At 64.7% G+C, this 114,516-nt stretch carries 104 protein-coding genes (2 of these 104 running past the window's edge); 44 read left to right on the top strand and 60 right to left on the bottom strand.

What is annotated here, in order from left to right:
• On the top strand, positions 1-66 hold the final stretch of the coding sequence (locus AC6H34_RS17580; protein WP_448148626.1) for a TetR/AcrR family transcriptional regulator. 537 nt of this gene lie to the left of the window's left edge; only the last 66 of its 603 coding nucleotides appear in the window; the start codon falls outside the window, past its left edge; it ends in the stop codon at positions 64-66.
• A gap of 157 nt (positions 67-223) precedes the next feature.
• On the opposite strand, the gene dhaK is transcribed toward AC6H34_RS17580, so the two are convergent.
• Genes dhaK through dhaL form a run of 6 tightly spaced genes read right to left on the bottom strand, consistent with a single transcriptional unit; the run spans position 224 to position 4,648 of the window.
• The gene (dhaK, locus tag AC6H34_RS17575) at positions 224-1,213 is read right to left on the bottom strand and encodes a dihydroxyacetone kinase subunit DhaK (protein ID WP_497539579.1); all 990 of its coding nucleotides are present in this window, start codon (positions 1,211-1,213) and stop codon (positions 224-226) included.
• 56 nt (positions 1,214-1,269) lie between these two features.
• Positions 1,270-1,749 (bottom strand): hypothetical protein, encoded by a 480-nt coding sequence (locus tag AC6H34_RS17570; protein WP_497539578.1) that lies wholly within the window; start codon positions 1,747-1,749, stop codon positions 1,270-1,272.
• Positions 1,742-3,331: a putative PEP-binding protein gene (locus AC6H34_RS17565; protein WP_497539577.1), complete on the bottom strand. Its 1,590-nt coding sequence runs from the start codon at positions 3,329-3,331 to the stop codon at positions 1,742-1,744. Before AC6H34_RS17565 ends, AC6H34_RS17570 begins: the two co-directional genes overlap by 8 nt.
• Before the next feature lie 24 nt (positions 3,332-3,355).
• The gene (locus AC6H34_RS17560; protein ID WP_448148629.1) at positions 3,356-3,646 is read right to left on the bottom strand and encodes an HPr family phosphocarrier protein; all 291 of its coding nucleotides are present in this window, start codon (positions 3,644-3,646) and stop codon (positions 3,356-3,358) included.
• Between the two features lie 10 nt (positions 3,647-3,656).
• The gene (gene dhaM / locus AC6H34_RS17555) at positions 3,657-4,040 is read right to left on the bottom strand and encodes a dihydroxyacetone kinase phosphoryl donor subunit DhaM (protein ID WP_448148630.1); all 384 of its coding nucleotides are present in this window, start codon (positions 4,038-4,040) and stop codon (positions 3,657-3,659) included.
• Positions 4,037-4,648, bottom strand: coding sequence for a dihydroxyacetone kinase subunit DhaL (gene dhaL, locus AC6H34_RS17550; RefSeq protein WP_448151322.1), 612 nt, complete (start codon positions 4,646-4,648; stop codon positions 4,037-4,039). Before dhaL ends, dhaM begins: the two co-directional genes overlap by 4 nt.
• A gap of 325 nt (positions 4,649-4,973) precedes the next feature.
• Between dhaL and AC6H34_RS17545 the strand changes: the two genes are divergently transcribed.
• From AC6H34_RS17545 to AC6H34_RS17525, 5 genes are all read left to right on the top strand, one after another.
• Positions 4,974-5,729 carry an ABC transporter ATP-binding protein gene (locus AC6H34_RS17545; RefSeq protein WP_497539576.1) on the top strand — a complete coding sequence of 252 codons (756 nt, stop codon included), beginning with the start codon at positions 4,974-4,976 and terminating at the stop codon, positions 5,727-5,729.
• Entirely contained in the window at positions 5,722-6,426 is a 705-nt protein-coding gene (locus AC6H34_RS17540; protein ID WP_448148632.1) for an ABC transporter ATP-binding protein, read from the top strand. The genes AC6H34_RS17545 and AC6H34_RS17540 overlap by 8 nt, the downstream gene beginning before the upstream one ends.
• A 32-nt stretch (positions 6,427-6,458) precedes the next feature.
• Positions 6,459-7,658: an ABC transporter substrate-binding protein gene (locus tag AC6H34_RS17535; RefSeq protein ID WP_497539575.1), complete on the top strand. Its 1,200-nt coding sequence runs from the start codon at positions 6,459-6,461 to the stop codon at positions 7,656-7,658.
• A gap of 67 nt (positions 7,659-7,725) precedes the next feature.
• Positions 7,726-8,607, top strand: coding sequence for a branched-chain amino acid ABC transporter permease (locus AC6H34_RS17530; RefSeq protein WP_448151323.1), 882 nt, complete (start codon positions 7,726-7,728; stop codon positions 8,605-8,607).
• On the top strand, positions 8,607-9,566 hold the full coding sequence (locus AC6H34_RS17525; RefSeq protein ID WP_497539574.1) for a branched-chain amino acid ABC transporter permease: 960 nt from the start codon (positions 8,607-8,609) through the stop codon (positions 9,564-9,566). Before AC6H34_RS17530 ends, AC6H34_RS17525 begins: the two co-directional genes overlap by 1 nt.
• Positions 9,567-9,664: 98 nt before the next feature.
• On the opposite strand, the gene AC6H34_RS17520 is transcribed toward AC6H34_RS17525, so the two are convergent.
• From AC6H34_RS17520 to AC6H34_RS17510, 3 genes are all read right to left on the bottom strand, one after another.
• Positions 9,665-10,837 (bottom strand): Gfo/Idh/MocA family protein, encoded by a 1,173-nt coding sequence (locus AC6H34_RS17520; RefSeq protein ID WP_497539573.1) that lies wholly within the window; start codon positions 10,835-10,837, stop codon positions 9,665-9,667.
• 174 nt (positions 10,838-11,011) lie between these two features.
• On the bottom strand, positions 11,012-12,070 hold the full coding sequence (locus tag AC6H34_RS17515) for a sugar phosphate isomerase/epimerase family protein (protein ID WP_497539572.1): 1,059 nt from the start codon (positions 12,068-12,070) through the stop codon (positions 11,012-11,014).
• 257 nt (positions 12,071-12,327) lie between these two features.
• A complete protein-coding gene (locus tag AC6H34_RS17510) occupies positions 12,328-13,116 on the bottom strand; it encodes a L,D-transpeptidase (RefSeq protein WP_497539571.1) in 789 nt (262 codons plus the stop codon).
• Between the two features lie 232 nt (positions 13,117-13,348).
• Between AC6H34_RS17510 and AC6H34_RS17505 the strand changes: the two genes are divergently transcribed.
• From AC6H34_RS17505 to AC6H34_RS17475, 7 genes are all read left to right on the top strand, one after another.
• Positions 13,349-15,157 (top strand): ABC-F family ATP-binding cassette domain-containing protein, encoded by a 1,809-nt coding sequence (locus tag AC6H34_RS17505; protein ID WP_497539570.1) that lies wholly within the window; start codon positions 13,349-13,351, stop codon positions 15,155-15,157.
• A 116-nt stretch (positions 15,158-15,273) separates the two neighbouring features.
• Positions 15,274-16,257, top strand: coding sequence for a magnesium/cobalt transporter CorA (gene corA / locus AC6H34_RS17500; protein ID WP_497539569.1), 984 nt, complete (start codon positions 15,274-15,276; stop codon positions 16,255-16,257).
• A gap of 131 nt (positions 16,258-16,388) precedes the next feature.
• On the top strand, positions 16,389-17,477 hold the full coding sequence (locus tag AC6H34_RS17495; protein WP_448148640.1) for an ABC transporter permease: 1,089 nt from the start codon (positions 16,389-16,391) through the stop codon (positions 17,475-17,477).
• Positions 17,474-18,400: an ABC transporter permease gene (locus tag AC6H34_RS17490; RefSeq protein ID WP_497539568.1), complete on the top strand. Its 927-nt coding sequence runs from the start codon at positions 17,474-17,476 to the stop codon at positions 18,398-18,400. Before AC6H34_RS17495 ends, AC6H34_RS17490 begins: the two co-directional genes overlap by 4 nt.
• Position 18,401: 1 nt before the next feature.
• Positions 18,402-19,250, top strand: coding sequence for an ABC transporter ATP-binding protein (locus tag AC6H34_RS17485; RefSeq protein ID WP_497539567.1), 849 nt, complete (start codon positions 18,402-18,404; stop codon positions 19,248-19,250).
• A complete protein-coding gene (locus AC6H34_RS17480) occupies positions 19,247-20,023 on the top strand; it encodes an ABC transporter ATP-binding protein (protein ID WP_497539566.1) in 777 nt (258 codons plus the stop codon). The genes AC6H34_RS17485 and AC6H34_RS17480 overlap by 4 nt, the downstream gene beginning before the upstream one ends.
• A 134-nt stretch (positions 20,024-20,157) precedes the next feature.
• On the top strand, positions 20,158-21,747 hold the full coding sequence (locus tag AC6H34_RS17475; RefSeq protein WP_497539565.1) for an ABC transporter substrate-binding protein: 1,590 nt from the start codon (positions 20,158-20,160) through the stop codon (positions 21,745-21,747).
• Positions 21,748-21,977: 230 nt separating this feature from the next.
• Here AC6H34_RS17475 and AC6H34_RS17470 read toward each other — a convergent pair whose 3' ends face one another.
• From AC6H34_RS17470 to AC6H34_RS17375, 20 genes are all read right to left on the bottom strand, one after another.
• The gene (locus tag AC6H34_RS17470; protein WP_448148645.1) at positions 21,978-22,262 is read right to left on the bottom strand and encodes a hypothetical protein; all 285 of its coding nucleotides are present in this window, start codon (positions 22,260-22,262) and stop codon (positions 21,978-21,980) included.
• Positions 22,263-22,270: 8 nt separating this feature from the next.
• Positions 22,271-25,414 carry an efflux RND transporter permease subunit gene (locus AC6H34_RS17465; protein ID WP_497539564.1) on the bottom strand — a complete coding sequence of 1,048 codons (3,144 nt, stop codon included), beginning with the start codon at positions 25,412-25,414 and terminating at the stop codon, positions 22,271-22,273.
• Between the two features lie 7 nt (positions 25,415-25,421).
• The gene (locus AC6H34_RS17460) at positions 25,422-26,792 is read right to left on the bottom strand and encodes an efflux RND transporter periplasmic adaptor subunit (RefSeq protein ID WP_497539563.1); all 1,371 of its coding nucleotides are present in this window, start codon (positions 26,790-26,792) and stop codon (positions 25,422-25,424) included.
• On the bottom strand, positions 26,779-27,495 hold the full coding sequence (locus tag AC6H34_RS17455; RefSeq protein WP_497539562.1) for a TetR/AcrR family transcriptional regulator: 717 nt from the start codon (positions 27,493-27,495) through the stop codon (positions 26,779-26,781). The genes AC6H34_RS17460 and AC6H34_RS17455 overlap by 14 nt, the downstream gene beginning before the upstream one ends.
• Before the next feature lie 215 nt (positions 27,496-27,710).
• Positions 27,711-28,658 carry a glycosyltransferase family 2 protein gene (locus AC6H34_RS17450; protein ID WP_448148649.1) on the bottom strand — a complete coding sequence of 316 codons (948 nt, stop codon included), beginning with the start codon at positions 28,656-28,658 and terminating at the stop codon, positions 27,711-27,713.
• Positions 28,659-28,789: 131 nt separating this feature from the next.
• Positions 28,790-30,115, bottom strand: a complete 1,326-nt coding sequence (locus AC6H34_RS17445) for a hypothetical protein (RefSeq protein ID WP_497539561.1) — start codon at positions 30,113-30,115, stop codon at positions 28,790-28,792.
• A 101-nt stretch (positions 30,116-30,216) separates the two neighbouring features.
• Positions 30,217-30,525 (bottom strand): Dabb family protein, encoded by a 309-nt coding sequence (locus AC6H34_RS17440; RefSeq protein ID WP_448148651.1) that lies wholly within the window; start codon positions 30,523-30,525, stop codon positions 30,217-30,219.
• A complete protein-coding gene (locus AC6H34_RS17435; protein ID WP_497539560.1) occupies positions 30,525-31,202 on the bottom strand; it encodes a D-lyxose/D-mannose family sugar isomerase in 678 nt (225 codons plus the stop codon). Before AC6H34_RS17435 ends, AC6H34_RS17440 begins: the two co-directional genes overlap by 1 nt.
• On the bottom strand, positions 31,199-32,830 hold the full coding sequence (locus tag AC6H34_RS17430) for a GMC family oxidoreductase (protein ID WP_497539559.1): 1,632 nt from the start codon (positions 32,828-32,830) through the stop codon (positions 31,199-31,201). Before AC6H34_RS17430 ends, AC6H34_RS17435 begins: the two co-directional genes overlap by 4 nt.
• 100 nt (positions 32,831-32,930) lie before the next feature.
• Positions 32,931-33,707, bottom strand: coding sequence for a 3-ketoacyl-ACP reductase (locus tag AC6H34_RS17425; protein WP_497539558.1), 777 nt, complete (start codon positions 33,705-33,707; stop codon positions 32,931-32,933).
• Positions 33,704-35,197, bottom strand: a complete 1,494-nt coding sequence (locus AC6H34_RS17420; protein ID WP_448148655.1) for an FAD-dependent oxidoreductase — start codon at positions 35,195-35,197, stop codon at positions 33,704-33,706. The genes AC6H34_RS17425 and AC6H34_RS17420 overlap by 4 nt, the downstream gene beginning before the upstream one ends.
• Positions 35,198-35,254: 57 nt before the next feature.
• Positions 35,255-36,367 (bottom strand): ABC transporter ATP-binding protein, encoded by a 1,113-nt coding sequence (locus AC6H34_RS17415; RefSeq protein ID WP_448148656.1) that lies wholly within the window; start codon positions 36,365-36,367, stop codon positions 35,255-35,257.
• Between the two features lie 4 nt (positions 36,368-36,371).
• Positions 36,372-37,307, bottom strand: coding sequence for a carbohydrate ABC transporter permease (locus AC6H34_RS17410; RefSeq protein WP_448148657.1), 936 nt, complete (start codon positions 37,305-37,307; stop codon positions 36,372-36,374).
• Entirely contained in the window at positions 37,307-38,248 is a 942-nt protein-coding gene (locus AC6H34_RS17405; protein WP_448148658.1) for a carbohydrate ABC transporter permease, read from the bottom strand. The genes AC6H34_RS17410 and AC6H34_RS17405 overlap by 1 nt, the downstream gene beginning before the upstream one ends.
• A gap of 263 nt (positions 38,249-38,511) precedes the next feature.
• Positions 38,512-39,777, bottom strand: coding sequence for an ABC transporter substrate-binding protein (locus tag AC6H34_RS17400; protein WP_497539557.1), 1,266 nt, complete (start codon positions 39,775-39,777; stop codon positions 38,512-38,514).
• Positions 39,778-39,831: 54 nt separating this feature from the next.
• On the bottom strand, positions 39,832-41,361 hold the full coding sequence (locus AC6H34_RS17395; protein WP_497539556.1) for an aldehyde dehydrogenase family protein: 1,530 nt from the start codon (positions 41,359-41,361) through the stop codon (positions 39,832-39,834).
• Complete coding sequence (locus AC6H34_RS17390; RefSeq protein WP_497539555.1) at positions 41,358-42,131, bottom strand: enoyl-CoA hydratase/isomerase family protein; 774 nt, start codon at positions 42,129-42,131, stop codon at positions 41,358-41,360. Before AC6H34_RS17390 ends, AC6H34_RS17395 begins: the two co-directional genes overlap by 4 nt.
• A gap of 123 nt (positions 42,132-42,254) precedes the next feature.
• Positions 42,255-43,847 carry an acyl CoA:acetate/3-ketoacid CoA transferase gene (locus AC6H34_RS17385; RefSeq protein WP_497539554.1) on the bottom strand — a complete coding sequence of 531 codons (1,593 nt, stop codon included), beginning with the start codon at positions 43,845-43,847 and terminating at the stop codon, positions 42,255-42,257.
• 3 nt (positions 43,848-43,850) lie between these two features.
• A complete protein-coding gene (locus AC6H34_RS17380; protein WP_448151324.1) occupies positions 43,851-44,858 on the bottom strand; it encodes a Gfo/Idh/MocA family protein in 1,008 nt (335 codons plus the stop codon).
• Complete coding sequence (locus tag AC6H34_RS17375; RefSeq protein ID WP_448148662.1) at positions 44,858-45,916, bottom strand: LacI family DNA-binding transcriptional regulator; 1,059 nt, start codon at positions 45,914-45,916, stop codon at positions 44,858-44,860. Before AC6H34_RS17375 ends, AC6H34_RS17380 begins: the two co-directional genes overlap by 1 nt.
• Before the next feature lie 340 nt (positions 45,917-46,256).
• On the opposite strand from AC6H34_RS17375, the gene AC6H34_RS17370 reads away from it, so the two are divergent.
• From AC6H34_RS17370 to AC6H34_RS17345, 6 genes are all read left to right on the top strand, one after another.
• On the top strand, positions 46,257-47,420 hold the full coding sequence (locus AC6H34_RS17370) for a dihydrodipicolinate synthase family protein (protein ID WP_497539553.1): 1,164 nt from the start codon (positions 46,257-46,259) through the stop codon (positions 47,418-47,420).
• An 81-nt stretch (positions 47,421-47,501) separates the two neighbouring features.
• Entirely contained in the window at positions 47,502-48,074 is a 573-nt protein-coding gene (locus tag AC6H34_RS17365) for a Yip1 family protein (RefSeq protein ID WP_497539552.1), read from the top strand.
• A 280-nt stretch (positions 48,075-48,354) separates the two neighbouring features.
• Positions 48,355-49,308, top strand: a complete 954-nt coding sequence (mbfA, locus tag AC6H34_RS17360) for an iron exporter MbfA (protein ID WP_497539551.1) — start codon at positions 48,355-48,357, stop codon at positions 49,306-49,308.
• A gap of 69 nt (positions 49,309-49,377) precedes the next feature.
• Positions 49,378-50,094: an aldolase gene (locus tag AC6H34_RS17355; protein ID WP_448148665.1), complete on the top strand. Its 717-nt coding sequence runs from the start codon at positions 49,378-49,380 to the stop codon at positions 50,092-50,094.
• A complete protein-coding gene (locus AC6H34_RS17350; RefSeq protein ID WP_448148666.1) occupies positions 50,091-50,303 on the top strand; it encodes a hypothetical protein in 213 nt (70 codons plus the stop codon). The genes AC6H34_RS17355 and AC6H34_RS17350 overlap by 4 nt, the downstream gene beginning before the upstream one ends.
• The gene (locus tag AC6H34_RS17345; protein ID WP_497539550.1) at positions 50,276-51,814 is read left to right on the top strand and encodes an MFS transporter; all 1,539 of its coding nucleotides are present in this window, start codon (positions 50,276-50,278) and stop codon (positions 51,812-51,814) included. Before AC6H34_RS17350 ends, AC6H34_RS17345 begins: the two co-directional genes overlap by 28 nt.
• A gap of 47 nt (positions 51,815-51,861) precedes the next feature.
• Here the strand turns inward: AC6H34_RS17345 and AC6H34_RS17340 are convergent, their stop codons facing one another.
• A complete protein-coding gene (locus AC6H34_RS17340) occupies positions 51,862-52,026 on the bottom strand; it encodes a DUF1127 domain-containing protein (RefSeq protein ID WP_448148668.1) in 165 nt (54 codons plus the stop codon).
• 334 nt (positions 52,027-52,360) lie between these two features.
• Between AC6H34_RS17340 and AC6H34_RS17335 the strand changes: the two genes are divergently transcribed.
• Entirely contained in the window at positions 52,361-53,116 is a 756-nt protein-coding gene (locus AC6H34_RS17335; RefSeq protein WP_497539549.1) for an ROK family protein, read from the top strand.
• Positions 53,113-55,509, top strand: a complete 2,397-nt coding sequence (locus tag AC6H34_RS17330; RefSeq protein WP_497539548.1) for a glucan 1,4-alpha-glucosidase — start codon at positions 53,113-53,115, stop codon at positions 55,507-55,509. Before AC6H34_RS17335 ends, AC6H34_RS17330 begins: the two co-directional genes overlap by 4 nt.
• A 47-nt stretch (positions 55,510-55,556) precedes the next feature.
• On the opposite strand, the gene copD is transcribed toward AC6H34_RS17330, so the two are convergent.
• The 8 genes from copD to AC6H34_RS17290 form a co-directional block, all read right to left on the bottom strand.
• Positions 55,557-56,441, bottom strand: coding sequence for a copper homeostasis membrane protein CopD (gene copD / locus AC6H34_RS17325; protein ID WP_497539547.1), 885 nt, complete (start codon positions 56,439-56,441; stop codon positions 55,557-55,559).
• Positions 56,442-56,575: 134 nt separating this feature from the next.
• Positions 56,576-57,364: an anti-sigma factor family protein gene (locus AC6H34_RS17320; protein ID WP_497539546.1), complete on the bottom strand. Its 789-nt coding sequence runs from the start codon at positions 57,362-57,364 to the stop codon at positions 56,576-56,578.
• Positions 57,361-57,888 (bottom strand): RNA polymerase sigma factor, encoded by a 528-nt coding sequence (locus AC6H34_RS17315; RefSeq protein ID WP_497539545.1) that lies wholly within the window; start codon positions 57,886-57,888, stop codon positions 57,361-57,363. The genes AC6H34_RS17320 and AC6H34_RS17315 overlap by 4 nt, the downstream gene beginning before the upstream one ends.
• Positions 57,889-57,916: 28 nt before the next feature.
• Entirely contained in the window at positions 57,917-59,374 is a 1,458-nt protein-coding gene (locus AC6H34_RS17310) for a YncE family protein (RefSeq protein ID WP_448148674.1), read from the bottom strand.
• A 14-nt stretch (positions 59,375-59,388) separates the two neighbouring features.
• The gene (locus tag AC6H34_RS17305) at positions 59,389-59,790 is read right to left on the bottom strand and encodes a DUF305 domain-containing protein (RefSeq protein ID WP_448148675.1); all 402 of its coding nucleotides are present in this window, start codon (positions 59,788-59,790) and stop codon (positions 59,389-59,391) included.
• A 54-nt stretch (positions 59,791-59,844) separates the two neighbouring features.
• A complete protein-coding gene (locus tag AC6H34_RS17300) occupies positions 59,845-60,378 on the bottom strand; it encodes a hypothetical protein (protein WP_448148676.1) in 534 nt (177 codons plus the stop codon).
• Positions 60,375-60,794 carry a nuclear transport factor 2-like protein gene (locus AC6H34_RS17295; protein WP_448148677.1) on the bottom strand — a complete coding sequence of 140 codons (420 nt, stop codon included), beginning with the start codon at positions 60,792-60,794 and terminating at the stop codon, positions 60,375-60,377. The genes AC6H34_RS17300 and AC6H34_RS17295 overlap by 4 nt, the downstream gene beginning before the upstream one ends.
• 130 nt (positions 60,795-60,924) lie before the next feature.
• Positions 60,925-61,800 (bottom strand): aldo/keto reductase, encoded by an 876-nt coding sequence (locus AC6H34_RS17290; protein ID WP_497539544.1) that lies wholly within the window; start codon positions 61,798-61,800, stop codon positions 60,925-60,927.
• A gap of 228 nt (positions 61,801-62,028) precedes the next feature.
• On the opposite strand from AC6H34_RS17290, the gene AC6H34_RS17285 reads away from it, so the two are divergent.
• The 4 genes from AC6H34_RS17285 to AC6H34_RS17270 all read left to right on the top strand — a co-directional run bounded on the left by AC6H34_RS17285 (position 62,029) and on the right by AC6H34_RS17270 (position 64,881).
• Positions 62,029-63,249, top strand: a complete 1,221-nt coding sequence (locus AC6H34_RS17285) for an aminotransferase-like domain-containing protein (protein ID WP_448148679.1) — start codon at positions 62,029-62,031, stop codon at positions 63,247-63,249.
• Between the two features lie 63 nt (positions 63,250-63,312).
• A complete protein-coding gene (locus tag AC6H34_RS17280) occupies positions 63,313-63,804 on the top strand; it encodes a hypothetical protein (RefSeq protein WP_497539543.1) in 492 nt (163 codons plus the stop codon).
• A 208-nt stretch (positions 63,805-64,012) separates the two neighbouring features.
• The gene (locus tag AC6H34_RS17275) at positions 64,013-64,339 is read left to right on the top strand and encodes a hypothetical protein (protein WP_497539542.1); all 327 of its coding nucleotides are present in this window, start codon (positions 64,013-64,015) and stop codon (positions 64,337-64,339) included.
• 158 nt (positions 64,340-64,497) lie between these two features.
• Positions 64,498-64,881, top strand: a complete 384-nt coding sequence (locus AC6H34_RS17270) for a hypothetical protein (protein ID WP_448148682.1) — start codon at positions 64,498-64,500, stop codon at positions 64,879-64,881.
• Positions 64,882-65,035: 154 nt separating this feature from the next.
• Here AC6H34_RS17270 and AC6H34_RS17265 read toward each other — a convergent pair whose 3' ends face one another.
• The gene (locus AC6H34_RS17265) at positions 65,036-66,367 is read right to left on the bottom strand and encodes a S41 family peptidase (RefSeq protein WP_448148683.1); all 1,332 of its coding nucleotides are present in this window, start codon (positions 66,365-66,367) and stop codon (positions 65,036-65,038) included.
• Between the two features lie 340 nt (positions 66,368-66,707).
• On the opposite strand from AC6H34_RS17265, the gene AC6H34_RS17260 reads away from it, so the two are divergent.
• Positions 66,708-67,529: a creatininase family protein gene (locus tag AC6H34_RS17260; protein WP_497539541.1), complete on the top strand. Its 822-nt coding sequence runs from the start codon at positions 66,708-66,710 to the stop codon at positions 67,527-67,529.
• 11 nt (positions 67,530-67,540) lie between these two features.
• On the opposite strand, the gene AC6H34_RS17255 is transcribed toward AC6H34_RS17260, so the two are convergent.
• The gene (locus tag AC6H34_RS17255; RefSeq protein ID WP_448148685.1) at positions 67,541-68,440 is read right to left on the bottom strand and encodes a LysR family transcriptional regulator; all 900 of its coding nucleotides are present in this window, start codon (positions 68,438-68,440) and stop codon (positions 67,541-67,543) included.
• Positions 68,441-68,557: 117 nt separating this feature from the next.
• Between AC6H34_RS17255 and AC6H34_RS17250 the strand changes: the two genes are divergently transcribed.
• The 7 genes from AC6H34_RS17250 to AC6H34_RS17220 all read left to right on the top strand — a co-directional run bounded on the left by AC6H34_RS17250 (position 68,558) and on the right by AC6H34_RS17220 (position 76,137).
• Entirely contained in the window at positions 68,558-69,577 is a 1,020-nt protein-coding gene (locus tag AC6H34_RS17250; RefSeq protein ID WP_497539540.1) for a BMP family protein, read from the top strand.
• A gap of 13 nt (positions 69,578-69,590) precedes the next feature.
• Entirely contained in the window at positions 69,591-71,165 is a 1,575-nt protein-coding gene (locus tag AC6H34_RS17245) for an ABC transporter ATP-binding protein (protein WP_448148687.1), read from the top strand.
• On the top strand, positions 71,158-72,279 hold the full coding sequence (locus tag AC6H34_RS17240; RefSeq protein WP_497539539.1) for an ABC transporter permease: 1,122 nt from the start codon (positions 71,158-71,160) through the stop codon (positions 72,277-72,279). Before AC6H34_RS17245 ends, AC6H34_RS17240 begins: the two co-directional genes overlap by 8 nt.
• Complete coding sequence (locus AC6H34_RS17235; RefSeq protein WP_497539538.1) at positions 72,276-73,214, top strand: ABC transporter permease; 939 nt, start codon at positions 72,276-72,278, stop codon at positions 73,212-73,214. Before AC6H34_RS17240 ends, AC6H34_RS17235 begins: the two co-directional genes overlap by 4 nt.
• Entirely contained in the window at positions 73,211-73,663 is a 453-nt protein-coding gene (locus AC6H34_RS17230) for a cupin domain-containing protein (protein WP_448148690.1), read from the top strand. Before AC6H34_RS17235 ends, AC6H34_RS17230 begins: the two co-directional genes overlap by 4 nt.
• A gap of 15 nt (positions 73,664-73,678) precedes the next feature.
• Positions 73,679-74,467, top strand: a complete 789-nt coding sequence (locus tag AC6H34_RS17225; protein ID WP_448148691.1) for a cysteine hydrolase family protein — start codon at positions 73,679-73,681, stop codon at positions 74,465-74,467.
• A gap of 95 nt (positions 74,468-74,562) precedes the next feature.
• Positions 74,563-76,137, top strand: a complete 1,575-nt coding sequence (locus AC6H34_RS17220; protein ID WP_497539537.1) for an amidohydrolase family protein — start codon at positions 74,563-74,565, stop codon at positions 76,135-76,137.
• A 47-nt stretch (positions 76,138-76,184) separates the two neighbouring features.
• On the opposite strand, the gene AC6H34_RS17215 is transcribed toward AC6H34_RS17220, so the two are convergent.
• Entirely contained in the window at positions 76,185-77,522 is a 1,338-nt protein-coding gene (locus tag AC6H34_RS17215) for a GAF domain-containing protein (RefSeq protein ID WP_497539536.1), read from the bottom strand.
• Positions 77,519-77,989, bottom strand: a complete 471-nt coding sequence (locus AC6H34_RS17210) for a hypothetical protein (RefSeq protein WP_497539535.1) — start codon at positions 77,987-77,989, stop codon at positions 77,519-77,521. The genes AC6H34_RS17215 and AC6H34_RS17210 overlap by 4 nt, the downstream gene beginning before the upstream one ends.
• A gap of 134 nt (positions 77,990-78,123) precedes the next feature.
• On the opposite strand from AC6H34_RS17210, the gene AC6H34_RS17205 reads away from it, so the two are divergent.
• On the top strand, positions 78,124-79,683 hold the full coding sequence (locus AC6H34_RS17205) for a flavin-containing monooxygenase (protein WP_497539534.1): 1,560 nt from the start codon (positions 78,124-78,126) through the stop codon (positions 79,681-79,683).
• Between the two features lie 122 nt (positions 79,684-79,805).
• Here the strand turns inward: AC6H34_RS17205 and AC6H34_RS17200 are convergent, their stop codons facing one another.
• From AC6H34_RS17200 to AC6H34_RS17185, 4 genes are all read right to left on the bottom strand, one after another.
• The gene (locus AC6H34_RS17200; protein WP_448148696.1) at positions 79,806-80,180 is read right to left on the bottom strand and encodes a phasin family protein; all 375 of its coding nucleotides are present in this window, start codon (positions 80,178-80,180) and stop codon (positions 79,806-79,808) included.
• A gap of 154 nt (positions 80,181-80,334) precedes the next feature.
• Positions 80,335-81,873 carry an FGGY-family carbohydrate kinase gene (locus AC6H34_RS17195; protein WP_497539533.1) on the bottom strand — a complete coding sequence of 513 codons (1,539 nt, stop codon included), beginning with the start codon at positions 81,871-81,873 and terminating at the stop codon, positions 80,335-80,337.
• Between the two features lie 100 nt (positions 81,874-81,973).
• Complete coding sequence (locus tag AC6H34_RS17190; protein WP_497539532.1) at positions 81,974-83,665, bottom strand: alcohol dehydrogenase catalytic domain-containing protein; 1,692 nt, start codon at positions 83,663-83,665, stop codon at positions 81,974-81,976.
• On the bottom strand, positions 83,662-84,555 hold the full coding sequence (locus tag AC6H34_RS17185) for a MurR/RpiR family transcriptional regulator (protein WP_448148699.1): 894 nt from the start codon (positions 84,553-84,555) through the stop codon (positions 83,662-83,664). The genes AC6H34_RS17190 and AC6H34_RS17185 overlap by 4 nt, the downstream gene beginning before the upstream one ends.
• 206 nt (positions 84,556-84,761) lie before the next feature.
• Here AC6H34_RS17185 and AC6H34_RS17180 point away from each other — a divergent pair, with 206 nt between their 5' ends.
• Positions 84,762-87,074, top strand: a complete 2,313-nt coding sequence (locus AC6H34_RS17180) for a Tex family protein (protein WP_497539531.1) — start codon at positions 84,762-84,764, stop codon at positions 87,072-87,074.
• A 159-nt stretch (positions 87,075-87,233) separates the two neighbouring features.
• On the opposite strand, the gene AC6H34_RS17175 is transcribed toward AC6H34_RS17180, so the two are convergent.
• On the bottom strand, positions 87,234-87,989 hold the full coding sequence (locus AC6H34_RS17175) for an HAD-IIA family hydrolase (RefSeq protein ID WP_448148701.1): 756 nt from the start codon (positions 87,987-87,989) through the stop codon (positions 87,234-87,236).
• Between the two features lie 311 nt (positions 87,990-88,300).
• On the opposite strand from AC6H34_RS17175, the gene AC6H34_RS17170 reads away from it, so the two are divergent.
• The 4 genes from AC6H34_RS17170 to AC6H34_RS17155 all read left to right on the top strand — a co-directional run bounded on the left by AC6H34_RS17170 (position 88,301) and on the right by AC6H34_RS17155 (position 93,750).
• Positions 88,301-89,863, top strand: coding sequence for an ABC transporter substrate-binding protein (locus AC6H34_RS17170; RefSeq protein ID WP_448148702.1), 1,563 nt, complete (start codon positions 88,301-88,303; stop codon positions 89,861-89,863).
• A 170-nt stretch (positions 89,864-90,033) separates the two neighbouring features.
• The gene (locus AC6H34_RS17165) at positions 90,034-91,014 is read left to right on the top strand and encodes an ABC transporter permease (RefSeq protein WP_448148703.1); all 981 of its coding nucleotides are present in this window, start codon (positions 90,034-90,036) and stop codon (positions 91,012-91,014) included.
• Between the two features lie 2 nt (positions 91,015-91,016).
• Entirely contained in the window at positions 91,017-91,928 is a 912-nt protein-coding gene (locus tag AC6H34_RS17160) for an ABC transporter permease (protein ID WP_448148704.1), read from the top strand.
• Between the two features lies 1 nt (position 91,929).
• Positions 91,930-93,750: an ABC transporter ATP-binding protein gene (locus tag AC6H34_RS17155; RefSeq protein WP_448148705.1), complete on the top strand. Its 1,821-nt coding sequence runs from the start codon at positions 91,930-91,932 to the stop codon at positions 93,748-93,750.
• A 6-nt stretch (positions 93,751-93,756) separates the two neighbouring features.
• Here the strand turns inward: AC6H34_RS17155 and AC6H34_RS17150 are convergent, their stop codons facing one another.
• Together AC6H34_RS17150 and AC6H34_RS17145 are read right to left on the bottom strand one after the other, a co-directional pair.
• The gene (locus tag AC6H34_RS17150; RefSeq protein ID WP_497539530.1) at positions 93,757-94,980 is read right to left on the bottom strand and encodes a Zn-dependent hydrolase; all 1,224 of its coding nucleotides are present in this window, start codon (positions 94,978-94,980) and stop codon (positions 93,757-93,759) included.
• Positions 94,981-94,987: 7 nt separating this feature from the next.
• Complete coding sequence (locus tag AC6H34_RS17145; protein ID WP_448148707.1) at positions 94,988-96,388, bottom strand: amidase; 1,401 nt, start codon at positions 96,386-96,388, stop codon at positions 94,988-94,990.
• A 217-nt stretch (positions 96,389-96,605) separates the two neighbouring features.
• Here AC6H34_RS17145 and AC6H34_RS17140 point away from each other — a divergent pair, with 217 nt between their 5' ends.
• Together AC6H34_RS17140 and AC6H34_RS17135 are read left to right on the top strand one after the other, a co-directional pair.
• Entirely contained in the window at positions 96,606-97,559 is a 954-nt protein-coding gene (locus AC6H34_RS17140) for a phosphotransferase (protein WP_497539529.1), read from the top strand.
• Positions 97,559-98,515, top strand: coding sequence for a phosphotransferase (locus AC6H34_RS17135; protein ID WP_448148709.1), 957 nt, complete (start codon positions 97,559-97,561; stop codon positions 98,513-98,515). The genes AC6H34_RS17140 and AC6H34_RS17135 overlap by 1 nt, the downstream gene beginning before the upstream one ends.
• A 160-nt stretch (positions 98,516-98,675) precedes the next feature.
• On the opposite strand, the gene AC6H34_RS17130 is transcribed toward AC6H34_RS17135, so the two are convergent.
• Together AC6H34_RS17130 and AC6H34_RS17125 are read right to left on the bottom strand one after the other, a co-directional pair.
• Entirely contained in the window at positions 98,676-99,608 is a 933-nt protein-coding gene (locus tag AC6H34_RS17130) for a helix-turn-helix domain-containing protein (protein ID WP_497539528.1), read from the bottom strand.
• A gap of 56 nt (positions 99,609-99,664) precedes the next feature.
• Positions 99,665-100,504, bottom strand: coding sequence for a DeoR/GlpR family DNA-binding transcription regulator (locus AC6H34_RS17125; protein WP_448148711.1), 840 nt, complete (start codon positions 100,502-100,504; stop codon positions 99,665-99,667).
• A gap of 346 nt (positions 100,505-100,850) precedes the next feature.
• On the opposite strand from AC6H34_RS17125, the gene AC6H34_RS17120 reads away from it, so the two are divergent.
• Complete coding sequence (locus AC6H34_RS17120) at positions 100,851-102,191, top strand: aspartate aminotransferase family protein (protein ID WP_497539527.1); 1,341 nt, start codon at positions 100,851-100,853, stop codon at positions 102,189-102,191.
• 54 nt (positions 102,192-102,245) lie between these two features.
• Here the strand turns inward: AC6H34_RS17120 and AC6H34_RS17115 are convergent, their stop codons facing one another.
• From AC6H34_RS17115 to AC6H34_RS17080, 8 genes are all read right to left on the bottom strand, one after another.
• Positions 102,246-103,691, bottom strand: a complete 1,446-nt coding sequence (locus tag AC6H34_RS17115) for an amidase (RefSeq protein WP_497539526.1) — start codon at positions 103,689-103,691, stop codon at positions 102,246-102,248.
• A 147-nt stretch (positions 103,692-103,838) separates the two neighbouring features.
• Complete coding sequence (locus tag AC6H34_RS17110; protein ID WP_448148714.1) at positions 103,839-104,606, bottom strand: ATP-binding cassette domain-containing protein; 768 nt, start codon at positions 104,604-104,606, stop codon at positions 103,839-103,841.
• 9 nt (positions 104,607-104,615) lie between these two features.
• Entirely contained in the window at positions 104,616-105,809 is a 1,194-nt protein-coding gene (locus AC6H34_RS17105; protein ID WP_497539525.1) for an alanine racemase, read from the bottom strand.
• Between the two features lie 10 nt (positions 105,810-105,819).
• Positions 105,820-106,764, bottom strand: a complete 945-nt coding sequence (locus AC6H34_RS17100; protein WP_497539524.1) for an ABC transporter permease — start codon at positions 106,762-106,764, stop codon at positions 105,820-105,822.
• A gap of 69 nt (positions 106,765-106,833) precedes the next feature.
• Complete coding sequence (locus AC6H34_RS17095; protein WP_497539523.1) at positions 106,834-107,901, bottom strand: substrate-binding domain-containing protein; 1,068 nt, start codon at positions 107,899-107,901, stop codon at positions 106,834-106,836.
• A 138-nt stretch (positions 107,902-108,039) separates the two neighbouring features.
• Positions 108,040-109,101 (bottom strand): substrate-binding domain-containing protein, encoded by a 1,062-nt coding sequence (locus tag AC6H34_RS17090; protein WP_497539522.1) that lies wholly within the window; start codon positions 109,099-109,101, stop codon positions 108,040-108,042.
• A 38-nt stretch (positions 109,102-109,139) separates the two neighbouring features.
• Entirely contained in the window at positions 109,140-110,402 is a 1,263-nt protein-coding gene (locus AC6H34_RS17085) for a M20 family metallopeptidase (protein WP_497539521.1), read from the bottom strand.
• On the bottom strand, positions 110,399-111,565 hold the full coding sequence (locus tag AC6H34_RS17080) for an ROK family protein (RefSeq protein ID WP_448148720.1): 1,167 nt from the start codon (positions 111,563-111,565) through the stop codon (positions 110,399-110,401). The genes AC6H34_RS17085 and AC6H34_RS17080 overlap by 4 nt, the downstream gene beginning before the upstream one ends.
• Before the next feature lie 216 nt (positions 111,566-111,781).
• Here AC6H34_RS17080 and AC6H34_RS17075 point away from each other — a divergent pair, with 216 nt between their 5' ends.
• Complete coding sequence (locus AC6H34_RS17075) at positions 111,782-112,981, top strand: ROK family transcriptional regulator (RefSeq protein WP_448148721.1); 1,200 nt, start codon at positions 111,782-111,784, stop codon at positions 112,979-112,981.
• 17 nt (positions 112,982-112,998) lie between these two features.
• On the opposite strand, the gene AC6H34_RS17070 is transcribed toward AC6H34_RS17075, so the two are convergent.
• The gene (locus AC6H34_RS17070) at positions 112,999-113,868 is read right to left on the bottom strand and encodes a LysR substrate-binding domain-containing protein (RefSeq protein WP_497539520.1); all 870 of its coding nucleotides are present in this window, start codon (positions 113,866-113,868) and stop codon (positions 112,999-113,001) included.
• A 122-nt stretch (positions 113,869-113,990) separates the two neighbouring features.
• Here AC6H34_RS17070 and AC6H34_RS17065 point away from each other — a divergent pair, with 122 nt between their 5' ends.
• Positions 113,991-114,516, top strand: the 5' portion of a protein-coding gene (locus AC6H34_RS17065) for a dihydrodipicolinate synthase family protein (protein ID WP_497539519.1). Its footprint extends 407 nt past the window's final position; 526 of the gene's 933 nt are visible here — the first part of the coding sequence; it begins with the start codon at positions 113,991-113,993; its stop codon lies beyond the right edge, outside the window.

Genomic DNA, 114,516 nt, shown 5'->3' with positions numbered 1-114,516 from the left:
CCGGCTGGCTCGGTGGCCGATGTCGCCGACATGCTGATCGCAGCGAGCGTGAACCTGGGCCGCTAGAGCGTTTTGTGTTTTGACGGAATCGGCAAAACGCAAAGACGCGTCGAAAAACAAAGAGTTAGAGAAAAGCGGCGTTTCTACCTAGACGCGCTTTGCTCTAGCGCATTTCATTCTCGGTTCGAACCGGGGCGTCATTCCAGCGACGGGATTTGCGGCCTCACATCCCCCACCGCAGCGCAGGCGTGTGCACCGGCGCATCCCAGAGGGCCTTCGCCTGGTCGTCCAGGATGGACACCGTCAGCGAGCAACCGGCCATGTCCAGCGATGTCACGAAGGATCCCGTCAGCGAACGTGCCGTCTTGATGCCCCTGGCATCAAGCCATTTGCGGGCTCGATCCTGCATCAGATAGAGTTCCATCAGCGGCGTGCCGCCGAAGCCGTTGACGAACAGCAGCACCTCGGCTGGACCTCCGAGGGAAAGGTCGCCGACGATCGCTCCCAACATCTCGTCGACGATGGCATCGGCCGAGGCAAGCTTCACGCGGCGCCGGCCAGGCTCGCCATGAATCCCCACGCCCATCTCCATCTCGTCCTCGCCGAGCGTGAAGGTCGGCTTGCCGGCAGCTGGCACGGTGCAGGACGTCAACGCCACGCCCATCGAACGCGTGTGCCCGTTGATGCGCTCGCCGAGAGCCTTGAGATCGGCGAGTGAATCGCCGCGTTCGGCTGCCGCGCCCAGCATCTTCTCGACGAGCAGCGTACCAGCCACGCCGCGGCGGCCCGTCGTCCAGGTGGAGTTCTCCACCGCCACGTCGTCGTCGAGGACGAGGCTCTCCACTGCCCCGGACGCCATCTCCGCCGCCATGGCGAAGTTCATCACGTCGCCCTCGTAGTTCTTGACGATATAGAGGATGCCGGCCCCACCGTCGGCGGCCTCGGCCGCCGCCAGCATCTGGTCGGGCGTCGGCGAGGTGAAAACCTGCCCCGGGCACGCGGCGTCGAGCATGCCCACGCCGACAAAACCGGCATGCAGCGGTTCATGCCCCGAGCCGCCGCCGGAAATCAGGCTGACCTTGCCGGGCCGGATTTGCCGCCTGCGCACGAACTTGCGCTCCTCGCCGAGCGTGACGATGTCGGCATGCACCGCGGCAAAACCGTCAAGACTCTGGGCAAGCACGTCGTCGACGGCATTGATGAGCTTCTTCATCGAGCATTCCTTCCCTTCGCGGTTCCAGCCGGCCTAGTCGCCGTCGCGCCGCCTGCTTATTGATTGGCCTGGGGTGTTTCGAGGTCGGCGGCCGCCGCGCCGCCATCGCTCTTGGACCTGCGGTCCAGCTCGCGGGTATAGTGGACCAGGCTCGCCGCGAAATCGAGGATGGCTCTCTCCATCGCCTGGTTGCGGCGCTCGTCGCCGAGGTCGGGCAATGTCAGCGTCAGGTTGCGGCTCTGTGCCTGGCGGTTCTGCCCCGCGGCCCGTCCGGGATGGGCTGCGCGATAGGCTTCGAGGAACTCCGCCTTCTCGGCCGGCGCCAGGCGGCAGACCTCGCAGATCACGTCGAGATGCTGCGCCGGGATCGGGATCGGATAGCCGGGATTGGTGATCTGCGAGATGAAGGAGCGGTTGGTGCCGAGCGCCGCCGCCAGCTTCAGGCGTGTTCCCGATGGACGGTTGTCGAGCGCGCGCCTCAGCATCAGCTTGTAGGCGGCGATGGAGCGGGCGCTGTTTTCCTTCGCGTCAGACATTCGCAAAACTCTCGATTGCCGCCTTCACCCGGCCGACGAAGGCCGGGGGGACCGATAGGCAGGTCAGTCCAAGGCCGAGAAGCTGGGGAACAAGCCGAATCTCGGCCGCCGCGTCGCCGCAGATCGAGACCGGCACCTTGCGTATCCGGCCGGCGCCGACCGCACGCCCCATCAGTTCGAGCACGGCGGGATCGCCGGCATCGTTGAGGGCGGCCACCGCCGAAATGTCCCGCGCGGCCGCCATCGTATACTGGGTGAGGTCATTGGACCCGATGGAGTAGAAGTCCGCGGCAAAACGCAACGCACCGAGAGCGGCGGCGGGAACCTCCACCATCATGCCCAGGAGCGGGCGGCGGCAGGGCGTGCCTTCGCCGATGAGGCCGGCCACCACCTCGTCCAGCAGAGCGGACGCCTCGGCGAATTCGGCCGGAACCGTGACCATCGGCAACATGATGCGGATGTCGTGATGGAGCGCCACGCGGACGAGCGCCCTGAGCTGGACACGGAAGGTCTCCGGCCGGGCAAGGGAGAGCCTCAACCCCCGCAGCCCCAGGAAGGGATTGGACTCGCTGGCCTCCGTCAGCCCCTCCACCGGCTTGTCTCCCCCGGCATCGAGGGTGCGGAAGGTCACCGGACGCCCGTCCGCCCAGGCGGCGATGGCCGTGTAGGCGGCGTATTGAGCTTCCTCGTCGGGCAGGGGATGGCCGGGCTCGAACAGGAATTCGGTGCGGACCAGGCCGATGCCGTCGCAGATCTCGGGAGCATGCCCCTTGAGATCGGCGGGCGAGGCAACGTTGATCATGACCTCGATGGGCGTGCCGTCGGCAAGAAAGACAGGCTTGGCCTGCAAGGTCTCGGCATGCGCGTCGGCTTGGCCCTTCGCCGCCAGGGTCGGGGCGAGGGCCGCCAGTGTCTGCGGTTTGGGGTCGAAGGTCACCGCTCCCGCCTCGCCGTCCACGATCGCCTGCTCCGCCGTTCCCAGCGTGCCGAGCCCTGTCACCATGGGAATTCCGCGGCTGCGGGCGAGCATGGCGACGTGCGACGAGGGGGAGCCGCTGGCGAGCGCGACACCGCCTCCCTTGCTCCAGTCGGTCGACAGGAAAAGGGATGGGGCAATATCCTCCCCGATGAGAATCGAGCCCGGCGGCACCTGGCCCGGGCCGGCAGCACCGGTGAGATGGGCGAGCACTCGGTCCCTGATATCGGCCAGGTCGACGCCTCGGGCCTGGAAATAGGGGTCCTCGCTGTGTTCGTAATCGAGGATCTCCGCATCGAGCGCCGAACGCCAGGCGTGTGTTGGCGGCACGCCTGCGGCTATGGCGTCGAAGGCACCCTCCGAGAGGGCCTCGTCCTCGAGCATGGCGATCTGGAAGCCGATGATGTCGGCCCCCTCCCCGTCCACCTTTTCCACCAGAGCGACAAGATCCGTGAGGGCTGCATCGATGGCCTGCCGCAGGGCTGCCTCGCCGTCCTCGTCGAGCAAGGCGGGTGCGCGCTGCGGCACCGGTCGGCCGATCACGAAGACGGGGCCTGCGGCAAGCCCGGGCGAAGCGGAACGTCCCGTGAGCCGCCTTTCGATCATCTGCCGAGCCCCCCGACCAGCATCTCACTCCTCCCCGAACTTATCTTCGACCAGTGCCAGCATTGCGGCGAGAGCTTCCTCGTCATCCGGCCCGCAGACGCTGAAGTAGAGAGTAGTGCCCTTCGGCGCTCGCGCCCGCATCACCTTCACCGGGCTCTTCGCGTCGATCCACGGTCCCGCCTCCACGAGAGCAAGCTCGATCCTGGACTGGAAACGCTTGGCGAGTTGGGTGAGTTTCACGCTGGGGCGCGCATGGAGGCCTATCGCATTGGTCAGCAAGGCCTTGCCTGTCAAAGTTCTGTTCAGGTCGAGCATGGGTCGGGCCTTAACCGTAGAGATCTTCGGCCGCGTCGCGAACTGCGGCGAGGGAGGAGCCGCCGGAAGCTTCGGTGGCCGCAATCACGGCTCCCTCCACGACCGGTGCATTGCAGATGACCACGAGGTCACGCTTGTGTTCGTCGAGCTGTTCGATCGCCATCTCCGCATTGGTCTCCGCACCTCCGAGATCCACGAGGACGGCAACGCCCTCCGCCGACCAGACGCTATCGATCGCGGCAACGATTTTGGCGACGTCGGTGCCGAGGCCCCCACCCGGATCCCCGCCCGTCCAGGCGAGCCCGACCGTCTCGCCGACCATCTGGCGCACCATGTCTGCTGCACCCTCGGCGACCTTGGGCGAGTGGGAAACGATCACGATACTCACAGTCATTGCAGGAGACCCTGGTTCTTGAGCGCATCGACGGCGGCGACGATGATAAGCGAGGAGGAACGCGCTCCCGGATCCATATGTCCGATCGACCGCTCCCCCAGGAAGGATGCTCGGCCGCGAATTGCCTTGAGGGGAACGGTTCGCTCCGCCGAGGCGATCGCCTCGGCCTTGATGGCCTGTGCATCGCCGCCATCCGACATCACGATCCCGACGGGAACAAGCACGTCGAGCAGCGTCTTCTGCCCGGCTTCGGACCGCCCACGGGACTTCACCGCTTCGATCGCCCGGGAAAAGGCGGAGACGACGGCGGCGTGATCGGGCTCGGCGCCGATGGTCTTGCCGAACTCCAGGAAGAATGTGCCGAAGAGCGGCCCGGAGGCGCCGCCCACCTTCATGACCATCGCCATGCCAGCCGCCTTGAACAGATCCGGCCATGGCTTGGTCGCAAGACCCGGCAGTTCTGCCACCACGGCTTCGAACCCGCGCTTGAGGTTGATGCCGTGATCGCCATCGCCGATTGCCTGGTCGAGGGCCGTGAGTTCCTCGGCGTGGTCGAATATTGCGGTGGCGACGGCGTGAATAAGCTGTTCTTTCGCCTGCTGATCCATCGCCCGGCCCATTCCGCGACTCCCGGTGACAGGGTCATGCCATTGCCCCGCGCACGATTTGTTTAGCTTTCCACCTATCGCTAAACAATGCAAGAGAAAGCGGTACGGCACGGGGTGTGGGCAGGTGTTCAGGACATCGGGGGTCGGCCCGGCGTGCGCGCTTCTCCGGCAGCATGGCCTGTCATATTTTGGTGCCCTACAGGCCCTAATGAGCTGCCTAACTTTGCGTCACATTTGACGCGACATCGCCATTGACGAACCCTGCGGGGAACGACAAGCTAAAGCAAAACAATGAATTACGCGGGCAGGAAAGACGGTTCGGTTCATGGCGGCAGATGCAATCCTGCAAACCGAAGGCCTGACGAAGGATTTTAGGGGCTTTCGCGCGGTCGACGATGTCGCCCTTACCGTCAAGCGCGGTACAGTCCATGCGCTGATCGGGCCGAACGGCGCCGGCAAGACGACCTGCTTCAATCTTCTCACCAGCTTCCTCACGCCCTCGGGCGGGCGCATCACCTACAAGGGACAGGACATCACGGGCATGAAGCCCGCGGCCGTGGCGAGGCTCGGCCTGGTGCGCTCGTTCCAGATCTCGGCCGTGTTCGGCCAGATGAGCGTGCGGGACAACATCCGTATCGCGCTCCAGCGCAGGCGCGGCCACTCCTATGATTTCTGGCGTTCCCAGCGCACGCTCGATTCGCTCAACGAGGAAGCAGCCGCGCTTGCGGAGAGCGTGGGTCTCCCGGCCTTCCTGGGCGTCCCGGCCCGCGAGCTTTCCTACGGTCGCAAGCGTGCGCTCGAGCTTGCCACCACCCTGGCGCTCGATCCTGAGATGCTGCTGCTGGACGAACCGATGGCCGGCATGGGGCATGAGGATGTGGAGCGCACCACCGAACTCATCCGGCGCATCGCCAGCAGCCGCACCATCCTGATGGTGGAGCACAATCTCTCGGTCGTCGCCACTTTGTCCGACAGGATCACGGTGCTGGCGCGAGGAAAGGTGCTGGCGGAGGGAGACTACGACACCGTGTCCAGCGATCCGCGCGTGGTCGAGGCCTATATCGGGAGCGGCCATGCCTGATCCCTTTCTCAGCGTGCGGGGCCTCGAAGCCTGGTACGGCGAATCCCATGTCCTGCACGGCATCGACTTCGACGTGAACCAGGGAGAGGTCGTCACGCTGCTCGGGCGCAACGGCGCCGGCAAGACCACCACGATGAAGTCGATCATCGGCGTGATGGCCAAGCGCCAGGGGTCCATCCGCTTCGGTGGCCAGGAGACCATCCGCCTGCCCTCGCGCCAGATCGCGCGGCTCGGCATCGGCTACTGTCCGGAGGAGCGCGGCATCTTCGCCAGCCTTTCGGTGGAGGAGAACCTGATGCTGCCGCCGGTGGTGAAGCCGGGCGGATTGCCGGTGGCGGAGATCTACAGCCTCTTCCCCAATCTCAAGCAGCGCCTGACCAGCCAGGGCACCAAGCTTTCGGGTGGCGAACAGCAGATGCTGGCGATCGGTCGCATCCTGCGCACGGGCGCCGACCTTCTCCTGCTCGACGAGCCCACGGAAGGCCTCGCCCCGGTCATCGTCGAACAGATCGGCCATACTATCGTGAAGCTCAAGGAACGCGGCTTCACCATCGTCCTGGTCGAGCAGAATTTCCGTTTCGCTTCCACCGTGGCCGACCGCCACTACGTGGTCGAACAGGGCAAGGTGATCGACATGATCCCCAATGCCACGCTGGAGGCCAATATCGACAAGCTGCACGCCTACCTCGGCGTGTAACTTTCCGGGACGAGGGAATGGGAGGATATTCGATGAAATTCAGGCAGTTACTGCTGGCGGCCGTAATGGTCGGCGCGTGCTTCGGCGGCGCCCAGGCCGACGACATCTCCGTCAAGATCGGTGTACTGAACGACCGATCGGGCGTCTACGCCGACCTTTCCGGCGAGGGCTCAGTGATCGCTGCGCGGATGGCGGTCGAAGACTTCAAAGCCGCCGACAAGGGCATCAAGGTCGAGATCGTCTCGGCCGACCATCAGAACAAGCCCGACGTAGGCGCCGGCATTGCCAGGCAGTGGTACGACCAGGATGGCGTCGACGCCATTTTTGACGTGCCGACATCCTCGGTGGCGCTCGCCGTGAGCCAGGTGACCAAGGAAAAGAACAAGATCTTCATCGATTCCGGCGCGGGCTCGACCGACCTGGTCGGCAAGCAGTGCTCGCCCAATACGCTCCTGTGGACCTACGACACCTACGCCCTCGCCAAAGGCACTGCCGGCGCCATGGTCAAGCGCGGCGGCGACAGCTGGTTCTTCATCACCGCCGATTATGCCTTCGGCAAGTCGCTCGAGGACAATGCATCCGCCATCGTCAAGGCCGCCGGGGGCAAGGTGGTCGGCTCGATCAAGGCGCCCTTCCCCAATTCCGACTTCTCCTCCTTCCTGCTCCAGGCGCAGTCTTCGGGAGCCAAGGTGATCGGCCTCGCCAATGCCGGTGGCGATACCGTCAACGCCATCAAGCAGGCCTCCGAATTCGGGATCACCCAGGGCGGACAGAACCTTGCCGGCCTGCTTATCTTCATCAGCGACGTGAATGCCCTCGGCCTTCAGGCAGCCCAGGGCCTCGTGCTGACGGAAGCCTTCTACTGGGACCTCAACGACGGCACCCGTGCCTTCGCCAAGCGTTTCGCCGAGAAGAGCGGCGGCAAGATGCCGACCATGGTTCATGCGGGCGTCTATGCCGGCGTGCTGCACTACCTGAAGGCCATCGAGGCAGCCAAGGGCAAGGACGCCGGCAAGGTTATGGCGCAGATGAAGGCGACGCCGACCGACGATCCGCTCTTCGGCAAGGGCCAGGTGCTGCCCAACGGGCGTGTGACCCACGACATGTATCTCTTCCAGGTCAAGAAACCGGAGGAATCGAAGGGGGCGTGGGACTACTACAACCTCCTCGCCACCATTCCTGCCGCGGAAGCCTTTCAGACCGTCGCCGAGTCCGGCTGCGCGCTGAAGTGAGGGGCGGCCTAAGGCCTTTCAGATCGAGTCAGGACAAATCCAGCAGCAGGCAGATCCCACCGTGACGATGATATTCGGCGTTCCTCTGCAGGCCTTGCTCGGCCAACTCGTGCTGGGCCTGATCAACGGCTCCTTCTACGCGATGCTGAGTCTCGGCCTGGCCATCATCTTCGGCCTGCTCAACATCATCAACTTCGCGCATGGCGCCCTCTACATGATGGGCGCCTTCGCGGCCTGGATGCTGTTGAACTATGCCGGCATCGGCTATTGGCCGGCCCTGATCCTGGCCCCCGTCATCGTCGGCCTGTTCGGCATCCTCATCGAACGCGCCTTCATCGCCCGGCTCTACCAGCTCGACCATCTCTACGGCTTGCTGCTCACCTTCGGGCTGGCCCTGATCATCCAGGGCCTGTTCCGCAACTACTACGGCGTCTCGGGGTTGCCCTACGCCATCCCCCAGGCGCTTGCCGGACCGGTCAGCCTCGGCTTCATGATCCTCCCGAAATACCGGGTCTTCGTCATCGTGTTTTCGCTCGCCATCTGCCTTGCCACCTGGCTGGTGATCGAGAAGACCAGACTGGGCGCCTATCTGCGCGCCGCCACCGAGAACCCCAAGCTCGTGGAAGCCTTCGGCATCAACGTCCCCCGCCTGATGATGCTGACCTACGCGTTCGGCGTCGGGCTCGCGGCCCTCGCCGGCGTGCTGTCTGCGCCGATCAACAACGTCAATCCCAACATGGGGGCCGACATCATTATCGTCGTCTTCGCGGTCGTGGTGATCGGCGGCATGGGATCGATTCTCGGTTCCGTCGTCACCGGCTTCGGCCTCGGCGTTATCGAGGGCATCACCAAGACCTATTATCAGCCCGCCTCCTCGACGGTGGTATTCGTCGTCATGGCGATCGTGCTGCTGGTGCGGCCGGCCGGCCTGTTCGGGAGGGCTTCCTGATGTCGGATCGCAACCAGGCCTCCTCCCCCGCCCCGGGCCGGATCCTGACGACCGAAAGGATGGCGACCCTCCTGCTGGTCGGCCTGATCGTGGTGGCGCCCTTCGTGGCCTATCCCATCTTCGTGATGAAGGTGCTCTGCTTCGGCCTGTTCGCTTGTGCCTTCAACCTGCTGCTCGGCTATGGCGGGCTCCTGTCCTTCGGGCACGCCGCCTTCTTCGGCATGGCGAGCTATGTGTGCGCCCATGCCGCCAAGGAGTGGGGACTGACGCCCGAAGTCGCCATTCTCTGCGGCGCTGCGATATCGGGCCTGCTGGGCCTCGTCATCGGCGCCCTGGCTATCCGCCGCCAGGGCATCTACTTCGCCATGATCACACTCGCCATGGCGCAGATGGTCTATTTCTACGCCCTCCAGGCATCCTTCACGGGCGGCGAGGACGGCATCCAGGCCGTGCCCCGCGGCAAGCTGTTCGGCCTGTTCGATCTTTCAGACGACATGACGCTCTATGTCGTGGTTGCGGTGATCGTGCTGCTCGGCCTCTTCGTCATCCACCGCGTCGTGCATTCGCCCTTCGGCCAGGTGATGAAGGCGATCCGCGATAACGAGCCCCGCGCGCTTTCGCTGGGCTACGACGCCGAGCGCTTCAAGCTCTTGATGTTCACCCTGTCGGCGACGCTCGCCGGCCTTGCCGGCGCCACCAAGACCATCGTCTTCCAGCTCGCCTCGCTCACCGACGTGCACTGGACCATGTCCGGCGAAGTGGTGCTGATGGCGCTCGTCGGCGGCACCGGCACGCTCTTCGGCCCCATGCTCGGCGCCCTGCTGGTGGTGGCGATGGAAACCTATCTCGCCGGTCTCGGCTCCTGGGTCACGGTGGCCCAGGGTGCCGTGTTCGTCATCTGCGTGCTCGCATTCCGCGAGGGGATCGCGGGCAAGGTGAAGCTGCTGATGGAGCGGTGAGTCGCTCCCGGGGCGGCAGGCGTCTCGCCTGCTTCTCCCTTGCTTGCAGGCAAGGCGCATTCAAGAGCAGGCGAGACGCCCGCCGTCCCAGGAAGCGCTCACCAGTTCACCCACACTCCGCCCTTCTTCGACGATTTCACCGCCGCCTCGATGAAGGCCATGCCCGCGATACCGTCGTCGATGCCGGGGAAGGTCACCTCGGGACCGGGTTTGCCGCCATTGCGAGCGGCCTTAATCGCCCGGGCGATCTCAGTGTAGATGTTGGCGAAACCTTCGAGATAGCCCTCCGGATGGCCCGGCGGTATGCGCGTCACCCGCCCGGCCGCCTCGCCGGCAGCGCCCGACCCGCGCGTGAGGATACGGGTCGGCTCGCCATGCGGGCTGAAATAGAGATAGTTCGGATTGTCCTGACGCCAGGAGAGGCCGGCCTTCGAGCCGTAGACGCGCAGCATCAGGCCGTTCTCGTTGCCGGGTGCCACCTGGCTGGCCCAGAGCGCGCCACGGGCACCGTTCGCGTAGCGCAGGAGCACCTGTACGTTATCGTCGAGCGCGCGTCCGGGCACGAAGGTTGTGAGTTCGGCCAGGAGCTGGGAAACCTCCAGCCCCCCGACGAACTGGGCCAGGTTGAAGGCATGGGTGCCGATGTCGCCGATCGAGCCGCCCGCGCCCGAGCGCGTGGGATCGGTGCGCCAGTCGGCCTGCTTCTGGCCGGTCTGCTCGATATTGGTGGTGAGCCAGTCCTGCGGATATTCCACCTGGATCAGCCGGATCTCGCCTAGGTCACCCGCCTTCACCATCTCGCGCGCAGCGCGGATGAGCGGGTAGCCGGTGTAGTTGTGCGTCACGGCGAAGATGACGCCCTTCTCCTCCGCGAGTTTCTTGAGCTTCAGCGCATCCTTGAGCGTTGTGGTGACCGGCTTGTCGCAGATGATATGGATGCCCGCCCTGATGAAGGCTTCGGCCGCCGGCGCGTGCATATGGTTGGGCGTAACGATGGAAACGGCCTCGATGCCGTCCTTCCGCCGTTTCTCCTTTTGCGCCATGGTCTGGAAATCGGGATAGATGCGGGCGGGATCGAGCCCGAGTGCCTCGCCCGAGCGCAGCGCCTTTTCAGGCGTGGAGGAGAGCGCACCCGCCACGAAGACGTAGTCGTCGTCCATGCGGGCAGCAAGCCGGTGCACGGCGCCGATGAAGGCGCCTTCCCCGCCGCCGACCATGCCGTAGCGCACACGCCCACCTGTCTTGCTATCCGAACGGCCTTCGATCGACATTTGAATGTTTCCTCTTTTTATCGGTCCGTGTTGACGGCCTGCCCGCGAGCGGCGGTATCCCGGCAGCGGCACGGACTATGTCATGCCCGGCCCTGTCCCGGCCATCCCGCCGCTGCCCTGGATCGCCGGAACAAGGCCGATGATGACAAAGGTCAGGTCGCCGCTGGGCTTCGATTACCGCAGCCCCAAGAGCCGGCGCACCGCCTTGCGATCCGTACTGCCACCGGCGAAATCATCGAACGCCTTTTCCGTGACCCGGATAATGTGGCTCTCGATGAAGGGAGCGCCTTCGGCGGCACCATCTTCCGGATGCTTAAGGCAGCATTCCCATTCGAGCACGGCCCAGGAATCGTAATCGTACTGGGCGAGCTTGGAGAAGATGCCGGAGAAATCCACCTGACCATCACCGAGCGAGCGGAAACGCCCTGCCCGCTCCGTCCAGGAAGCGTAACCGGAATAGACCCCCTGTCGGCCGGTGGGATTGAACTCGGCATCCTTCACGTGAAAGGCCTTGATCCGCTCGTGATAGATATCGATGAAGGCGAGATAATCGAGCTGCTGAAGCACGAAGTGCGAAGGGTCGTAGTTGATATTGGCTCGCTTGTGGCCTTTCAGGCGGTCGACGAAGAGCTCGAACGTGGCTCCGTCGAACAGATCCTCGCCCGGATGGATCTCGTAGCAAACATCGACGCCCACCGCGTCATAGGCATCCAGGATCGGCTTCCAGCGTTTGGCGAGTTCGGCAAAGGCCTCCTCGATCAATCCCGCCGGGCGCTGCGGCCAGGGATAGGTGAAGGGCCACGCAAGCGCGCCGGAAAAGGTGACGTGGGCATCGAGGCCGAGATGGCGCGAGGCGGTGGCGGCATATGTGAGCTGCTGCACCGCCCAAGCCTGCCTCTCCCTGGGCTTGCCGTGCAGTTCCGCGGGGGCGAAGGCATCGAAGGCCGAGTCATAGGCCGGATGCACGGCTACGAGCTGGCCCTGCAGATGGGTCGACAATTCGGTGATGGCAAGACCGTGCTTGCGGGCGATGCCGGCCACTTCGTCGCAATAGGTCTGGGATTCGGCGGCCTTCTTCAGGTCGAACAGGCGCCCGTCCCAGGTCGGGATCTGCACACCCTTGTAGCCGAGGGAAGCGGCCCAGCCGCAAATGGAATCCAGTGAATTGAAGGGGGCCGCGTCGCCCGCAAACTGGGCGAGAAAGATCGCCGGTCCCTTGATGGTGGCCGCCATGGCTGCGTCTCCTGCGATAATGCCTCAAGGCCAGGACCTGCCGTCGCGCACGGGCGACACACGATCTCCAGCCCGGGAACATTTATCCGATCCGTTCCCTGGCTTGCCTCACCATGTCAAATCCTTGGAGGCAGCGCAACGCCGTTATGATGTACGTACCACAAGATGGTCGCGCCCGCCCGTTACGGGCAGGCCCCACAAGCAAGAAAGGCCGGACTTCCGCCCGGCCTTCCTGTTCAAACTCTTGCGTTGCGGCCTTACGCCGAGGCCTGACCGGGCCCGAGGACGATCACGCGGCCACCCAGCGGGACGCGCTGATAAAGATCGATGACATCCTGGACGATCATGCGGATGCAGCCCGAGGAGGCGTTGTGCCCGATGCTGTAGGGCTCGTTGGTGCCGTGGATACGGAAAAGCGTATCCTTGTTGTCCTGCCACAGATACATCGCGCGTCCGGTGATCGGGTTGCGCGGACCGCCCTGCATGCCAATGCCGCTCTGGAGCTTGGTGAGGGTGGGCCGCAGATCGGGCCGGCGGGCAATCATCTCCTTGGGCGGATACCAATCGGGCCATTCGCGCTTGAAATGGACCTCGGCGGTGCCGGACCAGCCGAAGCCCTGCTTGCCCACGCCGACGCCGTAGCGCATCGCCCGGCCACCACCCATGACGTAGTAGAGATAGTGGGCCTTGGGATCGACGATGACCGTGCCCGCCGGCTGATCCGTGTCGTAATCCACCTCGGCGCGCAGGAAGGCGGCGCCGATCCGCTTGGTGTCGACGGCCGGCACGACGAATTTGCCGTCGGTCGTCTGTCCGTAGATCACCTTGTAGTCAAAGGTGCCATCGGGATTCAGTGGCTGATCCGGCTGCCTGACGTCGTCCGTTGGCCGCCCCTCCGCAGGCATCGCCGGCAGGGTCGCCGGATCGCTCGAAGCCACCACGACCGGCTTGATGGAGGCGGAATCGGTCACGCAGCTGGCCAAGCTCAGGCCAAGGCCGGTAAGCGAAGCGCCCATGAGGAAGGCGCGGCGAGAAAGAGATGACATTACACATCCTACTGGGATCGGAAAAACCGACGCATACAATAAGCAAGACCGACGTATTCGGCTGTGCCTTTGCTGCAACGTTCCGAATTTCTTTATATCGCGTTCCCGTGAACGCGACTTCGTTCATGATGGCTTCATCTACTCCCTGCAGCTGCGCGGGACCGTGCGCTGAAACACAGATGGGGCTCACGGAAGACTTGACCCGCCCCTCGCCCCCGGTCACAAGGCGCCCATGGCTCCTCCCCTGCTGTTCCTGCGCGACATCCACCTGACCTTCGGCGGCACTCCCACACTCGAGGGCGCAGACCTTTCCATCGCTCCCGGCGAACGTCTCTGCCTGGTCGGCCGCAACGGCTCGGGCAAGTCTACCCTGCTGAAGATCGCTGCCGGCCTGATCGAAGCCGACAAGGGCGAGCGCTTCGTGCATCCCGGTGCCACGGTACGCTACCTGCCGCAGGAGCCCGACTTCACCGGATTCGCCACGACCCTCGCCTATGTCGAGGCGGGTCTCGGCCCGGGAGACGATCCCTATCGAGCCGCCTACCTTCTCGACGAACTCGGCCTTACCGGCCAGGAAGATCCGGCCACCCTTTCGGGCGGCGAAGGCCGCCGCGCCGCCCTCGCCCGCGTCTTGGCGCCGGAGCCTGATATTCTACTCCTCGACGAGCCCACTAACCATCTCGATCTTCCGGTGATCGAATGGCTCGAAAAGGAGATCGGGACATTACGCTCCGCCCTGGTGCTGATCAGCCATGACCGGCGCTTCCTCGAGAACCTCTCGCGCGCCACCGTCTGGCTAGACCGGGGCAAGACCAGGCGCATGGATCGCGGCTTCGCCTTTTTCGAGGAGTGGCGCGACCAGGTGCTGGAGGAGGAAGAACGCGACCGCCAGAAGCTCGACCGCAAGATCGTCGCCGAGGAGCATTGGGTGCGCTACGGCGTGACCGCGCGGCGCAAGCGCAATGTCCGCCGCATGGCCAACCTCGCCGCGCTCCGCCAGGAGCGGCGCGATGCCCGCCGCGTCACCGGCACGGTGAAGATGACGCTTACGGAGGGCGAGGAGAGCGGCAAGCTCGTCATCGAGGCGGCCGGCGTCAACAAGAGCTGGGGCGGTCCGCCCATCGTCAAGGATTTCTCGATCCGCATCGCCCGCGGGGACCGTGTCGGCATCGTCGGCCCGAACGGGGCTGGAAAGACCACCCTGCTCAACGTGCTCACGGGCCTGATCCCGCCCGACAGCGGCACGGTGAAGCTCGGCGCCAGTCTTCAGATGGTCACCCTGGACCAGCGCCGCGAAAGCCTCGATCCGGGTGCCACCCTTTCCGAAACCCTGACCGGCGGCGGATCCGACTATGTCGAGGTCGGCGGCGAGCGCAAGCATGTCGTGGGTTACATGCGCGACTTCCTGTTCTCCCCGGAACAGGCCCGCACTCCCGTCTCTGTTTTGTCGGGTGGCGAGCGCGGTCGGCTGATGCTTGCCCGCGCGCTGGCCAAGCCTTCGAACCTGCTGGTGCTGGACGAACCCACCAACGACCTCGACCTCGAAACCCTCGATCTCCTGCAGGAGATGATCGGCGACTACCGGGGCACCGTCATCGTCATCAGCCATGACCGCGACTTCCTCGACCGCGTCGCCACATCGGTGCTGATGAGCGAGGGAGACGGGCGGTGGACCGAATATGCCGGCGGCTATTCCGACATGACGGCCCAGCGCGGCAGCGGCGTCGCCCGCAGGACGGCGGAAAAGACGGATACGCCGAAGGAGACTACGCCGGCTCCTGTCTCGCAGGAGCGGGCCGCCAGGCGCAAGCTCTCCTTCAAGGAGAAGCACGCCCTCGAAACGTTGCCGGCCAAGATCGACCAGCTCGCCGCCAAGGCCGCTGCCCTGCATGAGCGCCTGGCCGATCCGACCCTGTTCGCCAAGGATTCGAAGAAATTCGCGCAGCTCAGCCAGGAACTCGCCGCCGTCGAGGCCGACAAGGCCAGGACGGAGGAGGAATGGCTGACGCTGGAAATGCTGCGGGAAGAGCTGGAGGGGTAGCCGTCCGGGCAGGCCCGCGGTCTTCCAGAGGTTCCCGCCCACGGCAATGACAATGTCTTGGTGAAGCGCTAGATGCTCGATTATCCATTCCCGCGCCGCCCGACGGAACCGACGTCATGATTCTCCACCACCGCCTCTGCCCCGACAGCAACGACAAGCTGGTCTCCCACGACGTGCGGCCAGGCGAGACATTGCCCGCGGGTGTGCAGTGGATCGACCTGCTCGACCCGACCAGGGAGGAGGATGAGCAGGTGGAGGCCCTCCTCGGCATTTCCGTGCCCACGCGCGAGGACATGGACGATATCGAGCCCTCCGAACTGCTGTGGTCGGAGAACGGCGCACGCTACATGACGGCGCGCCTGCTGCGGGTGAGCGGGCCGGAGCCGGAGATCACGGCGGTGACCTTCATCCTCACCAACTCTACCCTGGTGACCGTGCGCTACGACGACCTCAAGGCGTTCACAACCTATATCGGCCATGCATCGAAGCCCGGCGGCTGCGGCAACAATGCCGAAGGGATCATGGCCGGACTGATCGACACCATCATCGACCGGGCGGCGGAAGTGCTGCAGGCCTCGGGCGAAGAACTCGACAAGGTTTCGCGGGCCGTGTTCAAGGAACAGGCCAAGGGCAGCGACCGGACGTCGACGTTGCAGAACACCCTCCGGGCCCTCGGGCGGCATGGCGATCTCATCTCGAAATCCCGCGAGAGCCTCGTCTCCATCGAGCGGGTCCTCCTGTCCCTGTCCGCCAGCCTCAAGGCGGCGCATGTCCCGGCGGAATTGCGCGAAGAGGTGAAGAGCACCTTGCGCGACCTGCAGTCGCTCGAGGAACATGCCACTTTCCAGACCAACAAGATCCAGTTCCTGCTCGACGCGACGCTGGGTCTCGTCAATCTCGAGCAGAACAACATCATCAAGCTGTTCTCGGTCATGGCGGTGATCTTCATGCCGCCAACCCTCGTGGCCTCGGTCTACGGCATGAATTTCGAGTACATGCCCGAACTCAAATGGGCGCATGGCTACCCGATGGCACTCGTCCTGATGATCGTTGTCGCGATCGCGCCCTATTTCATCTTTCGTTGGAAGAACTGGCTGTGATGCGGCCTTGCCCCTGCATCTCCCCTTGAGTTTGCCGGCGCAGCATTCGAAGATGCGCTCCACACCCGCGGTGTGATCGGAAGGCGATCGGACATGTCGGAAACCTCCAGCCCGAGGGACGTTCAGCAGGCATGAGCCAGACGACTTCCGGCACCGTGGATACGCCGCCCGGCGACCAGTCCTTCGTCGCGCACAGCCTGGCCTACCGCCTCCTTCGCTCCTTCCTGTCCTTCGTCTCCTCGGTGGTGCTGAGCCTGCTCGGCCTCAGCCTCGTCACCTTCTGCATCGGTCGCTTCATCCCTACCGATCCGGTGCTCGCCGTGGTCGGCGACCACGCAACACGCGACATCTACGACAGGACGCGCCTTGCCATGGGTCTCGACAAACCCATTCCCGAACAGTTTCTGATCTATCTGGACAAGGTCCTCCACGGTGACCTCGGCACCTCCGTGATCACTTCCAACCCCGTGCTCTCGGACCTTCTGCACTTCTTTCCGGCCACCATCGAGCTCGCGACCGTCGCCACCGCGATCGGTGTCCTCCTCGGCGTGCCGGCCGGCGTGATCGCAGGAGCGACACGCGGACGCTGGCCCGACCACATCGTGCGCATCGTCGGGCTGTTCGGCTATTCGATGCCGGTATTCTGGCTCGGCCTGGTCGGGCTTGGCCTGTTCTACGGCAAGCTCGGCTGGGTGGCCGGACCGGGCCGGATCGACGTCGCTTTTGAAGGGATGGTCGAGCCGGTCACCGGCTTCGTACTCGTCGACAGCGCGCTCGCAGGCGAGTGGGACACGTTCTGGAGCGCCGCCCAGCATCTCGTGCTGCCAGGCGCCATCCTCGGCTACCTATCGCTGGCCTATATCGCCCGCATGACACGTAGCTTCATGATCTCGCAGATCAGCCAGGAATATGTCACGGTCGCCCAGGTGAAGGGCCGCTCCTATTGGGGTGCCGTCTGGCGCCATGCCTTCCCCAACATCCTCGTGCCTCTCATCACCGTGGTCGGCCTCAGCTACGCCACGCTGCTCGAAGGCGCGGTGCTGACAGAGACCGTGTTCGCCTGGCCGGGACTCGGCCTCTATATCACCCAGTCTCTCTTCAACGCCGACATGAACGCAGTCCTTGGCGGTACCATCGTGGTCGGCACGATGTTCATCGCTATCAACCTGACCTGCGATTTCCTCTACAAACTGGTCGACCCGCGCCTGAGGGGAACATGAACAACCTGTCCGCAAACCAGGCGCGGCCGGGCTGGCATGCCTGGCTCACCGCAGAATCCCCGGCCTCCCCCCTGCAGGCCCGGCTTGGCGGACTTTGGCGCGTGCTCGCCGCTCTGGTCCGCAATCCCCTCGCCTGCACCGGCCTCGCCGTCGTCGTGGTGCTGGTCCTGGTGGCGCTGTTCGCCCCACTCATCGCCTGGGACGTTTCGCCCATCGCGCAGAACCTTGCCGGCCGCCTTGCCCCACCCGGCGCAGCGCACTGGTTCGGCACGGACGAACTTGGACGCGACATCTTCGCACGCACCGTCTACGGCGCGCGCGTGACATTGACCATCGTGGCGCTGGTGGCCGTCATCGTCGTACCCCTCGGGCTCCTGGTCGGGACCGTCTCGGGCTTCATGGGCGGTATCGTCGACACCGTGCTGATGCGCATCACCGATATCTTCCTCGCCTTTCCGAGCCTCGTGCTCGCGCTTGCCTTCGCGGCGGCGCTCGGGCCGGGCATCGTCAATGCGGTCATCGCCATCTCGTTGACGGCCTGGCCTCCCTATGCGCGGCTCGCCCGCGCGGAAACCGCCTCCATCGCCCGCTCGGATTTCATTGCCGCAATCCGGCTGCAAGGCGGTTCGACAGCCCGCATCCTCCTCCGCCATGTCGTTCCGCTCTGCCTGTCGTCCGTGATCGTCCGGCTCACCCTCGATATGGCCGGCATCATCATCATCGCCGCAGGCCTCGGCTTCCTGGGCCTCGGCGCCCAGCCACCGGCCGCCGAATGGGGAGCCATGGTAGCCTCCGGCCGCAGCCTCGTGCTCGATCAGTGGTGGGTCGCGACCATTCCCGGCCTCGCGATCTTCGTCGTCAGCCTCGGCTTCAACCTGCTCGGGGACGGACTGCGCGATGTCTTCGATCCCAGGAGCACCTAGCATGAGCACCATGACTGGCGCGCCCCTCCTGGAGGTACGGAACCTCTCCGTCAGCTTTCCTGCGCACGGCCGGATTGTCCCGGCCGTGCGCGGCGTCGACTTCGTGCTCGGCCGGGAACGCCTCGGCATCGTCGGTGAATCGGGTTCGGGCAAGTCGACCACCGGGCGCGCCCTCCTCGGCCTCCTTGGGCCGCCAGCCGTCGTCACCGCCGACCGTATCGCCCTGCAGGGGCAGGACCTGCGGAATCTCTCGCGCAGCGGCTGGCGGGACATTCGCGGCAGCCGGATGGCCATGATCATGCAGGATCCCAAATATTCGCTCAATCCGATCATGCGCGTCGGCCGGCAGATCGCGGAGGCCTATCGCCTGCATCGGCGCTCCTCCGCGGGCGAGGCGCGTCGGCGGGCGCTCGACATGCTGGAGGCCGTGCAGATCCGGGATCCCGAGCGCGTGCTCGACCTCTATCCCCACCAGCTTTCGGGCGGAATGGGTCAGCGGGTCATGATCGCCATGATGCTGGTCGCCGAGCCCGAAATCCTCATCGCAGACGAGGCGACCTCGGCCCTCGACGTCAGCGTGCAGAACAGCGTCCTCGCCATTCTCGACCGCCTGGTGTCCGAGCGAGGCATGGGCCTCATCTTCATCAGTCACAACCTCGCCGTCGTCTCAAGCTTCTGCGACAGGGTGCTGGTGATGTATGGCGGCAGGGTGCTGGAAACGCTCGATGCCAAGGACCTGGCTTCCGCGAGGCATCCCTACACGCAGGCCCTCCTCGCTTCCGTGCCCGACCTCGCCCGTCCCCGGGCACAGTTGAGCGTCGTCCAGCGCGATCCGGCGTGGCTCGCATGACGCAGGCGCGCGGCATGATCGAGGTCGCCGGCCTCTCCGTGGCTTTCCGCGTCGCGGGCGGCGTGACGACCGCGGTGCGTGACGTAACCTTCACCGTCGCGGCGGGCGAGAGCTTCGGCATCGTCGGCGAATCCGGCTCGGGCAAGTCCACGGTGCTGCGCGCGATCGCCGGACTGGTGGCCGCCTCGGCCGGCAGCATCGCCATCGAGGACCGGATCTTGCCGCTCCGGCGCAGTCCCGCCGACCGCCGCATGCAGCAACTCGTCTTCCAGGATCCCTACGCGTCGCTGCATCCGCGCCAGACAGTGGACAGGCAGTTGCGCGAACCACTGGAGATCCAGGGGCTCGACCGGCCGGAACGTCGCATCGCGGAGGCTCTGGCCGCCGTCGACCTCTCCCCGCAATACCGCTACCGTTTCCCGCATCAGCTCTCCGGCGGACAGCGCCAGCGCGTTGCCATCGCCCGCGCCCTCATCCTGTCACCGGCCATCCTGCTGCTGGACGAGCCCACCTCCGCCCTCGACGTCTCGGTCCAGGCCGAGATCCTCAATCTCCTGTCGCGGCTGCGGGCCGAACGGGGCCTGACCTCCATCCTGGTCAGTCACGATCTCGCCGTGGTGGCCCATCTGTGCGCACGCGTCGGTGTCATGCGAGGCGGCCGTCTCCTGGAAATTCTCGATGTGGAGGCCCTGAGAAAAGGCCAGGCGCGCGAAACTTACACACGCGACCTGATCGCCCTCAGCAAGGGATATCGGAGGACCAGCGCAGCCTGATGCGAAGGCGGGTCGGGGCAGTCTCCGGGAATGCCGATCGCTGAGGGGCGCTCCGATGCTGCGCCTTGCATTCCACAGGAAAACGCACTGTGATGCAATCATCGGACAAGAACGTCACCTAAGGGGAACCGAGCATGCTGCACTTCAGACCAGGACTCGCCGTTGCTGCCATGACGACCATGCTCATGGCCACCTCAGCCTTCGCGGCCACGCCGGCCAACACGCTCGTGATGGCCAAGAACATCGACGACATGATCAGCCTCGATCCGGCGGAGGCCTATGAATTGTCGGGTATCGAGGTCGACGCCAACATCTACGACCGCATCGTGCGCATCGACGCGAAGGATCCCACCAAGATCGTGCCCGGCGTCGCCGAGAGCTGGACGGTCAACGACGACGGCAAGACTTTCACCTTCAAGCTCCGTGCGGGCGCGAAATTCGCCTCGGGCGATCCGATCACGGCCGATGATGCGGCCTTTTCGCTCCAGCGCGTCATCAAGCTCGACAAGACGCCTGCCTTCCTGATCTCCCAGCTCGGCTGGACCAAGGACAATGTCGACCAGATGGTGAAGGCGGTCGACGCCTCGACCCTCCAGATCACGATCGTGCCGAAATATTCGCCTTCACTGGTGCTCTCGCTGCTCTCCTCCATCGTGGGGTCGGTGGTGGAGAAGCAGACGGTGATGCAGCACGACCAGGGCGGAGATCTCGGCAATGGCTGGCTGAAGGCGCATTCCGCCGGCGGGGGCGCCTTCTCCCTGCGCTCCTGGCAAGCCAACGAGAGCGTCGTCCTCGATGCCAATCCGAATTACCGGGAGGGCGCGCCACCCCTGAAGCGCGTGGTCATCCGCCACGTGCCGGAGCCGGCCTCCCAGCGCCTGATGATCGAGAAGGGCGATGCGGATATCGTCCGCGACCTCACGCCGGACCAGGTCGCCGGCCTTTCCGGCAACAAGGACGTCACCATTTCGATATCGCCGCAGGCGACGCTGCACTATGTCGGGCTGAACGTCGCCCACAAACCGCTTGACGACGTGCGCGTGCGCCAGGCGCTGCACTACCTCGTCGACTATGACGGCATGGTCAATTCCTTCCTGAAGGGCCAGGACCAGGTGCACCAGACCTTCTGGCCCTCCGGCTTCTGGGCCTCGCTCGACGAGAAGCAGTACACCTTCGATCCCGCCAAGGCGAAGGCGCTCCTCACCGAAGCCGGCTATCCCAACGGCCTGGAGCTGACCCTCGACGCGGCCAATTCGTCGCCCTATATCAACATCGCACAGTCGATCCAGGCAAGCATGGCCCAGGGCGGCGTGAAGGTGACGATCCTTCCGGCCGAACAGAAGACCTTGCTCACCAAATATCGCGCCCGGCAGCACCAGATGCTGCTGGTCTATTGGGGACCGGACTACATGGATCCCCACACTAACGCCGACAGTTTCGCCCGCAACACCGACAACTCCGACAATCCGCCGACCAAACCATTGGCCTGGCGCAACTCCTGGCTCATCCCCGAGATCAGCAAGATGACGGAAGCGGCGGTCGAGGAACCCGATCTCGCCAAGCGCGAGCAGGACTACAAGGATCTCCAGAAGACGGTGATGAACGAAGGGCCCTTCATCATCATGTTCCAGGAGATCAAGCAGACCGCCGAGCGCGGCAACGTAAAGAACTTCATTCTCGGCCCCACCCAGGACGTGGTGCTATACGGCGAGACGACGAAGTAAGGATGATCCGAAGGGGCCCGGCCAGGCTCTCCCGGGGCCTCGACTTCTGTCATCGCCGGGCCTGCCCCGGCAATCGAGAAGCGCCAATACGGCGGAAAGTGTGCCTGGATGCCCGGGACGAAGCCGAGGCATGACAAAAAGGGAGCTTCTTTCCGTCGTGTCGCGGCTTTGGACGCAAGCTCTCCGGATCGGTACACCGGATCGCGCCACCCACGGCCTCGGAAACGCTCCTATCCCCTCGCCAGCGCCGTGCGGCCCCTTGCCGTGAGGGAGTAGCCGATGGCCCGATAGCCTGCCTTGACGATGGCGATGGAGTCCATTTGCACCGGCAGTTCCGAACGCGCGAGCTGCGTGCCGTCCGGCAGACGGTAGACGGCCTCGCACCAGCCGAATTTGCGGCACATATGCCCGGCCTGGCCACTTATCGACGGGCGCAGTTCCCCCGCCTCCAAAGCGCTCAGATAAGCCTTTTCGCGAGGCGTGGGATCACGTTCGGGTAGGGGCATGAAGTTCATGTCTAACCTCATTCGGCCGCGGCGGCGGTTCCCCTGCCGGCGTGACCCTCATAAGCTTCATGCACCGGCCTTGCTTCCTTCGGCTCATCCTTCGGCCCGACGAGCGGACCGAAGATGAAGGAAACACCGCGGGTGATGTCGTCCATCACCGAATAGAATGACGGCACGAAGACGAGCGACAGAACCGTCGAGACGATCAGGCCGCCGATCACCGCGATCGCCATCGGTGCGCGAAACTCGCCACCGTCGCCGTGTCCGAGAGCGGTGGGGGCCATGCCCGCCACCATGGCGATGGTCGTCATCACGATGGGCCGCGCGCGCTTTCGTCCGGCATCGATGATCGCATCATGACGGTGCATGCCGTGCTTGACGCGTTCCACGGCAAAGTCGACCAACATAATGGCATTTTTCGTAACGATACCCATCAGCATCAGGATACCGATGACCACCGGCATTGAGATGGAATGATGGGTCGCCAGCAGCGCCAGCACGACACCCAGCAGCGAGAGCGGCAACGACATCAGGATGGTGATCGGATGGAAGACGCTGCCGAGCAGCAGCACCAGCACGCCCGCGACCATCAGGAGGCCGGCACCCATCGCCATGGCGAAGCCCGAGAAGACCTCCTCCATGATTTCGGCATCGCCCGTGGAGGCGAACTTTACCGAAGACGGCAGATTCCTGGCTTCGGGCAGCGCCTTCGCCCTCTCAAGCGCCTCGCCGATTTCGAGGCCGGGCCTGAGGTCCGCGCCAATCTTGACCTGGCGGGCGCGATCATAGCGATCGATGGAGGAAGGGCCCTGCCCGAACTTCACATCCGCCACGGCTGAGAGAGGAACGGTGCCGCCCGTGCTGGTGGTGAGGTTCAGTGCCTCGATCAGGTTGAGGTTCGCGCGCGAGGACTCCGTCAGCTGCACCCGGATCGGGATCAGCCGGTCGCCCGCATTGAACTTGGCCAGGTTGGCGTCGATGTCGCCGATGGTCGCCACGCGTACGGCTTCCGAGATCTGCTCGGTGGTGATGCCGTAGCGGGCCGCGTCGTCGGTGCGCGGGATTATACGCACTTCCGGCCGGTCGAGGCCGGTGGAGGCCGCGACGTTGTTGAAGCCCTCGATGTGCCGCATGGCGCCTTCGAGTTTCGCGACGGCCTCATCCAGTTCGACGGGGTTGGTGCCCTGAAGCGCAAGATTGACGTCGCGGTCACCGCGGTCGTTGACGCGCCAGGCGCGCACATCGGCCACGTTGGCGATCAGCGTCGTGATGTCGTTCTGGACTTCCGACTGATGGCGAGTGCGATCGGCCTTGTTGGAAAGCTCGACATAGATCGAGGCCTTGCGAAGCTCCAGCTGTCCGGTGGGCGAGGAGCCGCCGATGACGAACACGCGCTGCACCTCGGGGATCTTGCGGATCGCGGTGGCGAGTTCGTCGGTCTTGGCCTGCGTGTCGTCGAGCTTGGCTCCGGGAGGAACCTCGGCGGCATAGACGATACGGCCGGAATCATCCGGCGGGATGAAGCCTTGCGGCAGGTATTTCATCAGGCTCATCGAGAACATGAAGATCGCAAAGCCGGCGATCACCGTCAGGTAGGGCGAATACCAGCGCGCCAGCGTCAACTCCAGGAAGCGCGTGTATCCACGCATGACGAAGCCGTCGCGGGGTTCGACATGGTGATGTGGCCGCAGGAAGTAGGCCGTCATCATCGGCGTGATCAATCGCGCGACCAGTAGGGAGAAGAAAACCGCCGCGGCCACGACCAGGCCGAACTGCTTGAAATACTGGCCGGCCACGCCGCCCATGAAGCTCACCGGCGTGAAGATGGCGATGATCGTCATGGTGATCGCCATCACGGCGAGACCGATCTCGTCGGCCGCCTCGATCGAGGCCCTGTAGGGCGATTTGCCCATCTTCATGTGCCGGACGATGTTCTCGATCTCGACGATCGCATCGTCCACCAGGATGCCCGTCACAAGGGTGATCGCGAGCAGGCTGACGAGGTTGAGCGAGAAGCCCATGGCGCTCATCGCCCAAAAGGTGGGGATGGCCGAGAGCGGCAGCGCGACCGCGGCTATGATGGTGGCGCGCCAGTCCTTCAGGAAGATCAGCACCACGATCACGGCGAGGATGGCGCCTTCGATCAGCGTCTGCATCGCCGACTTGAAGTTGCCGTAGGTATTCTTCACCCCGTCGTCCACCAGCGCATAGCTGACGTTGGGATGGGCCTCATGCAGTTGCGCGATCTTCTTGGCGACGGCATCGGCAACCACCGTGTCGCTCGCCCCCTTGGCGCGGAATACCGAGAAGGCGACGATCGGCACATGGCCGTCGACGCGCGCGAAGGACTTCTGGTCCTGGTAGGCATCGGTGACGTCGGCGATCTCGTTGAGGCGCACCTGGCGTCCGCCGGGCAACGTGACCTTGGTCTCCTTGAGTTCGTCGATGGTGTGGGCACCGGCGAGCGTGCGGATGGACTGTTCCTGGTTGCCGACATCGCCCTTGCCACCCGACAGATCCACAGTGGTCGCCTTGAGCTGGCGATTGACGTCGGCCGCCGTGACGCCGAGGGAGAGCAGGCGGTCCGGATTGAGCGCCACACGGATCTCGCGCGTCACGCCACCGAGGCGGTCGATACGGCCCACGCCCCGCAGGCCCTGCAGCTCGCGGGTGACGACATCGTCAACATGCCAGGACAGCTGCTCCAGCGTCATGCCCGGTGCGGAAGCGGAATAGGTCAGGATCGACTGGCCCTCGACATCCACGCGGCTGATCACCGGCTCGTCGATGTCCCGCGGCAGAGCGGTCCTGATCTTGGTGATTGCATCCTTCACGTCATTGAGCGCACGATCCGTATCCGTGCCGAGCCAGAACTCGATTGCCGCGAGGGAGCTGGAATCCGTGATGGTCGACTGGATGTGCTTGACCCCGGCCACACCGGAAACGGCGTCCTCGACCTTGCGGGCCACCTGCGTCTCGAGTTCCGAGGGAGCGGCCCCCTGTTGCGTGATCGTCACCGAGATGACAGGCACATCGATGTTCGGAAACTTGGTAATCGGCAGGCTTTCGAAGGACACCCAGCCGAGCGCCATCAGCACCACGAACAGCACGATCGAGGGTACGGGATAGCGGATGGACCAGGCGGAGATGTTGAAGGACATCGTGGCCTCACTTCGCCTGTGCCGACACCGAGGCGGCGTCGACCGGGCTGACCTTGTCGCCGTCGCGTACGAAGGTGCCGGCGGTGGCAACGATGGAGTCGTCGGCCTCGACGCCCTTGACGATCTCGGCCTGGCTTTCGGTCCTCAAGCCCAGCGTGACGGTCCGGGTGGAGACCGTGTCGTCCTTGACGACCTGGACGGTGGCGCCACTCTCCGAATAGAGCACGGCCGACTGCGGAACCAGCACGCCTTCATGGTTGGCGATCTCGACGCTTGCACGGCCGAACGTGCCGATCGTCAGCCCCGGCGCCTGGTCGATGGCGATGCGGACGCGACCAAGGCGCGTGGCGGGGCTGACCTCCGGCGATACCAGGCGGACATGCGCGGTGAAGGGCTCCTTGCGCGCCGTCGTCATGACCTGCGCCTTCATCTCCGGCCGCATGCGGGCAAGCGTCGTCTCCGGCACATCCGCTTCAAGCTCGACATCCCCGTCCCGGATGATGCGGAACAGCGGATCGCCTGCCGCCGATGCGATGGCGCCGATGCGCGCGGTGCGACGGCTGACGATGCCGGTGGCCGGCGCACGGATCTTGGTATGTTCGAGGCGTACCATGAGTTCATCACGCTGGGCATCCGCGAGCTTCTTGTCGGCCTGCGCCACCGTCAGGGCATGCTGTGCCGCATCGACACGCGCATCGGCCATCTTGGCGGCCGCTTCACGCTGGTCGAGCGTCTCCGCTGTGGTGTTGCCGCTCCGGACCAGTGCCTGGGAGCGCGCAAAGGCACTGGCGGCCTGATCCTTGTTCGCCTTGGCTTCGGCGATGGAGGCCTGCGCCTGCGCGATGGCGGCATCCGCACGCGCGGCCTGCGCCTCGTTCTGGGCGAGCGACGTGTCGATGGTCGTGCGCGAGAGTTCCGCCAGCACCTGCCCTTCGGCAACCCGGTCGCCTTCCTCCACCATGATCTTGTCGACGGCGTAGCCGTCTATCTGGGGAGAGACCAGCACCTCCTCGCGTGCCACCAGATTGCCGGTGACCACGACCTTTTCAGTGATCGCGCCGCTGATCGCTTTGGTCACGGTGATGGAAGGCGGCTTCGCCACCACAGGCACCGGCACGGGAGGATTCACCATGGCCACGATCGGCTCGCGATAGGCGTAGAGCACGCCGGCCGCGACGACGATGATCAGCAGCCACACCGCCAGCGTGGTGTACCAGGGCGTGCGGCGATATTCGGCCGGCGCTTCATGGGCGTGGCTCTCCATCCCATGTCCACCGTGCCGCACCGATGACATGCCGGAAGTTCCCTCGAAAGCGGGACCATGGCGGCGCTCGACGGCGTCGCGGTCCGACCGGTTCTGCTTTTCAAGAGCGGACATCGGATTTTCCTTCAGAAGCGGGCGCGGCGCCCAGAGAATTCGTGGTGTCGGATAAAGGACGATCGAGTTCGACCTTTCCCGACAAGAGAGCGTCCATGACGTTCACCAGGAGGCGAAAACCCTCCCAGACGTCGAAATCAGGTTCCAGCGCACGGCGTGTAAAGAAACCGTCGCCCATAGCCGAGAGCACGGTGATCGTGGCGACGCTGTCGACCGAGGGGGGTATCTGTCCCGAGGCCTTGGCCGCGTCGATGATGGCGATCATGTAGTCGTTGATCTCTCGATCGACCGCGCTGCACATGTCCGCGACGATCGGATTGCGGCTCGCCTCCGCCCAGATTTCCATGAACTGGATACAGCGAGCCCGCGGTGTTTCGGTGAAATGCCTGCGGCCAAGGGCGATGAAGGAGCCCATCACATCCTCGGACTGGGCGACTTCACGAAAATCGGCACTGAAACGCTCGCGATCACGGCCGATCACGCCGGAGACCAGGGCCTCCTTGGATCGGAAATAGCGATAGAGATTGCCGGCGCTCATGCCGGCCTCCTTCGCCACGTCCTGCATGGTGGTGCGATGGAATCCGGCGCGCTGGATGCAGATCTCGAAGGCGTCGAGAATACGGGTGCGGCGCGCGTCGAGGCCCTTCGGCTCCGGCGCGGAATGGCTCGCGTCCTCATCTGCTGACACGCCGACAATACCCACCACAAACTCCAAAATGAGAATGAACGTTCATTCTCATTACCAGAAGTTGCGGGCCTCGCCAAGAGACAGTTGGAGATGACGCCCAAGGGCGTCGATGGGCCGGCATCCACTCCATACCCGGCCGATGCGGCAACAAAATGGAGAAGTTCGCGCGCAACCGGGAGGGGTATCCAGGCGGCCGGCCACCAGCCGGAACGAAGGCTCCGCCCTCTCGATCAGCGCTCTTCGTCGTCTCGCCGCAGGACGCGTTCGACGAAATAGAGCGGGCGCCGCTTGGTCTCGTTGAAGATGCGGCCGAGGTATTCCCCGATGATGCCGAGGAAGACGAGTTGCGCTCCGCCCATGAAGAGCACCACAACCATCAGGCTGGGATAACCGGGAAAGTCGCTGCCGAAGACCATGGTCTTGCCGATGATCCACAGTCCGTAAAGGCCGGCGAGTGTGGAGATGATCAGGCCGATATACGTCGCCAGCTTCAGTGGGGTCGTGGTGAAGCTGGTTATTCCCTCGAGCGCAAGACTCCACAGTTTCCAGTAGCTCCAGCTGGTCTTGCCCGCGAAGCGTGGAGCCCGGTCGTAGAGCACGGCCCTGCTGGGATAGCCGACCCAGGCGAACAACCCCTTCATGAAACGATGATGCTCGGGCAGTTCCTGCAGCGCCGTGAGCACGCGGCGGCTCATCAGACGGAAATCTCCCGTGTTCGCCGGCAGCGCGACGCCGGTGAAAGTCTGCATCACGCGATAGAACATGCGCGCTGTGAATATCTTGAACCAGCTCTCGCCGGCCCGCGTCCGGCGCTGCGCATAGACCGTGTCGAACCCCTCGCGCCAGCCCTCGACCAGTTCGGGTATGAGTTCGGGAGGATCCTGAAGGTCCGCGTCGATCAGGATCACGGCTTCGCCGCGGGCTTGGTCGAGTCCTGCCGTGGTGGCGATCTCCTTGCCGAAATTGCGAGAGAGGTTGACGACGACCACGCGCGGATCGCTCCGATGCAAGGCAGCCTGGCAAGCCAGGGTGGCATCGGTGCTGCCGTCGTTGACATAGACGACTTCCCAGCTCTCCAGCGCCTCCATGACACGGCAGAGACGCCGGTGGAACTCATCGAGAACTTCGGCTTCGTTGAAGCAGGGTACAACGACCGAGAATACCGGGCTGCTCTGCACTGGACCCCACTCAGCCAGCGGAAGGACAGGCGGTTGCTACGCTATTTTCAACTCCACCTCAAGGTTGAGGGTGGCACCGGCTCTCGATGAGCAAGCAACGCCTCTCGGGGGTGGCGATGTCCAAAAGGATGTCAGGACCTGCAAAGGCTCGACCTGGCCTTGTATCTCCCTATGTCCGGGGCATCCTCGGCCCGGATGAAGGGAAACCATCCCTGGTAGTGCGGATCGAGCAGGATGCGTTCCGACGTCGGCGGCCGGTAGAGTACGCTCACGACCGGCCACGTCCAGTACCAGCCATACCTAACGATGCGGTTCTGGCCGAAGAAGGCTGCCGTATCGGCGTCGTCCGCCACCGGCTTCTGCAGCTCCCGGCACACATCGCCGGTAAAGCCGCGCCAGGCCGCGAGGTCGCTGGCATAGATGAGGAAGACGGTCGCCAGGGGAATCAACAGCGGCCACCCCTGCCCGTGCCCGCGGAAGGCGAGCCAGTACGGCCTGAACCTGGCGATGACGAGTCCCACCGCCGCCACGAGCAGAATCGGAAAGACCTGGGCGCGCTGCTCGCTCTGGTCTCCGAGATTGAGCTCCGTCGTCGTCACCAGCGCATGAAGCCTGACTTGGAAGAGCCAAAGGCCGGCTACGACGGCGAGCAGGGCAAGGAAAGCTGGCCGTCTGGCGTAGGCCGCCATCGCGCTCACGAGAGTGACGACGCAGAGCCAGAGCAGGCTGCGATTGTCGGCCATTTCGAACAGGGCGCGGCTGAAGCCCGAAGCGTTGGCGGGGTCTCTCGGGAAGACGATGCCGGCAAGGCCGTAGAGACTGCCAAGCAGGAAGACGACGATCGCGATCTTCCAATAGTGGCGTGTCTCGGCCTGGGTCGTCTGCCTCCGGTAGAAAGCGCAGAGGGAAGCCAGAACAAGGCCCGTCACGAAGCTCAGTTCATAGCTTGCCACCATGAAAAGCCCAAGGCCGATCAGGAGGCGAAAATAGGCCGGGTCGCGCCTCTCCACGAAGAGGAGCAGGGACAGCGTCATCCAGAACAGGGTGTAGAGAACGTTGAACTCGCCCACCGCGTAGAAGCTGACGGGAAAATAGCAGCAGGCGATGACGACCGTGTTGGCGACCATGGCCAATGGGTTTTTCCGCACGATCCAGGTGGCGGCGGCAAGACACAGGGTCGGCACGAGAGTGAGGTTTGCCGAATGCAATACCGCCAGGACATTGATCGCCGTCACGCCCAGATGCAGCGCGAGCAGGAAGAAGGTCTGCGTGAGGAGGGTTGCACCGAACCGATACCACGAGCCGACGAAGTAGAAGCGTTCGGACAGCTCGCTGAGAAAATAATAGGCCCCATCGGAATACAGGCCCACATGATAGAGACTGTTGAGCACGAAACCTGCCGACAGCAGCGCGAACGTCCCGATGACATAGGCGGTGGACGTTGCACTGTCTCTCATCAAAGGCCTGTCGGAGGTATACACGCGAGCGCGTGGGGCGGGCTTCACGCGGTGAAGCATGGAGCCGGCGTGACGGCGTCAGCGCCACGTCAGCCGAACGATCAGATCTCGTAGTCGAGCACCAGGATGCCGTCGACACCGCCCTGCGTTGCGGCGACCAACTGCTGGGCTACTTTCACATGATGAGGGTGCGGCAAGTAGGCGTCCCTCGCTGCGGCGTCGACGAAGTCCACCGTGAAGCCATGGGTATGGCCCCGGTCGATGCCCTCAGGGCTGTTGTTGGCACCGGCGCTGAACGCAATTATGCCGGGGATCTCCGCCTTCATGCCCGCAAGGGCAGCGAACAGGCTGTCCGCCTCGGCCTTCGAAAGGTTGCTGCGCAGATTCGCGAGAACGATGTGACGGATCATCAACGGAGGCTCCTGTAATCGGCCAGCACCAAATGGCGGGCCGGACTGTCTTCGACGATCGGGGAGGACGTGGGAAGCGGCTGCAGGAAATAATTGTCGGTCGCGTCGTCATTGGCGAGCGAAATCTCGCCGCACAGCACCTCGCTCACTCCGATGAAGGCATGGGCGAGCCCCGGCAACAGCACGATGCTTTCGCCCGGCTCCAGTTGCAAGACCGTGTGGGCCGGCACGGTGATTTCGACCCCGTTGCGTTCCAGCGTGATGTCGTCGTCCAGTTCCATGCCCTGCTCGTCGACCCGGACGAGGTCAACGCCGAGGATGCCGCCGCCCCGATTAATCAGGTCTTCCGTCTTCACGCGGTGATAGTGATGCGGCACGCGCTGGCCTTCGAACAGGACGAAAGCCTTCTCGGCATAGAGCCGTCCGACGCCTTTCGGCAGGTCGCGGTAGTCTCCCATGCGAAGGGTGAAGACGGCGATACCGCTCCTGAAGAAGGCATCCTTCTCGAACTCGACGATGTTCCAGCCCACCCCGGCGGCGCGCATGGCCCGCGTCGGCTCCGCCTGTTCGCGCCACTGCTCGGGTGTCCAGCCGGCAAAGGGCGGCAGGTAGAAGCGCTGGCTTGCCATCATCGCGAGGGACTTCCCGATGATGGCCTCGATCTCGGACCGCTTCACTGGAGAACCTCCCCTACCGGCTGGAGATTCAGGGCCGGAAGCGGTTCTTTGCCGGCTATTAGATCCGCACCCTTCTCGCCGATCATGATGGTGGGTGCGTTGGTGTTGGAGGAATTGACAATCGGCATAATGGAGGAGTCGCACACGCGCAGGCCTTCCAGCCCCCTCACCTTCAGGTCCGGCGTTACCACCGCCATGTCATCCACGCCCATCTTGCAGGTGCCGGCCGGGTGATGGTCGGTCTTGCAGGTGCGGAAGACATAGTCGGCGAGTTCCTGCTCGCTCTGCATTTGCGGCCCCGGCATGCGTTCTGCCAGGATGAAGGGCTCCAGCGCCTTCTGGCGGAAGATCTCGCGCGCCATGCGCAGGCCTTCCAGGGACATCGCCTTGTCGTAGGGATCGGACCAGTAGTTGGGATCGATCAGCGGATGATCGTTCGGATCACCGGACTTCAGCCGCACCGTCCCGCGCGAGCGCGGATGCAGGAAGGCGGAATTGAGGGTCACGCCGGCGTTCTTCAACTTGGCGACCCCAGCCTCGATCCCCGAGCCCGAGCCGAGATGGAACTGGATGTCGGGCGAGCGCGCCGCCTTGTCGGCGTAGGCGAAGCCGCCGCTCTCGAACAGGGTCGAAGCCACCGGGCCCTTCTTGAAGAGGAGATATTGCAGGCCTGCCCAGGCTGTGCGGTGCGGCTTGACCACATTGTCATAGGTGTAGTCACCCTTGCATTCGGCGATGACGTAGACGTCGAGATGGTCCTGCAGGTTCTCGCCGACGCCAGGCAGGTCATGCAACACCCTGACGCCGACCTCGCCCAGATGCGCCGCCGGACCGATACCCGAAAGCAGGAGCAGCCGGGGCGAGCCGATGGCGCCGGAGGAGACGATCACTTCACGCTCGCAGCGGATCTCGCTCTTCTGCCCGTTCTCGACGATTTCGACGCCGACCGCCCGGCCATTCTCGACCAGGATTCGCGTCGCCATCGCTCCGGTGCGGATGGTGAGGTTCGGCCGCTTGCCCCTGAGGGGTCTCAGGTAGGCCGAGGAGGCGGAGGAACGCCGGGCGTCGCGCACCGTGACCTGATAGTGCCCGACCCCCTCCTGGCGTGCGCCGTTGAAGTCGGGATTGTAGGGCAGACCGAACTCCTGGCCGGCACGGATGAAGGCTTCGTTGATCGGCAGCGGATTGACCGGCACCGAGACGCCTATCGGTCCGCCCGAGGCATGATAGGTGTCGGCGAAGCGCTGGTTGTCCTCGGCGCGCTTGAAATAGGGCAGCACCTGCGCGTAGCTCCAGCCGGCGCAGCGATGCACATAGGCCCAGATGTCGTAGTCGCGGGGATTGCCACGCGTATAAAGCTGCGCATTGATCGACGAGCCACCGCCCAGAACCTTGGCCTGGGTGTACCAGAGAACGCGATTGTCGAGATGCTTCTGCGGGACGGTCGACCAGCCCCAGCTAGCGATGCCCTTGGTCATCTTGGCGAAGCCAGCCGGCATATGGAAGTAGGGATGGCTGTCGCGGCCGCCCGCCTCGATGAGCAGGACCTTGACGGAAGGATCCTCGCTGAGGCGGGCAGCGAGAGCGCAGCCGGCCGGGCCGGCGCCGGTGATGATGTAGTCTGTCATGTCGGTGCCCTCGCGGGTGCACGGGTATTCTGCCCGCCCATTGGAAACAGTGCGTCTGCGGTAGAAGAAGATATGGGCATGCTGCCCACGCACCCGGACATCACAGCCTCGAAATCGAAAGGGCGCCGTCGCAGGCGATGGCACTGCCGGTGGCAAAGCCGAAGGAACTGCCGGCGAGCGCCAGGGCCATCTGGGCAACGTCGGCCCCCTCCCCCCAGCGTCGGGCCGGCACCAACCCGTCATCGATGCGGGCCTGGTACTTCTCCGCGACGGCGGCCGTCATGTCGGTGCGGATCACGCCCGGACGGATCTCGAAGACTGGAATCTTGTCCGGTGCCAGGCGGACCGCCAGGTTCTTGACCCACATGGAAAGCGCGGCCTTGGAGACGCAGTAATCGGCACGCTCGGGCGAGGCCATCTCCGCGCTCACCGACGTGATGAACAGGATCGAGCGGTTGCGCACGGGCTTCTGCGGCGGCGGCAGGCCCAGCATGGTGCGCGCCACCACCTGGCTCAGGAACATCGCTCCGCGCACATTCACGTCCATCACCCGGTCGTAATTGCCGGGTTCGAGCTGGAGCAGGTCGCCGCGCACCGGCGAGGCGATGCCGGCATTGGAGACGAAGCAGTCGAGCCGGCCATAGGTCTTGAGCACGTCGTCCACGAGGGACTGGTGGGTGGCGAGATCGGCGACGTCGTTCTGGAAGAACATGGCGGCACCGCCGGCTTCGCCGATAGCGAGCTCGGCGTCGTCGACAGCGTCATCGTCGACGATGTCGGTAAAGGCGATGTCATAGCCGCCCTCGGCGAAGGCAACGGCGATGGCGAGCCCGATGCCGCGGCGGGCGCCGGTAACGAGAACGACGGGACGGGTCATGCCTTGAGCTCCGTTTCGCGAATGTGCCTGGCTGTCCTGAGGGACAGGGCCGCGACCGTCAGCGAAGGGTTGACGGCTGCGGACGTGACCAGCGTGGATGCATCGGCCACGAAGAGATTGGGATGATCGTGCGCCCGCCCGAAGGGATCGAGAGGCGCCGTCGCCGGGTTGGCACCGATCCGGATGGTGCCGCACTGATGGGAAGGCGTCTTGCGATCGAACAGATGGGTCAGCACGATCGGAAAACCCGCCTGCTTCAATTTCTGGCGCATCGCCACCTTCAGCCGCTCATGCGCCGTCATGTTGCTGCGGCGCCATTCGAGGACGATCTTGTCTCCGTCGAGCCGCACCCGGCTGGCCGGATCTGGCAGATCCTCCGTCATGATGAGGAAGTCGATGGTCTTGCGCGCTACGGCGTTGAGAACGAATTCCGGCACGTTCTTCAGGTCCGACTTGAGGATCGGGCCGGAGACACGGCCGAGCAGTTGAACGTTGCCGAGCGGGGGGCCGCCCTTCCCGTCGCTCAGATAGAAATCGTTGACGGCGAAGGTCTTCTGATAGATCGAGTCGTTGTTGAAACGCGGATCCACGCCGATCATCGCCGAGAGATTGTGGTTCATGAAGTGCCGGCCGACCATGCCGGAGCGATTGGCGACCCCCTCCGGCGAAGATGCGAGCAGGATCACTGCCGAGCGCACGGCACCCGCCGCGAGCACCACCCATTTCGGTGCGACGCGTCGTATTTCCCCCCCTTGCAGATACTCCACCGCCTCGATGCGCTTGCCGTCGGGGGCCAGGATCAGGCGCTTGACCTCCGCCTCGTTCTGCAGCCGCACATTGGCGTGAGCCAGCGCAGGCAACAGGGCGCAGGTCTCGGCATCCATCTTGCCGGTACGGGCATCTGGAAAGGCGTCCCACGGCGTCCTGCCATGGGAAAGCCAGGCATCGATGTCGACACCCAGCGGCAGGGAGAAGGGCTTCAGCCCGACCTTGCGCAGCCGCTCCCGCACCTCCGCGATGGCGCGCTCGTCGGGCACGGGCGGAAAGTCGAAGTCGCCGCCGCGGGGGGGCTCGGTCGGGTCTTCGCCGGCCTTGCCGCGCACCTTGTAGAGCCTCTCCGCTTCGTCATAGTAGGGCGCGATTTCGCCGTAGCGGAATGGCCATGCGGGTGCGAAGCCATCCGCATGGGCGACGCCGTCGAAGTCTTCGGCCCGGTAGCGCAGCAGCACGGCACCATAGAACTTCGAGTTGCCGCCGTTGAAGTAGTAGTTCCCCGGATTGAACGGATTGCCCTGGCTGTCGTACCAGAACTCGTCCGGACGAAAGAAGCCCCGCTGGAAAATGGCGCGGGCATCGCGGTTTTCCGGCCTGTCGGGCAGTTGCCCGCCCTTGTCCAGGATAAGGATGTCCGCGCCGGTCGGTGCGAGGGCGTGCGCGATGGTCGCCCCGCCCATGCCGGCGCCGATGACGACGATATCGGGAGAAGACATGGGGTCTCCTGTAGAGGATCCCCTTCCCGGTAGCCGGGTAAGGGGAAGCACTTTTGCTTAGAGCCGCTTGCCGGTGCTCGGGTCGAACACCACGGCCTTGTCGAGGTTGAAGGCGAAGGGAAGTTCCTGGCCCGGCTGCACGACGGCATCGGAGCGCATGCGTGCGGTGACTTCCTTGCCGCCCAGATGCGTGACCACGAAGGTATCGGCACCGGCCGGCTCCACCACATCCACAGTGGCGTTCACCATCTCGATCGAGCGGGCATTGCGGTCGGCCCCGTCGTGATCGGTGATCGCCTCGGGCCGGATGCCGAAGATCACTTCGCGTCCGTCCGAGAGAGGCTGCCCGGTGATGTCGCCCGGAACCGGTAGGGTGATGCCACCGCCGGCCTTGTTGAGGATCTTGAGGACGATCCTGCCGTTCTCCTGCGCCGCCTTGGCCTGGATCAGGTTCATGGCGGGCGAGCCCATGAAATCGGCCACGAACAGGTTGGCCGGCGTGTTATAGATCTCGGCCGGCGTGCCCACCTGCTGCAGTTCGCCATCCTTCAGCACGGCGATCTTGGTGGCGAGCGTCATCGCCTCGATCTGGTCGTGCGTGACATAGACGATGGTCTTGCCGGTGGTCGCATGCAGGCGCTTGATCTCCACGCGCATGTCGACGCGCAGCTTTGCATCGAGGTTCGACAGGGGCTCGTCGAAGAGGAAGAGCTTGGGGTCGCGCACCAGCGCGCGGCCCATGGCGACACGCTGGCGCTGGCCGCCCGAAAGCTGCGAGGGTTTGCGACTGAGGAGATGGCTGATCTGCAGGGTCTTGGCCACCTGCTCGATGGCCTTTTCCCTCTCCGCCTTGGCGACGCCGCGCATCTCCATGCCGAAGGCGATGTTCCCCGCCACAGTCATGTTCGGATAGAGCGCGTAGCTCTGGAACACCATGGCGATATCGCGCTTGGAGGGGTGCAGGTCGTTGATCGGGTTGCCGGCAACACGGATCTGGCCCTCGGAGATGTTTTCCAGGCCAGCGATGGTGTTGAGCAGGGTGGACTTGCCGCAGCCCGAGGGACCGACGAGGACGAGGAAGCCGCCCTGGTCGAGGTCGAGATTGATGCCCTTGAGGATTTCCACGGCGCCGTAGCGCTTCTTGAGATTGTCGATTTCGAGAAATGCCATTGGGTCAGCCTTTCACAGCGCCCGCCATCAGGCCACGCACGAAGTAGCGGCCGGCGACGATGTAGACGAAGAGGGTGGGAAGCGCCGCGATCATCGCAGCCGCCATGTTGACATTGTATTCGACGGCGCCCGTCGTGGTGTTCACCACATTGTTCAGCGCCGCCGTCATCGGCATCACGTCGCCGGTGCCGGCGAAGGAGGAGGCGAAGAGGAAGTCGTTCCAGATGTTGGTGAACTGGTAGATGATCGTCACCACGAAGATTGGGATCGAATTCGGCAGGAGGATGCGGCGGAATATCTGGAAGAAACTCGCCCCATCCACCATGGCTGCCCGCACGAGCTCGTTCGGAAACGCCTCGTAGTAGTTGCGGAAGAACAGGGTGGTGAATCCCAGTCCGTAGACGACGTGCACGAAGACGAGGTTGAAGGTCGAAGAGCCGAAGCCAAAGCTCGTACCGACGATCGACTGCAGAAATCCACCGACGTTGCCGAACTTGCCGAGCACCGTCGCCATCGGCAGCAGCACCGACTGGAAGGGGATGAAACAGGCGAACAGCATCATCGCGAACACGATCTTGTGGCCTCGGAAGCGCCATTTCGTCAGCACGTAGCCATTCAGCGCACCGAGGATGGTGGAGATCGCCACCGCCGGCACCACCATCTTGATCGAGTTCCAGAAGTAGCCCTTGATGCCGGCGCAGGTCAGCCCGACGCAGGTTTCGTTCCACGCCTTGATCCAGGGCTGGACCGTGGGCGCGCTCGGGAGAGCGAGCATGTTGCCGCCCTGGATCTCGTCCATGGTCTTGAACGAGGTCGTCAGCATGACGAAGAGCGGTACGAGATAGACCAGGGCGAAGAACAGCAGCAGGCCATAGATGACGATGCGGCTGACGACACTGGAGCCGACAGGCCCCGAGGCTTCACGGGTTGCGGCGCTCATCATTTCTTCTCCCGCAATTCGGAATAGAGATAGGGCACGATGATCGCGCTGATCGTCGCCAGCATGATCACCGCGCTCGCCGAGCCGATGGCCATCTGGTTTCTCTTGAAGGTGTATTCGTACATGAAGTTGGACGGCAGCCAGGCCGAGCCGCCGGGACCGCCCGAGGTCAGCGCCACCACGAGGTCGTAGGACTTGATGGCCATGTGCGCGAGCACGATGAAGGCGGAGAGGAATACCGGGCGCAGGATCGGAATCACGATGCGCCGATAGACTTGGAAGGTCGAGGCACCGTCGATCTGGGCCGCCTTCAGAATCTCGCCGTCGACGCCGCGCAGGCCTGCCAGGAACATCGCCATCACGAACCCCGATGCCTGCCAGACGCCCGCGATCACCACCGTGTAGATCACGCGGTCCTTGTTCTTGATCCAGTCGAAATGGAAGCTCGTCCAGCCGAGATTGTGCAGCGTCGCCTCCAGCCCCAGGCCGGGATCGAGGAACCACTTCCAGGCCACGCCCGTGACGATGAAGGAGAGCGCCATGGGGTAGAGATAGATTGGGCGCAGGACACCCTCGCCGCGGATGCGCTGGTCGAGAAGGATGGCGATGAAGAGGCCGAGCGCCATGCAGATGCCGACATACAGCACGCCGAAGATCGCCATATTGGTGATCGAGTAGTACCAGCTCGACGGCGGATCGCTCTCGAAGGTCCAGCCCCAGAGACGCTGATAGGCGATGCCACCCGTCAGATCGTAGCTCGGGAAGGTCTTGGAGTTGGTGAAGGACAGGTAGATCGTCCACAGGATGAAGCCGTAGACGAATACCAGGATCGCGGCGAAGCTCGGCGCCAGCACGATCTTCGGAAGGGCGTCCTGCAATTTTTCACGCAGTCCGGGCCTGGGCGGCGCGGATACGTCCGTTGTTGTCGAAGCTAGAGCCATGGAGGTCCCCCGCTGGGTTGTTCTTGTGTTTCTCAGTCCCCGGTCGATCCCGATCGTCATGGGGAGCGGAGCGAGATTGCCATCTCCGCTCCCGATAATGATCCGATCGCCTGGCAGCCGGGCGCCACTCGACGCGCCCGGCTGCCATGGGTCTTGGAGCCCGATCGATAAATCGGCAGAGCCTCGGCTTTGTTACTGCCGGGCTTGTCGCGGCATGACAAAAATCGTGCCTCCTTAGGCTGCTGCCGATCGATCGCGACGTCTTACTTGGCTTCGTCGATGGCCTTGACGAGCTGGGTCACAGCTTCGTCCGAGGTCTTGATCTGGCCGTTGAAGAATTTGTCCACGACATCCTTGTAGGCGGTGGCGACGGCCGGCGGCGCGCCATAGCCCTGGGCGAGCGAGCCGAACAGCGTACCGCCTTCATTGGCCTTCTTCAGATCCGCGATGCCCTTCTTGCCGCAAGCGTCGAAATCGGTGTCCGGCACGTCCGTGCGGGCGGGAACCGAACCCTTGACCACGTTGAAGGACGACTGGAAGGACTTCGACAGCGTCGCCTTGGCGAGAGCGATCTGGGCTTCCTTGCGGTCGGCGGGAACGTCGAACATGCCGAACATGTCGGAATTGTAGACGACGCTGCCGTCGGTGCCGGGGAAGCGCATGCAGATATAGTCGGTGCCCGGCGTCTTGCTGGCAGCCTTGAACTCGCCCTTGGCCCAGTCACCCATCACCTGCACGAGAGCGTCGCCCTTGATCACGAGAGCGGTGGTGAGGTTCCAGTCACGGCCCGAGAAGTTCGGATCGACATAGGCCTTCAGCTTGGCCAGGTTGTCGAAGGCCTTCTTCATGGTGTCGGACTTCAGCGAGGCCTCGTCGAGCTCGTTGAAGGCCTTTTTGTAGAACTCGGGACCGCCCGTGGAGAGCACGACCGAGTCGAACATGGTGGCTTCCTGCCAGTCCTGGCCGCCGAGGGCGAGCGGCGTCACGCCGGCCGCCTTGGCCTTGTCGAGCAGGGCGATGAAGTCGTCGAAGGTCTTGGGCTCGGTGCCGCCGATCTTGTCGAACACGGCCTTGTTGATCCACAGCCAGTTGACCGAGTGGACGTTGACGGGCACGGCAACCCACTTGCCGTCATAGACGGCGAACTTCTGCAGGGGCGCCGGCACCACCTTATCCCAGCCCTCGGACTTGGCAAGGTCGGTAAGGTCCCCCATCTTGCCGGCCTCGGCGTAGTCGAGAACCGTATAGCCCAGCATCTGCGAGGCGGTGGGGTTGTTGCCTGCGGCGACCATGGCCTTCAGGGCGGTCATGGCGGCATCGCCGCCGCCGCCGGCCACCGGAACGTCCTTCCAGGCATAGCCTTCGTCGGCAAGGTCCTTCTTGAGGACGCTGAGGGCCGCAGCTTCACCGCCGGACGTCCACCAGTGCAGCATCTGCACTTCCTTGGTCTGCGCCTGCGCCGCGCCGGCGAAGCCCAGGCTGGCAGCGGCAAGGGCCACGCCAGCGATCAGTTTCATGCGAACGGTCATATATTCCTCCCATGACCTTTGATGCCGGACACGTTCCGGCGACGTCTCATTCGCTTACCGGGGCAGCCACCAGGCCGTCCGGGGTCCGCAATGAAGATGCAGTGTCTTTTCTTCCGTGTAATCGGTTACGGCATTACGGCCAAGCTCCCGCCCGATGCCGGACTGGCGGAATCCCCCGAAAGGCAGTTCGGCCGCCCCGTCCATGAAGGTGTTGGTCCATACCGTCCCAGCCCGCAGGCGCCGGGAGACGCCGACCGCCGTGTCGAAGTCGCGGCTCCACACGCTGGCGGAGAGGCCGTAGTCGACTCCATTGGCGATGCCGACCGCCTCGTCCGCCGTGGCGAAGGTCATCAGCGTCGCCACGGGGCCGAACACTTCGTCGCGGGCGATCGCCATGGACGGCCTTGCGCCGGCGACCACCGTCGCCGCCATGAACTGCCCCCCATCACTGTCGAGCCTGCTGCCGCCGAGCGCGATGTCGGCTCCTTCCGTGCGCGCATTGGCGACATGTCCCTCGACCAGCGCGAGATGCTGCGGCGAAATCAATGCGCCGACCAGCGTCGCGGGATCGAGCGGATCGCCAACGACCACCTGGCTGGATCGCTTGACGAACTCGGCCTGGAAGTCATCGGCGATCTCCCGATGCACCAGCAGGCGGCTGCCGGCGTTGCAGCACTCCCCGGCATTGAAGTAGGAGCCGAAAACCGCCGCGTCGAGCGCCGCGTCCAGATCGGCATCCGGGAAGATAAGCTGCGGATTCTTGCCGCCGAGCTCCATCGACATCTTCTTGAGGCTACCCGAAGCCGCCGCCATCGCTGCCTTGCCGACGCGGGTGGATCCGGTGAAGGAAACCATGTCCACGCGCGTGTCCGTCGTCATTGGAGCACCGATCTCCGGGCCATACCCGGAGAGGATGTTCACCACGCCCTCGGGCAGGCCAGCCTCTGCCAGGAGCCGGCCGAGCAGCAGCGTCGAGCCGGATGTCATCTCGCTGGGCTTGACCACGGCGGTGCAGCCCGCCGCGAGCGCGAAGGGCAGCTTCTGGCTGACGATCAGGAAGGGAAAATTCCAGGGCGTGATGATCGAGACGACGCCGATCGGGTCACGCACCACAAGGCCGAGCTTGTTGGCGCCGATGGTGTTGTAGCTTTCGCCGTGCACGTCCCGCGCGAGGCCTGCCGCGTAGCGCCAGATGTCGATGGCGCCCGCCATCTCCCCACGAGCCTGGCTGATCGGCTTGCCGGACTCGAGCGTGTCAAGAGTCGCGAAGACGTCGAGTTTCTCCTCCACGAGGTCGGCCACCTTGTGCAGGAGACGCGAGCGCTCTGCGCCCGTCATCGTCGGCCAAGGACCGTGGTCGAACGCCTTGCGGGCGGCCGCAAGCGCCCTTTCGAGATCGGCGGCGCCGGCCTCGGCATAGGTCGCCACCCTGACGCCATGACCTGGGCTGAGGCGCTCGATGGTCTTTCCGCTGGCAGAAGCAGAAAAACGTCCGTCGATGAAGAGTTCATGCGTCTGCGGCACGCTGTCCAGCGCGGCGGAGAGGCGAGCCTTGTCGAGGCGTACGGCAATCGTCACGGTCAAAATCCCTTGAATACGGGCGGACGCTTCTCCACGAAGCTGGCGACGCCCTCCTTGAGATCGCTGGTGTAGGAGACCAGCGACCCGGCGAGTATTTCCATCGCCGCCGCGGCATCCTCGCCCTCGGCGGCGTTGATCATCTGCTTTGCAACGATGTTGGCGATCGGCCCGCGGGCGGCGATCCTCTCGCAAAGCGCCCGGGCCTGCTGCAGCCCTTCCCCCCTGGGCGCGATCTCGTCGACGAGGCCCAGTTGCAGGGCGCGTTCGGCCGTGACGATCTCGCCAGCCAAGGCGAGGCGCCGCACGGCGGCAGCACCGAACCGGGTGACGAGACGCTGCGTGCCCGACCATCCCGGCACCATGCCGATGCCGGTTTCGGGCAGTCCGAACTTGGCCTGCTCTTCGGCGATGCGGATGTCGGCCGTGGCGGCGAGTTCGAGACCGCCACCCAGCGTGTGGCCGTTGAGCGCGGCCACCAGCGGCACGCGCAGGCGCGTGAGGCGATCGAAGACCCGATGGCCGTTGCGCACCCAATGCTGGCCCATCTCCAACGGCGAAAGCTTGCCCCAGGCCGCGATGTCGCCGCCGGCACAAAAGCCCTTGCCCTCGCCTGTGAGGATGGCCGCCCGGACCGTGACATTGGCATCGATGGCGTCGACGGCCGCGGCAAGGCCGGCGATCATCGCCTCATCGAGAGCGTTCAGCTTTTCCGGGCGCGCCAGCGTGATGACGGCGACATGGCCGTCGATTTCGAGGCGAACGGGCTCAGACATGGGCGCCTCCCGTGTAAAGGGAGGGAACCTGGAGAGGAAAGCGAGCCGCTGAAGTCCCCCCGCTCCATCCGCCGGGAAAGGAGAGAAGTGAGCGGGCTCGCAAGCCCGTCGAGCGAAGCGCCATCATGCCCGCCCTCCCCCGATATCCAGGCCGATCGGCCCGGGCTGGAACAGGGCGGCATCCATCACCTTGAGGTCGCCGGCGACAAGAAGCGGGAACTCGGCCTGCGCCAGCACGTCGCGCTCGAGATTGACGCCCGGCGCGATCTCGGTAACGAGGATGCCCTTCTCCGTCAGCTTCATGACACAGCGCTCCGAGATGTAGGTGATGTCCTGGCCCTGGGCCACCGCGCGGCTGCCCGAGAAGGAGACGTGCTCCACCTCGTTCACCAGCTTGCGCACCTTGCCCTCCCTGGTGATCGCCAGTGCGCCGTTCTCGATGCCGAGGCCGGCGGCTGCCGTGAAGAAGCCGGAGAAGATGATGCGCTTGGCCCGCGCCGTGATGTCGATGAAGCCCCCGGCTCCCGCCGTAACGTGAGGCCGGACGCCAAGCTTGGAGACGTTCACGCTGCCCTGCCTGTCGATCTGCAGGAAGGACAGGAGCGAAGCATCGAAGCCCGCCCCCTGGAAGTAGGTGAACTGATAGGGCGAGGACATGATCGCCTCGGCATTGGAGGCACAGCCGAACTGGAAATCGAGCAGCGGCACGCCGCCGACGGCGCCCTGTTCGATCACCCAGGTCACGTCGCCATGCCGTCCTTCCTCGATGAGGATGCGCGGCACGTTGGCGGAAATGCCGAAACCGATATTGACCGCATCGCCGTAGCGCAGTTCCTGCGCAACGCGCCGGGCGATCACCTTGGGAACGCCGAATTCCGGTACCTCGAAGCTGGAAAGCGGACGGAATATCTCGCCGGAGATCGCCGGCTCGTAGACCGTGTGGGTCGTCTGCATCTGGTCGGGCGCCACCACGATGGCATCGACGAGCACCCCCGGCACCAGCACCTGCTGCGGTTTGATCGTGCCGCTCTTGGCCAGGCGCTTCACCTGCGCGATGACGATGCCGCCATTGTTGCGCACCGACAGGGCCTGGTCGAGCGGGCCGAGGTACCCGCCCTCATGCTCATAGGAGAGATTGCCGCGCTCATCAGCCGTGGTGGCGCGAATGATCGCGACATCGGGCACGATGGCCTTGAAATAGAGCCAGTCGTCGCCGTCGAAGGCAACGCGGCTCACCACGGGCTCGCCGGCGGCCTTGGCGTTCATGGCGCATCCCTCGCGCGCCGGATCCGCGAAAGTACCCATGCCGATCTTCGTCAGCACGCCGGGACGCTTGGCCGCCGCCTCGCGATGCATGTCGAAGAGGATGCCGGACGGGATGTTGTAGGCGGGAATCTCGTTGGCGGTGATCATTTTCCAGATCGCCGGCGGCTCAGCTGAAGAAGGACCGGACGGATAGGAGCCGGCAAGCACCTTCGCGAGCAGGCCGGGCTTGGCGATATGATCGATGCCCTTGATGCCCCACATGTCGCCCGCTGCGATCGGATGCAGCGTGGTGATGTCGCGCGGCGCGCCAGACGTGTCGAAACGCCGGCCGACGGCGGCAAGAACCGCATCGGGACAGCCGAGTCCCGACGAGGAGGATACCGTGACGACGGCGCCATCCGGGATCAAGTCTGCGGCCTGATCGGCCGTGAGAACCTTGGGGAACGCCATGGTTCAGAGTCCCGTCTCGACGAGAGCCTCGCGGCCCGTTCTCGCCGACCTCAGCGCCGCGAGCGCCAGTGCCATGGAGCGGATGCCGTCCTCGCCCGTGGCCGCGGGCTGCCCCTTGCCGCGCACCGCGTTCTGGAAAGCTGTGACGCTGCGCAGATAGAGGTTCTCGGGGGTGACATCGAGCTTGTGCTCCCCGGAGGCATTGCGCAGAACCACCTCGCCCACGGGTTTCTGGGTCATGCAATTGGTGCCGATGAGCGAACCCTCGGTGCCGTGCACCTCGAAGCCGGTGGTGGCGTACTGGGTCGTGAACGCATCGTGGAACTGCGCCAGCAATCCGCTTTCGAAGCGCACGACGCCCATCACGCCGTCCTCGATGCCTGCGCCGCCCATACCGCCCTGCTGGGTATAGGCGGTGACGGAAACCGGCTCCTCGCCGAGGACGAAGCGCAAGGTATCCGCATCATGCACCGTAATGTCCATGACGACGCCTGAGCCGGCCCTGGCATCCTTGATGCGCCAGCCCTGCAGATGCGGCGGCAGGTAGACGGCGTGGAAGACACGCGCATACAGTGCCTTGCCGACCTTGCCCGATGCCACCGCGTCGCGAAGGGCGCGTATGGTGGCAGCGTTGCGCAGATGATGGTTCGTGCCCATCACCACGCCGGCCGCCTTGCAGGCCGCGACCATCTGGCGGGCGTCGGACAGTTTCAGCGCCAGCGGCTTCTCGCACAGGACGTGGATGCCAGCCTTCGCTGCAGCGAGGGTCTGCGCCTTGTGCTTCTCGTTGGTGGTGGCGATGTAGACGGCATCGATGTCCTTGCCGAGCAGGGTCGACAGGCTCTTGGTCGAATGCGGAATGCCGTTCTGCTTGGCATAGGCCTTGCCGCGCTCGGCATCGGAGGACATCACCGACACGACCTCGCCGCCGGACTCGCGTATCGCGCCGATCATCCACTCGCGAGCAATCGTCGTCGCTCCGACGATCCCCCAGCGCAAACCTCTGGCCATCATGCCGTCTCCTTGAAAGTTTCACGTCGATGGGCGCCGCAGGATTCCCGTACCACCAGGCGCGTCGAGCCCGTGTAGGACATCGCCTCCGGATCGGCCCCATCGATCAGCCCGAGCAGGCTGCGGGCCGCGCGCGTGCCCATGATCCTGGTGTCGGCGTTCACCGTCGTGAGCGGCGGCGCGTTGTGCTCCGCCTCGACGATGTCGTCGAAGCCGATCACCGCAAAGTCGATACCGACACGAATGCCCTTGATGCCAAGCGCGCGGGTGGCGCCCATTGCGACAATGTCGTTGTAGCAGAGGGCCGCCGTGGGCTTCAGCGGACTGGCGAGCGCCGCAGCGATCGCTTCCGCGCCGCCGGCACGAGTGGGCATGCTCTCGAAGATCAGTTCGTCGCGCAGCGGCAGGCCCGCGGCGATCAGGGCGTCGCGATAACCGGAAATGCGTTCGCGCTGCGTCGTCATCGTGCTGTACCCGCCGAAGAAGGCGATGGAGCGGTGACCGAGACTGATGAGATGGGAAACGGCCACGCGGGCGCCGGTACGGTTATCCGGGCCGATATAGGGAAGCGTCGAGCCGTCGACCCGTCGCATGGTGAGCACCATCGGCAGGGAACGGGGCAGAGTTTCCGCCAGGGACCAGACATCCGTGCCGCGCGCCGGGCTCATGATGATGCCGGCGACCCCATGCTCCCGCAGGGACTGCAGCACCCTGGTCTGCCGCCCGACATCCTCATTTGTATTGGCGAGGATCGGCACGAAACCCATGTTCTGGAGACCGTCCTCGATCCCGACGGCAAGCTCGGTGAAGAAGGGATTCATCAGGTCGGAGATGACCATGCCGACGAAGCTGGAACGCGCCGTGCGCAGGCTCGCCGCCGAGCGGTTGTAGACATAGCCGAGTTGGTCGATCGCCCGCATGATGCGTTCGCGCGTGGCGGGTTTGACGAGAGGAGAATCCTTGAGGACAAGCGACACGGTCGACTTCGACACGCCTGCCGCCCTTGCGATGTCAACGATTGTCGTCGCCCGGCCAGCGCCGCGCTTCGCCCCGTCCATTCGCGCTCTCTCCTGTTCGGCCTTCTTCCCTCGGGCCGACGGCGCTATTTTTGGAACGTTCTGATTTCAATGTCAACTATCCCAAAGAATTATAGATATATCATTGTTTTTTCTGATAAAAATTGAGAAAGATCGAAAACTCCTTGACTTTGGAACGTTCTAATTGTCTTGTGCGGCTACCCTGCATTGCGCCTAGCGCGCCATCCGAACGAATGGTATCGGAGGGTGCAAGAGGCTTCTGTCCGGCTGCATTTCTTCGATACGAGCGGCAAACCGCGTCGGCTCGGAAAAAGCGCCGGCGACCAAGAAGCAGGAATGGGAGACGATCGAGGAGAGTGCGATGAACGCGCTGGTTCTGCCTACGCTGGACGGTGGATTGGAGCCTTACGAACACGGCCCGGCCTCGCCCTATTCCCTGCTTCATTCCGGCGAATTTCCCCGCACGCTCTATGCCGCGGCGCACGTGGTGGCCGATCCCAGGAGCCTTACCGATCCCTGGCGCAAGCCTGCCATCGACTGGGATGCGACCCTCCGTTTCCGCCACCATCTGTGGGGGCTCGGCTTCAAGATCGCGGAGGCGATGGACACCTCCCAGCGCGGCCTCGGGCTGGACTGGCCGGGCGCGGCCGAACTGATCGAGCGCTCTCTCGCGGAGGCTCGCACGGTGGAGGGCGCGGATCTGGCCTGCGGTGCCGGTACGGATCAGCTCGAGCCGGACGCAGCCGGCACGCTGGACGACGTCATCAAGGCCTATGAAGAACAGATCGCTCATGTGGAGAAGCACGGAGGGCGCATCATTCTCATGGCCAGCCGCGCGCTTTGTCGCGTGGCGGGCGGAGCGGAAGACTATCTGTCCGTCTATGGCCGGCTGATCGAGCAGACAAAGGACAAGGTGATCCTGCATTGGCTCGGGGAAGCCTTCGATCCGGCGCTGGAGGGGTACTGGGGCTCCAAGAGCTTCGAACCCGCCATGCAGACGGTCCTCCAGCTCATCCGCAGCCATGCTTCCAAGATCGACGGCATCAAGATCTCGCTTCTCGATGCCCAGAAGGAGATCACCATGCGGCGCCTCCTGCCGGAGGGCGTGGTGATGTATACCGGCGACGATTTCAACTATGCCGAGTTGATCCAGGGTGACAGCCTCGGCTTCTCCCATGGACTGCTCGGCATCTTCGATCCGATCGCCCCCGCGGCGGCCGCCGCCATGGATCGCCTCATGGCCGGCAATGCGGAGGGGTTCCGCGCGATACTCGACCCCACCGTCGCCTTGTCGCGCCGCCTTTTCGAGGCTCCTACCCAGTTCTACAAGAGCGGCGTGGTTTTCATGGCCTGGCTCAACGGCTTCCAGGATCATTTTCGCATGGTGGGTGGCGCCGAGTCGGCTCGCGGCATCGCCCACTACGCCGATATCTTCCGCCTCGCAGACAAGGCGCAGTTGCTGGTCGACCCCGATCGAGCCGCGCACCGCATGCGGCTGCTCTGCCAGCTCAACGGCATTGGATAATCGCCGGCTGGCTGCCTAATGCCGTACAAGCGGAAACGCTCTGTGGTATTTTGAGGCCGTTGCAGGAGTCGGGAGGTCGTCATGGACGTGGTTGCACGGGCTAGAAACCTCCTACTGGCTCCGAAGATGGAATGGCCGGTCATCGCGGCGGAAGCGACGAGCGTCGAAACGATCTATCGCGGCTATGTCGCCTGGCTTGCCGCGATCGGGCCTGTCGCGACCTTCTTCGGCACCTCCCTCGTGGGGTTCGGCGGCGTCCGGATCGGCCTTTTCAGCGGCCTGCTATTCGCGATCCTGAGTTATGCGGCCTCGCTGGTGATCGTCTATGTCGTGGCGCTCGTGGTGAACCGCCTCGCGCCGAGCTTCGATGGTACCTCGGACTTCCTCAATGCGTTCAAGCTGGTCGCCTACTCGATGACGGCCGCCTGGCTGGCGGGAATCTTCGCCGTCATTCCGCCTCTGGCGATCTTCGGCCTACTCGGCCTTTACAGCATCTACCTGCTCTTTACGGGCGTGCCGGTCCTGATGCGTGCTCCACAGGACAAGGCCCTGATCTACACCATCGCCATCATCCTGATCGGCATCGTCATCAATTTCGTGGTCAGCGCCATCCTGTCGCGCCTTTTCAGCGCCCCCTACCTGCCCGCGGCCTGAGTCCATGTCTTGATCGAACCGCGGTGTCATTCCGGCGGCAGTGGGGAGCCGGAGTGCGGTCCTGCGATTCTATTCGAGCGCGAAAATGCGCGGGCAACCGGTGACCTGGCGGCATCGCCTCAAATCGCAAACAAGCGTTGCAGGAACCCCATTGAGAGGGTCGCGCACGCTCGAACGCGCCTTGTGCCGAGGCCCCGGAGAAGGTGCTCGACTCCCCGCTACAAGCAGGCTATGGATATACACAACTTAGAATTATTCTAATTAAAAACTGTGTATCCCCATGAAACGCTTCGCCGACCTGAATGAGGCCGAAATCCTCGCGCTCGCCATCTCCAACGAGGAGGAGGACGCACGCATCTACCTGCAGTTCGCCAACCGCATGCGCACGGACTTTCCGGCGTCGGCCAAGATCTTCGAAACGATGGCGGAAGAGGAACACGGTCACCGCCATCGCCTTGCCGAACTCTATGCCAAGAAATTCGGAGAGACCCTGCCCTACATCACCCGCCAGGACGTGAGCGGTTTTCTCAGGCGCAATCCGATCTGGCTGCTCGACAATCTGCGAATCGACGCAGTGCGCGATCAGGCCGAGACGATGGAACTCGAAGCGGCGAAGTACTATGCCAGGGCGGCAGAACAGGCCCGCGACCTCGAAATCCGCGCCCTTCTGGCCGACCTTGCCGAGGAAGAGAAGCGCCACGAAAACCTGGCAAGCAAGCTCGAAGCAGACCTGCCCCAGGACCAGAAGCTGACCGAGGAGGAGACGGCACGCAAGCTCTTCGTCCTCCAGATCGTGCAGCCGGCGCTGGCCGGCCTGATCGACGGCTCGATCTCCACCCTCGCCCCCATCTTCGCCGCCGCCTTCGCCACGGAGAAATCCTGGGACGCCTTCCTGGTCGGCCTCGCCGCCTCGATCGGCGCCGGTATCAGCATGGGCCTCACCGAGGCGCTTTCCGACGACGGCGAGATCACGGGCCGGGGCCTGCCCTGGGTGCGCGGAGCTGCCTGCGGCATCATGACTGCGGTGGGCGGGCTCGGTCACACCCTGCCCTATCTCATTCCCGATTTCTGGCTTGCAACCGGCGTCGCCGCCTGCGTCGTCGTGCTCGAACTGATCGCCATTTCCTGGATCCGGACCCGCTACATGCAAACCCCGTTCACCTCGGCCATCGTCCAGGTCGTGCTGGGCGGCATCCTCGTGCTCTTTACCGGCATCCTGATCGGAAGCCAGTAAAGGCAGGCCTTGTCCTTTGGGACGGCCGCCGATAGGCTCGCGGCCTCCTCCCGAACCGGACCGACCGAAATGCCCGACATCGATGTCTTTCGCCGCGAACTCGCAGCCGCCTTCCGCCTCGCCGCCAAGTACGACTACAACGAGGGCATCTGCAATCATTTCTCGGTGCAGGTGCCGGGCGAGCAGGAGCGCTACCTCTTCAACCCTTACGGCGTGCACTGGTCCGAGATGAGCCCCTCCGATCTGTTGCTTGTCGACGGTTCGGGCGCGATTCTCGAGGGAGAGGGTGAACTCGAAGCGACGGCGCGGAACATCCATATCGCCGGCCACCGCGCCAATCCGCGACATCTGTGCCTGCTGCATACGCATATGCCGTGGGCCACCAGCCTCACCATGGTAGAGGGCGGCCGGCTCGAGATGGCGCACCAGACGGCGGCGCGCTTCTATGGCCGCACGGCCTATAACGACGAATTCGGCGGCTTCGCCTCTGGCAGCCAGGAGGGCGAGCGAATCGCCTCCACGGCGAAGTCCGACCAGAAGGCCGATATCGTCTTCCTCGCCCATCACGGCGTCATCGTCGGCGGCCCCTCGGTCGCCACCGCCTTCGACGATCTCTATTACCTGGATCGCGCCTGCCGCCAGCAGGTTCTGGCGATGTCCACCGGCAAGCCGCTGAAGCTGATCCCCCAGCAGGTCGTGGAGAGCACCGCTCGCGAATGGATGGCCGTGCTCGATCATCAGGCCAAGCTCCATTTCGACGCGCTCATGCGGATCAACGGCCTGTGACGCTGCGATGGGAGAAGATCCGCCAGGGCGAGGCTGCCGAATTGTGGAAACTCGACAAGCCCAACCCTGACGGCCGCGGCGTAAGCACCTTCTATCGCGGCAGACGCTTCGAGCGGAAAGGCACGGAGCGGGTCAAGCTCGACGAGGAGGCGAAGTTTATGGACCTCGACGAAGCCCTGGCTTGGTTCGAGCGCCACGAGAGCGCCTGACGCCGCATCGCCCCACGATCATGCCCGATGTTCCCCCGCCCCGGTTCAGCCGTATCGCCGTCCTGGCTGCAGCCGTCCTGGCATCCTCGCTCGGCTTCATCGACGGGACAGTGCTGCCGGTGGCGATCCCGGCTATCCGGACCAGCCTCGGTGCGGACTTCGGCGAGACGCAATGGTTCGTCAATGCCTATATGCTGCTGCTGTCGGCGCTGATCCTGGTGGGCGGGGCTGCCGGCGATCTCTTTGGGCAGCGGGAGACCTTCGCTGTTGGGATCGGAGCCTTCTGCCTTGCTTCCATCGGCTGCGCGCTCGCTGACTCTCCCACTTCGCTCATCGCATGGCGGGCCGTCCAGGGAGCCGGCGCCGCCTTCATGATTCCCGGTAGCCTTGCCCTCATTGCCCGGACCTATGACGCGCAGGAGCGGGGGCGGGCGATCGGCATCTGGTCCATGGCCTCGGGCATAGCCTCCGCCTTCGGGCCGATTCTCGGTGGTTTCCTGATCGAAAAAGGAGGTGCCGAGGCCTGGCGCTGGATCTTCTGGCTCAACCTGCCGGTGGGGTTGGCAGCCCTCGCGCTGCTTTTCCTGTGCATCCCCCGCAGTGCCGCGGGGCAAGGCGGAGGCCTCGATCTCATCGGTGCCCTGTTGGTGACGATCGGCCTCGGCGCCCTCGCGCTGGGCTTGACCTACGCCGGGGAGGCCCAGCCTGGTCTCTTGCGCATGCTGGTTGCCCTGCTCGTCGGCGTCACGGCACTGATATTGTTCTGGATCTGGGAGGGTCGAGCGAGAGCGCCGATGCTGCCGCGCTTCCTGTTCTCGCTTCCCGTCTTCAATGGCGCCAATCTCCTTACCTTCTTTCTCTATTTCTCCCTGGCCGGCGCGCTGTTCTTCCTGCCCACCACGCTGATCGAAGCCTTTCGGCTGCCGGAAGCCTATGCCGGCTCGGTATTTCTGCCCTTCACCGCAGCGATGTCGGTCATGGGCGCCTATGCCGGCGGACTGACGGACAGGATCGGTCCCCGCCTGCCGTTGACCGCGGGCGCTGCCGTCACCGGCCTGTCATTCGCCGCACTCGGCATCGCGGCGGTCCTCCAGGCATTCTGGCTGGGCATCCTGCCGGCGATGGCATTGATGGGAATCGGCATGGGCCTGGTGATTTCCCCGCTCACCACCACGGTCATGACCGCAACCGACGACGCGCTCGCAGGCACGGCCTCCGGCGTCAACAACGGGGTCTCCCGCATTGCGGGTCTGTTCGCCGTGGCCAGCCTGGGCGTGGTGGCATCGTTCGTCTATCGGCACGCCATCGATCCTTCCCTCGTGCCGGGGGGGTACGGCGAACCGATGGCACTTGGAAACATGGAGGCCGAGGTCATGCGCGCCTCGGCGCTGACTTCTGCCTTTCTCGCGGTTGCGGCGGCAGCGGCTCTCCTGAGCTTTCTCAGTGCCTTCATAGCGTGGCGGAGATTGCCCGCAATGATTCCCAAGGGGAATAAAAGAAAAGGCCGCTGAGGTTTCCCCCAACGGCCATGCTTTATGATGCTCCTGAGAGCGAATTCTTAGCGAGCAGCGCCACGAGCAATTTCTTCGATGCGGCCGCGGAAAATACCGAGGTCCGACAGCTCACGGTCATCGAGGGCCGAAAGAGCCTGCAGCGTGCGACGATAGTTGCGATAAGCGGCAACGCGCGAAGTGATAGCGGAGATAAAGCCGAAGAGAACCATAACTTTTACTTTCCAAGTCCGATTGATTTGTTGGGAGGGTTTATACCTCAAGCGCGAACCGAACGGTAAAAAATCGTATGCATAAGCGCGTATGCCGGCTATGCGGCGCCTGCATGGATTTCGTGCATGCCGCTTAATAAAAGGGCAACAATCCGCCTCAATTGAGTGCAGACACTATGGTTAACAACCATAGGTTACGGCAGGGGCGCCGTGCGCGCCGCGGTCCGCCGAATTCAGGTAGGGCCTTGCTCTTCAACACAAGTCAGCCACAATTGGACAGTCCCATCGTCACAGAACTGTTACGTAGTGGAAGTGCAGACAAGGGAGTGCGGAGTTGGCGAGCGCGAATACGGATATTCTGGCCATCGACATAGGGGGCACCGGCCTCAAGGCCGCGATCATCGATGCCTCCGGCAAGATGAAGGGTGACCGCGTGCGGGTGCCCACCCCCCATCCCTGCCCTCCTGATCTCCTGGTGGACACGCTCGCCCAGCTGGTAGCCCCGCTGCCCGCCTACAGCCGCGTTTCGGTGGGGTTCCCCGGCGTGGTACGCCATGGCAAGATCCTCACCGCCCCCCATCTCAGCCCCGAAGGCTGGGACGAATTCCCCCTGGGTGCGAGCCTATCGGCCAAGCTGGGAAAGCCGGTAAGGGTGATCAACGATGCCGAAGTGCAAGGTCTTGGCCTGATCAAGGGCAAGGGAATCGAACTCGCCCTGACGCTCGGCACGGGCGCCGGCACGGCGGTTTTCCGCGATGGAGAACTGATGCCGCATATGGAGCTGGCGCACCACCCCGTCACCAAGAACAAGACCTATGACGATTATATCGGCGAGGCGGCGCGCGCGAAGATCGGCAACAAGCGCTGGAACAAGAGGGTGAGTTTCATAACCGACATCCTCTTCACCCTTTTCCACTTCGATCACCTCTATCTCGGCGGCGGCAACACCAAGCATCTCAAGGCTGACTTTCCCCCGAACATAACCGTCGGCTCCAATGACGCCGGCCTCGACGGCGGCGCGGCCCTGTGGCGGCTGAAGAACTTCTGGTCGTCCGAGGAGGCACCGCCGCGCCCGGGAGCCAAGGCATGAGCGCGGGCGACGTGCCGCCCGGCGCTCCGGGCCTCGCTCCTCGCTGGACCTCTGCGGCCAAGAGCGGCATCGGCACCGCGGGTTCCTCGGCCAGCCGGCTCTGGTTCGCCCTCAGTCATGGCATTCTGAACGAGGTCTACTATCCCCGCATCGATCGCGCCTGTACGCGTGACTGCGGCTTTCTCGTCACCGCTCAGGACTATTTTTCCGAAGAGAAGCGCGACGCCGTCTCCGATATTCGTACGGAAATGGACGGCGTGCCCGTTTTCCGGCTGGCCAACACCGCACGCGACGGCCGCTATCGTATTTCCAAGACCATCCTGGCCGATCCCTTCCGCGACAGCGTCCTGCAGGATATCCGTTTCGAAGCCCTGCAAGGTGAGCAGGCGGACTATCAACTTCATGTCCTGCTCGCCCCCCACATCTTCAACCAGGGCACGCACAACAACGCCTGGGTCGACGACTACAAGGGCTATGGCCTGCTGTTCGCCAGCGGCACCAACAAGGTTTCCCTCGCGCTCGCCGCCTCCGTGCCATGGAGCGGGCGTTCGGCCGGCTTCGTCGGCACTTCCGACGGCTGGCAGACCTTGCATCGCGGCCATGGCCTGATCGCGGATTGGCAGCGAGCGGAAGACGGCAATGTCGCGCTGGCCGGCACGCTCGATCTTTCGGAAAGCGAGGGCCATGCCCTCATGACGCTCGGCTTCGGCCTCGGGCCGGAGGAGGCAGCGCTCAACGCCATCGCCAGCCTGCAGCAGGGCGTCGAGCCCGCGCGCAGTCGCACTCGCGAGATCTGGCAGGGCTGGCAGGCGGAACTGGAGGCGCTCGAGGCCCAGGGTCTCTCCCAGGCCACTAGCTATCGCACCTCGACAGCCGTACTCGCAACTCATCGCACCGGCGCATTCACGGGAGGCGCCATCGCCAGCCTGTCGACGCCCTGGGGCTTTAACAAGGGCGACAACGACCTCGGTGGCTACCACCTCGTGTGGCCGCGAGACCTTGTCGAGACGGCCGGAGGCTTCCTGGCGGCAGGTAGCCCTGCGGATGCGCGAGGCATCCTCGACTATCTCGCCGCCATCCAGGAGGATGACGGACACTGGTCGCAGAACAACTGGATCGACGGGCATCCCTATTGGGACGGTATCCAGATGGACGAGACCGCCTTCCCCATCCTGCTCTACGACATGCTCGAGCGAAACGGCTGCATCAGCGAGCGCGACCGCGTCCGCTTCCAGCCCATGCTGGAGAGGGCCGCGAGCTTCGTGCTGCGCAATGGCCCCGTCACCGATGAAGATCGCTGGGAGGAGGATGCCGGCTACTCGCCTTTCACCCTGGCGGTGGAAATCGCGGCGCTTCTCGCGGGCGCCGATGCAATGGACGTGGCCGGCAAGCCTTCGGCCGCCAGCTTCCTGCGCGAGACCGCCGATGGCTGGTACAGCGAGATCGACGACTGGACGTTCGCCACCGGCTCGGAACTCTCGCAGAAGCTGGGCATCGAGGGCTATTATGTCCGCATCGGCCCTGGCGATGTCGAGGACAGCGCAGGGCTCAGCGCCAATGTGCCGATCAAGAACCGTTCCGCGCAGGAAGCCGTCCTCAGCGCCAAGATGCTGCTGAGCCCCGATGCGCTCGCGCTGGTGCGCTTCGGTCTGCGCGAGGCGAACGACCCGCGCATGGTTGCAACCGTGAAGGCGATCGATGATCAGCTCAGGCGCGAATTGCCGAACGGACCCTACTGGTACCGCTACAATAATGACGGCTATGGCGAGCATGAGGACGGCTCGGCTTTCGATGGAACTGGCGTGGGCCGGCTCTGGCCGCTCCTGACCGGCGAGCGCGCCCATTATGAGCTGGCGGCCGGACGGCCGGACGAGGCCAAACGGCTGTTGAGGGCGCTCGAACTTTCCGCCGGCCCCGGCGGCATGCTGCCTGAGCAGATCTGGGACAGCGAGGACCAGCCCGAGGATGAACTCTTCCTCGGCAAGCCCTCGGGTAGCGCCATGCCGCTGGTCTGGGCGCATGGCGAGCACATCAAGCTGCTGCGTTCGCTGCGCGACGGCAAGGTGTTCGATACGCCGCCCCAGACCTTCGAGCGCTACTGCAGGCAGAAGGTCGAAAGCAACAGGCGCTTCTGGCGGCTGAACCATCAGCGCCGGACCATCACGCCCGGGCAGGTGCTGCGGATCGAACTGATGGACCTGTCCTCCGTCCGCTGGAGCTTCGACGGCTGGGCCAGCACCGGCGAGAATCGTACCTCCGATCCGGGTCTTGCCCTGCACTATGTCGACCTTCCGACCGCCGACCTGCCGGCCGGCACCGCGATCCGTTTCCGGCTGGCCGGTATCGGCGAACCTTGGCCCGATACCGATTTCGTCGTGACCGTGAAGGGATGAAATCCGCCTGAATCGACACCGGCGGCCTGGTCAAGGGGCCGCCGGTGCTAAACCGGCTCCAGCAGGCCGAACACCGCCACCAAGGCAAGAATCCCTGCCCCCAACAGGATCTCGACCAGGGTGCCGCGCGCTATCTTCCGCAGCGCTGCCTCCTCATCGCCGCCGATGCGCGGAGTGAATACATAGCGGTTGACGAGTGCCGTCGCCGCCATCATGCCGACCAGCGCAATCTTGGCCGCAAGCAGGCATTGGTAGAGCGAGCTCCAATCGAGAGGCCATTGTCCGAGGATCAGCCAGACATTCACCGCCCCGCTTGCCAGCACCCCGGCCACGGCGAAATGGCCCCAGCGGGAGAAATGCTTCAGGGCGTTCATTGCTTCAGTCCGCAAAGCCTTGTCCTTCAGCGCTCCCAGGGTGACCAGCAAAGGCGGCAGCGAGCCGAGCCAAAGTCCTGCGGCGAGGACATGGACCGCATGGTTCGCAACGTGAAGCCACCCGGTGAGGCCTTCCTGCATAACGGCGTGGCCGGTCAAGGCGAGACTGGCGATGAGCAGCGTCGCGACCACCAGCGGTCCGGCTGGTCGCGCCGGCCTGAAGAAGAGCCAGATCAGCAGCAGCCCGGCCAGATTGATCCGCACGAGCCAGACCAGGCCGATATTCGGAATGACGAGCAAGGCCGTCAGCGTCGTGCCGTCGAGCGCGCTGTTCCAATCCCCCTCTATCGTGGCAGCCAGCAGCGGCAACGACACGGCGACCGTGAGGACAACGAGGATGGCGGCAGGCAGAACCAGCAGCCGCAGCCGCCCGGCCACGAGCGTGCCGAGCCGGTCGCGCGCAAAGAAAGTACGGAATGCGAGCGTGCCGAACAGGAACACGAGAGCCGCGTAGAGCCCGAACCTGGCGGCGGCTGAGGCCCATTCGAAACCGCTCACGGCTCGACCGCAAGGGCGCGGATGCCCCTGCCCGCAATATGACGGGCGCCACGCCCCTGCGGACGCCGTCCTGCTCTCGGCATCGGACTCCTCGGCCATTTCATTGCCGCAATTCTCCTGGAGACATGAACCCGTCAGATCGCCGCGTTGATCTGGCGGCGAACCTCATCCGCCAGCGGATGCAGGAAAGCCGGCGGTTCCGGCCCAACCAGGCTGTAGCCGAGCCCGTCCTTGGACCAGGCGACGCCCCCGGTTCCGCCAAGGTCATGCTCGGACATCGCAGCATTCTTGTCGACCTCCATCGGCCGCACCAGCATGGCGAGGCGGGTGCCGCGATCATCGTCATAGAAGAACAGCCCGGCAGGACCGTGCGCAGTCGCCACGAGGCGCCCTCCCATGAAACGATAGCCGGAGGTGCCGAGATCCGGTACGGCGATGGAGCGCCGCAGGCGGTTGGAAACCCATTTGACCAATTCATCCCGCGCATCGGCCTTGAGCTCCACCGGGCGCACATGGTCCGCGCCGTAGACGGCGTAATTGTCCGCGGCCTCGCGCGCGAGCGCAGCGATGCCGCCGCTTTCGGAGGGTGCGGCGCCGTGCAGGAACCAGCCGGAACCTCCACCGACGAGCAGCAAGGCAAGTCCGGCCGCCATCGACCGCCAGCCTGCGAAGAACGATCGGCGCCGTGCTCCGGCCTGCACCTCGATCATGCGCTGGAGATCGAGCCTTGACGGCACGGGCTCCTCCGCGATCGGCCGCAGGACCTGCCGCAGTTCGTCGCGCTGCGAAAGATAGTCGGCTATACGCTCCGCCTCCTCGGGATGGCGGATGAGATAGTCTTCCACGCGGGCGTGGGCGGCCTCATCGAGCACTCCATCGATAAAGGCCTGGAGTTCGTCTTCCGTCGGGCGCTCGCTATTCATTTCGACCTCCGGAAGGCAGTTGGATCAAGGCGGACGACGTTGCCGCCGTTCATCGCCTCGCGCAGTTTTTCGCGGGCGCGCGCCAGCCGGGACATGACCGTACCCATGGGAATGTCGAGAATGCGGGCCACCTCGGCATAGCTGAGCTCCTCGACCGAAACCAGCAGAAGTACGCTGCGCTGCTCCTCCGGCAAGGTGGCGAGCGCCTTGATGATGTCGCGCTGCAAGAGCGGTGCTTCCTGTGTGGGCGGATGTGCCAGCGTGACCTCGTCGGCAGAATCGATGCTGTCGTGGCGGCCGCGCCGGGCCGCCTGCCTCATCTGGTTGACCGCCAGATTGTGCAGGATGGAGAAGAGCCAGCTGCGTACGTCACCATCCTGCCGGCGTTGTTCCCAATGGGCGACGGCCCGTTCGAGGCAGTCCTGCACGAGATCGTCGGCTGCCGTGAGATCGCGCATCAGTGCCCGCGCATAGCGGCGCAGGGCCGGGATTAGCGGCTCGACCAGACGCTTCATTTCGTCCATGGGCGTATTCCGATCGAGCCGCATCACGCTAGTCCGCCTGAACCTGGACCGGCGTGCCGGTCCTCGCATCATTGCCCGCCAGGATCACCAGATAGCGCCGCGGCGTCTTGTCCTCGCCCTGCACGATCTGGCGGATCGGCCCCACGGCGTTCACGATAGCAGCCCCGGCCGGATTGGTCATGAAACTCGCCAGCGGCTGGACGTTGCCCGTGCCGTCGGCCTTGTCGGCCAGGGCGAGCACATAGGACTGCTTCGGCTCGAGGCCGGTAACGGAGGCCTGCAGCACCTGCGCGAGGCCTTGGTCGAACAGCGACACGCTGGTGGGAGCGCTCGCCTTGCCACCCTTGACGGCATTGAGCTGGAGATGCGCGGTCTGGCCGGCAATGCCGAGCGGCTGGAGGTTCTGCCTGCCATCGCCCTCGGGCACGGCATCCGGCACATAGTTTACCGCCTGGGGCGCCTGGCCGATCGGGATGGTGGCGATCACCTTGTTGGTGGCGGTATCGATGGCGGCGAGCGCGTCGGCATTCTCCAGGCCGACATAGACGCGCGTGCCGTCGCCGGAGGGCCAGACGCCGTGCGGCAGCTTGCCGACGGGGATGGTTGCCACCAGGTTGAAATCGGTGGTGTCGAACACCTTCACCTCATTGCGGCCGCCGATCGAGACATAGGCGAAGCTGCCCTTGGGCGTGCGGATGAGATTGACGTGGTTGGTGATCGGGCCGGTGTCGATCGATTTCAGCACGTTGAAGGGCGGCCGGGCGTTGAACACCATGGTCTTGCCGACATCCTTCAGCGTGAACCAGACCTGCTCGCCATCGGCGGACGCGGCGATGTTCGGGCAGAACGGGCTGTCCTGCTTAACCTTTCCGACGATCTGGTGATCGGCGACGGAAACCACGTCGGTCTCCGGATTGAAGGAGGAGCAGACGTAGCCGTATTTGCCGTCGGGCGAGAAGATCGTCATGCCCGGCCCGGCCGGGAGCTTGATCCGCGCCTTCTCCTCATAGGTCTGGCCGTCGATCACAGAGACATAGTCCTCGCCCCGCACTGTGACCCAGACTTCCTTGCCGTCCGGCGTGAAGAAGGCCTCATGCGGCGCCCGGCCGACATAGGTGGTGTGCTTCACCGTGTTGGTGGCGGTATCGATGAAGGTCACGGAATTGGTGCCGATGGACACCACCGCCAGCGTGTGGTGATCCGGCGAGAAGCCCATGCCATGCACCAGGACCTGCCCGCGATAGAGCGGACTGAGATTGCCCGGCTGGGGATCGCCGAGGCGGATGACGCCGAGAAGCTTGTTGTCGGCCGGATCGGTCACCGAGACCGTGTTGGAGAACTGCTCGGCGGCATAGACGCGATCGCGATGGCTGACGGGAACGTCCGGGGCAGAAGCCGCGCCGGGCGCCTGGCCGGCGTAGGCGGCATGGAGGCCGCCCAGGGCGGTGGTGGCCAGAAAGGCGAGGATGAACAATGACTTCTTCAACGGGGTAGCTCCTGTCAGTGCTGGTGGGGCGTCGATTGGTCGGGAGAGGATTGGGAGGGCGGCAAGGGTGCGCCGATCGCCAGTTGCATGGCCGCGATCTCCTGCTGCTGTTCCACGATGATTTCCTGTGCGATGCGCCGAAGCTGCTCGTTCGTGCCGTAGCGCAGTTCCGCCTGGGCCATGTCGATGGCCCCCTGGTGGTGCGGCACCATCATCGCCACGAAATCGCGGTCGACATCGCCGGTCGGCTTGGCGGCCATCCCGGTCATCATCCTGGCCATGGCGGCATCGTTGGCATCGAGGAAGGGCTTTTCCTCCGTCCCGGCCTGGAGGGCGGAGACAAGGCCAAGGAAGAATGCAGCGGCGGCGAGGCCGGCCGACAGGCGGCGCCGCGGCGAGGAAAGGATTCTGATCATGTGAACTCCTAGGCGAAAAGCGCCGTCGAAGGTGTAGACAAACCCCGGCGCGCTTTATTCCACCTGGCCCGTGCATTTTTTTGGCTCGCGCAAACGGGCGTAGAGAACTGCGAGCAGCACGAAGAATAGCGTGTGGGCAGCGGCAAACCAGGCCATGCCAGCGAGCGTGAGATGCACCCGTCCAGCGAAGCCCTCTCCTGTCAGCGGCAGGATGACGGTCGCGTTGAGCAGCCAGATGCCGGCGGCAAAGTGAAGGCCCTTGTGCCACGGTCTTCCCCGCAAGACGGGTTCCGCCGCGAATCCGTAGAAAAACGCCATCGCCAGGCCGACCACGATGTGAAAGCCGGCCTGAAAGAGAGGACGGTCAGGCGTCGGCAGGCCACCTGCGGCCCACAGGTTCGGCAAGCCCGTAGCCGTGAAGAATCCGCCCAGCCAGGACATGAGCAGGCGCAGCAAGCCGCCATGCGCCGTCGCCAGCGGCACGAGATCAGCCGCTGCGAGCGCCAGGCTGTTTAGGACGATGGCGGGGAAACCGGCGAGCAGGGCGGCACGTGCCCGATCGCGGGTATCGAAGCGGCTATCCGTCATTTCGGGCCGGGATTGACCTGCCAGATCTCGTCGCTGACTTTTCCACCGCGATAGACGAGGATGTAGCGGACCCGGACGGTGCTCTTGCCTGCAAAGGCGACGTCTGCCGTCACAGTCGCGCCCTTGGGGTTTCCGGCCTCGGATATTTCCGTGATGCCGGCTTTCTGCGCGCCCTGCGCCGCAGCATATCTGGTCCAGATGTCCTTGCTGGCGCCTGCGGAATAATCGCCATCGAGCGGTCCGCCGATCCAGCGCAGTATCGCGCCATCGGCATAGCCCGACATGATAGCCGCGACGTCGCCGTCGGCGATGGCCTGGATACGGGTTCTAGCGAGATCCGTCGCCGGCCCGGCAAGGACCGGCGACGCAATGGCCGCGAGACAGACGGAGAGCAGGACCGGTTTGGCTAAGCCCATGTTGATGCCCCTTCGAGGTTGACACATCGATGGACAGGGGCGGCGGCGTTTTATTCCGCGGGCTCGGTCTTTTTTCTCGCGCGGGAGGACGGGCTGGCCAGACCCGTCCCCTTGCTACGCCGACGGAAACTCAGGCAGCCGATGCCTTCCTGCCCTCCCGGTCGAGGGCGGCGAAATCGTCATCGGAGAGGGCGATGTTCACCGCGGCGACGTTCTCCTCCAGGTGCGCCACCTTCGAAGTGCCGGGGATGGGCAGCATCACCGGGCTGCGTTTCAGCACCCAGGCGAGCGCGACCTGGCTCGGTGCCGCGCCCTGCGCCTTGGCGATGCGGTCGAGCAGCGACCCCGGCTTGGCGAGATCTCCCGCGGCAAGCGGAAACCAGGGGATGAAGCCGATGCCCTGCTTCTCGCAATAGTCCAATACGTCCTCGCTGCCGCGATCGACGAGATTGTAGCGGTTCTGCACAGTGACGACCTTGAAGACCCTGCCCGCAGCTTCGATCTCGGCAACGGAAACCTCGCTCAGGCCGGCATGGCGGATCAGGCCTTCGTCGAGCAGTTCCTTGACTGCGCCAAACTGCTCGTCGCGCGGCACCTTCGGATCGATGCGGTGAAGCTGCCACAGGTCTATCCGCTCGACGCCGAGCTTCTTCAGGCTCCGCTTGGCCTCGGCCTTGAGATAGTCGGGCCGCCCGTTCGGTGTCCAGATGTCGGGGCCGGAGCGGGTCAGGCCGGCCTTGGTGGCGATGACAAGGCCCTTATATGGGTGGAGGGCCTCATGGATGAGTTCCTCGGAAACATCCGGGCCATAGGAGTTGGCGGTGTCGATGAAGTCGACGCCGATTTCGGGAAGGCGCTTGAGCGTGCGGATGGATTCCGCACGATCTGCCGGCGGGCCCCAGATTCCCCTACCCGTGATGCGCATGGCGCCGAAGCCCAGGCGATGAACGGGAAGGTCACCGCCAATCGTGAAGCTGCCGGACTTTGCGGCATTCAAATCTGACATGGCATTGTTCCTTGTTCTGCAGGGCCAAGGATTTCCGCCGGAGCGGGGCTCGGCCGGGACGGGGGGACTGTAAGGGCGCCGGACGCCGGGGAAAAGCCAGGGAAGCGACAAGGGCCATGAAGAGGAACTGAACAATGGCTCCACGCAATATTCCTAAAAATATGTCAGTAATATTGACATATTTTTTCCTCAGGCGCATGGTGCCGGCAACAAGCCTTCAAGGAGGACATGGCCTTGGACTGGGAAGCGATCTTCGCCACACGGGCGGGACGGATGCGGGCGTCGGAAATCCGCGAACTGCTCAAGCTGCTCGAACAGCCTGACATCATCTCCTTTGCCGGCGGTATCCCCGATCCCGCGCTCTTCCCCAAGGAGGCGTTTCGAGAAGCCTATGCCAGCGTGCTCGCCAATGGCAGCGCCGGAGCCGCGCTGCAATATTCGACCAGCGAGGGTTTCCCGCCCCTGCGCGATTGGATCATGCGGCAGATGCAGGCGCTCGGTGTTCCCTGCAAGCCCGACAACATCCTGATCACCTCGGGATCCCAGCAGGCGCTCGATTATCTAGGCAAGCTGCTGCTGTCTCCAGGCGACACGGCGCTCGTCACCTGGCCGACCTACCTGGGAGCGCTGCAGGCGTTCAATGCCTATGAACCGCGCTACGACCGGCTGACGCCTGTGCATGGCAACCGCACGCCCGCTGCCTACCGGGAAGCGGCCGCCAAGGCCGGCGGACGCGTGAAATTCGCCTATCTCACGCCGGATTTTGCCAACCCAACCGGAGAAACACTCGATCAGGAAGCTCGAGAGCGCTTGCTCGATCTCGCCGGCGATCTCGATATCGCGGTGATCGAGGACACCGCCTATCAATCGCTGCGCTATGACGGCAAGGGCGTCCCTTCGATGCTGGCGCTGGACGTCGCGAGACGCGGCGACATCGATGCGACGCGTACCATCTCCTGCGGCAGTTTTTCCAAGACGCTGGCGCCAGGCCTGCGCATGGGCTGGATCTGCGCCGCCTCCCATGTGATCCGCAAGCTCGTGCTGATGAAACAGGCCTCCGACCTGCACAGCCCCACCATCAACCAGATGGCGATGCACCATGTCGCCGAACACGCCTTCGCGCAGCAGGTGGAGAAGGTCCGTTCCGCCTATCGCCATCGCCGCGACCATATGCTGGCCGCACTCCAGCGCCACATGCCAGAGGGCGTGAGCTGGACACGCCCGGAGGGCGGCATGTTCATCTGGGTCACGCTGCCAGACCATCTCGATGGCGCCGAACTGCTGGCGCGGGCAATCGAGACGGCGCGGATCGCCTTCGTGCCCGGGCGCGCCTTCCATGCCGACGGCACCGGCGGAAATACGCTTCGCCTCAGCTTCTCGCTCGCCAGCGACGAAGCGATCGATGAGGGCATCAAGCGGTTGGGGAGAGTGATAAGCGAGGCACTCTGAACGATTGCAGCCCGACCGAGGGGACACTACCTTCTGGAGAGACGTCTCGCTGGGCAGGCACCGATGGCGGCAGAACCGATCAAACCCGTCTTTTCCGCGCGCGTGCTGGATTGGATGGGCGACGCCATTCTCTATGTCCTCCTGGTCGTCATTCCCTTCCTTGCCGCCCGCTGGATGGGAGAAGTGCTGCCTCTGGTCCTCCAGCCGGTCGGGCGCATCGTCGCCAATGCAATGATCCTGCCCTTCCTCTATCTCTGCCTGCATTTCCTCCTGCGCGCATTCGGCCTGCCGTGCCGGAACTTCATCGCCCTGGTGGTCCTGATCTTCGGCGCCATCACCTACATGGAGGTGCAGCGCGCCTTGCGCACGGGCGACTACAACGCCTGGGTCAGCGCGGTGGTGACAGGCGTCTATGTCCTCGTCTTCGCGGCTCTCACCATCCAGAGCCTTCTTGCAGGCCGCCGCGAGAGAAATGCCCGGCGGGAGGCCGAGGAAAAGGAGGAGGCGGAGCGGCAGGCTAAAGCGTTCAGTCGAGCGCGCCAGGTCGGGCCATGAACATTGCCGGCCCCTCGCGTCGGCGCCCAACTATCACCACACCGAAATGGCAGACTCTCGGAGTGCGTCGGTGTTGCTCCGCTTCGCGGGACGACGAGACGCCCCCAACTTCAACTGCCGCCGACTTCACCGGCGGACTTCGCAGTACCGGAGTTTGGCCGGAACTATTCCGCTCCTCTCCGGTTCGACGAAGAGAGGAGAGTTGGCTGTGCCACTTCGCTTCATCATCTTCACTCTCATGCTGGCCGCGACCCCGGCGGGATATGCCATGGCCGGCATCTTTCTCGACCAGCCCAGCGACGCTGAAGCCACGGCCGCCTATCGTGCCATTCCTGCCGTGGCGCAGGACAACCCCCAGTCACAGCAGCAGACCGCCGCCATCAAGTCCTGCAAGGCCGCGAAGGGGGAGCCAGGCGTGATCTGCACCGCCAGTGTGAGGAAGGCCCCGGCGGCGCCCGAACAAGTCGTTACGATTCATTTCGCCCGCGGTCCCGACAGCGCCTGGGTCGCCACGCTGGAACAGAAGGCGCCCTGACCGCCACGGCCATGCTTGCCGACGTCCCGGCAGGGCCCTCCCCGCCAATCGGCACGTTGCCCATCGATATCCTCATCGAATGGCCGCTCCGCTCCGGAGAACGGACTTTTCTACGGCTACAGTTCTTCAACGCTGATCCTTCTTCGAAAGGAACGATCATGCCCAGACTGATTTACATCGCAACGATTGCCGCTGCGCTTGCCGTGGCCAGCCCCTACCCGGTGATCGCGAACGGAGCGCCGGATCCAGACCTTCAGAAGGTGCAGGATTTTGAGACGCAGGGGATGCCGGACATTCCTCCCAAGGTGACGGATGTGACGATTGTCGATCTGGAGGAGCTTCCTCCGCCCGTCCAGCAGCAGGTCGAGGATCAGGTGCAGCATACCTCCCAGCAGGAATTGCGGGTGCTGCGCCGCTCAATCGAGGAGATGCCGCAGCTCTCTTCCGAATTGCGGCGGCGCGGCGTCAGCAGCAATCAGGTGATCGCGGTCAGCCTCGACAGTGACGGTGCCGTAACGCTGGTCATCAATACCGAGGCCTGATCGGTCGTTGCGGAGCGTCGAGCAGGAGGGGTTGGGAGACAGAAGATGGCACAGATCCTGCTTGGGCCATCTCCTCAAGTCCCACCCTGGATTGCCGGAATGAACCCGGCAATGGCGAGAGGGGCATGCCCATGCGGGCCTTCCTCCAGGCTCGTCAGTTCGGTATGCCGGTCTTGGGATCCGGCGGGAAGTAGGCGCTCTTCTGCGTTCCTTCCAGCAACTTGATTGCCTGCTGGAGCTGGGTATCGTCCTTCTCTTCGGCGGGGACATAGGCCGAGGAGCCGCCCTCCTCCGACTTGTCGTCGCCGGGATTGGCGAGATGACCCTTCAGGCCCGCCTCGCCATGCGTTTCATCCTGCCCCTTGAGGTCCGCCGGCACGTTCTCGTTCACCACGACTTCCGGCTCGATGCCCTTGGCCTGGATCGAGCGGCCCGACGGCGTGTAGTAGCGTGCCGTGGTCAGGCGCAGCGCGCCGTTGCCCGGCAGCGGGATGATGGTCTGCACCGAACCCTTGCCGAAGGAGCGCGTGCCCAGGATGGTGGCGCGCTTGTGATCCTGCAGGGCGCCGGCCACGATCTCCGAAGCCGAGGCCGAGCCGCCGTTGACAAGCACGATGACCGGCTTGCCGCCGGTAAGATCGGACCCGCTCGCCGTGAAGCGCTGCACGTCGTCCGGCTCGCGTCCGCGGGTGGTAACCACCTCTCCGCGCCCGAGGAAGGCGCCGGCCACCGAAATGGCCTGGTCGAGCAGGCCGCCGGGATCGTCGCGCAGGTCGATCACATAGCCTTTGATCCTGTCCCGGCCGATATCCTTGTTGAGCTGCTCCAGGCTCTTCTTCAAACCATCGAAGGTCTGCTCGGTGAACTGGCTGATCCGGATGTAGCCGATGTCGTCGCCGAGCTTTCTGGAATTCACCGACGCCACCTTCACGATGTCTCGCGTCAGCTTGACGTCGAAGGCAGGCTTGCCCGTGCGCAGGATCTTCAAAGTGACGGGAGTGTGGATCGGCCCACGCAGCTTGTCGACGGCCTGCTCCAGCGTCATGCCCTGAAGCGAGGCTCCGTCGATGGCAATGATGCTGTCCCCGGCGAGGATGCCCGCCTTGGCCGCCGGCGAATCATCGATGGGGGAAACAACCTTGATCACGCCGTTTTCGGCCGAGACCTCTGCGCCGATTCCACCAAACTGGCCCGACGTCTGTTCCTGCATGTCCTGGAAGTTCTTGGCATCCATGTAGTTCGAATGCGGGTCGAGTGACGTAAGCATGCCGTCGAGAGCCGCCTCGATCAGCTTGCCGTCATCGGGCTTGTCGACATAGTCGGCGCGTACATGCTCGAACACGTCGCCGAACAGGTTGAGCTGCTTGTAGGCATCCGAGCCGGCTGCGCGGGCATGCCCGATGAGCAGCATCTGGGGCTGCGTCGCCGCAACGGCGGCCATTGCCCCGAGGGCGACGCCGCAAAGGAGAATCGAAAGTCTGTTCATGGTTCGAGGACCCATCGTGCCAATGGCCAAATTCCTAAGCCCACCCTGCTCGACACGATCCCAGCCTCGGACGTTGGGGTAGAGGACATAGCAGTATGGCCTGATTTTGGTGTTTTCTAGGTCAGCAGGGCTGCCTGATAGCGAAAGATTTGCCGGCCTGGCATCAAAGCTCCGATTGCCTCGCCTCGCTGCATGCCGAGCGACCTCAAAAAGGCATCACCAGGCACGCAAACATGTGCTTCCTCTGGCGTGGTCTCTGTGGTGTGCTCCTCTCCGATCGACGCGTCCGCCCCCGGCATGCCGGCATCGATGCGTCTCCACGCTGCAAGGAATGTCTGCCATGTTCTCTTCCCGCTGGTGGTGGGATCTCTCGACCCGCGAATTCTCGGAACACGACATGGAGAAGGTCGTTGCGATCCTTCCGGTGGGGGCCGTCGAGCAGCACGGGCCGCATCTGCCGGTCAGGGTAGACGCGGCCATCAATGCCGGCATCGTCGAACGTGCTGTTGAACTGATGCCCGCCGGCCTGCCGGCGCTGGTCATGCCGGCGCTGCCCATCGGCAAGTCGAACGAGCATCTGCAGTATCCGGGCACCCTGAGCCTGCCCTATGATCTTCTTGGACGTGTCTGGTTCGAGGTCGCCAAATGTGCCTGGCGGGCGGGCGTCCGCCGGATCATCTTCTGGAACTCGCATGGCGGCCAGCCTCAGTTGATGGAAATCGTCTGCCGCGAGTTGCGCGTCGAGCTCGGCATGTTCGCGGTCGGCGCCTCCTGGTTCCGCACCATCGACACTTCGGATCTGTTCAGTGCCGCGGAACGGCGGCATGGCATCCACGGCGGCGAATCGGAGACCGGCGTCATGCTCCATCTCCATCCGCAACTGGTCCGGATGGAGCATGCCGAGGATTTCAAGTCCCGCTCCATGGACATGGAGCGGCAGGGCGGCATGCTCACACCGGAAGGCGGTGTCAGCTTCGGCTGGCAGGCCCAGGATCTCAACCCCGCCGGCGTGATGGGCAATGCGGCCGCCGCCGACGCGGAGCGCGGGAAGGAAGAGGTCGAGCGGGCGGCGCGGGCTCTGGTCCGATTGGTGGAGGACGTCGCGAAATACCCGCTCGCAGCCCTCGGCGAGCAGGCGGCATTCCGCTGCCCCGCCCCCTGATCGACGGCGCGTCAGCCCAGTTCCTTCATCATGGCCTTCATCATTTCGGCCAACACGCTCGCGATCGCGCTCGTGCCGCGATCGTGGCCTACCAGCATGAGCGTCTGCGCCTCGCGCGCGAACTCGTGGATGGGAATGTAGACGAGGCGGCCGCTCCTGCGATCGAACTCAATATCGAAGGGGGTGAGGAAGGTGATGCCCTGGTCGAGCATCGCCGCATGCCGCATCACCTCGATGGAGTTGGTCTCGATGACGGGCTGCACCTCCACGAGCGTCTTGGCGAAGATCGCATCCAGGTGCGGCCGGATCACCATGCTGCGATCGGCAATGACCAGTGGATAGCCGACACAATCGCTCATCCGCAGCATCTGGCGATCGGCGAGCGGGTGGCCGGGTGCGACCACCGCTCCCAGCTTGCTGACCGCGCTCGCCAGCAGCCGGAGATTGGCGTTGAGCATGAAGTCGAAACCGAGGCCTAGATCGGCTTCGCCGCCGGCAACGGCCGCCAGGATTTCCTCGCCCGTCGTAAGCAGACGCAGCACGATCTTCACGCGCGGATTGCTGCGCCGGAACTCCGCGATGCCCCGCGGTACGAGGTTGGCGGCGAGACCGCTCATCAGTGCAAGAGTTATCTCGCCCCGCCTGAGGCCCTTCAACTCTTCAATCTTGCCCTGCGTGCGCTCCATCTCCTTGAGCGTCTGGCGAACATGCCGGATGAGGACCTCGCCCGCCGCCGTGAGGACCAGCTTTCTGGGCAGGCGCTGGAACAGCGGCGTCCCCAGTTGCGTCTCAAGGGCCAAAATCTGCCGATTGATCGCCGAGGATGCCACATTGAGGCGAGCAGACGCCTTTCTTATGGATCCGGCCCGCACGACTTCATCCAGATAGGTCAATAATCGAGCATGGAGCATGGCAATTCCGACCGATGCCGAAAAGGCATCAATAAGTGCGAATCAAAATGCTTTTAAGGCGGCACAAAGCGGCATTCAATATCCCGAGAATTTCAAAAGAAACCGGGGAACGTAATCATGAGCGCTCTGTCGCGTCGTCATCTCATGCAATTCATGGCCGGGGCTGCCCTCGCGCCTCTCGCAGGACTTCTGCCCGGCCGCTCGGCGCTCGCTGCGGACGCCAAGGCGAGCGTGGCGCTGCTGCTGCCCGGTTCCGTCGCCGACGGCGGCTGGAACACCCTCGCCTTCAAGGGACTGCAGGACCTCAAGGCCGAAGGCTACAAGGTCGCCTATAGCGAGAAGGTGCCGCAGGCGCAGATGGAACAGATCATCCGCGGGTACGGCGACGACGGCTACGACCTCATCATCGGCCACAGCTTCGAATATGGCAGCGCCTTCACCGAGATCGGCGCGGACTACCCCAAGTCGAAATTCTTCGCCTCCACCTTCAAGCCCGGCGAGAACGCTCCCAAGAACGTCGAATTCGTCAACATGGCCTATCTCCAGGCGGCCTACTCGGCCGGAGCGCTCGCCGCGCTGATCTCTGAGAAGGGCAAGGCCGTCGGCGTCGTGGGCGGCGGCGACAATCCGACCCAGCAGGCCATGATGCACGCCTTCATCGCCGGCGCGGAAGCGACACGTTCCGGCCTCAAGGGCCTCGGCATCGTGACCGGCGACTACAACAATGCCGCGAAGGGCCGTGAAGCCGCGACCACCATGATCGGCAACGGTGCCGACGTCATCTGGCATACCGCCGACGTCACCGGCCTGGGCGCCCTGCAGGGCGCGGCCGCCGCGAAGGTCAAGGCCATCGGCTCCTTCGCGGACCAGACGGACGTGGCTCCCGACTTCATCGCGACCAATCTGAAGCAAAACCTGGACTGGCTGGTCCGGGAGGTCGGCCACTCGGTGGCGGGCGACAAGTTCCTCGGGGGCGAGGAATGGCAGCTCAAGCTCACCGAAGGCTGGACCCCCGTCTGCGGCTCCCAGCCCTACAATCCCAAGCTCATCGACGCGGGCAGCTGGTCGAAGTTCCAGGCGATCTGGGCGGATATCGACAGCGGCAAGATCGATGTGAAGACCGTCATCAAGTCCTGACGGCCCAGCGGATATGACCACTACGCGTCCCTTCGTGGAGCTTCGCGGCATCGTCAAGCGTTTTGCCGGGGTTCTCGCCAACGATCATGTCGACATGACCGTGCAGCCCGGCGAGATCCACGCCCTGCTGGGGGAGAATGGCGCCGGCAAGAGCACGCTCATGCAGATCCTCTATGGTCTGTACGACGCCGACGAAGGAGAGATCCGGGTCGACGGCAAGCCTGTCGCCATCCGCGAGCCGGGCGATGCGATCCGGCTCGGCATCGGCATGGTCCATCAGGAATTCATGCTGGTCCGTCCCATGAGCGTGGTGGAAAACGTCGTCCTCGGCCTGAAGCAGGGGCGAGGCGGTCTCGTCGATCTGGCCGGAGCTGCCGAGAAGCTGTCCGCGATCTCCAGGGCTCACGGCCTCGCCGTCGATCCCCAGGCACGCATAGAGGATATCCCGATCGGCGTGCAGCAGCGTGTGGAAATCCTGAAGCTCCTCTATCGCGATGCCCGCCTGCTGATCCTCGACGAGCCCACGGCCGTGCTGACGCCGCTTGAGAAGGAGACGCTGTTCGGGACCCTGCGTTCACTGCGCGCCGAAGGCCGCTCCATCATCATCGTGACCCACAAGCTGCATGAAATCATGGCGATTGCCGATCGCGTCACCGTCATGCGCAGCGGCAGGGTCGCCGATACGCTGGCCGTCGGCCAGACCTCGGAAAGAGACCTCGCCCGCCGCATGGTCGGGCGCGACGTCGTGCTGCGCGTCACCCGGCAACCCGCCCGGCCCGGTCCTGTCGTGCTCGACGTGGACGCGATCAGCCTGCGCGACGGGATGGGGCGGCCCAAGCTCTCGGACGTGAGCCTGGAGGTGCGGGCCGGCGAGATTCTCGGCATAGCTGGCGTCGAAGGCAACGGACAGTCCGAGCTCGCGGAGACGCTGCTCGGCCTGCGCGCCGTCGGAGCCGGCCGCATCGCCGTCGAAGGCCGAGACATCACTGACGCCGCGCCCGCCGCCCGCCGCAACGCCGGCATCGGCTTCATTCCGGCGGACCGACGCGGCACCGGCTCGTTGACCGCGCTGCCGATAGCCGACAACGCCATTCTAGGCGACCATGGAAATTACACGGCCTGGGGCGGCATGTTCCTCGATCGCGGCGCCATCGCCGAAAGGGCCAGGCGTATCATCGGCCATTTCGATGTCCGGACGCCTGGCCTCTCCTTCGAGGCCGGCAAGCTCTCCGGCGGCAATCTGCAGAAACTCATCCTGGGCCGTGAGGTTCTGAGAGAGCCGCGCCTGCTCGTGGTCGAACAGCCTACCCGTGGTCTCGACGTCGGCGCTGTGGAGGCCGTATGGCAGGCCCTCCTCCAGGCAAGGGACAACGGGTGCGCGATCCTGATGATCTCGGCCGAACTGGAGGAGATCGTCAACCTGTCCGATCGCATCGCGGTCCTGTTCGAAGGCAGGGTTGCCGGCATTCTCGACGCCGAGACCGCGACGATGGAACGGCTCAGTCTGCTGATGGCGGGCAGCCTCGCGGCGCAGCCCCCTGCCTCGCTCGAACCCGGCATGATCGAACCGGGGCGCCTCCATGCCTAGACTGCTCGAACGCCGGCTGGCTCCCACCGATTCCCGGCAGACCATCGCCTTCACCACGCTGCTGGCCGTGGCCTGCGCCTTCGCCCTCGCAAGTCTCCTCTTCCTGCCCTATGGCGCCAACCCGCTCGAAGCCTACGGCCATCTGCTGGGCGAGGGGTTTGGATCCCCGCGCGGGCTGGGGCAAAGCCTCGTGCAGGCGACGCCCCTGATCCTGGTCGCGCAGGCGACCATCGTCACCTGGCGCAGCGGCCTCGGCTATATCGGTTTCGAGGGCTGCTTCCTGGTAGGAGCCGCAGCCGCTGCATGGGTTGCCCTCGGCGGATTGCCCGGAGGCTTCCCATGGGCGTTGTCGTCCCTCCTCTTCTGGCCCCTCGTGCTTGCGGCAGCTTTCGCGGCCGGCGCCGTCTGGGCGGGCGCCGTCGCCTATCTTCGCGTGCGCTTCGGCGGCAACGACGTCCTGATTTCGCTGATGGCGAATTTCGTCGCCGCCCTGCTGGTGCAATATCTCGTTTCCGGCCCCATGCGTGCGGTGGGTGACCTGCCGCAGACGCAGCGCCTGCCTGCGGAAACATGGCTGCCCTATCTCCTCACCGAGGGGAGGACGCATGCGGGTATTCTGATCGCCGTGGCGCTCTCGTTCGTCGTCTGGGTGCTCATGCGAGCGACCCCCCTCGGTTTTGAGATCATCGTCAGCGGCCTCAATCCCCGCGCCGCCCGCTATGGCGGCGTGGAGGTAGCCCGACGCCAGATGCTCGCAGCCGGGCTCGGCGGCGGGCTGGCCGCCCTCGCCGGCCTGTGCGCGGTTCTCGGCGTACAGCACCGATTGATGGACGGCCTGGCAGGCGGCGTCGGCTTCATCGGGGTCGTCGTCGCGCTGCTGGCCCGGCTCAACCCGCTTGCCGTCATTCCCACGGCCATTCTCTATGGCGGGCTCGAAGTGGGAGGGAATGCCATGCAGCGCGAATCCGGCCTTCCCACCTCGGCCGTGCTCATCCTGGAAAGCCTCGTCGTGCTCCTGGTGCTGGCGAGCGAACTGCTGCGACACTATCGCCTCGTACTGCCCGGACGACGTGGCGAGGAAGGTGTCGCGCCCACGGTGAAGGTGACGAGATGACGGCTATCTCGAGCCTCGACGCCGCCTTCTTCATCACCTGGCTCGCTGCGGCGGTGCGGCTGGCCGGCCCCGTTCTGCTGGCTGCCCTGGGGGAGATATTCGCGGAGCGATCCGGTGTCCTCAACATCGGCATCGAAGGCGCGGTGCTGCTCGGTGCCCTCGGAAGCTACCTGACGGCAGTCTACACGGGCTCGACCGGCCTGGGCTTTCTCGCGGGAGGCGTGACGGGCCTTCTTGTCGGCCTGCCGCTCGCCTTTCTCTATATCCGCGCTCGCGCGAGCCAGGTCGTGGTGGGTATCGTCTTCAACATCCTCGCGGGCGGCATAGCCAGCTATGTCTATGAACTCGTCCTCGGGCATGCCTCTTCCCCAACGATAGCAATGCTCGAACCGATACAGGTACCAGTCCTCTCGACTCTGCCGGGCATCGGGCCGGTGCTGTTCCAGCAACCCCTACCGCTCTACCTGACCCTGCTTCTCGTTGTGATCGCGCAGATCGTGCTTTTCAGGACGCATTTCGGTCTGTCGCTTCGGGCCGTCGGCGAGAACCCGCGCGCGGCCCATGCGGCCGGCATCCGCGTTCCGCTGATGCGCACGATCGGAGTGCTGCTGTCCTGCTCGGCGGCAGGGCTCGCTGGCAGCTATCTGGTAACGGCGCAGATCGGCCTCTTCCGGGACAATATCGTCAGCGGCCAGGGCTTCATCGCGCTCGCCATCGTCATTTTCGGGCGATGGAATCCGCTCAAGGCGATGATGGCCGCCTTCATCTTCGGCGCGGCCGACGCGCTGCAGCTTTCCCTCCAACTCTTCCAGAGCGCCGTGCCGGCCCAGCTCCTGCTGGCCCTGCCCTACCTCCTGACCATCCTGGCCATGTCCGGCCTCGTCGGAAAGGCGGTGCAGCCCGGCGCCCTCACCATCGCCTACCAGAAAGAATGACCGAACCCCATCGGGAGACGCCCGCCATGCAGAAATATAGCTTCGAGAACGCCCGGACGGCGAAGGCCTTCCGCATCGGACCAAACGACACCAACTATTTCGCGCTCCTGTTCGATGAGGCGAAAGACCGGATCGAGAATATCTTCGTTGTGGAGATCTTCACCAAGGGTGGCGCGACGCCGCCGAACGAGCATGCCGGCGCCCACGAATTCTTCTACGTGCTTCACGGCGAGGGCATCGCCCGCTGCGAGGACAAGACGATGCCGATCCGCAAGGGCGACGCGCTCCTGCTGCGTCCCGGCAGCGAGCACGTCATCCAGAATACCGGCGAGGGCAAGCTCTACACCTTGACGGTGATGACCCCCAACGAGGGATTTGCCGAACTGATCCGCAGCGGCCAGCCGGTCGAGCTCGACGAAGAGGACTATCGCGTCCTCGCCGGCCTCTGACGACACGGCATCGACATGGATACAAGACCGCCCCTTCATGCCCTCGGCTCCAGCCCCCGAAACCAGTGGCAGGTCTCCTCTGACAGCGCCGTCCTGGTTCGTTCCCCGCTCCCTCCCCGACCCATCGAGGTCGATGCGGGAACCAAGCGACTGACGCTGGACCTTGCACGCACGGCGATGATCGTCATCGACATGCAGAACGACTTCTGCCACCCCCAGGGATGGCTGGCGCACCAGGGCGTCGACGTCGCACCCGCTCGTTCGCCGATCGGCCCGCTGGCGTCCCTGCTGCCGCGGCTGCGTCTTGCCGACGTTCCCATCATCTGGGTCAATTGGGGGAACCGCCCGGATCGGCTCAACCTGAGCCCGGCCCTGCTGCATGTCTACAAGCCCACGGGCGAGGGAATCGGACTGGGCGATCCCCTGCCCGTTTCCGGCGCCCGGGTGCTTGAAGCCGGCAGCTGGGCGGCGGCCATCGTCGACGAACTGGCTACCGCACCGCAGGATGTCCACGTCGCCAAGTACCGGATGTCCGGCTTCCAGGACACGGCTCTCGACAGCATCCTGCGCAACCTGGGCGTCACCACGCTGCTCTTCGGCGGCGTCAACGCTGACCAGTGCGTGCTGTGCACACTTCAGGACGCCAATTTCCGCGGTTACGACTGCCTGCTCGTCGAGGACTGCGCCGCCACCACGTCCCCGGATTTCTGCATGGCGGCGACGCTCTACAATGTGCGCCAGTGCTTCGGCTTCGTGGCCGGTTCGGCCTCGATCCTGTCCGGTCTGGAGACGAGCACCAGGTAGGCTGGCGGCCACCTCGGCTCACCCCTTCCCATCCCACGGCCCATCGGCCCGGGCCAAGTCCCGGTGTCCGGCCCCAGCATCAAGGACAAGTTCAAATGCCGCTTCTTATCCGACAGGGCCTGGTCCGGACCAACGATGCCGCCGGCACGCTTCTGGAGGCGGGCGACATTCTCGTGGATGGCGAGACGATCGTGGCGATCGGCGGCGATCTTTCCGAAAAGGCTGCAACTTACCCCGGCCTCGAAACCATCGACGCCCGGGACGGCATCGTCCTGCCGGGCTTCATCGACGCACACATGCACTCGAACGAGGGGTTCGAGATGGGGCGGTACGACAATCTTCCCCTCGAAATCTGGCTGTCCGAGGTCTATCCACCCTTCGGCGCTCCCACTCTGTCATGGCGGGAACATTATCTGCGCGCCATGCTGGTCGGCATCGTCTCGATCCGCTCGGGCGTCACGTCGCTCCAGGACGACGTGATCAACATGGCCTTCACCCCGGACGCAGTCGATGCGACCGCCAGCGCCTATCGCGACCTCGGCCTCAAAGGCTGGTTGACCGTTTCCATGTGGGACGAAGGATTTCTGCAGAGCCTGCCATTCGTGGCCGAGATCATGCCGGAGGACCTGAAGACCAGGCTCGCCGCCCTGCCTCTTCCCGGCCGGGCCGAGCAGATCGCGCTGTTCCATGAGCTTCACGGCCGCTGGCACGGCAGGGACGGCATGCGCATCATCCTCGGTCCCTGCGGCCCGCAGCGCTGCTCGGCCGCGCTCCTGGAGGACGTCGCCGGCCTGTCGGAGAGCATGGACCTGCCCATGCACTGCCATGTCCTCGAGACGAAGACGCAAGCCGTGACCGGCGAGCTCAAATACGGCATGACGCTGCCCGCCTATCTGCGGGCGGTCGGCTGCATGACCCACCGGCTGACGATGAATCACGCGATCTGGCTCACCGACGAGGATATCGAGATGATGGGAGACGCACGCGCTTCGATCACTCATAACCCCCTCGCCAATCTGAAGCTCGGTTCGGGCGTCGCCCCGGTGCGCATGCTGAAGCAAGCCGGCGTCAACGTGGCGCTTGGTTGCGACGGGGTGGCGTCCGCCGATTCCGCCGATATCTTCCAGGCGATCAAGGCCGCCGCCGGCATCCACAAGATCGGCACCCATGATTACCGCGAATGGGTTTCCGCCCACGAGGTCTACGAGATGGCGACGATGAATGCCGCGCGCTCCGGCCTTATGCAGGATGAGGTCGGCTCCATCGAGGTCGGCAAGAAGGCGGACATCATCCTCCTCGACCGCCGCGACTGGGGCTTCCTGCCGCTGCACGATATCCGGAACCAGATCGCCTTCAGCGTCAACTCGGAAGCTGTCCGCACCTCGATCGTCGCAGGACGCGTCGCCATGCGGGACCGTCGCCTCACCCTGGTCGACGAGGATGCCATTCGGGACGAAATCGCCGAAGCCGCGGAGAGATTTCGGCGCGACTATTGTCCGGCCATGAGCGCCGGGGCGGCCGTCGTGCGGCCCTGGCTCGACCAGATGTATTCGCTTGCAACCAGCCGCGACGTTCCGGCTAAACATCTGCCGCTCCGCATGCCGCCAGCCGAGGCAAGGCGGCAGGCCCTTGGCCAAGCCAGCTCCCTGTTCCCTCTGCCGGGAGAGTGACGGACTGCCCGACGGCATGGGACGTCTTCATCGCCCTTCCGGGGCGATCACGAAATCGCGTCATCCAGCATCGGCGGCCCCGACAGGAGCAGTCTTATGCGTCCCCGCCCGATGCGGGCGATGCGCACCGGCGCGTTCTTGTCATCGAGGCGCCGTCGCAGGAGGAGGAGACGGGTTTCCAGATTATCCTTGAAATCCGGCAGGCGCAGGCCGCTCCACAACCGAATTTCCCGGTTGTTGAAATCGGTTCGCCCCTCCTGTCGATGGAGCTTGAGCAGGTGCAGCAGCAGCCGTCCCGCCCCCCCCTTGATCAGGTATTGGCTGTCGATGAACACGCTGTCGTCATAGGCATGATGCACCACCCTGAAGGCGGGTCCGGCGGGAAGGTGGTTGCCCGCCCCAGCCGTCTGGGGAGGCGGCGGCTCGGATGCCTCTTCTTCCGCCAATGCCAGCGCCGCTCCCCCCTGGGCCGCGACGATGGCCAGGGCGGCCTGGTCCTCCCTCGAAAAAGCCAGGCGCGCCGTGCTCTCCGCCAGCAGGACGCCCCGCAGGCGCCCTTGCGCCATCATCGGCAAGGCGAGCTGGCTCATCGCATTCGGCAGACCCGGCAGCGATATGGATCGGGTCCTGTTCTCTTCTGCCTCGGAGGCGCGGATCGCCGCACCGAAACGGCGAAGCCGACTCATGTCGCTGACGCGGATGGGGCGCCGTTCCGCGGCAGCAATGCCGATCGCCCCTTCCCCGATCGCCACTTCGGCACCAACGCCGGTCGTCTCGTAGCCGCGGCTGCCTATCGCCACGAGACGTTCCGCGAGCGGATCCTTCAGCAGGATCATTGCGTTGGCATGGCCAAGGCTGTCGCGCAGTCCATCCAGGATCGTGTCGATGACAGCGTCCACTTCCGTCTCGGCCGACAATCTCTGCACGAGGTCCGCAGTGGCCGCCAGCGGTGAGCCGGTGGCCGGCGCTGGGTCGGGACGATGATCGGGCGATGGTATCCGCCGCGTGGAGGTAACCCGGAAAATATCGACGCCGCGCAGCCGCATGACATCCGCCATGCCGAGCTGGGCGCTCGCCGCCCGGAGGTGGGAAGCCATCTCCTCGAAAAGGGGACCACCGTCGAGAGAGCGCTCAAAGACCGCCCCGAAGCGGAATTGCCGTCCGTCGCGGGCATCGACTACCAGGATGGCGACGACGGGATTGGTCCTGATGTTCTCCGCCGTCTTGGAAAAGAACTGGTTGGAGAGCGCGACATGGTCGTCGTCGACGAAAGCCACGTGGGAGAGATAGGAAATGTTGGGTGTGCCATCGGCTGCGGCCGTGGCGATAATCGATGGAATGACGCCCTCGAAGCAGGCCTGCAAATCACGAAGACGCGGTGTCACCCCAGCTCTCCGAGTCGCTGGCCGGCCTTGGCACCCGGTGTCTGCCAGAAGATCGCATCGACATGAAGGCGAAAGGCCGTCGGATCGCGTTCTATGAGCCATTCCGCCGCCAAAGCTGGAGCGACGCCCAGGGCGGTAAGAACCTCGGCGGTGGCTCCGACATACCATCTGGAACGAACGAGATGCCCTTCGTCGACCGGTATGGCGCCTGCCCGGCCCTTTACCTGATAGGACACGTAGTCGGCCGGGCGGGCGAATGTGACCGCGAGGCGGCCGTTCTGCCGTATGTTCGTGACAGTCCCCGGCCACTGCCAGGCGGAGATGAGCAGGTCGACCCACCCCTCCTCGGCATCGACCATGGCACCAACCGCCCGCCCGATTTCCGGCACGCGGGCATCGCTGCAGGTTCCCGTGATGATCATCACCGGACTTGTCATGAAAGCAGCAATCTCGGGATCGAAGCGCATCGAGTTTTTCCGCCTGCGGGAAGAGGAGAATAGCAATATTTTAAGAAGCGCGGCACGTCGTTTAGGAAGGATTTAGGAACAGACACCGGGCCTGAACGTGTAGGCCGCAGTCCTCCCCCAAGAAGGACTTCGCCATGAACTCTCCGTACATAGACGATATCCATCCCCAGGCCGTCGCCGTGATCGGCGCAGGGCCGGCCGGCCTCGTGACGGCGCGCTGGCTCGCGGCTCGCGGCTTCGAGCCCGTGCTGTTCGAGGCCTCCGGCAGCCTCGGAGGCCAGTGGAACGCCGCTTCAGCCCTCAGCGCCACCTGGCCCGGCATGCGTACCAACACCAGTCGCATCCTGACGAGCTTCTCCGATCTGGATCACCCCGTGGAGAGTGCGGTCTACCCGCCCAGGGAAGGGGTGAAAGCCTATCTGGAGCGATATGCGGCACTCTTTGGCCTAGCCGGCCATACCCGCTGGCACAGCCGCGTCGAGCAATTGCGCAAGGATGGGGCCGGCTACCTGGTCGTCTCCACGTCTGCGGGCTCGACCCGTACGGAGAGATTTGCGCGGGTCGTCGTCGCGAGCGGTCGATACGTCGCTCCCCACCTGCCCGTCATCCGCGGACAGGAGAGCTTCACCGGCGCGCTCGGTGCCATGCATACGGCCCGCTATCCGGGGGCATCCCTTTACCGGGGAAAGGACGTACTGGTCGCCGGCTGTTCCATCAGTGCGCTCGAAATAGCATCCGATCTCGCCCTGTCCGGCGCGAACAGTGTCACGGCCTGCTATCGCAGGCAGAGATATGTCCTGCCGAAGCTCATCGCCGGCGTCCCCACCGACCATGTGATGTTTACGCGCGCAGCTGCCCTGGCGGGCGAGACACTACCACCGGACATGCTTGCCGAAGGTCTCAAGAGGAAAGTCGTGAGTACCGCCGGCAATCCCGCTCAATATGGCGCCATGATTCCCGACGAAGACATCTTCGCCGCCGGTCTCACCCAGTCGCAGCATTTCCTGCCGCTGGTCGCCGAGGCGCGGATCGCGGCTCGGCCGTGGCCCGATCGCATCGAGGGAAGACGGGTGTTCTTCGCCGACGGAAGCAGCCGCGACGTCGACGCCATCCTCTTCGGCACCGGCTTCCGATTGTCGCTGCCCTTCCTCTCGAGCGAGATTGCAGACTGCCTCGGTCTGGACGACGGTCATGCCGACCTGTGCGACCACACCTTTCACCCGGATCTTCCGGGCCTCGCCTTCGCAGGTCTCTACGACCTTGTCGGGCCGGCCTTTCCTGTCCTGGAGCTGCAGGCGCGCTGGATCGCTTATGCCTGGGCGGGCACCGTGCCGGCACCTTCTGCGAGCGAGCTGCAAGCAGGCCTCGCGCGGAGCCGCGCCGGGCGCAGCCGTCCCGGTAGCGTCGCGATGCACGACATGGCGGTGCTGTTCGCACGTAACGCCCATGTCGAGCCGGACAGGAGCCACTGGCCGGGACTTGAGCGCGCGCTGCTCTTCGGACCGCTCTCGCCGATTTCATTCCGGCTGGAAGGTCCCGACAGCCTGCCCGACGCTGCTGCCCGCACGATCACCGCAGCCGCTGCCTTCGGCGCCATCGCCTCGTCGACGATGAGCCCGGAGGAAGCCGGATTGCGGGACCTCATCGGAGGCAGCCAGGATATCGCCGCGCGGACAGTCCTCAAGGCGGGCTGATTTCCGGTCGACTGGAAGACTGCGGCAGCAAATGCCGTCAGGCCGAACCACTCATCCGGCTTACATGCGGAAATCACACGTATTTTGCGATTCCTGGTGATTTCGCACCAAGGCAGCATGCGCTAGTTCCGTGTCCCGGCGGCAGGGCGGCGTGCGGCCGACGGCAGCGCTTCATCCTGTGTAGCGTCCCCTTTCGACGGCGTCACCTCTCCCGAGAGGGTGTCGCCGCATTGGCGGAATGCGTCGACCCAGCAGTCCATCGCGATTTCGGTAGCCTCCGTCAGCTTCGTCAGGCTGGAGTTGATGAAGAATGCCTGGATGAGGGCATATTCCCAAGGGGTCCTGGCAGTGGCCAGCCGCCGGAACAGCTCGAAATTCGCGTCCACCTGTTCCGAGGCGAAGCGCATCATCTCGGCGACCGCCGGTTCGCTGTCCTGCTGGATGATGTCGGCGACATCGCCCAGGCACTGCCTCAGTTCGGTTCCGGATGTGTTCATGCGCGCAATCTCCGTTTCTGCAAGAGACAGGCGCAATATCGACCCGGCGCAGGGAAGCTGCTTTGACGAAGCTCAAACGGGAACGATCATTTCGCGATGCGAGACGTCGCTGGGACGGAAGAGCCGGCATCCCCGCTGCCCCGGGATTGCGACCTCAGATCGCGGCGAGCTTGCGGAAGAAGCCGGCGGAATCGTCGAGCATGTCCACATAGAAATTCGCATAGCCGCGATAAAGCTCGGTCCTCTCCCTATCGGGCTGGGTAGGCTCGCCCTCCGTCCGCACGAAGCGGCGGGCGGTGTCGGCGACGTCGTCGAACAGGCCGACGGCCTTGCCGGCCACGATCGCGCTGCCGAGGGTCCCGAATTCCTCGCGATCGAGACGGCCATAGGCCAGGCCCAGTATATCGGCCTTGATCTGGCGGAACGGCTGGCTGCGGGCACCGCCGCCGATGCCTGTGACATGGGTCGGCACGAGGCCGGGCGCCAGCTCCTTCACCGATCGCAGATAGAGCAGGTATTCGTAGCCGATGCTTTCCATGATGGCGCGGACCATGTGCGCCTTGCCATGGCGCCACGTGAGGCCGATGAAGGCACCACGCATATCGGTATTGTTGGGCGTGTTGCGGCCGCCGAGATGCGGCAGGAAGACCAGCTTGTCCGCACCGGGGGGGACGGTCTGGGCCAGGCGGCCGAGCTCATCGTAGGGATTGCGCCCATCCATTTCCCACTGCGGCTTCTCGGCATCGCAGATCGCATCGCGGAACCAGCGCAGGTTGAGGCCGCCGCCCGCCACATAGGCCATGGCGTAGTACAGGCCGGGCACGACATGGGGGCAGGTCATCAGAGCCTGATAGCTGGTGTCGGTGGCGAACCTGTCCAGCACGATTGAGAAGACCGAGGCCGTGCCGGCTGCATCGTAGATCATCCCGGGCTCGACAATGCCGCCGCCAAGCACATTGGCGGCCTGGTCACCGCATCCGGCGGCGATCGGCGTCCCCTGCATGAGGCCGGTCGCCTGCGCGGCAGCGTGCGTCAGTGTGCCGATGACTTCCCAAGGCTCCACGATGCGGGGCAGCCTGGCCGTATCAAGGTCGAAATCGGCCAGCAGGTCCTCGTTCCAGCGACACGCGGCCGTATCGGCGAAGGTGGTGAAGTTCAGATAGGTGCGGTCGATGAACGCGTCCCCGCCCCTGAGGCCGGCCAGCCGACCCGCGACATAGGCCGCCGGCTGCACGAAGGCGCGGATACGGGACCAGACTTCGGGGAACTCATGCTTCCAGTAGAGGATCTTGGGCCCATGATTATAGGATGGCGTGCAGCCGGAGGCCTGCAGGATCTCCATGCCGCGCTCCTTCAGGCGAGGCAGGTAGGCGGCACAGCGATTGTCGAGCCATGAATCGTAATGCGTTGGCGCGTTCCAGTCGGCATCGACCGTGCACACGCCTCCCATCTGGCCATCCAGGGCGATCGCCACCACGTCCGCAGGCCGGACATTCCCTGCGGCGAGGGCGGCGCGAATGGTGCGATGCACGGAGCCCTCGATATCGTCGGGCTTCTGCTCCACCCATCCGGGCCGAGGATATACCAGGACGGATTCTTCGAAGGCCGAGCCCAGCAGCCTGCCGTTCTCGTCATAGATGCCGGTCTTGGTGCCCGTCGTACCGATGTCGATGCCTATGACGACCCTTGCCATCGCGTTCCTCCCCGGATTGAAGCGGGCGGGTTGATCCCGCCCTGCCGTCGCGTCCCGTCGCCTCGCGCAGACGCCGAGAAATATGGAGCTGTGCGCCGGCTCAGCCCCGCGGCTTCTCCGCCTCGCCCGCGTCCAACAGACGCCGCTCGTCTGCCAGCGACCAGCGCACCGCCTGACCAGGCGCGCGCAAGGCATCGACGGAAGTCAGCGGGAGGTCGAGCAGGGAGGGATAGATCGCGATCTTGCCCGATACCCTGCCTGCATTGACGGCTTCCAGGGCGTCAGGCAGGGCACCGAGCCCGGCAACCACCTCCAGATTGCCGGAGAGTTCCAGCGAACCTTCGACCACACGTGCGAGAACCGCCAGCTGATCGGCGACGTTCGACCCCGTGGACCCGGTGATGCGGGCATTGCCGCTCGAAACGAGCCCGAGCGGCAGGCGACAAGGCTGGCCGAAGGGCATTCCGGCGAAAAGCACCAGCATGCCATCGGCCTTCATGATCCGGGCACCGCGTTCGATCAGGGTAATTTCCGGCGCGACGACGACCACATCGTCGCAACCGTCGGGCGCAAGTTCGGCGACGCAAGCCTCCGCTTCCCCGTCCTCGATGACGACGAGTCTCTTTCCATGCTGGCTAGCCAGCGGAGCAAAGTCGGCCTCGAGCGCTCTCAGGCGCTCGCCCTTGCGCGAGGTTGCGATGATGGTAGCCGGACCGTTCCTCAGCTCGAGAGCACGGTGGGTATGGATCCGCCCCATCGCGCCGCCCGCGCCGAGTATCAGTGCTGTACCGCCCGCCCGCAGCTCGAAACGGCTGCGCTCGGAGGCGAAGGCCGTGGCCAGGGACGGCCCGGGTGCTCCCAGGAAAGACAGCTCATGGTAGTGGATACGGGCGGCATCGAGCACGAGCTCCTCGCGACCAAGGCCGCTGCCCACCATGACCATCAGCCCGCCCTTTGCAAGGCGCTGTGCCAGTTGCTCGGTGCAGACGGCATCCGCTGGCCCGAGCACGAGGATGTCGTCATATGGCACCTCGCTCGTACCGGAAGCGGCGAAGGCCTCCAATGTCGGGAAGACGGCCATCCTTTCCGCTTTGCTCGTCCAGTTCATGACGGCATCACCGGGGTTGACGAGCGTCACGTCCGCGGCAGGAGCCTCGATGTCGAAAATCGTGCCGTGGCTCATCTCCACTACAAGCAACCGGCCACCCTGCTTGAGACTGGTCCGGCAGTTTCGCCGGTAGGCCGCCTCCACGCAGGCATAGGGCTCGAGCATCGCGATCGTCGCAGCGCTGACATCGGCCGGGACGGGGAAGACATAAGGCCCCTCGCCTGCCAGCACCCGCCCGTCCAGGCGGATGAACTCGGCAAAGGCACCCGGCAGGTCCATCCCGACGGTGCGCCGCCTGCCCTCCACCATGATGGCCGGCTGCAGACCGAGCCGGTCGCCGGCGCGGAAGCGGTCGCGCCAGCGCTCGCCGACGTCGCAGACCGTCAGGGCCATCTCATGCCCGAGCACCGCCGGGCTGTCGGCGAGGTCGCGGTCGGCGAAAAGCGGATGGGCCTTGCCCATGCGGATGATCTTGAGATCCGACGAACAGATGCAGACGGCATCGATGCGCGCAATCACCTCGTCGGCGCGGGCGGGACCCTGGGGCTCCTCCACGTAGCGGCCCTCTATGCCGACATCACGTATGCCGCCGCCCGCAAAGGGCCAGGTGCGATTGACGGCCGGCGTCACTGTGGACCGATCCGTCGAAGGCCGGGTGGTGAAGTCCATGGATGTCTGTCTCATTTCAGTCGGCTTCGGGCAATGACGGCATCGGTGTAATCGAGGCGTTCGAGGGCCTTGTCGTGATCCTGCACGGCCACGAGGGCATAGAGCGCGTCCATGGCCGTCAACTGCGCCATCTTGGACACCATCGACTCATACATGCCTTCTCCACCCGTCGGCTCCGGAGCGGCGCCCGGCAGGTTCAGCACCGCATCGGCGTGCCGGGTCAGCGGCGAACCGGCCGCGGAGGTGACGGCGATGGTCGGCATGCCCAGCGCCCTGGCTTCGCGCAGGGCCTCGACGGTGCTTCTGGTACGACCGCTGTCGCTGATGCCGATGGCGACGGCGCGCCCTGCGAGACCGGCCACCGAGAACATCTGGATGTTGGCGTCGCGATTGAAGATGCAGGCCTTGCCGATCCGCAGGAAGCGCATCACGCCGTTCTCGGCCGCGAGCAGGGACGAGCCGACCGCAAAGAAGATCAGCGTATGGTGCGCGGAGACCAGATCGGCTGCCTTCTGGAGTTCCCCCGGATCGAGCGTCAAGGCCGCGCCGGCGATGATCTCGGTCTGTCGACGGGAGACCTTGGCGATGATGGCCGCGGCATCGTCGCCGGGGGCGATTCCCTCATAGACCTCGTGTTCGCCCGAGCGCGCGCCAGCGGCACGCCGCGTCAGCCCCTCGGCCAGCATGATGCGAAAATCCTGGTAGGACTCCGCCCCCACGAGACGAACGAAACGGCTCACGGATGCCTGGGAGACGCCGGCTTCCCCCGCCAGTTCCCGGATGCTCATGGCCTTGGCATCCAGCGTCCTGCCGAGGACGAAGTCCGCGACGCGCTGCAGGGTCGGATTGAGTCCCCCGCGCAGAGCATTGATGCGTCTCGTGATTTCAGCTTGCGCGGCTTGCACCCTTGTCTCCCGGCGATTCTCAGTCAGCCTCTTCCGTGAGGACTTTTGTGAAAGTAACTTTCTTTCTTTATAACAAGCAAGGAAATTTCAATTCAAAACCGAAACGGTGACATGCTGTGGAGAAACATGGCTGCCCAGCCGGAATCGTGGCGATCCGGCTAGCTCTTCAATAAGGTGCCCGGCCCGCCATCACGAACGAGGAACGCATGACCGGCACCAGGGAAATCGGACGCATAGCCTCGATCATCGCATCTGACGTCAATGCCAGGCCCCAGCAGGTGGCGGCTGCCATCGCGCTGCTCGACGAAGGCGCGACGGTTCCCTTCGTGGCACGCTACCGCAAGGAGGCCACCGGCGGCCTCGACGATACGCAGCTGCGTCTGCTGGCGGAACGGCTCACCTATCTCCGCGAGCTCGACGCCCGGCGAGAGACGATCCTTTCCTCCATTCGCGAACAGGGCAAGCTCACGGACGAGCTCGAAGCCAAGATCCTCGCCTCTTCCACCAAGACGGAACTGGAGGACATCTATCTTCCCTACAAGCCCAAGCGCCGGACCAAGGCCGAGATCGCGCGCGAGCGAGGGCTCGGCGCCCTCGCGGAGGCGATCCTGGCCGACAGGACGGCCGTGCCGGCCGACCTCGCCGCAGCCTATCTCAACGATGAGGTACCTGACGCCAGGGCTGCGCTCGAAGGTGCGCGCGACATCCTGGCCGAGCAATTAGCCGAGGACGCCGATCTCGTCGGCCGGCTGAGGGCGCATATGAAGGAGCGGTCGTTCCTGCGTTCGCGCGTCGTCGACGGCAAACAGGAGGTCGGCGCCAAATTCTCCGATTATTTCGACCATGTCGAGAAGTGGTCCGGCGTACCGAGCCACAGGGCGCTGGCCATGCTGCGCGGCCGCAACGAGGACGTCTTGTCCCTGGACATCGAGGTGGATGCCGACGACACCTCGCCGGTGAAGCCGGCGGAACGCATGATCGCACAGGCCCGGGCCATCGGGAACGCCCTGCCGGGCGACCGCTGGCTGATGGAAGTCGTCGCCTGGACCTGGCGGGTCAAGCTTTCCCTGCACCTCTATCTCGACCTGATGGGTGATCTGCGCGGGCGGGCCGAGGAAGAGGCGATCCATGTTTTCGCGCGCAACCTCAAGGATCTTCTCCTTGCTGCTCCGGCCGGCTCCCGCGCCACGATGGGGCTCGACCCCGGAATTCGGACAGGGGTCAAGGTCGCCGTCGTGGATGGTACGGGGAAGCTTGTGGCGACGACCACCGTCTACCCCTTCCCGCCGAAGAACGACGTGCGCGGCGCCCAGGCCGAGCTCGCCGGCCTCGTCCGCAAGCACGGCATCGAACTGATCGCCATCGGCAACGGCACCGGGAGCCGCGAGACGGAGAAACTGGTGACGGAAATGCTCGCTGCCATGCCCGCCCCGAAGCCGCTCAAGGTGATCGTGAGCGAGGCGGGCGCCTCGGTCTACTCCGCCTCGGAGGCGGCGGCGGCCGAGTTTCCGGATCTCGATGTCTCGTTGCGCGGTGCCGTTTCGATCGCGCGGAGGCTCCAGGATCCGCTGGCGGAACTGGTCAAGATCGAGCCGAAATCCATCGGCGTGGGGCAGTACCAGCACGACGTCGACCAATACCGGCTCGCGAGGTCGCTGGATGCCGTCGTGGAGGATGCGGTCAATGCGGTCGGCGTCGACCTCAACACGGCATCCGCCTCGCTCCTTGCCCGCGTTTCAGGCCTGGGTCCCTCTCTCGCGGAAGGCATCGTGGCCCATCGCAACGCCAGTGGGCCGTTCTCGAGCCGGAAGGACCTGCTGAAGGTGAGCCGGCTCGGCCCGCGCGCCTTCGAGCAATGCGCCGGCTTCCTGCGCATTCCCGGAGGCGGCGAGCCCCTGGATGCCTCCGCCGTGCATCCGGAAGCCTATGGCGTGGCCAAGAAGATCGTCGCCGCCTGCGGGCGCGATGTGCGATCGCTCATGGGGGACAGCGCCGCCCTCAGGGCTCTCGATCCGCGTTTCTTCGTCGACGAGCGCTTCGGCCTGCCCACCGTGCGCGACATCATCGCGGAACTCGAAAAGCCCGGCCGCGATCCTCGCCCCGAATTCAGGACTGCGACATTCGCCGAGGGGGTCGACGACATCAAGGACCTGAAGCCCGGCATGCTGCTGGAGGGTACCGTCACCAATGTCGCCGCATTCGGTGCCTTCGTCGACATCGGCGTGCACCAGGACGGCCTCGTGCATGTCTCACAACTGGCGGACCGGTTCGTGAAGGACGCCCATGAGATCGTGAAGGCGGGAGATGTGGTGAAGGTGCGCGTGGTCGAAATCGACATCCAGCGCAAGCGCATCGCCTTGTCGATGCGCCGCGATGCGGCCCCAGTCTCACCGAAGCCGCCCAGGCGCGACGACGGCGCCAGGCAGAACACGGCTCGATCCGGGCGCGGCCAGCCCGACAAGCCCTCCGGCCAGGGGGCTTTCGGCACCGCGCTGGCGGAGGCGTTCAAGAAACGCTAGCGTGGTTTCCTTTCGGTGCGGGTCACCCAGCATCGCAGAATGCTCTTGTTACCTGCACTTTGATCTGGAGAAACGATACCGTCTGAGCACATTTTGCTCCGTCGCGTTTCACCTTCGGATCGCCCCCCAACCTGCCGGCATGACGCTCGCCCCCGCCTTCTACAGGGCGAGGAGATCGGGAACGACGAGGTCGGGCTTGATCGCAGCCTTGCTGTCAGCTGGTACACCCGTGGTCACCAGCACCGAGCGCAGTCCCGCCCTCTGGCCAGCGATGATATCCGTCGCGATCTGGTCTCCTATCATGATCGTTTCCGCTGGCGAGGTGCCGATATAGGTCAGGGCTTCCTCGACCATGAGCGGCTCGGGCTTGCCGACGACGATCGGTTCGAGCGCAGGCACGGCAGCCTTGACGAAGGCGGCGACGGCGCCGACGCACGGTTCGTAGCCCTCGTCGGCCGGGGTGAGAATGTCTGGATTGGTGACGATGACGCGCGCCCCGCCCAGCGCCGCGCGCACGGCCTTGCGGAGCTTGGCATAGGTGAGGTCGTAGTCGAAACCGAGCACGACCACCTCGGCGTCCTCTCCCGCGAGCTGGAAGGAACCGTCCGCCAGGGCCTCGAAGAGCGGCGCCTCGCCGATCGCAAACACGCGGGTGCCGGCCGGGTACAGCCGCTGCATCAGGCTTGCCGTCGCCGAGATCGAGCTGAAGACCTGGGCAGGCTCGACGGCGACCCCGAGCCGGTTGAGCTTGGCCGCGAAATCGGCTGCCGACTTCGTCGCATTGTTGGTCACGAACGCGTAGGGGATTCCGCGCGCATGCCAGCGGCGAAACGCCTCGATAGCCTCGGGAATACCCTTGTCCCCGCGATAGACGACTCCGTCCAGGTCCGAAATGATCCCATTGTACCGCAGCATCCGATGCCCGCCCCGCCTGTTGCCGTCCTGCTCGTGCAATCATAGGGGCCGAGGCACGGCGCGGGCCATTTCCTTGGCTCCGGAATTTCTGTTCCGACCACCGCCATGGGGGATGGCGATGCCCAATCCGGCGGCATGGCGCGAGAAGCGTCAGCAATGGAATCGTGGAGCAGCAGGCATCAGGATCACGGCGCATCTGGTCTAGAGTTTTGCCACCCACCGACAAGAACGTGGGATGGCTCGGCACCCAGGACGGTATCCGAATGGCGAGCCCAGACAATCTTCGGCGCACCCATTCAAAGGAACGACAGATGATCAACCGTAGAGATCTCATGCTGGGCGCACTGGCCGGAGCCGGAGCATTCGGCTTTGGCCGGGTGAACCCCGATTTCCTCATGAGCTCCGCCTTCGCCGCGGAAGGAAAGACCCTGCGCTTTCTCGGCGCGGAGGCCCTGACCGGCAATTGGGATCCGACCACGCACACCAATCTCGGCCAGCTCATAGTCGAAGGCTTCGTGTTCGGCTACCTGACCCGTGCACCGATGAAGCCGGACAATCCAGGCGAACTGGTGTTCGAGCTCGCCGAATCCCTCAAGCCGCTCGATACCTACACCCTCGAGGTGAAGCTGCGGCAGGGCGTCAAGTTCCATGACGGCACCCCGTTCACCTCGGCGGACGTCAAAGCGACCTATGAATACGGCTCGCAGCCCGATCGCCCCGCGCAATGGTATCCCGGCAAGGTTACCGTCGACATCATCGACGACCATACCTGCCACATCAACACCAAGGAATTCGGCTACCCGGCCAGCCTCTACTACTATCTGTCGTCCTTCCTTCCAATCATGGCGGCCAAGGACGTCGCCAACAAGGCGCAGCTTTCGGCCCGCATGAACGGGACCGGTCCCTTCAAATATGTGGACCAGAAGGGCGACACCACCATCCTCGCCGCCAACACCGAGTTCTTCCTCGGCGCGCCGAAGCTCCCGGGCGTCGAGTATCATTTCGTCGGCGACACCACCACGCGGACCCTTTCGCTCCTCAACGGCGAGGCCGACATCATCGAGCGCCTGGAGCAGGAGCAGGTCGACACGATTTCGAAGGACGATCGGTTCAGCATCCACAAGGCCGTGTCGGTGGAGAACAAGTACCTGTTCTTCCGCTGCTCGAAGAAGCCTTTCGACGATCCGCGCATCCGCCTCGCCGCCTGCCATTCGATCGACCGCAAGCAGGTGCTCGACATTCTCGGCGTCTCGGGCACCTTCTCCAAGGCCCACATCTCACCCGTGAAGTTCGGCTACACCGAAGTCGCCGACTATCCCGAATATGATCCGGACAAGGCCCAGGCGCTGCTTGCCGAAGCGGGCTTCCCGAAGGGCGAAGGCCTGCCGGAACTGACCTACTACAGCTCCGTCGGCTTCTATCCCAAGACCAAGGAATATGCCGAGCTGATCACCGGCATGCTCCAGGAGCAGGGCTTCAAGGTGAACCTGCAGACGCTGGAAGTGGCCGCCTGGGGCAACCTGCTCTACGACAAGCCGGGCGGCGGCGAAGGCAACATGATCGACTGCGGCTGGTGCACCGGCTCGCCGGAGCCCGATCTCGTCATCCGCACGCACTTCCACTCCTCGTCCAAGCGCATCACCGGCATCGTCGATCCCGAGATCGATGCCGTGCTCGACAAGGAGCGCAACGCCGCCTCGATCGACGAGCGCAAGAAGATCCTGCAGGAAGAGACGCTGCCGACCATTGCCCGCAAGGCGCCGGCCCTCGCCCTCTTCACGTCGGTCTTCATCCACGCCTACAGCAAGAAACTCGACGGACTTTATATCTACCCGAACGGCATGCAGGACATGAGCAAGGCAACGCTCGTCTGATACGCGATGCGATCCGATCCCGCCGCATCACGCCAGACGTTCCATTCCCGGCGCGGAATGCCGAGGCGAGCCCTTGCGGCTTTGCCCGGCGCCGTGCCGGTCGCGAGAGCGAGGAGCCGGTTTTCCCCCGGCCGGCTCCTCCTTCATCCGGATTGCTCACGGAATAGCCGATGCTGATCCTCGAATTTCTGGTAAAGCGGATCGCGCAGGGCGTCCTGATCGTCGCACTGACCTCGCTTATCATCTTCACGCTCCTGCGCGTCGTGCCGGGCGATCCCGTACGCCTGATCGTGGGCGGCATGGCGCCGGACAACGTGGTGGAGGAGGTGGCCACCAAGATGGGGCTGCGCGATCCCATCATCGTGCAATATGCCCGCTACATGGCCGGCCTCGCCCGCGGCGATCTCGGCCAATCGTACATCCGCCCGCGCAGCGGCGGCGTTGCGGCGGGCGGTCAATATGTCGACCCGACCAAGGCCGAGATGGCCCCCGTCGCCGATCTGATCCTGGAGCGCCTGCCCCTCACCCTGCAACTGGGCGGCATGGCACTGGTCTTCGCGCTTCTCATCTCGATGCCGATCGGACTGGCAGGCGGGCTTCACCAGAACGGCTGGCAGAATTCGCTGGCCTTCGGCGTGCAGTCCCTGTTCGTCTCGATACCCAACTTCTGGCTCGCCATCGTCCTGATCCTGTTTCTCTCGGTCAAGCTCGAATGGCTGCCGGCGCTCGGCTACAAGGGCTTCAGCTACGTCCTGCTGCCGGCCTTCGTCCTGGCGGTGGAGATATCGCCCTTCATCATCCGCACGCTCACGACCTCCCTCGGCGAGGTCATGCAGGCGCCCTTCATCGACGAGGCGCGCGTGCGCGGCCTGTCGCGGCAGCGCATCGTCTACTCGCACGCGCTGCGCAACGCCTCGGTGCCGCTGATCAACCTCCTCGGCATCCAGCTCTCCACCCTGATCGGCGGCGTGCTCGTCATCGAATACATCTTCGACTATCCGGGCCTGGGCAACCTGACCGTCGTCTCGGTGCTCGGCCGCGACTTTCCCGTGATCCAGGGCATCGCCATCACGACCAGCGCGGTCTTCGTCTTCATCAACATTCTAGTCGACCTCGTCGCCTACCTCGTCGACCCGCGCGTGGAGATCTGAGCATGACCACGATCACCACGGACACCGCCACGCCCGAACCCACCCGCACACAGTCGATCAACCGGCGCATCCTGGCCGCCGCCTGGGCCATGCCGAGCTTCCGCGTCGGCCTTCTCATCTTCCTGGTGCTCCTGCTGGCCTCGGCCATCTATCCGGAGTTGTCCACCATCACCGCGACCAAGATGGTGGTGAAGGACAAGTTCATGGCGCCCGCCTTCCTCGGCGACAAATGGAGCTGGGACCATCCGCTCGGCACCGACCAACTCGGGCGCGACATGCTGATGCGCTGCCTCATCGGCCTGCGCTATTCCCTCCTGATCGGCATCGTCACGGTGGCACTGGTCTTCCTGATTGGCTGTGGCCTCGGTCTGCTCGCCGGCTTCAAGGGCGGCTGGTGGGATACGGTGATCATGCGCATCACCGATGCCCAGCTCTCGATCCCGATGATCATCCTCGCCATCACCATCCTCGGCGTCACCAAGCCGGAGGTGCCGACGATCATCATCGTCCTCGCCCTCTCGGGATGGCCGCTCTACGCGCGCGTGGCGCGCAGCGCGGCCGTGACCGAGCGAGGCAAGGAATATGTCCGGGGTCTGCGCGTGCTCGGAGCCGGAGACTGGCGCATCCTTCTGCTCTACGCCGCACCCAACATCCTGCCGCCCATCGCCTTCGTCGCTGTGCTCGACGTGGCACGCATGATGATCTTCGAAGCGATCCTCGGCTTCCTGGGGCTCGGCATCCAGCCGCCGACCCCGAGCTTCGGCAGCATCATCTCGGATAGCCGGAAATATCTCATCAACGCCTGGTGGATCGCCACCAGCCCCGGCGTATTCCTCGCCGTGGCCCTCACCAGCATCAACCTCATGGGCTCGGCGCTCGAAAAGGCCCGCAACAAGATCTTCGGAGGCGCATGAGATGGACAATTCCCTGATCCTGCAAACGCGCGGCCTCACCGTGGGGACGCTCCAGGGCGGGACCGTCCTCGACAACATCGACATCGAGCTCCATTCTTCCGAAATCCTCGGCATCTATGGCGAAAGCGGAGCAGGCAAGACCGTCCTGAGCCGCGCCCTGGCCAACTGGCTGCCGGAGAGCCTCTCGTACCGGAGCGGTTCCGTGCTCTTTGCAGGCAGGGACATCACGAAGGGAAAAGGCGCCGGCAGCTTCAGGATCGGACGCGACATCGCCTATATCGGCTCAAAGCCCCAGAGCTCGCTCGATCCCACCCAGCCCGTCGGCACCCAGATCTCCGAAAAGCTGCGCAGCGTTCGCCCCGAGTGGACCCGAAGCGAGTGCCACGATCGCGTCATCCAGCTCCTCAGCGAGGTCCGCATTCCTTCGCCGAAGGAGCGCTACTGGGAATATCCGTCCAAGTTCTCCGGCGGCATGATGCAGCGCGCCATGATCGTCGATGCGATCTGCGCCGAGCCTGCCGTGCTGATCGCCGACAACATCACCCAGCCCCTCGATGTCACCATCGCGGCCCAGATCGTCGCCCTGCTCCACGATCTCTGCCTGCGGCACAAGATGGCCACCATCTACCTGTCGTCCTCGCTGGCCACGCTCGGCCAGTTCGGTGGCCGCACGGGCGTGCTGCACGACGGCAGGCTCGTGGAGGAACAGCCTTTCAACGATTTGATGCGCTCGCCGCGCAGCGAATATACCAGCCGCGCCATCGCCAGCGTTCCGCGCATCTGGTCGACCCAGGAACGACCGGTCTCCCGGCGCAACGCCTCGGACGAACCGCTGATGCGCATCAAGGATGCCCATCGCACCTATCTCGCGCGCAAGCGCGGCACCTTTAACACCTACCGCAACATCCAGGCCGTGCGCGGCGTCACCTTCGACATCCTGCCGCGTGAGAATTTCGGCATCGTCGGTGAATCCGGCTGCGGCAAGTCAACACTGACCCGCCTCCTTGCGTGGCTGGAGGCGCCGGACAAGGGCGACATCGTGCTCGGCGGCGTATCGCTGCGCACGCTGTCCTCGCGCCAGCTCATCGACAAGCGGGGCGAATTCCAACTCCTGCTGCAGGATCCCTACAATGCATTGCCGCCGCGCACCACGGTCGGCCGCATGATCGAGGAAAGCCTGCGGATACGCGGCGGCGTTTCAAGCAAGGCCCTGCGCGAGCGCGTGCTCGCCGCCATGCAAGAGGTCGGCCTGGCGGGACGGCTCTATGACGAGCTTCCCAACGCCCTGTCGACCGGCGAGCGCCAGCGCATTTCGATCGCGCGCGCCCTCATTCTTTCGCCCAAGCTCCTGATCCTCGACGAGACGCTCTCGGCGCTCGACCAGCGCGAACAGGCCAAGCTGATCGAGCTTTTCTCCAGCCTGCAGGAGAAGAACGATCTCACCTATGTCTTCATCTCGCACGATCTCGCCATGGTGCGGAAGGTCTGCACGCGCATCGCGGTGATGTATCTGGGCGAAATGGTCGAGATCGCCGACAATCACGATCTCTTCTTCAAGCCGCAGCATCCCTACACCAAGGCGCTGCTCTCGGCTGCCCCGACGCTCGAGGAAAAGCCTTTCGACCCGCAGGACTATCTGCTCGAAGGTGAACCTCCAAGCCCGATCGACATACCCTCGGGCTGCAGCTTCGCTTCGCGCTGCCCCAGCGCATTCGGCCGCTGCAGGACGGAAACGCCACGGCTCAGGGAACATCGCCCGGGCAGCTTCGCCGCATGTCACCTCCTTGACAGCGACCAGAACGGCCAGTCGGCCGCCGCTTGAACCGCCTCACCGGGTGACGAGGCGCCACAGCGTTTCGGTGAGGACGGCGAGCCCCTTGTCCAGGGCCGCCGCTTCGGTGAACTCGGCGGCGTTGTGGCTGAGCCCGTCCCGGCTCGGCACGAAGATGAGGGAGGCCGGCATGCGCTTCTGCAACGCCAGGGCATCGTGACCGGCAACCGTCTTCATTTCGATAGCCGAATAACCGAGATCGCGCGCCACGGAGAGGGTCAAGGCCACCCCCTCCGGATCGAGCAGCGCCGTCCCCCGCCGCTCGTCGGTCGCGATCTCCATGGAGACACCGAGCGGCCGCACGGCCGCCTGTGCCTCGATAAGAAAGTTCTCGGCAAGCTGCACGGCCGTCGCCTCGACCTCATGGCGGAACTCGAACCACACCTGCACCCGGCTCGGCGTGACATTGGGTGAATTGGGAAAGCTCGTGATGCGGGCAGCCGAAGCATGAGCGCCCGTCGCACTCGCTTCGATCAGGCGGTAGTGCAGCTCTATGGCCCGCGCCGCAGCGCGCAGGGCGTCCCGCCGCGAGGCCATCGGCATCGGCCCGGTATGGGAAGGCTGGCCTTGGAAGACGAGCGAGAGCTTGCACGCCGCCCAGGCGGCCGTCACCGCCCCGATCTCATCGCCGCTCTGCTCCAGGCGGGCGCCCTGCTCGACGTGGAGTTCGACATAGCGGACCGGATCGATCGCGGGCGGGCTCACTCCGCGATGGCCGATGGCGTCGAGGGCCTGTCCGAGACCGACGCCGTTCCCGTCAGCAAGCGCCAGGGCGTCATCCAGGGCCAGATTGCCGGCAAATACGGAGCTTCCCGTCAGGCTGGGCTGGAAGCGCGCGCCCTCCTCATTCGTCCAGTTGACCAGAGCGAGATTGCATTTCGGCCGGATCTGCCGTGCTGCCGCGCGGGACATCGCTGCCTCCACCGCGAGAAGTCCGGCCAATACGCCGTAGGAACCGTCGAAACGCCCACCGGTCGGCTGGCTGTCGAGATGGGAGCCCACCAGCACCGTCTCCCGCGTATGGGGAGCGAGATCTGCAATCCCGAACATGTTGCCGATCGGATCCACGTGGAGCCGAAGCCTGCGGCGCCCGATCTCGAGGCCGAGCAGATTACGGGCGGCGGCGTCCTCGGCGCTGCCGGTCAGGCGGCATACGCCGCCGTCGGACGTTGCGCCAAAGCTGGCGAAAGTCGCGATCAATTCATGCAGTTGCGCAGACATGGCCGCCTCATGCACGCGGCTGCAAGGGCCAGTCCATCGAGACTTCGCGAAGGTCTTCCAGGGCCTTGGTGACCTGCAGCACGCCGAGATCGTCGCAACGGTGGCCGATGACCTGGATGCCGATCGGCAGGTGGCGATCATCGAATGCGGTGCAGACGGTCGACGCCGGTTGTCCGGTCTGGTTGAACATCGCCGTGAAGACCGTGTGGGCTAGCGGCACTTCGCGGGAAAGTCCCGGCTCTTCCGCCGGGAAATTCACTACCGGCAAGGTCGGAGCGATGACGTAGTCCCAGCCATCGAAGGCGGCCAGCAGCGCAGCCTTCATCCTGGCGATCTCCCCGAGCGTGCGGTAGACGTCCACGCCGGAATGCTGCTGCCCGTGCAAGGCCCACTCGCGGACATAGGCGTTGATGCCATTGTCGCCATGAGGCGGCAGATCGCTGTATTCGACGAAGCCGCGCACCTGCAGGTAGCGGTCGATCGGGGCGTAGGCATCATAGCTCAACGGCGAGACGAAGGGCTCCACGATGGCGCCTGCGCTCTCCAGGAGGTGGCCTGCGGCCTCGACCGCTTCGCGAACCGCAGGCTCCGGCTTGGGGCCGAAACCCATGTCCATGAGCACGCCGATGCGGATGCCCTTGAGATCCCGGCCCAGATGCTCGTGATACCGGATCGCATCGCCCGGAAAGCTCCAGGTGTCGCGCTCGTCCGGGCTCGCCAGGACAGTCAGCATGCGCGCGATATCCTCGACCCTTCGCCCCATCGGTCCCGCCATCCGCATGCTGTCCGCCGGCAGGTGAGGCACGCGACCATGCGTGGGCTTCAGGGAGGCAAGGCCGCAATGGGCCGCCGGCAGGCGCACGGAGCCCGCGATATCGGTTCCGACCGACAGGAAACCCATACCGGCCGCGACGGACGCCCCGGCCCCCGACGAGGAGCCGCCGGTATTCCACGACAGGCCCCATGGGTTGCGGGTGATGCCGTGGAAGGAACTGATGCCCGACGCCAACAGTCCGCAATCGGGCATGGTCGTCTTGGCGAAGATGGGAGCCCCTGAATCCATCAGGGCCTGCGCTGGGGGAGCGTTGTAGTTCGACATCGGCAGGACCCGGTTGGCGGCGATGCCGTGCGTGTTGGGCCATCCCTTGATGGAAACGCTGTCTTTCACCGTGACGGGTACCCCGTCCAGCAAACCCATCGGCTCGCCCCTGCGGTAGCGCGCCTCGGAAGCGCGCGCTGTCTCCAGCGCCTCCTCCGGCCGGAAGCTGAACAGGGCATTGACGGCGGTGTTCGTCGCTTCCGAATGCTCGATGATCTGACGGGTGACCTCGACGGGCGAGAGGTCTCCTGCTGCATAGGCGCCGATGAGTTCACCGACGCTCATGTCAACCAGGCTTACGATAGACATGGATAACTCCCGGAAATCCGGCATGGGCAAGGATGCCGACCACACCCTTGGCAGTAGCGGATTTCGCGGCTCTCCCGGTAGGGGGGCAGTCTGCCGGGCAAGAAATCATGGAGCATCAGGCATCCTCAGTTCGACGCTTAGAAGGGAAGATAGAATCGGGCGCCGAGGCTGTGGTCTCGGTTGCAAAACGACAATCAAAACGGGGAACTGAACTGGAATGGGCAGGTTCGATGAGGATCGTCGATTTGTCGAAGAACGCGTTCGGCAAGTGGCGGGATGGGAAGCTGGAAGCGTCGTCGCCGAACCGGCCATACCCGTCCTGGCCTCGCCCAGTTGGCGGGGCGTGGACGGATCGCCCTGGAGGGTCCGCGAGGGTTCGGGAGGAGACAGCCTGTTCGCCAAGCTGATGGATCCGGATGCCGCCTTCTACATCGACGTGGGCTGCGCGTTCGAAGCCGCTCGCCGAGCCTCTGATCTCGGCATCGGCCCCAAGGTGCTCCTCGCGGATGTCGAGACGGGTCTGCTCGTGATGGAGGATCTCGACAAGGGGTGGAGCACGGGAACGCTGGAGCGGCTGCTCGATGCCGATCTTGTCGATCGCATCGCCGCGGCCCGGAAGCGCTTCCAGGACGGCCCTCCCCTGCCTCGTTCAGCCGGTGTGTTCGAGGAGATCGATCGTTTCCACGCAGATGCGAAGGCGGCTGGTGCGCAGTTGCCGGCAGACGCCGCGTGGCTCGTTGAAGAGATCGGCTTTGCCGCCGAAGCCATCGGGAACGTGGCCGGCCAGCCCGTTCCCGTTCACGGCGATGGCAATGTTTCCAACATCATGATCAGCGATGAGGGAGACGTTCGCCTCCTCGACTGGGATCGTGCGGGCAATGCCGATCCGCTGGAGGATCTCGGCAGCCTCTTGGTCGAGGCCTATGACGAGGAGCCCGAGGCCAGGGACGCCTTCACCCGCCTCAACGGAGGTTTCGAGGAGAAGGCTTATAACCGCGCATGGCTCTACGGCGTGGCGGACGACCTGCGCTGGGGGCTGATCGGGACGCTGGTTGCTGCGCGATCGCCCCGAACCACGTTCGAGTTCCACAAATTCGCGAGCTGGCGCTTCGTGCGCTGCCGCATGGCCGTGCAATCGCCGCGCTTCGGCGAAGCGCTGAGGAGGCTCTGATGCCGGTTACCAAGCGCGTGGGCGAGGCCATCACCGAGGCCGAACGCACATTGGAGCGGGCGGTCGCCCGCGTCGGGGCCTGGAACGGCCATGAGATCCGTTACACCGCCCTGGTCGGCGGCCTGATGAACCAGAACTGGGTCGTCGACATCGCCGGCGATACCCGGCGCTACTTCGTCAAGGTTCCGGGCGCAGGCTCGGAAATGTTCATCGACAGGATCGCGGCCAACGAGGCGGCCCGAAACGCCCATGCCATCGGGGTAGCGCCCGAAGTGGTTTTCTTCGACGCGAGCGACGGGCTGGAAATCAGCGAATTCCTGGACGGCTACCGGGCGTGCACCAATGCGGACTTCTCCGACGCCGCGATCCAGAGCGACGTGCTCGGCATATATCGCCGGCTGCATGCGAGCCAGCCGCTCTCGCTGACCAAGACCATCTTCGACATGATCGAGGAGCATATCGACCAGGGCCGGCAGCTCGGCGCCCATTTCCCGCCCTCCATGCCATGGATCGAGCACCGCTACCGCCAGGCGAAGGCTGCCTTCGTGGCATCGGGACTGGATCTGGTGCCATGCTTCAACGATCCCATGCCGGGCAATTTCCTGATCGGCCACGACGGGGCGGTCGCACGCCCCATGAAGCTGATCGATTACGAATTCGCCTCCAACAACGAGAGGGCCTACGAGCTCGGCGTATTGTTCGCCGAGATGTTCTACGACGAGCAGGTGACGCTCGGCCTCATCGAGCAATATGCGGGGTCCGTCCGGCCCGAGATGGTGGCGCGCGTCATGCTCAACCGCGCCCTCGCCGATGTCAAATGGGCAAGCTGGGCGATCGTGAACCGCAAGCTGAGCAGTTGGGACTTCGACTACCAGAAATACGGTATCTGGAAATATATGCGGGCCCGCCAGATCATGTACGACCCCCGCTGGGAGAGCTGGCTGAGGACGATCTGAAGGGCCGGGCTGGAAATTCCAGCCCGCAGGCGCAAGGCGCCGTTACGAGTGCCGCGAAGGAGTCAGGGAGCAAGGGTCGATGCCCTTCGCTCCCGGATCGGTTGGCCGCGCGGGCAGGGACGGAAGTCCGGCCGGACCGCAATCGCCGGACCGATGGGCCTCAGGCCGTAGCCTCCAATGCCGCCCCCACGTAGCGCTGTCCCGCGCCGCTGCCTTGCGGCGTCTCGTGCGGAACCGCCGGCAGCGTGGTTCGGCGGGCGTCGCGCGGTGCCATCCGGAAATGCCGGCTGAAGCTGCGCGAAAAGTGCGAAACGTTCTTGAAGCCAACCTGATACGCGATTTCGGCGATGGTGACGTGGCCCTTCGGATCCGCCACCAGCAGCTCATAGGCGCGCTGCAGGCGCTTGACCTGCATGAACTGGCTTACCGTGGTGTCGTCGTCGTTGAACAGGCTGTAGAGGTAGCTCAGCGAGATGCGGTTGCTGGCCGCGATCTTGCGGGGCGTGAGATCCTGATCTCCGAGATTCCGGTCGATGAAATCGAAGATGCGGCGGCGGAGATGGTAGCGCGCGTTGCGCACGTCGACGGTGGAGCCCCGGTCCTCCGAACCGATTGCGAGCGCGACGAAACTGAAGATCTCGGTGGCCAGCGCCTCGGGATTGGGCGGCGGGCAATCCGCGAAGACCTCGGCGACACCACGCAGCAGGTCCACGAGCAGGCGGGTCATCTGCTCGTTGGCCCCGAAGCGACGACCGATATGGTCGTCGACCGAAGTCAGGCGCCCGCGCAGCTCGATTGCCGGAATGCGCAGCATCAGCAGCAGGGCTCCGGCCCGTGAGGAGAACTCGTAGAACTCCATCTGGCTGAGGAGGACATATGCGCCCGCCTCGACCGTACCGGTCCGCCCGCCTTGGGCATAGTGGAGCCGCTCATCGAGAGGAATGACCAGCATGTAGGAGGTGTCGGCGATGCTCGCCACCCTCTCGCGGCTGCAGACCAGCCGCTGTTCTGCCACGGCGACATCGAGCGCGAGCCGACCGATATGGATCCGCTTGTGTGTCGCCAGTCTGGTTCGGATACCAGGATTGTGCATGGGTAAGTCCTGTCCCGTCTCAGTTGATGGTGAAAGATCTTCTTGTTTGGTCGGTGTTATGCGTTGGCGACGACGACGTCCGTCCCCGCCTCCCGCAAGGCGCCGGCCAGCGCTCCCACGGGTTGTCTGTCGGTCACGAGCCGGTCGATGGCGTCCCATCGGGTGCAGATCGCCACGGCCAGCTGGTCGAACTTGCCGTGATCGGCCACGACGATGGCCTCTGCGGAGCGCTGGATCATGGCGGCGTAGACCGCGCCGGCTTCCTCATCCGCATCGTAGATGCCGCGCGCTCCGATACCGGTCGCGCCGACGATGGCGCGATTGGCCTCGTAGCCGTTGATGCTGGCAATCGTCTGCGAGCCGAGAAGGTAGCCCTCGCCGGGATGCAGCCGTCCGGCGCAGAACAAGACCTTGATCGTCGGATTGGTCCCGAGCGCCGAGGCACTGGCGAAATCGTGGGTGATGACCGTGATGTCCCGGTTCCTCGCTGCGAGGAAGCGGGCGACATGGTAGGTCGTGGCGCCTCCCCCCAGCATCAGGACTTCCTTGGGTAGGATCATGCTGGAGACGACGGAGGCGATCGCCTCACGCTCGGCGATCATCACCTGGCGACGATCGCTGCGCGCCGCCTCGAGGGCGAAGGGACGGGAGGCGCCGCCGTAGGTCCGGTTTATCAGTCCCTGCTCATGCAGCTCGAGAAGGTCTCTCCGGATGGTCTCGCCCGAAACGCTGAGGGCAACGGCCAGCTCCGATGCCCTCAAGGTCGGCGAGGCCGCGAGCTGGGCGATGATGCGCTGATGGCGCACCACCTTGGAGAGCCGGTCGCGCTCGTGGCCCTGCTGGGCTTGCCGCGGCAGGTGGCCGTCCCGGGCCGGAGATGATGCGTCACGCTCCATCGAAAACCATTCCCGCTGTCGGAATGGCGCGCCTTCTGTGGGCCGCCACACCACATCCTCTCTCACGAAATGTGGAATGTCCACACAAAACGTGGAATCTTCCTCGCTGTCAGGCTCCTCAATTTTCGGCATTCATTGTCGTTCTTCTGGCTTATTGAATATGAAATAGGCAAATAACCGGATAATCATATTCCGTTGCGGAACTCGCCCTTGTGGCGAAGATGCTGGGATTCCCCAAAAATGTTTCCATTGATGCACCGTCGCTGTGGAAACCTACACATTACTTGAATTTGACGCCGCAACCTGTCTGGATGCGGGAGCAGGCGGTTTGGGAGGAATGTGACCAATGCGGCAGGAAAAGGAGATCCTGGCTCTCAACGCCTTTGATCCTCGCTCCCTCGATGGCTCGGGCGGCACGCATCGCCCCGCCGTGGACCGGCGCCTTCGATCCTTCGGCACAAGTTCGGTGCTGTTCTATCGTGATCCGATCGAGATGGTGCGGGCCGAAGGGGTCTGGATGCAGGATGCACAAGGGCGGCGCTATCTCGACGTCTACAACAACGTGCCGTCGGTGGGCCATTGCCACCCTCGCGTGGTCGACGCCATAAGCCGGCAGGTCGGCCAGCTCAACGTCCATACCCGCTATCTCAACGACGTGGTCGACACCTATGCCGAGCGTCTGCTCGCAAGCCTGCCCACCGAGATCGACAATCTCGTCCTGACCTGCACGGGCAGCGAGGCCAACGACCTTGCGCTGCGCGTCGCGCAAGCCGCGACCGGAGGCACTGGCTTCATCGTTACGGAAACCGCCTATCACGGCAACACCGCCGCGGTGACCGACGTTTCACCGTCGTCGCGGCCTGGGCGTCCTCTCGCGTCCCACGTCGCTGCCGTGCCGGCGCCGGATATCTACCGGACGGCGGATGGCGACGCCGGCGGCAGGCTCGCCGCGGCCGTGGAACACGCCATCGCGGACTTCGCCTCCAGGGGCATTCGGCTGGCCGGCATGATCGCCGATTCCATCTTCTCGAGCGACGGCGTGTACGCGGATCCCGCCGGCTTCCTGAAACCCGTGATCGCGACCATACGCGCCCACGGCGGCCTGTTCATCGCCGACGAGGTGCAGCCCGGTTTCGGACGCACGGGAGATGCGCTCTGGGGCTTCGAGCGCCACGGAATACTGCCGGACATCGTCACCATGGGCAAGCCGATGGGCAATGGCTTCCCGATGGGGGGCATGGCCCTGCGGCGAGAATTGCTGGAAGCCTTCAGCGCACAGGACAAGTATTTCAATACGTTCGGCGGCAATCCGGTGGCAGCGGCGGCGGGCCTGGCGGTGCTCGATGTCATCCGGGACGAGGGACTGGTCGAAAATGCGCGGGCGGTGGGCGCCTATTTTCGCCAGGGCCTCAGGGAAATCGCCAACCGCCACGAGGCCATCGGCGACGTGCGCGGCGCCGGCCTGTTCATCGGCCTCGAATTCGTTTCGGACCGCGCTGCCAAGACGCCCGCCCCTGAAATCGCAAGCGGCGTCATCAACGGGCTGCGTGAGCACGGCGTGCTGATCGGCGCCGCCGGGGCCTACGGCAATGTGTTGAAGATCCGACCGCCGCTGTGCTTCTCGCGCGAGCATGCCGATATGGTCGTCGAGTTGACCGATACCGTCCTGCGCGAACTGCACGCCTGAGCAGGCGGGGCCTGACGGCGCGACCTTCGCGGAGCAGGCCGCTCCTCCACATGTTCAGGCCACGCAGATAGCAGGACGGCGCCCGATCCACGGGCTGGCCTCCTCCACTTGGCCGGCAAGGGCGAGGATCGCCGCCTCGTCGCCATAGCGCCCGACGAACTGGATGCCGATCGGCACTCCGTCGCCGCTCATCGCCATCGGTACCGACATGGCCGGCAGGCCTGAAATGTTGAAGCTGAACATGAAGGCGGCATCGGACCAGCGCGCCAGATAGCGCTCGCGATCTCCGTCCTCCATCGACCAGTAGCCTACCGGCCGGGGTGTCTGCGTCAGTGTCGGGGTGATGAAAACGTCATAAGGCGAGAGCTCCATGGCGATCTGCTGACCGGCCTTTCGGATCGCCGCGAAGCTTGCCGAATACTGCTCCGCCGACAGGCTCGCCGAGTGAACCAGCATCGACCAGTTGAAGGGAGCAAGATCCGCTTCCGTCACCGGGCGCCCTACAGCCTTTGCGAGTTGCGCGAACTCCCCCGCAGTCTCGACAGCGATGATGTCGTTATAGCGCCACCACGCTGCTTCGAGGTCGACCTTGAACGTATATTCCTCGACCTCGTGCCCGAGGCTTTCGAACAGCTTCACGGCATCCAGGACAGCGGCCCTGACATCAGGCGCGAAGGGCTCGCCCCAGGGCGCGGTCAACGTGAAGCCGATGCGCTGCTTCCTCGGCTTGTCCGCGAGCACCGACGACCAGCTGCACTCTCCACGGGGCGGGTTGTAGGGATCGCCCGGCAGGGTTCCGGCCGTTGCATCGAGGAAGGCGGCCGCATCCCGCACCGTGCGGGTGTTGCAAAGCGCATAGATGCTGCCGAACCAGATGTCGACGTCGTGCGGCCCGTAGCTGATGCGCCCGCGCGAGGGTTTGAGGCCCACGACACCGCAGCAGGAGGCAGGCACCCGGATGGATCCGCCACCATCAGACGCCTCTGCGATCGGCACGAGGCGGGCGGCCACGGCCGCCGCCGATCCCCCGCTCGATCCGCCTGCGGTAACGGCGGGATTCCAGGGGTTGACCGTCGGTCCGTAGAGCCGTGGCTCGGTCGTGATGCACCAGCCATATTCCGGGGTGTTGCTGCGGCCGAGCACAGCCAGGCCCGAAGCGCACATGCGTTTCGACATCTCGGAATCCACGGAACAGACGAAATCCCTAGTATAGCCCAGACCGAAGGTCATCGGCGTGCCCTTCCACATCGAACCCAGGTTCTTCAAAAGGAAGGGAACACCGGCGAATGGCCCGTCACCGGGATCCTGGGCCGTCTCGCGGGCGAGTTCGAAGGTTCGTATGACGACGGTATTGAGACGGGGATCAAAGCGCTCGATCAATTCGATGGCCGTTTCGACCATCTCCTGCGACGAGACCTGCTTGCGCCTGATGAGACCGGCCATCCCGAGAGCATCGGTGTCCGCATAGAGATTGACGAGATCTTCCGTAACCCGGCCCATTGCTTTCCTCCAGCCACTCTGCGGACCGCCTTGCCGGCGTCCGTCAAGTCAATCGCACGGGCGATTGTTGCCGCGAGAATGACGGGTTGGGGATGCCTCGCTTTCCACTATTCATTGCCCGTCAAGGCCGGTGAGCGTCGTCCGGGTTCAGGTCGCAAGTCCCGTGATCATCGAGACGATCTCGTTCTTGTCGGTCTCGCTGGTCCTGCGCACGCCGATCTGCTTGCCGCGCCGGAGCACGCAGATGCGGTCAGACAGGCGGAACACCTGGTCGAGGCTGTGGCTGATGATCAGGATCGGCAGGTTGCGGGCCTTGAGCCCCTCGATGATCTTCTCAACCTTCGCGGTCTCCGCCACGCCGAGCGCGGCCGTCGGCTCGTCCATGAGAACCAGCTTGGTCGCCCAATGCGTGGCCCTCGCTATGGCGACACCCTGGCGCTGGCCGCCCGACATCTCGCGAATTGTAGCCTTGGCCGAGGGGATGCGGACGTCGAGTTCCTTCACGAGCGCTTCGGTCTCGGCGATCATGCGCTTGCGGTCGAGGCGACGCAACGGGCCGGTCACCAGCTCCTTGCCGAGGAACATGTTCATGTAGACCGGCTGGCTGTCGGCGAGCGCCAGGTCCTGGTAGACGACCTGGATGCCGAGAGCCTGGCTGTCGGAAGGATCGCGCATCACGACCTCCCGGCCATCAACCAGGATCTGGCCGCTGGTCGGCGGCTGTACGCCCGCGATGATCTTGATCAGCGTGGACTTGCCCGCGCCGTTGTCTCCGACCAGCGCCACCACCTCGCCCGCCTCGATGTCGAGGTCGAATTTCTCGATGGCGACCACACCGCCGAAGGCCATGTGGATGTCCCGCAGAGAAAGGACCGGCTCGGCCCTGTTTTCAGCGACTGCTGCCGATGTGCTCATGGCCAATCCTCACAGGGGCCAGTCGGCCGGGCGGCCGAAGGCATCGTAGATGGTTTCGACTTGCGGCGCGCCGCTCGACAGGCCGGAAACGCCGACCGTGTAGGCTCGCGTGACGAAGGCCTGGGGGCGGAAGCCGAATATGACGCTGTCGCCGATCGCAGGCCTGCGGGTGCCGGCGTCGATCATGCCGTAATAATCGATGGAAGCCGGAACCGGAATATCGACGCCGAAGAGCGCCTCGTCGGAGACCGTCGGCTCGGACGAAACGACCGCCTTCACCGGATAAGCAGGAAAGACTGGATCGATATAGAGCCCGCCGCCGAAGCAGAAGGATTCCGAACCGATATGATGGGAGACTTCGCTGAGATAGACGACCGCCGGTATCTCGGGCAGGTCCCGCACCGCGTGAAGCGGCGTCGTGCCGGTGAGCCCGTGGCCCGGCTCAACCTGCGTCGCGCCCGCCGCCGCGAGCATGGAAAGAATCTCGGCTGAAGTGGTGCCGGGCGTATTGATCTCGATGTCCCTGCGCCCGGCCTTGGCCAGGGCCTCGGCGGCGCGCTCGAGCGTGGCGAGATTGGGGGTCCGCTTCACTGTGCCGGTGGCGTGATCGAACAGCTGGGACGGGAAGGTGGTGATGCCGGCAAAGCGCCCACCGTCAATGGCGTCGATCTTTTCCGCCAGCGCCACGACGTCATCGGCGGGAAAGCCGCCTTCCTGGCAGCGATAGAAGGTATCGCCCTCGGCGACCAGGCGAACGAGAATGTCCTGCACGCGCCCGAGCTTTCGCGCCGCCGCGCCGGCCATCGCCGCCTGTTCCAGGCTGAGCACTGTCCAGTTGTCGGGCGAGAGCGACGCGGCGGCATCGATCTCGGCGCGCGGCACTTGCACGAGATGCCCGAGATGGCCGAGCCCCATGCCTGCCTTGCTCGTGGCCCGCGCACATTCCATGTCGACCGCCACTGCCTTGGCGATGCCGCCCCTGGCTACAGCTCGGCAGAAGGAGCCGTTGCGCCCCATCTGCTTGGTCATGGCAAAGGCCTTGAGGCCGTGCCGGGCGGCGACTTGCGCGATGTGCCTTGCATTCGCCTCTACCGCATCGAGGTCGATGACATAGGCATTGGCGGGGAGCCTGCCGGCTTGATGCAGTGCGATCGCCTGTTCGATGAGCGCCGGATTTCGCCTGCGGATGAGATCGAGAAACATGGAGATTATCCTAGCGATTGGGTTCGCGCAGGGTGAGCGCCACGGCGATGAGGATGATCAGGCCGCGCGCGATCATCTGGTCGGACGGCTGGTAGCCCATGAGGATCAGGCCATTGTTCAGCATGCTCATCAGGAGCGAGCCGATCAATGCTCCGACGATCGAGCCCGCACCGCCGTTCAACCGGGTGCCGCCGACGATGACCGCAGCGATCACCGTGAGCAGATCCGTCTCGCCCAGCGTGTAGCGGGCGCCGTGCAGGCGGCCCGCATAGAGGAGGCCGGCAAGGGCCGCGAGGGCGCCGCTGAGGACGAGCACGCTGAAGCGCACGCGCAGCACCTTGATGCCGACGGCGCGCGCCGCCCTTGCGCTGTCGCCGGTGGCATGGATGTGGGCGCCGTACCGGGTCTGCCTGAAGAGGAAGTAGCCGATGGCGACAGCGCCTATCGTCCAGAGGATCAGGGAAGGAATGCCGAAGAGGTTGCCCGATCCGAAAAGGCTGTTGAAGACATCGTTCTCGATCGGCACGGACTGCAGCGCGGTCAGGCGGCGGGCTACGCCGGCGAATACCCCCATGGTCGCCAGCGTCACCAGGAAGGAAGGCAGGCGCGCATAGGCGACGAGAGCGCCGTTGAGTGCTCCAATCGCGACGCCCACAGCCAGCCCGGCGGCAACGCCGAGGGGCCAGGGCCAGTCTCGCAGCACGACGGCGGCGAGGAGGGCGCTGACCGCGACGATCGAACCGATCGAAAGATCGATTTCGCCCGATGTCAGCACGAAGACCATGCCGACCGCCATGATGGTGATCGGCGCCGCCTGTTGCACGATGTTGAAGAGGTTGAACGTGGTCAGGAAGCCATCGTCACGCAGGATGATGGAGAAGGCCACGAAGATCACCAGGAAGCCGACATAGATGACGTATCGGCTGGGATTGGTGTTGCGCAGATAGGCGAGCATGAGCGGACCTCGGCGGCACGGTATAGGCCGGTGGAAGATGGCGGGCGCAGGCCGTCTGCGCCGCCTCGCTTACTGGCCGGTCATCGAGGCCGGCAGGTCGCGGTGCAGGGAATCCTGATAGCCCTGTTTGACCGTGGCCTTGGTGACCGTCAGGGCATCGACGGCATAATACGGCGCCGTCTTCTCGCCGATCAGGCCGAGGGCGGTGGCGCGCGCGCCGGTCTGGCCGATCTGATAGGCTTGATCGACGACGATGCCGGCGACGTTGCCGCCCTTGACCATGTCGAGCGCCAGCGGCTCGGACAGGTCGAAAGTCACGATCTTCGTGTGCGTATTGCCGGCATTGCGCAGTGCGGCGAGAACGCTCTCGGCCGGCGTCGACCATGTGGCGTAGATGCCGTCGAGATCGGGATGCTTCGTCACAAGCGCGTTGAGCACGTCCTCCGCGCGGGTCGGATCCGCCAGGCCCTGTTCCGCGACGATCTGGATTCCCTTGTAGTCGTCCAGGACCGTCTGCTTGAAGGCGCTGTCGCGCTGGTTGGTCACGAAGAAGTTGGCATCGTGGTAGACATAGGCGATCTTGCCCTTGCCATCGAGGGCCGCGCCCATGGCATCGCCAGCGTGCTTGCCCATCTGGGCGAAATCATCCGAGACGACGCAGACATAGTCCTTGCCTGCCTTGAAGTCCTTCGGCGGCTGGTCGACGAAGACGAGCACGGTGCCGGCTTCCTTGGCCGATTTGAACGCCTCGGGCGCCGTGTCGGGATCGACCAGTTCGGAGAAGATGGCGCTCGGCTTCTTCGCCATGACGGTCTCGACGTCGCTCTTCTGCTTGGCCGCGTCGAAGTTCGCGTCCGTCTGGGCTACGACCTTGATGCCCAGGCGCGTGAACTCGTCGCTTGCGCCCTGGATCACCGCCTTCGACCAGTCGGACGATTCATGCCAGACGATGGCCACCGTGAAAGTACCGGCCTTGATCTTGGCTTCCTGCTCGGGGGCAAGCGTCAGCGACTTTGCGAGCGTGATGGGCTCGCCATTGGGGCCGGTGCTCGGCTTGAGTTCGGCATGAACAGGGCCGCTGAAGGCAAGGGCGGCCACGATACTCGTTGAAATCAGGAAACTGCGTCGGCTAAGCATATTCAGATCTCCGGTGGTTTGTTCGCCTTGTTGTTCCCGGCCATTTGGCGCCGATGGCAAGGTTGCGTGCGGCAGCGCTCGTTGCCGCACCTGGAAAGTTCATCGTCGCACGCCCCCCGGATGCGGCGAGGCAGGCCGTCATTTCGCCGCGTCGAGAACGCTCTGAGGCGCCGCGCGGTGCAGCGAGTCCTGCCAGCCCTGCGCGACGTTCTCCTTCGTCACCGTGAGGACCGGGGCCACGACGAAGGCCGGCGCCGGCTTGTTCAGCAGGCCGTAGCCCGCGGCATCCGCCATGCTGCGGCCGAGTTCGTAGGCCTTGTCTGCGGCGATGGCCGCGACGTTGCCGCTCTTGACCATGTCGAGGCCGACCGGCTCGGAAAGATCGAGCGTCACGACCTTCGTCTTGGTATTGCCGGCCGCGCGCAGGGCCGAGAGCACGCCCTCGGCCGGTTCGGACCAGGTCACATAGATGCCGTCGAGATCGGGATGCTGCAGGATCAGCGCCTGCGCGATGTCCTCGGCGCGGGCGGGATCGGAAATGCCCTGACTCGCGACGATCTTGATATCGGGATAGTCGGACTCGATGGTCGCCTTGAAGGCGTTGTCACGCTGGTTGGTCACGTAGTAGGACGCGTCGTGATAGATCCAGGCGACCTTGCCCTTCTTGCCGATGGCTGCTGCCAGCGCATCGGCAGCGTGCTTGCCCATCTGGAAAAGATCGTCGGTGACGATGGTGACATAGTCCTTGCCCTGGACGAAGTCCTTGGGCTTGTTCGAGAGCAGTACGATCTTCACGCCGGCGGCGACGGCGGGCTTGAACGCTTCGGCCGAGGTGACGGGGTCGAGCGGCAGCGCCAGGATGGCATTGGGCTTCTTCGCCAGGATGGTCTCGACATCGCTTTTCTGCTTGGCGGCATCGAAGCCGGCATCGGTCTGGGCCACGACCTCGATGCCGAGGCGGGCGAACTCATCCTTCGCCCCCGCGGTCACCGCATTCACGAAATCCGACGAGGTATGCCAGAGCAGGGCCGCGGTGTATTTGCCCTCCTTCAGCTTGGCGGCCTCGGCATCCGAGAGAACCAGTTCGGACGAGGGCGTGGCCTTCTCGCCGCCCGGCCCCACGGTTTCGCCCGCGAAAGCCGGCGGCAAAGCCGCCAGGAAGGCGGCGACGGCAAATACCGAAAGACTTTTCCTCAACATGCTCCGACCTCTCCTCTGCTGCGGCCCGACCGGCCCGTTCAATGTTGTTCGCCCTCGCCGTACCGCGCCAGGAAGGCGGCCAGGGCAACGATCCCGTCCAGGTACTCCTGGACGTCGATGCGCTCTTCCAGGGTGTGGCATACGCGGATGTCTCCCGGCGCGCAGTAGGCGGCGGGAATACCCAGACGGTTGATCAGGAAGGGCGCCTCGGACCAGTAAGGCGCCCCCTCGATGGCGCCGCGATCCGGTCGAACCGCCTTCACCGCCTCCGTCAGGAGACGAACGGCCGGAAGGTCGGCCTGGATCTCGCTCGGCGTGCCGCCATAGGCGTGGTCGCGGCCGGCCGGATAGTCGAAGGCGATCGAAATGGCCGCATCCACCGGCACAGCCCGTACCGCCGCTTCGAGATCGGCTACCGCCCGATCCAGGCTCTCGCCTGGTATGAGCTTGAGGATCAGGCTGATGCGGCATTCGCCGGGCACGGCGATGTAGCCGCCGCCCTGGATGGTCGTCACCAGAAGAAACGGGCTCCCGACGAGATCGTGCGGCGCACGTCTTTCGAGCTCGGCCGAATGGCTGAACAGCGCCGACAGTACGGCATGAGAGGCCTTCAGCGCATCGACGCCGAGTTCCGGAACGCCGAAATAGGCCGAGCGTCCGGTGACGGTGATGTCGCAGATCAGGAAACCGAGCTGGGCGGCATAGACGTTGAGCTGCGTCGGCTCGACATAGACGGCGAAGTCAGGCCTGGGCACGATGCCCGCCTCGATCTCCCCGACCAGCTTCCGAAAGCCGGCGCTGACGCCCGAACCCGGCTCGCCGCTCTCCTCGTCGCCGATGAAGGCGAACAGCAGATCGGCCGGAGGCGTAATTCCGGCGGACGATAGCAGGCGGGCAGCCATGATCGTCGTGCAGATGCCTGCCTTCAGGTCTCCGACCCCCCTGCCCCACATCTGCCCTGCGATCACAGGAGCCCCGAAGGGGTTCTCGCGCTCCGTGCCGGCCCAGCGCTCGGCCCAGCCGCGCACATGCACCGTGTCCGTATGCCCGGTCAGGAGGAGCGTGCCTCCGTTGCCGGCGCCCTTGAGAAGCCCCCGGACATTCGGGCGTCCCGGTGCGAAATCCGCCACGGTGACGGCTTGCGCACCAAGGGCCCCCAGTTCTTCGGCGAGCATGTTCGCGAAGGCGGCCTCGGTCCCCGTCACGCTTGGCGTGCCGACGGCCCGGCGCAGGAGGTCGAGCGCAGCGTCACCGTCGAGCGAAGCCTTGAGGGTCTGGATGAGGCCGACATCGATGCTCATTCGGCAGCTCCCACCAAATCAGGTTCCAGAAAGATGCTGCCGTTCGCGAGACCGAAGAGGCTCGCCCGGCGCTGCTGCAGTCCCTGCACGGCCGCCGCGACCGCGCCGATCAGTCCCGCGCGATTGCCGAGTGCGCTCGCGGCAACATCCACGGGGCGGGCGAAGAGACGCGGCAGCGCCCGTTGCACTCTCTCCACCAGCTCGGAGCGTACACCGATACTGCCGCCCAGGACGATCTTCTCGAGGTCGAGCGTCGACTGCAAAGCAACGATCGCCAACGCCACCATGGCAGCGACGTCGTCGATCACCCTCGCAGCCAGGCTGTCGTCCCTTTCGAGAAGGGCGAAGATGTCGCGCACTGTCCTCGCCTGCACGCCTCCGCTCGCCTTGTAGCGGTCCACGATCCCTGCCGAGCCGATCTCGAGCTCGAAGGCACCGACATCGAGCGCGGCGATGGAGTGCAGGTTGTTGCCGAAGGGCAGGTAGGAAATTTCGCCCGCGGCGCCGGCCGCGCCCCGTACGAGCCTGCCATTGACGATCAGCCCGAGACCTGTTCCGGTGCCGAGCGCCATGAAGCCCACGTCCTGGCATCCCTCGGCGTGCCCTCTCCAGGCCTCGCCGAGCACGGCAAGATTGACATCGTTCTCCACCTGTACCGCCTGGTCGAAGAGCAGGCCGAGCGTTCCGGGTACGTCGAGATCGGACAGGCCCGCAATGTTCGGCCCGAGACTCACGGCGCCGGTGTGCGGATGAATGACACCCGGCATGCCGACGGTGATGCCTCCGATCTGGTGCGGCTCGATCCCCTCGCCCTCGGACAACCGCGCAGCCAGGCCGCGAATCTGTTCGAGGACATGGTGTCCGCCACGCGGATCGGTGACCTCGGTAGCCTCCGCCAGGACGGTACCCGAGTGGTCGGCGACGGCGGCCGTAACCTTGGTGCCGCCGAGATCCACGCCGACGCAGTAGGCGAATCCGCCGCGCAGGCCGTGGAGCACCTGCCCCTGCCCGCCTGAACGCTCGATCAGGCCGGCCGTCTCCAGACCTCCGACGGCGGTGCGCAATACCCGCTTCGGCAGCCCGGTCTCGCGAGCCAGGGCTTCGTCCGAAAGCGGACCACGCAGCAGGGCCTCGACGACAAGGCGCTGGGAGATGCGATCCACCAAGGAGGAATGACCTGCTTTCACCGACGGGGCCTATTAATTCATTCACATACCGAACTAATAGGATCATTGCGGATGGGCGTCAAGGGATCTGTGGTCGATCCGATGCAGGGTCGCGGAGCCCCTTGACAAGACCCCGCTGCAAGACTCCTTTCATTAGGCAAGATACCGAACTAACTCTGCGATCTCCGGCTGGAGACGAGGAATGGTGCAAGAATGGCCCAGCATCGCGTTTCCCGGCTGATTTCCAGGCGTGTTGTGTTCGAATCCCTCCTGCACAAGGGGCCGATCTCCCGAGCCGACCTTTCGAAGGAGACAGGTCTCTCGAAACAGACCATCTCCGAGATCGTCGACAGCTTCGACCAGCAGGGCTGGGTGCGCCAGACGGGCCGGACGAGCGGCAATGTGGGCCGTACGGCCCTGCTCTACGAGATTGCCAGGGATACAGGCTTCGTCGTCGGCGTTGATCTCGGAGGAACCAAGGTTTCGGCGGCGATCGCCGACATCGCCGGCGAGATCCTCTCCGAGATTACGGAGCCCACCGATCCACGCGGAGGCCAGGCCGTGCTGGAGCAGGTGGTGGCGCTGGCCTCGCAATTGACCCGGAACGTGCGCACGAGCCTGAAGCAGGTGCGTTCAGTGGTGATCGGAACGCCCGGCGTCGCCATTCCGGAAACCGGCAGCATCGACCTTGCACCCAACATCGCCGATCTCGCCGAGATCGACGCCTTCGGCTTCTTCAGCAGGAAGTTCAAGGGGCTGTTGCGGATAGAGAACGACGTCAACCTCGCCTTGCTGGGGGAGATCTGGCAGGGCTGCGCTCGCGACGTCTCCAACGTCGCCTTCATCGCCCTGGGAACGGGCATCGGCCTGGGCATCTTTTCCAACGGCCAGTTGGTGCGCGGCGCGACGGGGGCCGCGGGAGAAATCGGCTTCCTGCCGCTCGGACGCGATCCCTTCAGTGCCGATGCCCGCATCCACGGCAGTCTGGAACTGGAGGTCGGCGCCGTCGGCATCGTCGCGCGATACCATGCCGCCGGCGGCAGGGCCGCGGCAGACGTGCGCCAGATCTTCGAACATTTCGAGCAGGGCGACGAGATCGCGCGCCGGGTCATCGGCGAGACCTCGCGCATGATCGCCCTCGCCATCGCCAGCGTCTGCGTCGTGCTCGACCCGAAGCTGCTCGTCCTCGGCGGTTCCATCGGCGGTCGGCCCGAGATCCTCCAACTCGTGCAGGAGGATCTCAAGGGCTGCGCGCCGCGTCCCATCGAAGTGCGCGCGAGCGCCCTCAGGAATCGGGCCGGCGTCGTCGGCGCGCTGGCGGCGGCCCTGAGCCAGCTTCACGAGGCCCTGTTCGGCGTTCCCGATCTGCCAGGCGACCTCGCCCTGCCGCTTCCCAAGGGCATCGCCGCGTAGCAGCCACCAGGCACGAGTCAGCGGGCGGCCTCATCGCATAGAATGCGCCAGAAAGCGTCGATCAGCGAAGAAGCTGGGCCGCGGCGGCCCAGAAGGCCGATCTCGCGGCTGTAGCGGATGTCTTCGGTCGGGATGATGCGCAGATCCCTGCCGACAGGCGGCGTGATGCCCCAATCAGGCAACAGCGACACGCCGAGCCCCTCAGAAACCAGGGCAACGATGGTTTCCGGCGCATCCAGCTCGAACAGTTCGCGCACCAGGATCTGCCGGCTTGCGAGGTAGCGGGTGACGATCTGGCCCGTCCAGGCGTTGCGATCCATGCGGATGAAAGGCGCGCCCTTGATGGCCGCGGCAACCGAATCCTCCCGCATCGCGGCCGGCACGGCGAGGATGAGCGGCTCCAGCCGTACGGCCTGCCAGGAAAGGCTCTTCGGAAGTGCAAAGGGCGCCCTGACCATGAGGGCGCAATCGATGTCACCGGTCTCGATCATCGCCAGAAGGCCCATCGAGGTGCCCGGCACGACCTTGAGGTCGATCTCCGGATGACAGGCGGCGAGCTGGCGCAGCGTGCCCGGCAGGAGGGCCGTCAGCTCCGTCGAGATGGCGCCGACCCGCAGGCGCCCCCGCAAAGCACCCGCCTGGGCGATCTGCGCCAGTTCGTCGGCCTGCGCGACGATCGCCCGCGCCGAACCAAGCACGGCCTGTCCTGCCTCAGTCAGCGTCACCGTCTGCCCACGCCTGATCGTCAGCGAAGCCCCTAGGCTGCGCTCGAGCGCACGGATCTGCTCGGCAACCGAGGCATTGGCGAGGCCGAGCGCGCGGGCCGCCGCCGCGAGGGAGCCCTTGTCCGCAACAGCGCAGAAGGTGCGCAGGAACCTGATATTCATGGCACCGCCCGGGCCAGACCGATGAATAACGAAGGAAAATCCGTCTTCTGATGATGGTCTTATCATGGTTTATCCGGGGATTTCCATGTGCCATAGGCAATGACCACGTTCGGAGAAAACGCATGCTGCTGCAGCCTTCCGCCAAAGGTGTCTACCCCATCGCGCCGACGCCCTTCCATGCGGATGGGCGCATCGACTTCGACTCGATCGACAGGCTCACCGATTTCTATGTCGGCTGCGGCAGTACCGGGATGACGGTGCTGGGCGTGATGGGCGAGGCGCCCAAGCTCGACGGCCGCGAGGCATTGGAAATCGCGACGCGCTTCATCAGGCGCGCCCCCTCGCTGCCGGTGATCGTCGGCGTGTCAGCACCCGGATTTGCCGCCATGCGGACCCTCGCCCACGCCGCGATGGAAGCGGGCGCGGCCGGCGTCATGATCGCCCCGCCCAACACGCTGCGCACGGACGACCAGATCGTCGGCTACTACCGCCAGGCCGTGGAGGCGATCGGCGCGGACATTCCCTTCGTCGTCCAGGATTATCCGCTCAATTTCACCGTGGTGATGACGCCGGGCGTCCTGCGCCGCATCATCACCGACAATCCCTCCTGCGTGATGGTCAAGCACGAGGATTGGCCGGGCCTCGAAA

The sequence above is a fragment of the Labrys sp. ALF-8 genome (assembly GCF_059699065.1).
This window is presented reverse-complemented; position numbering and strand designations above follow the sequence as displayed.

Bases quoted from the DNA above. Each gene is read 5' to 3' on its own strand.
- dhaK (WP_497539579.1), bottom strand. From the start codon at position 1,213: ATGAAGAAGCTCATCAATGCCGTCGACGACGTGCTTGCCCAGAGTCTT.
- AC6H34_RS17570 (WP_497539578.1), bottom strand. From the start codon at position 1,749: ATGTCTGACGCGAAGGAAAACAGCGCCCGCTCCATCGCCGCCTACAAG.
- AC6H34_RS17565 (WP_497539577.1), bottom strand. From the start codon at position 3,331: ATGATCGAAAGGCGGCTCACGGGACGTTCCGCTTCGCCCGGGCTTGCC.
- AC6H34_RS17560 (WP_448148629.1), bottom strand. From the start codon at position 3,646: ATGCTCGACCTGAACAGAACTTTGACAGGCAAGGCCTTGCTGACCAAT.
- dhaM (WP_448148630.1), bottom strand. From the start codon at position 4,040: ATGACTGTGAGTATCGTGATCGTTTCCCACTCGCCCAAGGTCGCCGAG.
- dhaL (WP_448151322.1), bottom strand. From the start codon at position 4,648: ATGGATCAGCAGGCGAAAGAACAGCTTATTCACGCCGTCGCCACCGCA.
- AC6H34_RS17545 (WP_497539576.1), top strand. From the start codon at position 4,974: ATGGCGGCAGATGCAATCCTGCAAACCGAAGGCCTGACGAAGGATTTT.
- AC6H34_RS17540 (WP_448148632.1), top strand. From the start codon at position 5,722: ATGCCTGATCCCTTTCTCAGCGTGCGGGGCCTCGAAGCCTGGTACGGC.
- AC6H34_RS17535 (WP_497539575.1), top strand. From the start codon at position 6,459: ATGAAATTCAGGCAGTTACTGCTGGCGGCCGTAATGGTCGGCGCGTGC.
- AC6H34_RS17530 (WP_448151323.1), top strand. From the start codon at position 7,726: ATGATATTCGGCGTTCCTCTGCAGGCCTTGCTCGGCCAACTCGTGCTG.
- AC6H34_RS17525 (WP_497539574.1), top strand. From the start codon at position 8,607: ATGTCGGATCGCAACCAGGCCTCCTCCCCCGCCCCGGGCCGGATCCTG.
- AC6H34_RS17520 (WP_497539573.1), bottom strand. From the start codon at position 10,837: ATGTCGATCGAAGGCCGTTCGGATAGCAAGACAGGTGGGCGTGTGCGC.
- AC6H34_RS17515 (WP_497539572.1), bottom strand. From the start codon at position 12,070: ATGGCGGCCACCATCAAGGGACCGGCGATCTTTCTCGCCCAGTTTGCG.
- AC6H34_RS17510 (WP_497539571.1), bottom strand. From the start codon at position 13,116: ATGTCATCTCTTTCTCGCCGCGCCTTCCTCATGGGCGCTTCGCTTACC.
- AC6H34_RS17505 (WP_497539570.1), top strand. From the start codon at position 13,349: ATGGCTCCTCCCCTGCTGTTCCTGCGCGACATCCACCTGACCTTCGGC.
- corA (WP_497539569.1), top strand. From the start codon at position 15,274: ATGATTCTCCACCACCGCCTCTGCCCCGACAGCAACGACAAGCTGGTC.
- AC6H34_RS17495 (WP_448148640.1), top strand. From the start codon at position 16,389: ATGAGCCAGACGACTTCCGGCACCGTGGATACGCCGCCCGGCGACCAG.
- AC6H34_RS17490 (WP_497539568.1), top strand. From the start codon at position 17,474: ATGAACAACCTGTCCGCAAACCAGGCGCGGCCGGGCTGGCATGCCTGG.
- AC6H34_RS17485 (WP_497539567.1), top strand. From the start codon at position 18,402: ATGAGCACCATGACTGGCGCGCCCCTCCTGGAGGTACGGAACCTCTCC.
- AC6H34_RS17480 (WP_497539566.1), top strand. From the start codon at position 19,247: ATGACGCAGGCGCGCGGCATGATCGAGGTCGCCGGCCTCTCCGTGGCT.
- AC6H34_RS17475 (WP_497539565.1), top strand. From the start codon at position 20,158: ATGCTGCACTTCAGACCAGGACTCGCCGTTGCTGCCATGACGACCATG.
- AC6H34_RS17470 (WP_448148645.1), bottom strand. From the start codon at position 22,262: ATGAACTTCATGCCCCTACCCGAACGTGATCCCACGCCTCGCGAAAAG.
- AC6H34_RS17465 (WP_497539564.1), bottom strand. From the start codon at position 25,414: ATGTCCTTCAACATCTCCGCCTGGTCCATCCGCTATCCCGTACCCTCG.
- AC6H34_RS17460 (WP_497539563.1), bottom strand. From the start codon at position 26,792: ATGTCCGCTCTTGAAAAGCAGAACCGGTCGGACCGCGACGCCGTCGAG.
- AC6H34_RS17445 (WP_497539561.1), bottom strand. From the start codon at position 30,115: ATGAGAGACAGTGCAACGTCCACCGCCTATGTCATCGGGACGTTCGCG.
- AC6H34_RS17440 (WP_448148651.1), bottom strand. From the start codon at position 30,525: ATGATCCGTCACATCGTTCTCGCGAATCTGCGCAGCAACCTTTCGAAG.
- AC6H34_RS17430 (WP_497539559.1), bottom strand. From the start codon at position 32,830: ATGACAGACTACATCATCACCGGCGCCGGCCCGGCCGGCTGCGCTCTC.
- AC6H34_RS17425 (WP_497539558.1), bottom strand. From the start codon at position 33,707: ATGACCCGTCCCGTCGTTCTCGTTACCGGCGCCCGCCGCGGCATCGGG.
- AC6H34_RS17420 (WP_448148655.1), bottom strand. From the start codon at position 35,197: ATGTCTTCTCCCGATATCGTCGTCATCGGCGCCGGCATGGGCGGGGCG.
- AC6H34_RS17415 (WP_448148656.1), bottom strand. From the start codon at position 36,367: ATGGCATTTCTCGAAATCGACAATCTCAAGAAGCGCTACGGCGCCGTG.
- AC6H34_RS17410 (WP_448148657.1), bottom strand. From the start codon at position 37,307: ATGAGCGCCGCAACCCGTGAAGCCTCGGGGCCTGTCGGCTCCAGTGTC.
- AC6H34_RS17405 (WP_448148658.1), bottom strand. From the start codon at position 38,248: ATGGCTCTAGCTTCGACAACAACGGACGTATCCGCGCCGCCCAGGCCC.
- AC6H34_RS17400 (WP_497539557.1), bottom strand. From the start codon at position 39,777: ATGACCGTTCGCATGAAACTGATCGCTGGCGTGGCCCTTGCCGCTGCC.
- AC6H34_RS17390 (WP_497539555.1), bottom strand. From the start codon at position 42,131: ATGTCTGAGCCCGTTCGCCTCGAAATCGACGGCCATGTCGCCGTCATC.
- AC6H34_RS17385 (WP_497539554.1), bottom strand. From the start codon at position 43,847: ATGGCGTTCCCCAAGGTTCTCACGGCCGATCAGGCCGCAGACTTGATC.
- AC6H34_RS17380 (WP_448151324.1), bottom strand. From the start codon at position 44,858: ATGGCCAGAGGTTTGCGCTGGGGGATCGTCGGAGCGACGACGATTGCT.
- AC6H34_RS17375 (WP_448148662.1), bottom strand. From the start codon at position 45,916: ATGGACGGGGCGAAGCGCGGCGCTGGCCGGGCGACGACAATCGTTGAC.
- AC6H34_RS17370 (WP_497539553.1), top strand. From the start codon at position 46,257: ATGAACGCGCTGGTTCTGCCTACGCTGGACGGTGGATTGGAGCCTTAC.
- AC6H34_RS17365 (WP_497539552.1), top strand. From the start codon at position 47,502: ATGGACGTGGTTGCACGGGCTAGAAACCTCCTACTGGCTCCGAAGATG.
- mbfA (WP_497539551.1), top strand. From the start codon at position 48,355: ATGAAACGCTTCGCCGACCTGAATGAGGCCGAAATCCTCGCGCTCGCC.
- AC6H34_RS17355 (WP_448148665.1), top strand. From the start codon at position 49,378: ATGCCCGACATCGATGTCTTTCGCCGCGAACTCGCAGCCGCCTTCCGC.
- AC6H34_RS17340 (WP_448148668.1), bottom strand. From the start codon at position 52,026: ATGGTTCTCTTCGGCTTTATCTCCGCTATCACTTCGCGCGTTGCCGCT.
- AC6H34_RS17330 (WP_497539548.1), top strand. From the start codon at position 53,113: ATGAGCGCGGGCGACGTGCCGCCCGGCGCTCCGGGCCTCGCTCCTCGC.
- AC6H34_RS17320 (WP_497539546.1), bottom strand. From the start codon at position 57,364: ATGAATAGCGAGCGCCCGACGGAAGACGAACTCCAGGCCTTTATCGAT.
- AC6H34_RS17315 (WP_497539545.1), bottom strand. From the start codon at position 57,888: ATGGACGAAATGAAGCGTCTGGTCGAGCCGCTAATCCCGGCCCTGCGC.
- AC6H34_RS17305 (WP_448148675.1), bottom strand. From the start codon at position 59,790: ATGATCAGAATCCTTTCCTCGCCGCGGCGCCGCCTGTCGGCCGGCCTC.
- AC6H34_RS17300 (WP_448148676.1), bottom strand. From the start codon at position 60,378: ATGACGGATAGCCGCTTCGATACCCGCGATCGGGCACGTGCCGCCCTG.
- AC6H34_RS17295 (WP_448148677.1), bottom strand. From the start codon at position 60,794: ATGGGCTTAGCCAAACCGGTCCTGCTCTCCGTCTGTCTCGCGGCCATT.
- AC6H34_RS17290 (WP_497539544.1), bottom strand. From the start codon at position 61,800: ATGTCAGATTTGAATGCCGCAAAGTCCGGCAGCTTCACGATTGGCGGT.
- AC6H34_RS17285 (WP_448148679.1), top strand. From the start codon at position 62,029: ATGGCCTTGGACTGGGAAGCGATCTTCGCCACACGGGCGGGACGGATG.
- AC6H34_RS17280 (WP_497539543.1), top strand. From the start codon at position 63,313: ATGGCGGCAGAACCGATCAAACCCGTCTTTTCCGCGCGCGTGCTGGAT.
- AC6H34_RS17270 (WP_448148682.1), top strand. From the start codon at position 64,498: ATGCCCAGACTGATTTACATCGCAACGATTGCCGCTGCGCTTGCCGTG.
- AC6H34_RS17265 (WP_448148683.1), bottom strand. From the start codon at position 66,367: ATGAACAGACTTTCGATTCTCCTTTGCGGCGTCGCCCTCGGGGCAATG.
- AC6H34_RS17260 (WP_497539541.1), top strand. From the start codon at position 66,708: ATGTTCTCTTCCCGCTGGTGGTGGGATCTCTCGACCCGCGAATTCTCG.
- AC6H34_RS17255 (WP_448148685.1), bottom strand. From the start codon at position 68,440: ATGCTCCATGCTCGATTATTGACCTATCTGGATGAAGTCGTGCGGGCC.
- AC6H34_RS17250 (WP_497539540.1), top strand. From the start codon at position 68,558: ATGAGCGCTCTGTCGCGTCGTCATCTCATGCAATTCATGGCCGGGGCT.
- AC6H34_RS17245 (WP_448148687.1), top strand. From the start codon at position 69,591: ATGACCACTACGCGTCCCTTCGTGGAGCTTCGCGGCATCGTCAAGCGT.
- AC6H34_RS17240 (WP_497539539.1), top strand. From the start codon at position 71,158: ATGCCTAGACTGCTCGAACGCCGGCTGGCTCCCACCGATTCCCGGCAG.
- AC6H34_RS17235 (WP_497539538.1), top strand. From the start codon at position 72,276: ATGACGGCTATCTCGAGCCTCGACGCCGCCTTCTTCATCACCTGGCTC.
- AC6H34_RS17230 (WP_448148690.1), top strand. From the start codon at position 73,211: ATGACCGAACCCCATCGGGAGACGCCCGCCATGCAGAAATATAGCTTC.
- AC6H34_RS17225 (WP_448148691.1), top strand. From the start codon at position 73,679: ATGGATACAAGACCGCCCCTTCATGCCCTCGGCTCCAGCCCCCGAAAC.
- AC6H34_RS17220 (WP_497539537.1), top strand. From the start codon at position 74,563: ATGCCGCTTCTTATCCGACAGGGCCTGGTCCGGACCAACGATGCCGCC.
- AC6H34_RS17210 (WP_497539535.1), bottom strand. From the start codon at position 77,989: ATGCGCTTCGATCCCGAGATTGCTGCTTTCATGACAAGTCCGGTGATG.
- AC6H34_RS17205 (WP_497539534.1), top strand. From the start codon at position 78,124: ATGAACTCTCCGTACATAGACGATATCCATCCCCAGGCCGTCGCCGTG.
- AC6H34_RS17200 (WP_448148696.1), bottom strand. From the start codon at position 80,180: ATGAACACATCCGGAACCGAACTGAGGCAGTGCCTGGGCGATGTCGCC.
- AC6H34_RS17195 (WP_497539533.1), bottom strand. From the start codon at position 81,873: ATGGCAAGGGTCGTCATAGGCATCGACATCGGTACGACGGGCACCAAG.
- AC6H34_RS17190 (WP_497539532.1), bottom strand. From the start codon at position 83,665: ATGAGACAGACATCCATGGACTTCACCACCCGGCCTTCGACGGATCGG.
- AC6H34_RS17180 (WP_497539531.1), top strand. From the start codon at position 84,762: ATGACCGGCACCAGGGAAATCGGACGCATAGCCTCGATCATCGCATCT.
- AC6H34_RS17175 (WP_448148701.1), bottom strand. From the start codon at position 87,989: ATGCTGCGGTACAATGGGATCATTTCGGACCTGGACGGAGTCGTCTAT.
- AC6H34_RS17170 (WP_448148702.1), top strand. From the start codon at position 88,301: ATGATCAACCGTAGAGATCTCATGCTGGGCGCACTGGCCGGAGCCGGA.
- AC6H34_RS17165 (WP_448148703.1), top strand. From the start codon at position 90,034: ATGCTGATCCTCGAATTTCTGGTAAAGCGGATCGCGCAGGGCGTCCTG.
- AC6H34_RS17160 (WP_448148704.1), top strand. From the start codon at position 91,017: ATGACCACGATCACCACGGACACCGCCACGCCCGAACCCACCCGCACA.
- AC6H34_RS17155 (WP_448148705.1), top strand. From the start codon at position 91,930: ATGGACAATTCCCTGATCCTGCAAACGCGCGGCCTCACCGTGGGGACG.
- AC6H34_RS17150 (WP_497539530.1), bottom strand. From the start codon at position 94,980: ATGTCTGCGCAACTGCATGAATTGATCGCGACTTTCGCCAGCTTTGGC.
- AC6H34_RS17145 (WP_448148707.1), bottom strand. From the start codon at position 96,388: ATGTCTATCGTAAGCCTGGTTGACATGAGCGTCGGTGAACTCATCGGC.
- AC6H34_RS17140 (WP_497539529.1), top strand. From the start codon at position 96,606: ATGGGCAGGTTCGATGAGGATCGTCGATTTGTCGAAGAACGCGTTCGG.
- AC6H34_RS17135 (WP_448148709.1), top strand. From the start codon at position 97,559: ATGCCGGTTACCAAGCGCGTGGGCGAGGCCATCACCGAGGCCGAACGC.
- AC6H34_RS17130 (WP_497539528.1), bottom strand. From the start codon at position 99,608: ATGCACAATCCTGGTATCCGAACCAGACTGGCGACACACAAGCGGATC.
- AC6H34_RS17125 (WP_448148711.1), bottom strand. From the start codon at position 100,504: ATGGAGCGTGACGCATCATCTCCGGCCCGGGACGGCCACCTGCCGCGG.
- AC6H34_RS17120 (WP_497539527.1), top strand. From the start codon at position 100,851: ATGCGGCAGGAAAAGGAGATCCTGGCTCTCAACGCCTTTGATCCTCGC.
- AC6H34_RS17115 (WP_497539526.1), bottom strand. From the start codon at position 103,691: ATGGGCCGGGTTACGGAAGATCTCGTCAATCTCTATGCGGACACCGAT.
- AC6H34_RS17110 (WP_448148714.1), bottom strand. From the start codon at position 104,606: ATGAGCACATCGGCAGCAGTCGCTGAAAACAGGGCCGAGCCGGTCCTT.
- AC6H34_RS17105 (WP_497539525.1), bottom strand. From the start codon at position 105,809: ATGTTTCTCGATCTCATCCGCAGGCGAAATCCGGCGCTCATCGAACAG.
- AC6H34_RS17100 (WP_497539524.1), bottom strand. From the start codon at position 106,764: ATGCTCGCCTATCTGCGCAACACCAATCCCAGCCGATACGTCATCTAT.
- AC6H34_RS17095 (WP_497539523.1), bottom strand. From the start codon at position 107,901: ATGCTTAGCCGACGCAGTTTCCTGATTTCAACGAGTATCGTGGCCGCC.
- AC6H34_RS17090 (WP_497539522.1), bottom strand. From the start codon at position 109,101: ATGTTGAGGAAAAGTCTTTCGGTATTTGCCGTCGCCGCCTTCCTGGCG.
- AC6H34_RS17085 (WP_497539521.1), bottom strand. From the start codon at position 110,402: ATGAGCATCGATGTCGGCCTCATCCAGACCCTCAAGGCTTCGCTCGAC.
- AC6H34_RS17075 (WP_448148721.1), top strand. From the start codon at position 111,782: ATGGCCCAGCATCGCGTTTCCCGGCTGATTTCCAGGCGTGTTGTGTTC.
- AC6H34_RS17070 (WP_497539520.1), bottom strand. From the start codon at position 113,868: ATGAATATCAGGTTCCTGCGCACCTTCTGCGCTGTTGCGGACAAGGGC.